This window comes from Streptomyces corallincola (assembly GCF_019104725.1).
Lineage (GTDB): Bacteria > Actinomycetota > Actinomycetes > Streptomycetales > Streptomycetaceae > Streptomyces > Streptomyces corallincola.
The window spans coordinates 1-114,845 of sequence record NZ_JAHRXF010000011.1 but is presented as its reverse complement, the minus strand read 5'-3'; the positions used below and the strand labels follow the sequence as shown (position 1 = coordinate 114,845).

Sequence of the window (114,845 nt, the reverse complement as noted above, 5' to 3'; positions counted from 1 at the left end):
GTCGGCGTGACCTCGGTGACCGTGACGTCGAAGCTGACGGCGGAGCCGTACTCCTGCCCGTCCTCGGTGAACAGCTGGGCGACGACCGCGGTGCGGCCGTTGGCGTTGGCCGTGGTGGTGAACTTCACCGACTGGCTGTGGCCGCCGGAGATGTCCACGCGCTGCTCGTAGTAGGCCTTGCCGCCGACCTTCAGACGGGTCGGCTGCGTCGAGCTGAGCCGCAGTACCAGATGCTCGACGGGCTGCACGAGGTTGTTCTGCACGGTCACTGGGATGGTGGCGCTGCGTCCGGAGAGCTTGGTCTCCGACTTGTCGATCAGCTTGACCTGCTGGGACAGGTCGTCGAGCCAGTCCTCCACATCACCCCGGAAGCCGGTGGCCGCCGAGGCGTGGCCGCGCCACGAGGTGGACATCTCGCGGTTTATGGCCCTGCCGAACGGGGTGACCACGCGGGACTGGTCGCTGAGGATCACCTTGAAGTTGTCGAGCTTGTCCTGGGTGTTGGCGATCGTCACGAACGCCGAGCGGGGCAGCTCCTGCTTGCGCAGCGAGGACGGGTAAGCCGACGTGGACGGGATGCGGGTGCTGGCGGCGGGGTCGGGCTTGGCCTTCGCGGCGGCCGTCAGGTTCTGCGCCTCCGACCAGGTGGAGCCCTGGAGGGCCTTGAGGGCCGTCGCCATCGCCCGTGCCTGGCTCGCCGTCGGCATCCGCTGCGGGGCGACGACGATGCTGCGCTGCTTGTCGGTCTGGGCGTTCACTTCCAGGCTCTGGGCCAGGAACTCCTGCTCGGCCAGGGTCGTGGCGTCCGCCTTGGTCAGGTCGCCCTCGAACGCCGTGGACATGCGCGCGTCGGCCACCACCGCCGTCGTGCCGCCGCCCACCGGACGGGCGGCGGACGGGGTGTAGGTGAGGCCGGGGCTCTCCTGGAGGCTGTCGCTGCGGGCGATGACCCGGTCGGCCCCCGCCGACGTGGCCACCTTCATGATCGACGGGTCCACCGCCCCGTCCACGGGCCAGGCGAAGTCGGTGCTCGGGGTGACGTGCAGCACCGTCTTCACCGTGAGGGCGGCGACATCGGTGGCGTCCTTGAGGTGGCTGAGCGAGCCCGTGACGCTGGTGCCGTTGTGCGCGAGGGAGGCGAGGTCCGGATCGCCGAACGGCAGCGCGACGACCTCCTTGCCCGCCACGGCCTTCTGGAGGTCGGCCAGCCACTTCTTGGCCAGTGCCCGGTTCGCCGCGCTGCCCGCCGTGGTGGTGCCGTCCGGGCCCTGGACGCGGTAGCTGTCGGCCATCGCGTCCACGGACGCCAGCAGGTCCGGGTCGATGACCCAGGTGACGTCCAGATCCTTGCCGAGCGCCAGCATCTGCTGGAGACGGCCGCCGGGCGCGAGGTCCTTGGCCAGGTCGTCGTTGAGGAAGACGGGGGTCTGCAACTCGCCCGCGCCCGTGCGGGCCGTCATGTGGACCGGGGAGATCAGCGGCCACAGGAAGGTGGTCTTCGTCTTCGTGTCGGCCTCGGAGGGCTGCCACGGCAGGAACGTGCGCTCGATGCCGAGCGTCTGGTCCCAGGGCTGCGCGGACGTACGCCCGGCCAGGGTGACGCCGAACTCGTAGACGCCGTCCGCGCCGAGGTCGAGCTTGTCCACCGGGACGGAGACGCTGAAGTGCTCTCCGACACCGGGCACCAGCTTGGCGAACTTCTGCTCGTACTTCGCGTCGATCGCGTCGCCGGACGGGCCCTGGAGGTCGTGCGGGTGCCGGGAGACGCCGTCGATCGCGGACCGGGTGTTCAGCAGCGGGCCGACCCGCAGTCCGACGTGGGCGTCGGTCACGGTCTGCTTGCCGTGGTTGGTGACCGTGCCGGACACCTTCAGGGTGTCCCCGTCGGTCGGGGCGCTCGGGGTGAGCGAGTCCAGCGCGACCGAGACCTGATCGGAGGCGGCCGCCTGGTCCGAGGCGGCGGCCTCGGCGGGACCGGCCGCGGGCAGCTGCAGCAGACCGGCCAGCAGGGGCGCCCCGGCGAGCAGTGTGCCGGTGCGCCGGACCCACCGCCGCACGGAGGAGGCACTGGTCGCTTGGAAGTCAGCCGCCTCGGCCACGCGCTGTCCGTCCCTCGTCGTCGTCAGTGGTCGTCGGAATGTGCGTCCACGCATGGTAACGAGGCTCGCTGAAGGGAAGTGCCGCGGCGTCGGTCACAAGATCGGCAACGGCCGCAGGTCGTCCTCTCTGTCCAGTATCGGGAGGAGAGCGGTCCGACTGCCGTAAACACCAGGGCCCGCAGGGGTATGGCCCGAGCTGTCCGGGCCCGCTCACCGAGGCGGCCAGGGGTGTCCCAGGGCACGTAGTCTCTTCTGTTGTGCCGAATTCCCACGATGACAATCCCTCCGCGCTGAACGAGGCGCAGCAACGCGCTGTGAGCGAGCTGCTACGGGTCGCCCCCGTCGCCGACGATCTCGCCCGCCGCTTCCAGGAGGCCGGTTTCTCGCTCGCGCTGGTGGGCGGATCGGTCCGGGACGCGTTGCTCGGCCGCCTCGGCAACGACTTGGACTTCACGACGGACGCCCGCCCCGAGGACGTCCTGAAGATCGTGCGGCCCTGGGCCGACGCCGTATGGGAGGTGGGCATCGCCTTCGGCACGGTCGGCGCGCACAAGGGCGGCTACCAGATCGAGGTCACCACCTACCGGTCCGAGGCGTACGACCGCACCTCGCGCAAGCCCGAGGTGTCCTACGGCGACTCCATCGAGGAGGACCTCGTCCGCCGTGACTTCACGGTGAACGCGATGGCCGTGGCACTGCCGGAGAAGGACTTCGTGGACCCGCACGGTGGCCTGGAGGACCTGGCCGCCCGGGTGCTGCGCACGCCCGGCACCCCCGAGGATTCGTTCTCGGACGACCCGCTGCGGATGATGCGCGCCGCCCGGTTCGCCGCCCAGCTCGATTTCGAGGTCGCCCCCGAGGTCGTCACCGCGATGACCGACATGGCCGCACGGATCGAGATCGTCTCGGCGGAGCGCGTACGGGACGAGCTGAACAAGCTGATCCTCTCCGCCCACCCGCGCAAGGGCCTGACCCTGCTGGTGGACACCGGACTCGCCGGTCACGTCCTGCCCGAGCTGCCCGCCCTGCGGCTGGAGAGCGACGAGCACCACCGGCACAAGGACGTCTACGACCACACGCTGATCGTGCTGGAGCAGGCGATCGCGCTGGAGCAGGAGGGCCCCGACCTGGTACTGCGGCTCTCCGCGCTGCTCCATGACATCGGCAAGCCGCGCACGCGCCGCTTCGAGGAGGACGGCCGGGTCTCCTTCCACCACCACGAGATGGTGGGCGCGAAGATGACCAAGAAGCGCATGACGGCGCTGAAGTACTCCAACGATCTGGTCAAGGACGTCTCGCGGCTGGTCGAACTGCACCTCCGCTTCCACGGCTACGGAGCCGGGGAGTGGACGGACTCCGCGGTGCGCCGGTACGTCCGGGACGCGGGCCCGCTGCTGGAGCGCCTCCACAAGCTGACCCGCTCCGACTGCACCACCCGGAACAAGCGCAAGGCGGCCACGCTCGCCCGGGCCTACGACGGGCTGGAGGAGCGGATCGCGCAGCTCCAGGAGCAGGAGGAGCTGGACGCGATCCGCCCCGACCTGGACGGCAACCAGATCATGCAGATCCTGGGTGTCACCCCCGGACCGGTGATCGGCCAGGCGTACAAGCACCTGCTGGAGCTGCGCCTGGAGCACGGGCCGATGGAGTACGACGCCGCGGTGGCCGCTCTCAAGGAGTGGTGGGCCGCGCAGAACTGAGCCGCGGGCGTCGATGTTTCACGTGAAACACGAGAGCGCGCGGACTACCGAGGGGGCGATGTTTCACGTGAAACATCGCCCTTCTCGCTCTCCTGGACCGTCCGGCGGCCGGACATCAGGACGGCGACCGTGCCGTAGGCGAGGGCGACCAGTACGACCAGGGCCACCGAGCGGCCGTCCGGCGGGAGCATCAGCGCGGCCACTCCGGCGGCGCCGACGAAAGCGACGTTGAAGAGGACGTCGTAGACGGAGAAGATCCGGCCCCGGAAGTCGTCGGCGATGGACTCCTGCACGATCGTGTCCGTCGCGATCTTCGCGCCCTGTGTCACCAGTCCCAGGACGAAGGCGGCGGCCATCAGGGGCGCTGTTGCGAACCAGAGGCCGAGCACCGGTTCCAGGGCCGCCGCCGCACCGGCGCAGACGACGATCCAGCGGATGGGGCCCAGCCGTCCGGCCGTCCCCGGTGTCACCACGGCGGCGACGAAGAATCCGGCCCCGGACACCGCCAGCGCAAGTCCCAGCAGCCGCAGACCTTCCTCCGGCGTGCCGGAGAGCGCGTACCTGCACAGCATCAGCAGCAGGACGAGCAGGGCGCCGTAGCAGAAGCGCATCAGCGTCATCGCGCCCAGCGCTCGCACGGCGTCCCGGCGCCGGGGCTCGCTGAGGTGCCGTACGGCGGCGAGCAGATCCCGCGCGGTGCCCGCGACGGCGTCCCGCAGACGTGGCTGCACCGGGCGGTGGTCGGGGCCGAGCAGAGCGACCGGCAGGGTCAGTGAGGTGAGCGCGGCGGCCAGGTAGAGCAGTGCGCCGAGCAGTACCACGGCCGCGTCGGAGCCCGAGGAGAGGAGCCGCACGGCGAAGGCGAGGCCGCCTCCGGCGGTCGCCGCGAGCGTGCCCGCGGTCGGGGAGAGGGAGTTGGCGATGACGAGCCGTCCGGAGTCCACGACGCGGGGCAGCGAGGCGGACAGTCCGGCGAGGACGAAGCGGTTGACGGCCGTGACGCACAGGGCGGAGAGGTAGAACAGCCAGTCCGGGACCCCGCTGACCATCAGCACGGCGGTTCCGGCGGCGAGCAGGGCGCGCAGCAGATTGCCGTGGACGAACACCTGACGGCGTCGCCAGCGGTCCAGCAGAACACCGGCGAAGGGGCCGACCAGGGAGTAGGGGAGCAGCAGGACGGCCATCGCGGAGGCGACCGATGCCGCCGAGGACTGCTCCTCCGGGGAGAACACCACATAGGCGGCGAGCGCGACCTGGAAGACGCCGTCGGCGCCCTGGGAGAGCAGGCGGACGGTCAGCAGGCGCCGGAAATCACGGAGGCTCAGCAGGACCCGCAGGTCGCGGACGACGGGCATGGGGCACAGCCTCACATATGCGGAGGGTCCTCGGGTCCGGTGGACCCGAGGACCCTCACTGCCCTGGCAGGAGCGTTCTCAGCGAACTGACGCGCGGCGCCGGTGAGCGGCGCGCCGTGCCGGGTGGAGCGGGCGCGGAGCCTGGCGGCTAGCGCTCGACGTCACCGCGAATGAACTTCTCGACGTTCTCGCGGGCCTCGTCGTCGAAGTACTGCACCGGCGGGGACTTCATGAAGTACGAGGACGCGGAGAGGATGGGGCCGCCGATGCCCCGGTCCTTGGCGATCTTCGCGGCGCGCAGGGCGTCGATGATGACACCGGCGGAGTTCGGGGAGTCCCAGACCTCCAGCTTGTACTCCAGGTTCAGCGGGACGTCGCCGAAGGCGCGGCCTTCGAGGCGGACATAGGCCCACTTGCGGTCGTCGAGCCAGGCGACGTAGTCGGACGGGCCGATGTGGACGTTCTTCTCGCCGAGGTCCCGGTCGGGGATCTGGGAGGTGACGGCCTGGGTCTTGGAGATCTTCTTGGACTCCAGCCGGTCGCGCTCCAGCATGTTCTTGAAGTCCATGTTGCCGCCGACGTTCAGCTGCATCGTGCGGTCCAGGACGACACCGCGGTCCTCGAACAGCTTCGCCATGACGCGGTGCGTGATGGTGGCGCCGACCTGGGACTTGATGTCGTCACCGACGATCGGTACACCGGCCTCGGTGAACTTGTCCGCCCACTCCTTGGTACCGGCGATGAAGACCGGGAGGGCGTTGACGAAGGCGACCTTGGCGTCGATGGCGGCCTGGGCGTAGAACTTCGCCGCGTCCTCGGAGCCGACGGGCAGGTAGCAGACCAGGACATCGACCCGCTGGTCCTTCAGGACCTTGACGACATCGACCGGCTCGGCCTCGGACTCCTCGATGGTCAGGCGGTAGTACTTGCCGAGGCCGTCGAGGGTGTGGCCGCGCTGCACGGTGACGCCGGTGGAGGGCACGTCGCAGATCTTGATGGTGTTGTTCTCGGAGGCGCCGATCGCGTCCGCCAGGTCGAGGCCGACCTTCTTCGCATCGACGTCGAACGCGGCGACGAACTCGACGTCACGCACGTGGTAGTCACCGAACTGCACATGCATCAGACCGGGGACCTTGGACGCCGCGTCGGCATCCTTGTAGTACTCGACTCCCTGCACCAGCGACGCGGCGCAGTTGCCCACACCGACGATCGCTACGCGAACCGAACCCATTCCGGTTGCTCCCTGTGTGTACGAGTGAGGCCCCGAGCGGGCTTCACGTGGTGGTGTCGCCGGGCGGATCCGTCCGGGGGCCGTCCCCCGGGCGGGGCAGGCCGCCCGTCGCTCCAGATGTGTCCTGCTGAGCCGCGCTCCGGGACTCGGGACCACCCAGGTCCCGGCCCGCCCGCTCGCTCTCGATCAGCTCGTTCAGCCAGCGCACTTCGCGCTCCACGGACTCCATTCCGTGGCGCTGGAGTTCGAGCGTGTAGTCGTCGAGCCGCTCCCGGGTGCGGACCAGCGAGGCGCGCATCTTCTCCAGGCGTTCCTCCAGGCGGCTGCGCCGCCCCTCCAGGACGCGCATGCGCACGTCCCGTGAGGTCTGGCCGAAGAACGCGAACCTGGCCGCGAAGTGCTCGTCCTCGTACGCGTCGGGACCGGTCTGCGAGAGCAGATCCTCGAAGTGCTCCTTACCTTCCGCCGTCAACCGGTAGACGATCTTGGCGCGGCGGCCGGTGAGCGGAGCGGCGAGAGGGTCTTCCTGGGTGTTGCCCGGTTCCTCGATCAACCAGCCGCTGGCGACCAGCGTCTTGAGGCAGGGGTAGAGCGTTCCGTAACTGAACGCTCGGAACACACCCAGTGAAGTGTTGAGTCGTTTGCGCAGCTCGTAGCCGTGCATGGGGGACTCGCGCAGCAGTCCGAGGACGGCGAACTCGAGGATGCCGGATCGTCGGCTCATGAGCTGCTCCTTCCGGTCCGCCGCGTCTTTATCTCGCACTGATGTATCGACTCGATACATCAAGACGATAGAACGGCCTCCACTCCGCGACAAGAGGGGGCACGGTGAACGGGATCACATCACTGATTCGTTGCAGGCAACTTGCCTGATTTGGGGTGAACTTCGGAGCTCGGCGGGTTTTGGCGGTGCGTAGTCTGTGCGGCATGCACACCACCGGGAACCGAGCGACGCCCGGGGGGCGTCCCCGGCCCGGGTGCTGTACGGGTGAATGCGCGACCGACCACATCCGTATTTCGGGGGGACCGGAAAACAGCCGCCGTTCCAGGCGCCCACGGGTGCGCCTGCCCGAGGAGTAATCGTTCGATGAGCGAGCACCGTCGCAAAGCGCCGCAGTCGCAGGAAGGCGGACGTGCCGCGGCCCGACGCGGCCAGTCCGGACCGTCCTCCGGCCACCGCGCGGCACCGCGAGGCGCCACCGGGTCCGCTGCCGGCTCCACCGAGTCGGACTCCTACGGCCCCGGAGGCGACCAGCGCCCCTACGGAGGCCGGGCCGAGGCCCGCCGGGCGGCGCAGAAGGGGGGCCGCCGCAGAGGGGCCGACCCCACGGGTCCGGGAGGCCGCAGCGGGCCCGGCGGCCCGAACGGTCCAGGACGCGGCCGTGCCGCCGCGGGCCCCGGTCGGAAGCGGATCATCGACTATCCGCGCCACGGCAAGTACGGCTGGCGCCGCTGGGTGCCGTCGTGGCGGCTGACGAGCGGCATGTTCATCGGCTTCCTCGGCAGCCTCGTCGCGGTGGCGGGCATCGGGTACGCCACGGTGAACGTCCCGGACGTCGCCAAGACGGCCAGCGCGCAGAACAACGTCTTCTACTGGTCCGACAACACCCCGATGGTCGCCACCGGCGGTGAGGTGAACCGGCAGATCGTCAACTACGAGCAGATTCCCAAGGAGATGCGCTACGCCGTCATCTCGCAGGAGAACAAGTCCTTCGAGACGGACAGCGGCGTCGATCCGATGGGCATCGCGCGCGCGATGTTCAACATGGCACGCGGCGGCCAGGTGCAGGGCGGCTCCACCATCACCCAGCAGTACGTGAAGAACGCGATGCTGGACGACCAGGCGCAGACCCTCTCCCGCAAGTTCACCGAGATCTTCGTCTCGATCAAGGTCGGCGCGACCAAGAGCAAGCCGGAGATCATGGCCGGCTACCTCAACTCGGCCTACTTCGGCCGGGGCGCCTACGGCATCCAGGCCGCCGCCCGCGCGTACTTCAACACGGACGCCGACAAGCTGGACCCGGGTCAGTGCGCCTTCCTCGCGGCGATGCTGAAGGGCGCCACGTACTACGACCCGGCGGGCGCCGAGTCGCTCGACCCGATCGCCACTCCGGAGGCGAACCGGAGGCGGGCCGACATCCAGATGCAGGACACGCTGGACAAGATGGTGCAGTACGGCCATCTCGACCAGGCCGAGCGCGCCAAGTACACGTCGCTCCCCAAGGTGCAGAACCCCAGGTCGAACAGTCGGCTGAGCGGCCAGGTCGGTTACCTCGTGGACCTCGCCAAGTCGTATCTGGTCCACAACAGCGACACGACCAAGATCACCGCCGACCGGTTGCAGCAGGGCGGACTGCGCATCTACACGACGTTCGACAAGAAGAAGGTCGGACAGCTGGAGAACGCGGTCAAGAACGTCCGCAAGAAGAACATCGACGCCTCGGCCCGTCCGGACAAGGACTCCTACGTCCAGTTTGGCGGCGCCTCCGTGGAACCCAAGACGGGTGCCATCAAGGCGATCTACGGCGGTGAGGACGCCACCAAGCACTTCACCGACAACGCCGACGCGACCGGCGCCCAGGTGGGTTCCACGTTCAAGCCGTTCGTGCTCGCGGCAGCGATGAAGTGGGGGGTCCGCAACCCCGACCTCAGTCCCGAACAGGCACAGGACGAGCGGACCCCGGCCTCGTGGAAGAGCCTGTACAGCGGTCAGAACAAGCTCAAGATCCAGAAATACGACGGCACGGTCTGGACCGACAAGGACAACAAGGAGTGGCTCCAGACCAACGACGGCAACGAGTCGGTCGGCACCGCGCCCGACTACAAGATCGACCTGCGTGAGGCCATGCGGCTGTCGGTCAACTCCGTCTACGTCCAGCTCGGTATGGACGTCGGTCTGGACAAGGTCGAGCAGACCGCGATCGACGCGGGCATCCTCAAGTCCAGTCTGGCCAGCTCGAATTTCCCGTCGTTCTCCATCGGCACCTCCGACCCCAGTGCCATCCGCATGGCCGGTGCCTACGGGACCTTCGCCACCAGCGGCACCCAGAACGACCCGTACTCCGTGGAGAAGGTGGATGACGCGACCGGTCCGGTCTTCCGGCACCAGGCGGCGGGCAAGGACGTCTTCAAGCCCGAGGTGGCGGACAACGTCACCGACGTGCTGAAGACCGTGGTGGACAAGGGCACCGGCACCGCGGCCCGCCTGCCGGGCCGCCAGGTGGCGGGCAAGACCGGCACCACCGACGGCAACAAGTCGGCCTGGTTCGTCGGGTACACCCGCCAGCTGTCCACCGCGATCAGCATGTTCCGCCTCGACGACAACGCCAAGAACAAGAACCGCAAGTTCCTGAAGATGTTCGGCACGGGCGGCCAGGAGAAGATCCACGGCGCCTCGTTCCCGGCCGAGATCTGGCACGACTACATGGCCGAGGCGATGCGGGGCCAGCCCGCCCTGCCGTTCCCGGCGCCCGCGCCGATCGGCAAGGCGCTCAACGTCCCGACCGCGCCGCCCACTCCCACCGCGCCGCCGAGCCAGAGCACGACGCCGACCCCCACTCCGACGCCGAGCCAGACGACCACCTCTCCGACACCGACGGTCAGCCAGTCCTGCCAGTTCGGCTGGGGCGGTCTGGACTGCGGTGAGGACGGCGGCACCGGCAACGCCGACGGTGGCGCCAACGGCGGTCCCGGAGCGCCGCCCACTCCGAGCACCACGGAGACCACCGAGCCGGGGGCCAACCGGGGCAACGGCAACGGAGGCAACGGCAACGGCGGCAATGGAGGAGGCATCTTCTCCGGCGCCCAGGGATAGCCGCCCCGGCCGCCCGGTGGGTGGCCCTATGAGCCGGTACGCGTGTTTCACGTGAAACATGGGCCGTCGCACCCGCGAGGTGCGGCGGCCCTCGGCGTGTTCCGGGGTCCGTACGGCAGGATGTGCCCCATGCCCAGTGCAGAGATGACGCCCGCGAGCATGCACGAGCCCGAGTCCGCGCCGTCGGGCGCCGAGGAACCGGTGCTCCCCACGCGTGAGGACGGGATCGCCGCGGCCGGCAGTGAGCTGATCGGCGGTCCCATCGGGCGGCGCGCGCTGTTCGGAACGTCCTGGTGGACACCGGTACGGGTCGTCGCACTCGTCGCCATCGGCATGTTCGCGCTCGGCCTCGTGCAGAAGGCGCCCTGCTACAACAGCGGCTGGTTCTTCGGGGCCAGCTCGCAGTACACGCACGCCTGCTACTCGGACATCCCGCACCTGTACCAGGGGCGTGGCTTCGCCGACGGCCTGGTGCCCTACTTCGACAAGCTGCCCGGTGACATGGACTACCTGGAGTATCCGGTGCTGACCGGTGTCTTCATGGAGGTCGCCTCCTGGCTCACCCCCGGCAGCGGCACCATCCAGCACCGGGAGCAGTGGTACTGGTTCGTGAACGCCGGGATGCTGATGGTCTGCGTGGCCGTCATCGCCGTCTGTGTGGCGCGCACCCACCGTCGGCGCCCCTGGGACGCCCTGCTGGTCGCGCTGGCGCCCGCCGCCGCTCTCACGGCCACCATCAACTGGGACCTGCTCGCGGTCGCCCTGACGGCCGCCGCGATGCTGATGTGGTCCAGGGGCCGCACCGTCGCCTTCGGCGTGCTGCTCGGCCTTGCCACGGCCGCCAAGCTGTACCCGGTCTTCCTGCTGGGACCGGTGTTCCTGCTGTGCTGGCGGGCCGGCCGGTGGCGGGAGTTCTTCCAGGCCGCCGCCGGAGCCGTGGTGGCCTGGTTCATGGTGAACCTGCCGGTGATGTGGTTCGCCTTTCCGGGCTGGTCGAAGTTCTACACGTTCAGCCAGGAACGGGGCGTGGACTTCGGGTCGTTCTGGCTGATCTGGGTGCAGAACTCCACCAACCCGCCCTCCATCGGCTTCGTGAACACGGCCGCGATGATCCTGGTGGTGCTGTGCTTCGCCGCCATCGCCGTGCTGACCTTCACCGCTCCGCGCCGACCGCGCTTCGACCAGTTGGCGTTCCTGGTGGTCGCGGCGTTCATCCTCACCAACAAGGTCTACTCGCCGCAGTACGTGCTGTGGCTGGTGCCGCTGGCGGCGCTGGCCCGGCCGAAGTGGCGGGACTTCCTGATCTGGCAGGCGTGCGAGGTCGCGTACTTCCTCGGCATCTGGATGTACCTCGCCTACACGACCAGCGGGGACGCCCACAAGGGACTCCCCGCGCAGGGTTACCACTGGGCGATCGCCGTGCACCTGCTCGGCACGCTGTACCTGTGCGCCGTCGTCGTCCGGGACATCCTCACGCCGGAGCGTGACGTGGTGCGCCGGTCCGGGGACGACGATCCCTCGGGCGGGGTCCTGGACGGTGCCGAGGACGTGTTCGTCCTCGGAGCCGCCGCCCGGCCGCCGCGGCACGCGGTGCACTTCGAGCCGTCGGCGGTCGCCTGGGGACAGCCGGACATGGCGCCTCCGGACGGGCGTTCGCTCTGAGCGAACAGGCGTCCGACCCGCGGCGTCGAACGACAGAAGGGCCGTGCACGCGTCACGCGTGCACGGCCCTTTTCGTGGTGCCGGGGTCCGGGGTCAGCGGTCCATCAGGCGGTCGAACTGCGTGGTGGTGTGGCGCAGATGGGCGACGAGTTCGTCCCCGACCTTGGGCTCGGCGGCGTCGGAGGGCACGAACAGGATGGACACCTGCATGTGGGGCGGCTCCGCGAACCAGCGCTGCTTGCCGTCCCAGACGAACGGCGCCAGGTTGCGGTTGACCGTCGCCAGACCGGCCCGCGCGACTCCCTTGGCACGGGGCATGACACCGTGCAGCGCCTTCGGGGCCTCCAGACCCACCCCGTGCGACGTACCGCCCGCCACGACCACCAGGAAGCCGTCGGAGGCCGCGCGCTGCTGCCGGTAGCCGAAGCGGTCGCCCTTGGCGACCCGCGTGACGTCCAGGACGGCGCCCCGGTACTCGGTGGCGTCGTGGTCGCCCAGCCACAGCCGCGTGCCGATCCGCGCGCGGAACCGGGTCTGCGGGAACTGCTGCTGGAGCCGGGCCAGCTCGTCGGCCTTGAGGTGGCTGACGAACATGGTGTGCAGCGGCAGCCGGGCCGCGCGCAGCCGGTCCATCCAGCCGATGACCTCCTCGACGGCGTCCGAGCCGTCGGTGCGGTCCAGCGGCAGGTGGATGGCGAAGCCCTCCAGCCGGACATTCTCTATGGCCTGGTGCAGCTGCGGCAGATCCTGCTCGCTGATGCCGTGCCGCTTCATCGAGGACATCACCTCGATGACCACCCGCGCGCCGACCAGGCCGTACACACCGTCCACCGACGACACCGAGCGGACCACGCGGTCCGGCAGCGGCACCGGCTCCTCGCCGCGCCGGTACGGGGTCAGCACCAGCAGGTCGCCGCCGAAGAAGTCCTTCGTGCGGGCGGCCTCGTAGGTGGTGCCGACAGCGAGCAGGTCCGTGCCCTGCCGGGTGGCCTCCTCCGCGAGCCGCTCGTGCCCGAAGCCGTAGCCATTGCCCTTGCAGACCGGGACCAGGCCCGGGAACTGCTCGTGCACGTGCTTGTGATGCGCCCGCCAGCGCGCCGTGTCGATGTAGAGCGTGAGCGCCATCCGGACCCGGAGCCTTTCTCGTGAAGGTGAAGCGAAGTGCCGAGGCCCTGGGAGCCGTCGGACCGAAGGGGTGCGGCTCAGCGCCGCGACATGTAGATGTCGAGCGCCTTGTGGAGCAGCTTGTTCAGCGGGAAGTCCCACTCGCCGAGATACTCGGCCGCCTGGCCGCCGGTTCCCACCTTGAACTGGATCAGGCCGAACAGGTGGTCCGACTCGTCGAGCGAGTCGGAAATGCCCCGCAGGTCGTACACCGTCGCGCCGAGCGCGTAGGCGTCGCGCAGCATCCGCCACTGCATGGCGTTGGACGGGCGGACCTCGCGGCCGATGTTGTCGGAGGCGCCGTAGGAGTACCAGACGTGGCCGCCGACGATGAGCATGGTCGCGGCGGACAGGTTCACGCCGTTGTGCCGGGCGAAGTACAGCCGCATGCGGTTGGGGTCCTCGGAGTTGAGGGCCGTCCACATGCGCTCGAAGTACGACTGGGGGCGGGGCCGGAAGTGGTCGCGCACCGCGGTGATCTCGTACAGCCGCTGCCACTCGGCGAGGTCTTGGTAGCCACCCTGCACCACCTCGACACCGGCCTTCTCGGCCTTCTTGATGTTGCGGCGCCAGAGCTGGTTGAAGTTCTTGTGGACGTCTTCCAGGGAGCGGTTGGCGAGCGGCACCTGGAAGACGTAGCGCGGCTGCACGTCACCGAAACCGGCGCCGCCGTCCTCGCCCTGCTGCCAGCCCATGCGGCGCAGCTTGTCGGCCACCTCGAAGGCGCGCGGCTCGATGAAGTCGGCCTCCATGTCGCGCAGCCGCTTCACGTCCTGGCTCTGGATGCCCCTCTTGATGGTCTCCGCGTTCCAGCGGCGGATGACCACGGGCGGGCCCATCTTCACGGAGAAGGCGCCCTGCTGCTTGAGGTGCGCCAGCATCGGCTGGATCCAGTCGTCCAGGTTCGGGGCGTACCAGTTGATGACCGGGCCCTCGGGGAGGTAGGCGAGGTAGCGCTTGATCTTGGGGAGCTGCCGGTAGAGCACCAGACCCGCGCCGACCATCTCGCCGGTGCGCTCGTCGAACCAGCCGAGGTGCTCGGAGCGCCATTCGGCCTTCACGTCGGCCCAGGCCGGGACCTGCATGTGGCTCGCCGCCGGCAGGCTCTGGATGTAGGCCAGATGTTGCTCGCGGCTGATGGTCCGCAGGGTCAGGCTCATGTCGGGGCGCTCCTCGGGCTGGTGTGTCCCCTTGCGATGAGGGGCTCCGGCTCTCGCGCCGAAGCCTACTGCGCCGTGCGCGGGCCTCGACTGGGGCGTACGGCCCTCAGGACCTGTCTTCACACTCCCCTCTGCCCCGCGACGCCCGGCACGCCCTCTCGCCGCACCGGCCGCGACCCCGAGTACGCCCAGTACGAGGGATCACGGCCGGCATGCCGAGAGCACGCACCGGACGCCGCGGGGCCGTCCTCCGGACGACGAGGAGAGTGTGAAGACAGGCCCTTCTGCCGCACGGGGTGGGGCATCGTCACCGCCCGGCTCCCTCCGGGGTGCCGGGCGGTGACCTGCGCTGTGCGTTTTCCAGCGGGACCTCAGACGACTCCGCCGAACAGTCCGCCGTTCGACATCCCGAGCAGGAGGCCGATGCCGGAGGCGCCGAGGCCGAGGACCAGCCCGAAGCGCTCCCGTGTGGTCACTGAGATCCACTGGCCGTATCCACCGGCCAGGATGCCGATCAGCCCGGCCCACGACGTGAGCAGATGCAGGCCCGGGAAGAACGCGGTGATGAAGGACAGCAGGCCCAGCGCCAGGGTTCCGGCCATCAGGCCGTCCTGGAGCGGACGGGGCTTGCCGTCGCTGGCCAACAGAGATCCGGCGGTATTCGGTCGCAATGCCTGCGCCATGAGGCACCTCCTGCGGATCGCGGCGCACTGTAGCGCCTTGCACACCCGTTGTGTACAGACTGACGGTCCTTCCCACCGGATTTCAACCGCAAGGGGGTGTGCGGGTAGTGTGTACCGTCTGCACCGGTGTCTGCCCGGACGCGGTCGGGGCCCCGGCGGGACCCTGATTGTCAGTGTCGGCCGATACCGTTGCGCACGCATCACAACCCTCCTGCCACGGAACGACCGTGGCCGCTGAGTCCAAAGGAGGTGGGTTCCACATGCGTCACTACGAGGTGATGGTCATCCTCGACCCCGATCTGGAGGAGCGCGCTGTCTCCCCCCTGATCGAGAACTTCCTCTCCGTCGTCCGTGAGGGCAACGGCAAGGTGGAGAAGGTCGATACCTGGGGCCGTCGGCGTCTCTCGTACGAGATCAAGAAGAAGCCCGAGGGCATCTACTCGGTCATCGATCTGCAGGCCGAGCCTGCGATCGTCAAGGAGCTCGACCGCCAGATGAACCTGAACGAGTCGGTCCTCCGGACCAAGGTCCTCCGTCCCGAGACCCACTGAGCCTCCGGGCTCGGTCGGTTCCGGGATTCGAGTAGCAAGCAGCCAAGAGCAAACCCGCCGAGAGGTTCCCCCAATGGCAGGCGAGACCGTCATCACGGTCGTCGGCAACCTTGTCGATGACCCCGAGCTGCGCTTCACCCCCTCCGGTGCGGCGGTTGCGAAGTTCCGTGTCGCGTCCACTCCCCGCACCTTCGACCGGCAGACCAACGAGTGGAAGGACGGCGAGAGCCTGTTCCTGACCTGCTCGGTCTGGCGTCAGGCGGCGGAGAACGTCGCGGAGTCGCTCCAGCGCGGCATGCGCGTCATCGTGCAGGGCCGGTTGAAGCAGCGGTCGTACGACGACCGTGACGGCGTCAAGCGGACGGTCTACGAGCTGGACGTCGAGGAAGTCGGCGCCAGCCTGCGCAGTGCCACCGCCAAGGTCACCAAGACCTCGGGTGGCGGCGCGCGCGGCGGCCAGGGCGGTTACGGCGGCGGTGGCGGCCAGGGTGGCGGCGGCTGGGGCGGAAGCTCCGGTGGCGGCCAGCAGGGCGGCGGCGCTCCGGCCGACGACCCGTGGGCCACCGGCGCTCCCGCCGGTGGCAACCAGGGCGGCGGCCAGGGTGGCGGCGGCTGGGGCGGAAGCTCCGGCGGCGGCCAGCAGGGCGGCGGCTACTCGGACGAGCCCCCCTTCTAGGTCCTCGGACCCAGGGGTGGGCCGTACCCCCACTTCTTGATCACACAGGAGATACATCATGGCGAAGCCGCCTGTGCGCAAGCCGAAGAAGAAGGTCTGCGCTTTCTGCAAGGACAAGGTCACGTACGTGGACTACAAGGACACGAACATGCTGCGGAAGTACATTTCCGACCGCGGCAAGATCCGTGCCCGCCGCGTGACCGGCAACTGCACGCAGCACCAGCGTGACGTCGCCACGGCCGTCAAGAACAGCCGTGAGATGGCGCTGCTGCCCTACACGTCCACCGCGCGATAAGGGAAGGGTGACCGAAACATGAAGATCATCCTCACCCACGAGGTCTCTGGCCTCGGTGCCGCCGGCGATGTCGTTGACGTCAAGGACGGTTACGCTCGCAACTACCTGATCCCGCGGAAGTTCGCTATCCGCTGGACCAAGGGTGGCGAGAAGGACGTGGCGCAGATCCGCCGCGCCCGCAAGATCCACGAGATCCAGACCATCGAGCAGGCCAACGCGATCAAGGCCCAGCTCGAAGGCGTGAAGGTCCGTCTGGCCGTTCGCTCCGGCGACGCCGGTCGTCTCTTCGGTTCCGTCACCCCGGCCGACATCGCTTCCGCGATCAAGGCGTCCGGTGGCCCCGAGGTGGACAAGCGCCGCATCGAGCTGACCACGCCGATCAAGACCCTGGGCGCCCACCAGTCGTCCGTGCGTCTGCACCCCGAGGTTGCCGCCAAGGTCAACATCGAGGTCGTCGCGGCCTGAACCGCCGCGTGATCGCCGTGCTCGTACGAGCCGGTGAAGAGGGGCCGTGCCTTCGGGTGCGGCCCCTCTTCCGTCTGTCGGCGCGATGTTTCACGTGAAACAGCCGTTTCACGCGGTACAGCGGTTTCACGTGAAACATCCGGCTGCCGGGGGCTACGGGGTACTACGGGATGCTCAGCGCGTCGCGCCGGTGACGAGCCAGCGGCCGGAGCGGGCGCGCAGCCACAGGGTGAGCATCCGGACGGCCATCATCAGCGTCATGGCGCCCCACAGCGCGGTCAGCCCGCCACCCCAGAGGGGGACCAGGAACGCGACCGGGGCGAAGACTGGCAGAGTGGCGACCATCGCCCAGGCCAGATAGCGCCCGTCCCCCGCCCCCATCAGTACGCCGTCGAGGACGAACACCACTCCGCAGACGGGCTGGGACAGGGCGACGATCAGCAGGGCGGGCAGCGCGGTGTGCCGGACCAGGGAGTCACCGGTGAACAGCGGCAGGAACAGCGGGCGCGCGGCCACCACCAGGACGCCCAGGGCGACACCGGTGGCGATCCCCCACTGGACCATGCGACGACAGGCCGCGCGGGCGCCCGGTGCGTCGTCGGCGCCGAGACAGCGGCCGATGATGGCCTGCCCGGCGATGGCGATCGCGTCGAGCGCGAAGGCGAGCAGGCTCCACAGAGACAGGACGATCTGGTGGGCGGCGATGTCGGCGTCCCCGAGCCGGGCCGCGACCGCCGTGGCGATGACGAGGATCGCCCGCAGGGACAGCGTCCGCACCAGCAGGGGTGCTCCCGCCTGGGCGGAGGCTCGGATGCCTGCCGCGTCCGGCCGGAGCGAGGCGCCGTGCCGCCGCGCGCCGCGCACCACCACGACCAGATAGACGGCCGCCATCGCGCACTGGGCGGTGACCGTGCCCCAGGCGGAACCCGCGATGCCCAGTCCGGCACCGTAGACGAGGCCCGCGTTCAGGCACGCGTTCGCCGCGAAACCGCCGACGGCGACGTACAGCGGGGTCCTGGTGTCCTGGAGACCGCGCAGGACACCGGTGGCGGCGAGAACGATCAGCATGGCCGGGACACCGAGTGCGGAGATCCGCAGATAGGTGATGGCGTAGGGAGCCGCGTCGGAGGAGGCGCCGAGGAGGTCCACGATGCCCGGCGCGAGCGGCTGCACGAGAGCGGCGACGACGGCGCCGAGCAGCAGGGCGAGCCAGATGCCGTCCATGCCCTGGCGGATGGCGGCCGGGAGGTCACCGGCGCCGAGGCGGCGCGCGACGGCGGCCGTGGTGGCGTAGGCGAGGAAGACGAAGACGCTCACGGCGGTGGTGATCAGGGCCGAGGCGACGCCCAGACCGGCGAGCTGCGCGGTGCCGAGATGGCCGACGATCGCGCTGTCCGCCATGACGAACAGGGGCTCGGCGACGAGTGCGCCGAAGGCCGGGAGGGCGAGTGCGACGATCTCACGGTCGGGTCGGCGCACGGGTGCCCGGAGCGTCGGTGGGGCCTGGGTCATGCCCACCAATCTAATCTTCCACAGGTAAGAGATGCAATTGCATAGAGACCCTTACTGATCGTCTCGGTTCGGATGGATGGGCGGTGTGTTCGACGGGAACTTGGCCCGATGGGGAAAGTTTTTCTCCTGCACAGCCGGTGGATGATGAAAGTGCAGGTCAGAGTGGTGGGCGCCGAGTGATCGAGGGCTTGTTCACAGGGCTGTCCACCGGGTCGTGCACAGGTTTCGGGGAGTTCTCCACAGCATCGGGCCCGTCATCCACAAGCCCTGTGGATAACCAGATTGGCTGACGGTGCCCACGGGCCTAACGTGGTCCGGCGCCCGCTGTGTCTTCCGGCCCGGAAAACCGGTGGGAAAACGACGCGTCAGAACCGGAACCGGGCCGCTTATTTGTCAGTGTCGTGCCGTACAACTGAGGGCACGGCGAGGTCCGCCGTGCGGACGGGAGGAGGTCGCTCGGTGAGCATTTCCGAGCCCCTGGACGATCCGTGGGCGGACAGCGGGCCCAGCGATCGGCTTCCGGCCTCCCGACGGCGCGGGGACACCGCGCGGGCCCGCGAGGACCAGCACGAGCGGGGCAGCGAGGGCGGCGGCTGGGACGGCGGCGGCACCTCTTTCGAGCGCGTGCCCCCGCAGGACCTCGACGCCGAACAGTCGGTGCTGGGCGGCATGCTCCTGTCCAAGGACGCCATCGCCGACGTGGTGGAGGTCCTCAAGGGCCACGACTTCTACAAGCCCGCCCACGAGACGATCTACCAGGCGATCCTCGACATCTACGCCAAGGGCGAGCCCGCCGACCCGATCACGATCGCGGCCGAACTCACCCGGCGCGGCGAGATCAACAAGGTCGGCGGCGCGACCTATCTGCACACACTCGTCCAGACCGTGCCCACGGCGGCGAACGCCGAGTACTACGCGGAGATCGTGCACGAGCGCGCCGTCCTGCGGCGGCTGGTCGAGGCGGGCACCCGCATCACGCAGATGGGGTACGCCGGTGACGACGACGTGGACGAGATCGTCAACCGGGCCCAGGCCGAGATCTACGCGGTCACCGAGCAGCGCACCAGCGAGGACTATCTGCCGCTGGGCGACATCATGGAGGGCGCTCTCGACGAGATCGAGGCGATCGGCTCCCGCAGCGGTGAGATGACCGGGGTGCCGACCGGGTTCACCGACTTCGACTCGCTCACCAACGGACTGCATCCCGGTCAGATGATCGTCATCGCGGCCCGTCCCGCGATGGGCAAGTCCACGCTCGCGCTGGACTTCGCGCGGGCCGCCTCGATCAAGCACAACCTGCCGAGTGTGATCTTCTCCCTCGAAATGGGCCGCAACGAGATCGCCATGCGTCTGCTGTCCGCCGAGGCCCGCGTCGCGCTCCACCACATGCGGTCCGGCACGATGACGGACGAGGACTGGACCCGGCTCGCCCGCCGCATGCCCGACGTGTCCGCCGCGCCGCTGTTCATCGACGACTCCCCGAACCTGTCGATGATGGAGATCCGCGCGAAGTGCCGTCGGCTCAAGCAGCGCAACGACATCAAACTTGTCGTCATCGACTATCTCCAGCTGATGCAGGCCGGTGGCTCCAAGCGGTCCGAGAGCCGTCAGCAGGAGGTCTCGGACATGTCCCGTAACCTCAAGCTGCTCGCCAAGGAGCTGGAGATCCCGGTCATCGCGCTGTCCCAGCTGAACCGCGGTCCCGAACAGCGCACCGACAAGAAGCCGATGGTCTCCGACCTGCGAGAGTCCGGCTCCATCGAGCAGGACGCCGACATGGTCATCCTGCTCCACCGCGAGGACGCCTACGAGAAGGAGTCCCCCCGCGCCGGTGAGGCCGACCTCATCGTCGCCAAGCACCGAAACGGCCCCACCGCCACCATCACGGTCGCCTTCCAGGGCCACTACTCCCGCTTCGTGGACATGGCACAGACCTGAGCGGGGCCATCTCCACGGGTTCACGGAGTCGGATTCCGCCAAATGGATTCGACCTTCCGGGGTGTAGCCGGTGGACTGGGGGCATGACGAGTTCTCAGGACGAATTGCTGGACGGGACGCGGCGGGCGCTGGTGGAGCGGGTCGCTCGGGGGCAGGCCGAGGGACGGGCGCCTTCGGTGGTGGCGGCTGTCGTCCGGGGTGGGCGGACCGTGTGGCACGGGGGGTGGGGCGGCCTCGGCGGGGGAGACACCGGACAGGACGTGCAGTACCGGATCGGGTCCATCACCAAGACCTTCACCGCCGTCCTGGTGCTGCGGCTGCGGGACGAGGGGCTGCTGGACCTCGGGGACCCGCTGGAGAAACATCTGCCGGGCACCGGCGCTGGAGAGGCGACCATCGCCGAACTGCTCGCGCACACGGCCGGGTTGGCGGCGGAGTCCCCTGCGCCCTGGTGGGAGCGGACCCCCGGAGCGGTGCGCCCGGAACTGGGCGATGTACTGGGCGAGCGGCCGTTCCGGCACCCTGTCGGGCGCCGTCACCACTACTCCAACACCGGGTACACACTGCTCGGCGCGCTCGTCGAGGAGAAGCGCGGCGCTCCGTGGATCGACGTGCTGCGGGCCGAGGTGCTCGAACCGCTCGGGCTGCGCCGCACCACGTACGGCCCGGTGGCGCCGTACGCCGACGGCTGGGCCGTACATCCCTGGGCGGACGCGCTGCTGCCCGAAGTGGTCGAGGACCTGGGCCGGATGGCCGCCGCCGGGCAGCTCTGGTCCACCACGGCGGACCTCGCGCGGTTCGCCGTGTTCCTGGCCGGGGGAGACGACCGGGTGCTCGGCGCTGACTCGCTGCGGGAGATGCGGACGCCCGCGGCGCCCGCCGAGGCCGCCGATGTGCTGGACGGCTCCACATACGGGCTGGGCATGCAGGTACTGCGCCGGGACGGCAGGCTCGTGGTCGGGCACTCCGGCTCCGTGCCGGGCTTCCTCGCCAACCTCAGCATCAGCGTGGAGGACGACGTGGCAGCCGTCGTCCTGGCCAACTGCACCAGCGGCCCGCTGCTCGGCGCGATCGGCGCCGACCTCGTACGGATCGTGGCCGAGGCCGAGCCGCGCATCCCCGAGCCGTGGCGCCCGGCCGCCGAGGTCGATCCGGCGGTGCTGGAGCTGGCAGGGCCCTGGTACTGGGGCACGCACGCCTTCGGACTGCGGGTGACGGCGGACGGGCTGCTCGCGCTCGGGCCGCTGAACGGCGCCGGGCGCCGCGCGCGCTTCCGGCCCGCCGGGGACGGCACATGGACGGGCCTTGAGGGCTACTACGCCGGGGAAGAGCTGCGCGTCGTACGCCGGACGGACGGTTCGGTACGGCACCTCGACGTCGGGTCGTTCGTGTTCACCCGGCAGCCCTACGAGCAGGACGCCGGGGTGCCCGGCGGAGTGGACCCGGAGGGGTGGCGCGGGGTTACGTCGTAGAGGGCAGGCAGTTGGGGGTGTTTCACGTGAAACACCCCCAACCGCGAACCCCAACTGCCGCTGGAAAGGCCCGCTCAGAGCTGGAGCTTGAACCCCACGTGCGAGGCGCTGAAGCCCAGGCGCTCGTAGAAGCGGTGGGCGTCCACGCGGGTGTTGTCCGAGGTCAGCTGCACCAACTGGCAGTCCGCGCGCCGTGATTCCGCGACGGCCCACTCGATGAGCCGGGTGCCGAGGCCGCTGCCGCGTTCCTCGGTGTGGACGCGGACGCCCTCGACGACCGAACGGGTCGAGCCCTTGCGGGACAGGCCGGGGATGATCGTGAGTTGCAGCGTGCCGACCACCCGGCCCGCGCGTTCCGCGACGACGAGCCGTTGGTTCGGGTCGGCGGTCAGTCGTGCCAGCGCCGCCGTGTAGGGCGTCAGATCGTCCGGGGACTCCCGAGTGGCGCCCAGCGGATCGTCGGCGAGCAGGGCGACGATCGCCGGGAGGTCGTCCACGGTCGCCGGGCGTATGCGCAGTCCATCCATGCCGGGCACCCTATGCGGACACTTCCGCCCCAGGGTGCCGGGTGCCGGGTGCCGCCGGACGCGGGCGCGCTCGCCGCGTGCCCCGCACCGGCACGTCCGCCGGACGCCCTACACCGCCACGTTCAGCGACTCCACGACTCGGACCAGCGGGGCCAGTTCGGGGCTGAGGGACGCCTCGTCCAGCGCCTCGCGCAGTGCCCCGTCGTTGGTCGGCCGGGCCTCCTCCAGCAGGCGCAGGCCCGCCTCGGTGACGTTGGTGTAGATGCCCCGGCGGTCGGTGGGGCACAGATAGCGCTCCAGCAGGCCCCGGTCCTCCAGACGGGTCACCAGGCGGGTGGTGGCGCTCTGGCTCAGCACGACCGCGTCCGCGACCTGCTTCATCTGGAGATGCCCGCCCTCACCGTCGTGCTGTCGGCTGAGCACGTCGAGCAGGGAGTACTCGCGCACGCTCAGGTCGTGCCCGGCCTGCAGGGCGCGCTCGATGTGCGCCTCGATCCTCCCGTGCAGCAGGGAGAGGGCGCACCAGCCCTGAGCGAGCGCGGTGAGCGCGGGGTCTGTCGCTGTCATGGGCGTTCTCCTCCGTCCCGGAGCGGCTGGTTTCCAGGGTAGAGCACGGGCGCAATAGTCCTTGTTTGCGTTTAACCAGCGTCTGCAAGTATTGTGAACGCAAGTAAAGCGCCCCTGCAATCATTCGGGAAGGTGTCCACACCCATGCCTCTCGCGCTTCTCGCCCTGGCGATCGGGGCCTTCGGAATCGGGACCACCGAGTTCGTGATCATGGGCCTGCTGCCGCAGGTCGCGGACGACTTCGGAGTCGGCATCCCCACGGCCGGGCTGCTGGTGAGCGGCTACGCGCTCGGTGTGGTGATCGGCGCTCCGCTGATGACGGTCCTCGGCACGAAGGTGTCCCGCAAGCGGATGCTGATGCTGCTGATGGGTCTGTTCATCGCCGGGAACCTGTTGTCCGCGCTGGCCCCGACCTTCGCCGTCATGGTGGTCGGCCGGGTGGTCGCCTCGCTGGCGCACGGTGCCTTCTTCGGCATCGGGTCGGTCGTGGCGGCCGAACTGGTCGCCCCGCAGAAGAAGGCGGGTGCCATCGCGCTGATGTTCACCGGTCTGACCGTCGCCAATGTCGTCGGGGTCCCGCTCGGCACCCTGGTCGGCCAGAGCGCCGGATGGCGGGTCACCTTCACGATCGTCGCAGGTCTCGGTGTCGTGGGCCTGGCCGGTGTGGCCAAGCTGGTCCCGGAGATGCCCCGGCCCGAGGGCGTACGGCTGCGCCACGAACTGGCCGCGTTCAAGAACGCCCAGGTGCTCCTGGCGATGGCGATGACCGTCCTCGGCTTCGGCGGTGTCTTCGCGGCCGTCACCTACATCGCGCCGATGATGACGCACGTCGCCGGGTTCGCCGACGGCTCCGTCACCTGGCTGCTCGTCCTCTTCGGCCTCGGCATGGTCGCGGGCAACCTCGTCGGCGGCCGGTTCGCCGACCGCGCCCTGATGCCGATGCTGTACGTCTCACTGGGAGCCCTGGCCGTCGTACTCGCGCTGTTCACGGTCACCGCCCACGACAAGATCGCCGCGGCCGTCACCATCACCCTGATCGGCGCCCTCGGCTTCGCCACCGTCCCACCGCTCCAGAAGCGGGTGCTGGACCAGGCCCACGGCGCCCCGACGCTGGCGTCGGCCGTGAACATCGGCGCCTTCAACCTGGGCAACGCCCTGTCCGCCTGGCTCGGCGGCATGGTCATCGCGGCCGGTCACGGCTACACCTCGCCCAACTGGGTCGGTGCCGTCCTCGCCGCCGCCGCCCTGGTCCTCGCCGTCGTCTCGGCCGCGCTGGAGCGCCGCGACGGCACACCGGGCGCCGCGGGGGACGCGACCGCTGTCCCCGCCGAGCAGCCCGCGCCCGCGCACCACTGAGCCACCCCGTACCGCGGGCACCGCCGCCCGCACCGACCGAGCGTCACCCGTAGCACCGCACCAAGGAGATCCCTCATGAGCGCCACCACCGTCACCCCCCTCACCACCGACGACGCCGAACTGCTCGTCGCCACGGCCCGCCGGGCCGCCGAGGAGGCCGGAGTCACCGTCAGCGTCACCGTCCTCGACGCCGGGGGCCACCTGCTCGCCTTCCGCCGGGACGACCGGGCCGTGCTGATCTCCGGTGAGACCAGCACCCGCAAGGCGTACACCGCGCTCCAGCTGAACGCGCCCACCGCCGACCTCGTCGATGCCGTGCAGCCGGGCGGCCTGTTCCACACCCTGCCCACCGCCCTCGACCGCCCCCTGCTGTTCATCGCCGGTGGACTGCCCGTGCACCGGGACGGTCGGCTGATCGGCGCCATCGGTGTCGGCGGCGGCGCCCCGGAGCAGGACCACGGCTTCGCCTCGGCGGCCGTCCAGGCGCTCGCCTGACCCCAGCCCCAGCCGCCGTACCGGCGGCCGTAGTACGCCGAAGGCCGGTCGTCCCCGCGGGGCACGACCGGCCATCGGCGTTTCCGGGATCAGCCCGCGGCCACCGTCAGCGGGGCGAACCTGCGCCGCCAGTCCCCCGGCAGATCCGGAGCCCCGTGGACCATGATGTCGGTGGCGTGGATCCGGGCCACGCCCCGCTCCTTCAGCCAGCCGAGCAGTTCCGCGTGGCGGACATCGACGTCGGTCCGGAGCGGCCGGTCCGTCCCGGCCGCCAGTGAGGCGACGAGTGCCTTCGCCGTCCCGGTGTCCCGCGCGATCAGCGGGCCCACGACATGGGTGTCCATGTTCGGCCACGCCGCCGCGTACCCCGTGATCCGGCCGTCCGCCTCCGCCACCCGGAACAGGTCGGCGAACGACGGCAGCCGGACCAGCAGCGAGGTGCGGTCGGTGCCGAACACCTCCGCGTCGAGCCGCAGGACCGACGACAGATCCTCCGCCGTGGCCGCGCGGGTACGGACCGCGCTGCCGTGCTCCTCGGGGACGAAGCGTCCTTGCAGCATCTCCGCCCGGCCCACGACGCCGAAGCCCAGCTTCTCGTAGAGCGGGCGGCCGTTGGGGGTGGCGTACAGCGTCAGCGGAGTGCCGCCCGCGTCCGTCACCACCTGCTCCATGAGCCGTCGCCCGATGCCCCGGCGGGCGTACCGGTCCGCCACCAGCACCATGCCGACGGCCCCGAGAGCGGTCCGCTCCCCGGTGCCGTACTCCGTGACCACACAGGCGGCGATCAGGCCGCCGCCGTCCGGGTCGTCGATGCCGTAGCCCCTGCCGACCGTGAGGAGAAAGCGCCACTTGTACTCCTCGCGCGACCACCCCCGGTCCTCGGACAGATCGGCGCAGGCGGTGAGATCACGGCGCGTCAGGCGGCGCAGGGGGAGAGTGGCGGGGGAGGGAATCAGCACGCGGGACAGGGTGTCCGTCCGGTGCGGCGCGCGTCCACTCAATTCCCCTTTTTCACAACGGCTTCCGGCCGGAGTGATCGACGCTTCCTCCGCCCGTTCTGTGAACACCGGGCATGGAGACGGCGGATCACTGTTTCACGTGAAACAACGAACCGCTCGGGCGGTGTGAGCTGCGGAATTCGGGATAAGCCTATGAATTGGGGTTCTACGTCCGGTAGTTGAAGGTGTACGTCATTCGCGTTCTCCTCATCTCCGTGCGCGACCGAGACAGGACTTGTGTGCGGGGCGGCGCCCGGTAGGGTCGAGTCCGGTTCACGTCCGGGACGGAGTTCACGCGTCCCGTGCGGGCCGAGAGCAGGGCGACACCGCAACGGGGTACGGCCGCCGCCCGCCGGGGGAAAGCTTGCACTTCCGTGACGGATGTGCAACAGACCGACCGAAAGATGTTCGAGGCGAGGGCACATGGACGCTCCGACCACCATGTCGGGGGAGAACGGCATACCGAACGGCGGCTGGTTCATGCCCCGCGCGTCGTCCTCGGTTCCGCCGGACGGTACGCGGGAGACGCCCGGCGCTCCCGCGACGGCTCCGTCCGCCCCGTCCGCTCCGGGCGCGCCCTCCGCGGCCGAGACCCCGAGCGCGGCTCCCCGGGTGCCCGGTCAGCGCCCGGCGCGCCCGTCGGAACAGGGCTCCCCCGACGCACGCGTCGTGCGGCGCACGATGGCCGAGATCGGGTCCGTCGCGGACAAGGTCACGTCCTACTTCTACGCGCTCCTCTTCGTACGCCACCCCGAGCTGCGCCCACTGTTCCCGCCAGCGATGGACACCCAGCGGGACCGCCTGCTGAAGGCGCTGCTCACCGCCGCCGAGCACATCGACAACACCCCGGTGCTCGTCGAGTACCTGCAGAACCTGGGGCGCGGACACCGCAAGTACGGCACGCGGCCCGAGCACTATCCGGCGGTCGGGGAGTGCCTGATCGGGGCGCTGAGCAAGTACGCGAGCCAGTGGAACGCCGAGACCGAGGCGGCCTGGGTCCGTACGTACACGACGATCTCCCAGGTGATGATCGACGCGGCGGCGGCCGACGAACTGCGCGCACCCGCCTGGTGGCACGCCGAGGTCGTCGCCCATGAGGCGCGGACGTCCGACATCGCTGTCATCACCGTCCGCCCGGACCAGCCGTACGCGTTCCGGGCGGGGCAGTACGCCAGCATGGAGACGCCCTGGTGGCCACGGGTGTGGCGGCACTACTCCTTCGCCGCGGCACCCCGGCCCGACGGGCTGCTCGTCTTCCATGTGAAGGCGGTTCCGGCCGGATGGGTCTCCAACGCGTTGGTGCACCGGGCCCGCCCGGGGGACGTGGTGCGGCTGGGGCCGCCCGCCGGTTCGATGACGGTCGATCACACCACTGACAGCGGCCTGCTCTGTGTGGGCGGCGGCACGGGCATAGCGCCCATCAAGGCGCTGGTCGAGGACGTGGCCGAGCACGGCAGGCGGCGTACGGTCGAGGTGTTCTACGGCGCCCGCACCGACCACGACCTCTACGACATCGACACCATGCTACGGCTCCAGCAGCACCACCCCTGGCTGTCCGTGCGGGCGTTCATCGACCAGCAGGCCCACGTCACCCTCCCGGACGCGGTACGGGAGTTCGGGCCGTGGAACGGGTTCGACGCCTACCTCTCCGGCCCGCCCGGCATGATCCGCAGCGGCGTGGACGTGCTGCGGCACGTCGGCATCGCCCCGGCCCGCATACGGCACGACTCGGTCGAGGAACTGGTCGTGATCGGCGCCTGAGCGCGGCCCCGGCGGGAATGGCCGGTCGCAGCACTAGAACAGGTCGGGGGCGTGCAGGGCGAGTACGCCCTCGATGTTGCCGTCCAGGTAGTGCCGCAGGGAGAGCGGGACGAGGTGGACGGAGGCGATGCCGACGCGGGTGAACGGCACGCGGACGATCTCGTACTCGCCCACCGGGTGTTCGGTCTCGGGGCCGTGCCGCAGTGACGGGTCCATCGACTCCAGTCGGCACACGAAGAAGTACTGCACCTTCACCCCGGTCGCCCCGCCGTCCGCGCCGATGTGCTCCACGGTGTCCACGAAGCAGGGGACGACATCGACGATCTTGGCGCCGAGTTCCTCCAGCACTTCCCGGTGCAGGGCGTCCACGACGGTCGGGTCCTCGGGCTCGACCCCGCCACCGGGCGTCACCCAGTAGGGATCGATGCCGGGCTTGGTGCGCTTGATCAGGATCAGGTCGGCACCGTCCAGCAGAACGGCGCGCGCGGTGCGCTTGACCACGGGTCGGACGGTCATGGGAGAAATGTGGCCCGGCTGGTTCCACGTGAAACATCGCGCAACGGGATCGGTCGGACACGCCCGGTCAGCGCGCGTCAACGGACCTTCGCGCGGCCGGGGTTCCGTACCGGCCGGGTGTCAGCACCAGCGGGTGGCGGCCCGCTGGAGCACCTCGTGGGCGCGGGCGATGTGCGGCAGGGCGAGCGTGCCGCTGCGCGCGGCCAGGAAGTACGTCCGCAGCGGAGCCACCGCCGGGTCGTGCAGGAGTCGTATCGTCCCCTGCGTGAGCGCGGGCGCGCAGAGATAGCGGGGCAGTACGGCGAGCCCCGCGCCCGCGACCGCGCAGGCCAGGACCGCGCGCAGGTCGGGGACGATGACGGTGCCCGAGACGGTCGGCGGGGAGTCGAAGACGGAGATCCAGTAGCGCGAGACGAAGGGCAGCGACTCGTGGACCTCCACCACCGGCAGGTTGTCCAGGGCGTGGTGCGGGGCGCCCGGGCCGATGCGCGCGGCCCAGCACGGGGCGGCGACCAGAACGTGTTCCTCGTCGCAGAGCGGAGTCGCGGTCAGCAGACTGCCGCGTGGCCGGACCGCGCTGATGGCCAGATCGTGGTGTCCGGCGGCCAGCCCCTCCAGGACCTCTTCGGCGGTGCCGAACGTGGCGCGGAGTGCGCAGTCCCGGCCGTCGTCGCCGAGCAGCCCGGTCAGGGCGGGCAGGGCGCGTTCGGCGGTGAACTCCGGCGGCCCGGCCAGGTGCAGGGTGCGCAGTGGGGGCGACCCGTCGTCGAGGCCGGACTCGGCTATCCCCACGAGGGCGTCGAGGTGCGGGGCGGCCTTGTGGGCGAGTTCGTCGCCGATGGTCGTGGGGGTCACGCCTCGGGGCCGCCGCAGGAACAGTGGGCGGCCGACCTGGCGCTCCAGGGTGCGGATCTGGGAGGTGACGGCCGGTTGGGAGAGGCCCAGCAGGGCGGCGGCACGGGTGAAGGAACCGGCTCGGTGCACCGTGACGAAGGTCCGCAACAAGGCCAGATCCATGTGGCGTGCCCGCCCCCTGTCTCCGCCCCTCCTGCCGCGGGGCGGACCTCAACTATAAATATGTCGATAGGTCTCTGTCGCTAGCGTGATTGGACACGGACAGAGGGTCAACTAGCCTTGTCGGGACGGTTCTTCGCGCGGAGAACCGGGGCGGTCCGAGCCACGAGGGGGGGAGGTTCGGACCGCCCGTGCGGCCCTGTCCGGGCGCCGTGGACGGCTCAGTCCGCCGCCGCGTCCAGGGCCCGCAGCACGTCCGCGATCAGGTCGGCCGGGTCCTCGGCGCCGACGGACATCCGGACGAAGCCCTCCGGGACCGGGTCGCCGCCCCACCGGCCGCGCCGCTCCGCCGTGGACCGTACGCCGCCGAAACTGGTCGCGTCCTCCACCAGCCGCAGCGCCCGCAGGAACCGTTCGGCGTGTGTGCGCGAGGGCAGGGTGAAGGACAGGACGCAGCCGAAGCGGCGCATCTGCCGGGCCGCCGTCGGGTGTGCGGGGTCGTCGGGCAGGCCGGGATGGCGCAGGCCCGTGATCTCCGGCCGGTCGCGCAGCGCACCGGCCAGTGCGAGGGCGGTGGCGTTCTGGCGTTCCACCCGCAACTGGAGTGTGGCGATGGAACGGTGGGCGAGCCATGCCTCCATCGGGCCGGAGATCGCGCCGACGATCTTCCGCCAGCGGCGTACCGCGTCCATCGCCTCGCCGTCGCGCCCGGAGACGTAACCGAGCAGGACGTCGCCGTGGCCGGTGAGCTGCTTGGTGCCGCTGGCCACGGAGAAGTCGGCGCCCAGCTCCAGCGGGCGCTGGCCGAGCGGGGTCGCCAGGGTGTTGTCCACGGCGACCAGCGCGCCGCGCGCGTGCGCCGCGTCGGCCAGCCGCCGGATGTCGCACACGTCGAGCCCCGGATTGGACGGCGACTCGATCCACAGCAGCCGTGCCCCGTCGAGCGCGTCGAGCTGGGCGTCGCCCGCCGTCGGCGCGGTGCGCACCTCGATGCCGTACGCCTCCAACTGGGCGCGGACCAGCGGCAGCACCTGATAGCCGTCGGACGGCAGGACGACCGCGTCACCCGCCCTGAGCTGCGAGAACAGTACGGCGGAGATCGCCGCCATGCCGGAGGCGAACACCAGCGTGCGGACGTCCTCGCGGTCGGGCGCCTCCAGTTCGCCGATCGCGGACTCCAGCAGCGTCCAGGTGGGATTGTCGTCCCGGCCGTAGGCGTACGGGCCGCTCACCTCGCCCGGCAGATGAAAGTGCGCGGCGAAGACCGGACCGGGCAGGGTCGGTTCGTTCTTGACCGGCTCGGGCAGGCCCGCGCGCACGGCGCGGGTCCCGTCGCCCGTGCCGACCGGGTTCGCGGGGTGGTCGTTCATGCGGTTTCGCCTTCCACGTGGTCGCGTACGGCGGTCAGCAGGCCGGTGCAGGCCGCCTCCACCATGTCCAGGCACTCCTCGAAGCCCGCCCGGTCTCCGTAGTACGGGTCCGGCACGTCCGGGTCGTCGCCCGCCCCGGGGTCGTACGAGCGCAGCAGGCGCACCTTGCGGGCGTCCGCCCCGGTCGGTGCGAGACGGCGCAGGCTCTTCAGGTGTCCGGTGTCGAGGGCCACGACCAGATCCAGGTCCGCGAACCAGGAGGCGTGGAAGCGCCGGGCGGTGTGCGCGGTGCCGTAGCCGTGCTCTTCGAGGACGGAGACGGTGCGCGGATCGGCGCCGTCGCCCTCGTGCCAGCCGTCGGTCCCGGCGCTGTCCACCACCACCCGGTCCGCCAGCCCGGCGTCCTCGACACGGGCGCGGAAGACGGACTCGGCCATCGGGGACCGGCAGATGTTGCCGGTGCACACGAAGCAGACGCGGTAGGTCATGGCGGGGTCAGTCCTCGTCGGGCAGGGCGAGGTGCAGCGCCCAGGAGACCACGGAGATGATCAGACCGCCGAGCACGGCCGTCCAGAACCCGTCCACGTGGAAACTCAGGTCGAGCTTGCCGCACACCCAGGACGTCAGCAGCAGCATCAGCGCGTTCACGACCAGGGTGATCAGGCCGAGCGTCAGCAGGAACAGCGGGAAGGTGAGAACCTTCACGACCGGCTTGACCAGGAAGTTCACCAGGCCGAAGATCAGCGCGACGACGATCAGGGTGCCGGCCTTCTTGGCGGTGCTCGTGCCGGTGAGGGTGATCTTGTCGAGCAGCCACACGGCGACCGCGAGGGCGCCCGCGTTGGCGATCGTCTTGACTACGAAATTCTTCATGTGTCTGATCGTTGCAGACGGGATCGGACACGAGTTGCGGGGCAAGGGAGGACAGAGCGATGAAGGCATTCCGGCTGGACGAACTGGAGGCGGAGCGCGCCGCCAACGACGGGGCCTACCTGCAGTTCCTGCGGGAGCGGAACATGTCCGTCGGCCTCTACGCCCTCGACGCGGGCAGCCACGACCCGCAGCAGCCGCACGCCCAGGACGAGGTGTACTTCGTGGTCAGCGGGCGCGCGTCGATCACGGTCGGCCTGGAGACCACACAGGTGGCGCGCGGCAGCGTGGTGTACGTCCCGGCGGGCGTCGCCCACAAGTTCCACCACATCAGCGAGGACCTGCGGGTGATGGTGGTGTTCTCGCCCCCGGAGGGCTGAAATCCCCAGGTCGGAGCGGCTCACCCCTGAGACCGGGGCCTCGGAGTGTCAGGGTTCCCTAGGGGTCGGTTCAGGGACGGACAAGGGATGCGGAGCCCCCGCGACGGCCTCTCCCGGCCCTAGCATCGAGTCAGACATCGGGATCAGCGTCCACGACGGCGGACAGCCGGGCGGGGACGCGACAGAAGGCAAGGGGACGAGGGGCTATGCGGGACATCTTCGCGGGACTGCCGTGGTGGGTGAAGTGGGTCGCGGTGCCGGTCATCGCCCTGGTCGTGTTCGGCGGTCTGATCGCCACCGTCGTGGGCTTCGTGATCGCCGTCCTCTTCAAGGCGCTGATCTTCGTCGCCCTGGTCGGCGGTCTGATCTACATCGTGCGCAAGTTCACGTCGAACTCCTCGTCCCGGAGCGACTGGTGAGCCCTCGGGGGCGGTGAACGGCGGCGGACGACGCCGGTTCCCTCGGGCGAGGGAAGTTTCCCCGGCGGCCGGTCCCTGGGTGGCGGCGGGCCGTTAGAGTCCGGACACCCACGCGGGGCCGGGCCCCGCAGGCGGCACCCCCTCCGTGCGCCACCGGCTTCCGCGCGCCACCGGTACGGGCCGTCCCCTCCCTCGCTCCGGAGTGACCCTTGGCCACGGTTGACGCCGCACCACCCGACAGCCACGCACCCCCTGACCCGCCCCACCTCCACGCTCCCCAGGCGCCGCGGCCGGCCGACCCGCCCACGGCGGCGGAACGGCAACCGGGCGCGGAACGGCAACCGGGCACGGGACAGCAGCCCGGCGCGGAAGTGCGGGCCGCTCCGGTACGGCAGCCCGCTCCCGCCCGCCGGGCCGCCCCGGTACGTCGGGCCGCCCCCGCCCGGCAGCCCGGCACCGCCGCCGGGCGACCGGCGGGGAACACCGGTGGAGCGGCCACCTCATCCGCGGCATCTCCGGCACCCCTGGACGGGGTGCCCGGACAGCCCGGTGCCGCCTCCCTCGCGCGCCGGGGACGGGCCGCCGCCCTCCCCCGTCCGGCCCCGCCCGGCGACGACAGCGCCCGGCCGGGGGCCACGACCCTCATCGGCTCCGTCCAGCGGGCGCTGCGCCTGCTGGAGACCGTCGCGGCCCACGGTCACGGAGCCCCGGCCAAGCAACTCGCCCGCGAGACCGGGCTCGCCCTGCCCACCGCCTACCACCTGCTGCGCACCCTGGTGCACGAGGGATATCTGCGCCGCGAGGACGGGCTGTTCTTCCTCGGCGCCGCCACCGAGCGGCTCACCGGCGGCGGCGCGCGAGCGCGGGAGAACCGTCACGGCACCCGCGACGGCACCCTCGCCCGCTGGCGCGATTCCATCGGCGCCCCGCTGTACCTCGGGGTGTACCGGGACGGGGAGATCGAGGTCGAGGCGATTGCCGCCTCACGGGAGTTCCCGGCGGCACCGGAGGTGGCCGACCTCCGCGCCACCGGACACGCCCACGCCCTCGGACAGTGCCTGCTCGCGCAACTCGCCGAGAGCGGCCGCCGCGATCACCTCGCCCGGTACCCCGTGCGCCCCCTCACGCCCCACACCGTGCGCGACGAGGGCGCGTTGCTGCGCAGGATGGCCGGGATTCCTTCCGCGGAGCCGGTGTTCGAGCGGCAGGAGTACGCGATCGGCACGATCTGTGCGGCCATTCCGGTCACGGTGGGTGACGCTCCAGGGGCTCTGGCCCTCTCGCTGCCCGCTCATCGGGCCGACCGCTTGCCTTTCTTCGCCCGCCAGTTGAGGGCCGAGGCGGGACACGGCCTTGGGTCGTTGACGCTGTCTATCAGTATCTGAAAACTCACTCCTTGTGATCTGCTGTGTACGTTCAGCAAGATTTGACCACGGTCGAGGGATGAATCCCGGCCAGTCGATGTCACTTGACGGGGTAGGCATGCGCGAATCCGTACAGGCAGAGGTCATGATGAGCTTTCTCGTGTCGGAGGAGCTGTCCTTCCGCATCCCGGTGGAGCTGCGCTACGACGCCTGCGATCCCTACGCCGTCCGGCTGACGTTCCATCTCCCCGGAGACGCTCCGGTGACCTGGGCGTTCGGGCGTGAGCTGCTGATCGACGGGGTGGGGCGGCCCTGCGGGGAGGGGGACGTGCACATCGCTCCCGCCGACTCCGAGGTGCTGGGCGAGGTGCTGATCCGGCTCCAGGTCGGCGGCGACCAGGCGCTGTTCCGCTCCTCGGCGCCTCCGCTGGTGGCGTTCCTGGACCGCACGGACCGGCTCGTCCCGCTGGGCCAGGAGAGCGCGATGGCGGACTTCGACACCCACCTCGAAGAGGCGCTGGACCGCATCCTGGCCGAGGAGCAGAGCGCGGGCTGACGGACGGGAGTACCGCCCACGGATCGGCGGCGACGCCGCCCGGACGGACGCAGGAACGCTTCTGCGGCCGTTCCGGCCCCCCCGGCGCTCCCCGGCCGCCTTCCCCGCCTTCCGGCGCTCCCAGGCGCCCTTCCCGGCCTTCGGGTGCTCCCCGGCAGCCGTCTTGGCCTTCAGGGGCTCCCCCGGCGCCCCGCCCGGTCCTCCGGTCCTCGGCTCAGTGCTTGCGGCGCCGGCCCCTTCCGGCCGTCGCGGGGGCGGGCCGTGCGCCGGGTCCCGCCGCGGCGGAGATGGTGGACGGGGCTCCGGACGGGCCGGGTACGGCTCCGGACGCGCTCGCGGCCGGGGTTCCACGGGCCGGACGGTCGGCCGAGACCACCAGCGCGGCCAGTGCCGTGGTGACCGGCACCGAGGCGACGAGCCCGATGGAGCCCACCAGCGTGCGCACGATCTCCTCGGCCACCAGCTCGCTGTTGGCCACCGTGCCCACACTGCTCTGGGCGATCGAGAACAGCAGCAGCAGGGGCAGCGCGGCACCGGCGTAGGCGAGGACCAGGGTGTTGACCACGGAGGCGATGTGGTCGCGGCCGATACGGATGCCCGCCCGGTACAGCCCGCGCCAGCCCATCGACGGGTTGGCCTCGTGCAGCTCCCAGACCGCCGACGTCTGGGTCACCGTCACGTCGTCCAGCACGCCCAGCGAGCCGATGATGACACCGGCCAGCAGCAGACCGCTCATGTCGATCGACGGATACAGGCCGTGGATCAGCCCCGTGCTGTCGTCGGTGTTCCCGGTCAGCGCGGCCCAGTCGATGAACTCCGAGCCCAGGAAGCCGATCAGCATCAGCGAGACCAGCGTGCCCAGCACGGCGACCGAGGTCCGGGCGGACAGGCCGTGGCACATGTAGAGCGCGATGAGCATGATCGCGCTCGCCCCTACGACCGCCACCAGCAGCGGGTTGGAGCCCTGGAGCACCGCCGGGAGGATGAACAGCGTCAGCACCAGGAAGCTCACCGCGAGCGCCACCAGCGCCATCACCCCGCGCATCCGGCCCACCACCACGACCGCCAGCGCGAAGACACCGGCGAGCAGGGCCATCGGGAACGCGCGGTTCACATCGGTCACCGAGTACTGGAGGTCCTTCGGTGCCGAGGGCTCGTAGGCGACCACGACCTTCTCGCCCAGGTGCAGTTGGCGGGACTGGTCGGGCTGCACGATCTCGGTGAACGTACGTCCGCTGTCCTTGCCGGTGTCCACCCGCACCGTCGCCCGGTGACACGTCCCTCTCGACCCGCCCCGCGCCGGATCGCCGCCGGGGGAACCGCCCGAGGCGTCACCGGCCGGGGTGCCGCCGCCCGAGGCGTTCACGGACGCGCAGTCGATGGCGGTCACCGCGCTGACGGTTGCCTGCTGGGTCTGCCGGTCGAACCCGACCCCGGTGCGCTGGTGCGGAGGCGCACCGCCGGGCCAGAGCAGCACCAGGCCGACCACGACCGCCGCCGTGAAGGGGATCAGGATCGCCGCGATGACCTTGCGCAGATGCTTCGAGACCGGAGCGGCGGGGCCGTGACTGTGGCTGTGCCCATGCCCATGCCCGTTTCCGGCCCCATGCCCGTGTCCGTGTCCGGCCCCGTTCCCGTGCCCGTTCCCCTGACCGTGGTCGTGCCCCTGACCTGCGTCGTCGCCACGCGGAGGCTCGGAAGGGGAGTGCGGGAACTGTTCCATCGTGGTCACCGACCGATCATCGCAAGAACGAAGGGGGCCCTCTGGTCACCGCGCCCGGGTTGACGCTAGCGTGGAGGCACCTTTGCACACGCGGGAGCTCGGAGCACCGGGCTGAGAGGGCGCTGACCTCCGTAGTGGCGATGTTTCACGTGGAACGTCCGACGTTCCGCGCGAAGCACGTCGTACGGACATCGCTGCGCCGACCGCCGAACCTGTTACCGGGTAATGCCGGCGTAGGGAGTAGGTCTCATGACCAACAAGGACGCACGCACGCCTGCCTCCGTTCAGGACGACACGTCCCCGGAGTCCGGCTCATCCATCGGCTGGCACAAGGCGTACGTCGGGGGCAGCCGCCCCGATCTGCGGGTGCCGGTCCGTCAGGTCCACCTCACCAACGGGCAGTCGGTCACGCTGTACGACACCTCCGGCCCGTACACCGATCCGGGGATCGACACCGATGTCCGCCGGGGACTTCCGCCGCTGCGGGAGAACTGGATCATCGCGCGCGGCGACACCGGGGAGTACGCGGGCCGACCCGTACGGCCCGAGGACGACGGCGTCAAACACACCTCACCACGCGGCGGACTGCGCAATCTGGACGCCGTCTTCCCCGGCCGCCCGCGCCAGCCGCGCCGGGGCCGTCCGGGGGAGCCGGTGACCCAACTCGCGTACGCCCGGCGGGGCGAGATCACCCCGGAGATGGAGTTCGTGGCGCTCCGGGAGGGCGTCGAACCCGAGGTGGTCCGCGCCGAGATCGCGGCCGGGCGGGCGGTGCTGCCCGCCAACGTCAACCACCCGGAGATCGAGCCGATGATCATCGGCAAGCGGTTCCTGGTGAAGGTGAACGCCAACATCGGCAATTCCGCCGTCACTTCCTCCATCGAGGAGGAGGTGGAGAAGATGACCTGGGCCACCCGCTGGGGCGCCGACACGGTCATGGACCTCTCCACCGGCCGGAACATCCACACCACCCGCGAGTGGGTGCTGCGCAACTCCCCCGTGCCGATCGGCACCGTGCCGCTCTATCAGGCGCTGGAGAAGGTGGACGGCCGGGCCGAGGAGCTGACCTGGGAGATCTACAAGGACACGGTCATCGAACAGGCCGAGCAGGGCGTGGACTACATGACCGTCCACGCCGGGGTACGCCTGCCGTACGTGCCGCTCACCGCGCGGCGCAAGACCGGCATCGTCTCGCGCGGCGGCTCGATCATGGCCGCCTGGTGCCTGGCCCACCACAGGGAATCGTTCCTCTACGAGAACTTCGAGGAACTCTGCGAGATCCTCGCCGCCTACGACGTCACGTACTCGCTGGGCGACGGGCTGCGGCCCGGGTCCATCGCGGACGCCAACGACGAGGCGCAGTTCGCGGAACTCCGCACCCTCGGGGAACTCAACCGGATCGCCAGGCGTTTCCAGGTACAGACGATGATCGAGGGTCCGGGACACGTCCCGATGCACAAGATCAAAGAGAACATCGACCTTCAGCAGGAGATCTGCGATGAAGCTCCGTTCTATACGCTCGGCCCGCTGACGACCGACGTCGCACCGGCCTACGACCACATCACCTCCGGCATCGGCGCCGCGATGATCGCCTGGTGGGGCACGGCGATGCTCTGCTACGTCACGCCCAAGGAGCACCTGGGCCTGCCCGACCGGGACGACGTGAAGACCGGGGTCATCACGTACAAGATCGCGGCCCACGCGGCGGACCTCGCCAAGGGGCATCCCGGTGCGCAGGAGTGGGACGACGCGCTGTCCGACGCCCGGTTCGAGTTCCGGTGGGAGGACCAGTTCAACCTCGCGCTGGACCCGGACACGGCACGGGCGTTCCACGACGAGACGCTGCCCGCCGAGCCCGCCAAGACGGCCCACTTCTGCTCCATGTGCGGGCCGAAGTTCTGCAGCATGAAGATCTCGCAGGACATCCGGCGCACCCACGGGGCGAGCCAGGAAGAGATCGAGGAGGGCATGGCGCGCAAGTCCGAGGAGTTCGCGGCCTCGGGCAACCGCGTCTATCTGCCGCTGGCCGACTGAGACCGGCCGCAGCCCCGGAGACCCACGGCCTCCGGGCGCGGTCCGGCTCAGTCCGGCTGGTGCTCCGGGCCGCCGAAGTCCGGGCTGCTGTAGTCGGGGCTGGAGAACCGGGGCCGGTCGGGCTCGGCGCCGTCGTCCGGGCTGCTGAAGCCCGGACGGCCGTAACCGAGACGGGGCATGCGGCCGGTCGCCGGTGACTCCGGGCCGGAGCGGTGCGGCGCGCCGGTGCCGGGGTCGGCCAGCGCGTCCCGCAGGAAGGGCAGGATGCCCCGCTCCAGCAGGGCGTCCCGCCAGGCGTCGCGGGCGCGGGCCACCTCCTCGCTCGCCCGGTCGTGGACCGCGGCGCGCGCCGAGGGGCCGTTGCGCAGGGCGGTGATCAGCAGGCCCGCACCGGCCAGCAGGATCGCGGCGGCGGCGATGGCGCCGAACACCCAGCCCGCGGTGAGCATGCTCCGGGCGAACGCCTGCTGCGGTGCGACCGCCCGCAGGACGTAGCCGACGAGCAGGAAGATCGCGGCGGCGGCCCCGGCGAGGACCGGTGCCAGCACCGCGACCACGGCGACGGCGCCCGCGCCCGCGGGTGCGGGCGCCGCGCCGAGCGTGGCGGCGAGCCCGAGCACGCCCCCGTCGGTCCCGGCGGGTCCGTACGCGGCGTCGGACCCGCTGTCGGTGCCGGGACCGGGCTCGGCGGTGGCCGGGGCCGTCGCCGGGGCGGGCTGGCGGAGGTCGGTGCGGACCTTGACGTAGTGCTGGTACTCGGCCGACGCGGCCGAGGTGATGAGGGTGGTGGCGCTCAGCGCCATCGCGCGCAACTGCGCGGAATCCAGCCGCTGTCCGACAGCGGCCAGTTCCGGGCGGTGCGGGGCGGAGCGCAGCGCCTCGTCGAGGAGCCGCTCGAACTCCTGGCGGTCCTCGTTCAGCAGGTGCTGCGGAACGCTGTTCATGTGCATCCCCCGATGCTCCGTAGGGCTGGGGGCTCGCACGGCGGCGAGCCGTCGGGCAGAAACGGAGGGGAGCCTGCTACGGATAAGCCGATGGTAGAGCCGTCACCGCGCACGGTGACAGGGGGTTGCGGGAAATTGCCGTCCGGCCCGCACCCGCGGGCGCGGGCCGGACAGCCGGTGCGGAACGGTCAGTTCTGGAGCGGGAGTTGCTCCACGAGCAGCTTCCCGGCCATCGTCACGCCGCCGTCCATGCCGATGGCGAGGCCGCCCGCGTAGACGTGCGGTCCCTCCACGACGGGCCGCGCGTGCTCCTCGCCGTCCTCGGAGCCGACCTCGCCGAGCAGATAGGGGATCGGGCTGTGGCCGTGAACGACCCGAGTACCGCCGTACGTATCCAGCAGGGACCGGACGGCCTCGGTGCCGCCCTCGTCCCGGAAGGAGAAGCGCTTGGTGAACTTGCGGAACAGGTCCCAGACCTCGTCCGGGTCGTTGCGGGTGAGCGTCTCGCGGACGGTGTCGTTGACCGCCTCGATCGAGTCGCCGTAGTCGAGATAGGCGGTGGTGTCGGAGTGCAGCAGCAGATGGCCATCGACGGATTCGACGGCGTCCAGCCGGGCCATCCACTGCAGATGGTGGTCCTGGAGGCGGTCCATGTCGCTGCGCTGGCCGCCGTTGAGCAGCCAGGCGGCCTGGAAGGTGGCGGTGCCCGCACCGGAGTTGACCGGGGTGTCCCCGAACCGGCGGGCGCCGAGCAGCAGCAACTCGTGGTTGCCCATGAGGGCCTTGCAGTAGCCGCCGGCCGCCGCCGCCTCGGCGGACAGCCGCATCACGAGGTCGATGACACCGATGCCGTCCGGGCCGCGGTCGGTGAAGTCACCGAGGAACCAGAGCCGGGCGGTGCCCGCGGACCACTGGCCCGCCGCGTCGATCAGGCCCTTCTCGGCCAGCGCGGCGAGCAGTTCGTCCAGGTAGCCGTGCACGTCACCGACGACGAACAGCGGTCCGGGACCGCCGTCCGGCTGTGCCTCCGGTACGGCGGGCGCGGGTTCGACGGGCACGTCGAGCGTGTCGTCCCGGCTGATCACGGGCAGGTCGCGCTGGGTCGGGGTGTACCCGTCGTCCAGCGGTGGCACGGCGTCACCGGGATGGGTGTGGGCGTACGGACCGGTCTCGCCCACGTACGCGGGTACCCGGAAGTCGCGCACCGTGGCCGTGTGCTCCGCATCGGGTCCCTGACCGGCCCCCTGAGTCATCAGACCCCTCCACCATCCCGCCGCTGCTGCACCGCGCGGGACTGCCTGGTCGCAGCGGCCCCTCGGTGTCGTGCGCCCATCATAGGAACGCGTGTCGCGCCGTGTGATGACCCAGGGGTGGTCAATCGGCGCGGGACTCCGGTTCGCCGCGGCTTTCGCCCCGTTTGGGCCGGGGTTCGGGCGGCTGCCCCACCGGGTCGGCCGGTGGACGCCCGCGCCGGGGACGGTCGCGTCCGGGGCGGGCGTCCTGTTCCGCTACCCCTCTTCCGGGGTGCGCGGCGGGCTGACGGTGGTGCGTGGCGGACGGCGCTGGGAGGAGGTGCGCACGATCAGCTCGGTCGGTATCACCTGCTCGACCGGTTCGTCGGCGGCGACACCTTCGATGGCGTCGATGAGTAACTGGATCACCGCCGTGCCGATCCGGCGCGGCTTCAGCGAGAGCGTGGTGATCGGCGGCTCGGTGCCCGCGTATCCGGTGGACTCGCTGCAGCACACCAGCAGCAGGTCCTCGGGGACGCGCAGGCCGTAGCGGCGGGCGGCGGCGAGCAGGTCGGTGCCGTTGGGGTCGAAGAGGCCGTAGACGGCGTCCGGCCGGTCGGGCCGGGCGAGCAGCCGGTCGGCGGCGACCGCCCCGGCGCACGGGTCGTGCGCGGGGTACGCCTCGTAGACCGGGTCCTGGCCCACGCGTTCGCACCAGCGCAGGTAGGCGGTGGTGGACAGATGGGTGTACGTGTCCGTCGTGGTGCCGGTGAGCAGGCCGATCCGGCGGGCGCCCGCGTCGGCCAGGTGGTCCAGGATGCCGAGCACGGCGGCCTCGTGGTCGTTGTCCACCCACGCGGTGACCGGCAGCGTGCCGCCCGGACGCCCGTCGGAGACGACGGGCAGCCCCTGCCGGACGAGTTCGCTGACCACCGGGTCGTGGTCGGAGGGGTCGATGACGACCGTGCCGTCCAGCGCCACGTTGGACCATACGTCGTGCCGGGAGGTCGCGGGCAGGATGACCAGGGCGTAGCCGCGGGCCAGTGCCGCCGAGGTGGCGGCGCGCGCCATCTCCGCGAAGTACGCGAACTCGGTGAAGGTGAAGGGTTCGTCCCCGTACGTCGTCACGGTCAGGCCGATCAGTCCCGACTTGCCGGTACGGAGGGTGCGGGCGGCGGCGGAGGGGCGGTACCCCAGCCGGTCGGCCACCTCGCGGACATGGCGGCGGGTGGCGTCGGGGAGCCTGCCCTTGCCGTTGAGGGCGTCGGAGACGGTCGTGATGGAGACGCCGGCGGCGGCGGCCACGTCCCTGATGCCCGCCCTGCCCGGCCGGCCGGCTCGGCGTGAGGTTTCCGCGCGGCTCACCTGATGCTTCCCTGCTGCTGTCATGGCCAGCCGATAGTAGGGCGACGGCGGTGGGGTAGGGCGGACGCATATGCACGCGTTGACAGGCACGTTTCTGCATGGCCAGAAGTGGTCAACTACCTTAGAAAGAAAGTCAGTTGGGCGTACTTGTGCCAGGACGTGGTGTGTCGGCGCGGATGGGCCTGCCGAGGGTCCCATGTTTCGAAGAGGTCTCAACTCACCTTCACGGGGGATGCGCGCCACGGCGCGAACCACCGGCGCGTAGATATATGTGCGACGCGCCCCCCTTACGTAGGGCTTCGGGGGGTGATGCCCTTGTTGTTCCTGTGGCGCATGAGGTTCGCATCTCTCCCTGCGCACCTGTTCGCACGGGCGGTGAATCCTCTTAGGGTGTGGAGTAATGGGAAGCCGGCGCTTCGACGGTCCGCCGGTGGTCGTGAGGAGGACTGCGGTGAGCGAGACGAGCCCCAAGCTGCGCGCCGAGCTGGAGAGTATCCCCACCTACAAGCCGGGGCGGCCCGCCGCGACGGACGGCCCGGTCGCGTACAAGCTGTCCTCCAACGAGAACCCCTATCCGCCGCTGCCGGGGGTGATGGAGCGCGTCACGGCGGCCATCGCCCACTTCAACCGCTACCCGGACATGGCGTGCGGCGCCCTGATGAGCGAGCTGTCCGACCGGTTCGGGGTGCCGGCGTCGCATCTGGCGACCGGCACCGGCTCGGTGGGCGTCGCCCAGCAGCTCCTTCAGGCCACCTGCGGCCCCGGTGACGAGGTGATCTACGCCTGGCGCTCCTTCGAGGCGTACCCGATCATCACGCAGATCAGCGGGGCCCGGTCGGTGCGGGTGCCGCTCACGCCCGGCGATGTGCACGACCTGGACGCGATGGCGGACGCGATCACCGACCGCACCCGGCTGATCTTCGTCTGCAACCCGAACAACCCGACCGGCACCGTGGTGCGCCGGGCGGAGCTGGAGCGCTTCCTCGACCGGGTGCCGTCGGACGTGCTGGTGGTACTGGACGAGGCGTACCGCGAGTTCATCCGCGACCCCGAGGTGCCCGACGGCGTGGAGCTGTACCGGGAGCGGCCGAACGTCTGCGTGCTGCGCACCTTCTCCAAGGCGTACGGCCTGGCCGGTCTGCGGGTCGGTTTCGCCATCGCCCACGAGCCGGTGGCGGCGGCGCTTCGCAAGACCGCTGTGCCGTTCGGGGTGAGCCAGATCGCCCAGGAGGCGGCCATCGCCTCGCTGCGCGCCGAGGACGAACTCCTCGGCCGGGTCGGCTCGTTGGTCTGCGAGCGCGACCGCGTGGTCGAGGCGCTGACCACGCAGGGCTGGACAGTGCCGGAGACGCACGCCAACTTCGTCTGGCTGCGGCTGGGGGAGCGTACGACGGTGTTCGCGGAAGCCTGTGACGCCCACGGGGTGACGGTCCGGCCGTTCGCCGGGGAGGGCGTGCGCGTGACGATCGGGGAGACCGAGGCGAACGACATCTTCGTGAAGGTGGCGGAGGCGTTCAGCCGGGAGGGCTGAGCGGACGCGCCCACGAAGGGCGCGGGAGGCGGGTACGACGGCAAGGCCGTGTGCGCGCCGAGGAGTTGAGGCCCCGCCTGGTGCGGGGCCTTTTCCGTGCGCGGGGGCGTGTAAGTGCGCAGGCCGGGGGACGAGGGGGCGCGGGGCGGGGTGAGACCGGTGCGGGCGCGTTTCACGTGAAACCGGGACCCGTACCCCCGTACCCCCCGGCCCGTGCTCCCGGTGGCCGGAAGGGGACCCCCTGTTCGGGCGCCGAAAACGTGTGCGCCATAATGGCTTGTGAATGTGAACGCTTTCACAAGCGCGTCCCGTTCGTCCTGCCCTGGGTGGGGCAAAGCGGGGCGAACCGCCGTTCACGCGGCGGAGTAAGGAGTCTGAGACGTGGACCTGGCTTTGGCGCCGGAGACGCTGGCGCGCTGGCAGTTCGGCATCACCACCGTCTACCACTTCCTGTTCGTCCCGCTGACGATCTCGCTGGCCGCGCTCACGGCCGGGTTGCAGACCGCCTGGGTGCGCACCGAGAAGGAGAAGTACCTCCGGGCCACGAAGTTCTGGGGCAAGCTCTTCCTGATCAACATCGCGATGGGTGTCGTCACCGGCATCGTGCAGGAGTTCCAGTTCGGCATGAACTGGTCGGCGTACTCGCGCTTCGTCGGGGACATCTTCGGTGCCCCGCTGGCCTTCGAGGCCCTGATCGCGTTCTTCTTCGAGTCCACCTTCATCGGCCTGTGGATCTTCGGCTGGGACAAGCTCCCCCAGCGGATTCACCTGGCCTGCATATGGATGGTGTCGCTCGGCACGATCCTCTCCGCGTACTTCATCCTGGCGGCCAACTCCTGGATGCAGCACCCGGTCGGCTACCGCATCGACAAGGCGCGGGGGCGGGCCGAACTCACCGATTTCTGGGCGGTGCTGACCCAGAACACCGCACTCGCCCAGGCGTTCCACACGCTCACCGCCGCCTTCCTGACCGGTGGGGCGTTCATGGTCGGGATCGCCGCCTACCACCTGTCCCGCAGGCGGCACATCCGGGAGATGAAGACCTCGCTGCGGCTCGGCCTGGTGACCGTGGTGATCGCGGGGCTGCTGACGGCGGTCAGCGGGGACACGCTCGGCAAGGTCATGTTCAAGCAGCAGCCGATGAAGATGGCCGCCGCCGAGGCACTCTGGGACGGGCAGCAGCCGGCGCCGTTCTCGATCTTCGCGTACGGGGATGTGCGGAAGGGCCACAACACCGTGGCCGTCGAGATCCCCGGGCTGCTGTCCTTCCTGGCCAACGACGACTTCTCCTCGCGGGTGCCCGGCATCAACGACGTGAACAAGGCCGAGCAGCAGAGGTTCGGGCCGGGCGACTACCGGCCGAACATCCCGGTCGCGTTCTGGGGCTTCCGCTGGATGATCGGCTTCGGGATGTCGTCCTTCGCCCTCGGGGCGGCCGGACTCTGGCTGACCCGGCGGAAGTTCCTGCTCCCCGAGCACCTCCGGGTCGGTGAGGACGAGGTGCCACGGCTGGTGCTGTTCCGGAGGAAGGCGCTCGGCGAGAACCTGACCCGGTGGTATTGGCGGCTGGCCGTGTGGACACTCGCGTTCCCGCTGATCGCCAACTCCTGGGGCTGGATCTTCACCGAGACGGGCCGTCAGCCCTGGGTGGTCTACGGCGTGCTGCGCACCCGTGACGCCGTCTCCCCCACCGTGTCCCAGACCGAGGTGCTGACCTCGCTGCTCGTCTTCACCGCGCTGTACGCCGTGCTCGCCGTTGTCGAGGTCCGGCTGCTCCTGAAGTACGTCAAGGCAGGGCCGCCCGAGCTGACCGAGGCCGACCTCGCCCCGCCCACCAGGATCGGCGGCGACAGCGCGGACGCCGACAAGCCGATGGCCTTCTCCTACTAGGCAGCGAGGGAACTGTCATGCAACTGCACGATGTCTGGTTCGTCCTCATCGCCGTCCTGTGGACCGGCTACTTCTTCCTGGAGGGCTTCGACTTCGGAGTCGGTGTCCTCACCAGGCTCCTCGCCCGGAACCGGCCCGAGCGCCGGGTGCTGATCAACACCATCGGGCCGGTCTGGGACGGCAACGAGGTGTGGCTGCTCACGGCGGGCGGCGCGACCTTCGCCGCCTTCCCGGACTGGTACGCCACCCTCTTCTCCGGGTTCTACCTGCCGCTGCTCGCCGTCCTGGTCTGTCTGATCGTGCGGGGCGTCGCCTTCGAGTACCGGGCCAAGCGGCCCGAGGAGAGGTGGCAGCGCACCTGGGAGACGGCCATCTTCTGGACCTCGCTGATACCGGCGTTCCTGTGGGGCGTCATCTTCGGGAACATCGTCCGGGGCGTCCCACTGGACCGGCACTTCGAGTACGCGGGCACCCTCGGGGACCTCTTCAACCCGTACGCCCTGCTGGGCGGGCTGGTGACGCTCACGCTGTTCACCTTCCACGGGGCGGTGTTCACCGCGCTGAAGACCGTGGGGGACATCCGGCGGCGGGCGCGGGGCACGGCCCGTTGGCTCGGGCTGGTCACCGCCGTGTCGGCCGCCGTCTTCCTGGTCTGGACACAGGCCGACAAGGGCGACGGCGGGAGTCTGGTCGCGCTGGTCGTGGCGGTGGCCGCTCTCGTGATGGCGCTGGTGGCCAATCAACTCGGCCGTGAGGGATGGGCGTTCGCGCTGTCCGGGCTGACCGTCGCGGCGTCCGTGGCGATGCTGTTCCTGTCGCTCTTCCCGGAGGTCATGCCGTCCACGCTGGACCCGGCGTGGAGCCTGACGGTCACCAACGCCTCCTCCAGCCCGTACACGCTCAGGATCATGACGTGGTGCGCGGCCATCGCCACCCCGCTGGTGCTGCTGTACCAGAGCTGGACCTACTGGGTCTTCCGCAAGCGCATCGGCATCCAGCACCTCGCGGTGGACGCCGCGCACTGAGTCCTCCGAGCGGGTGTTTCACGTGAAACACCCGCTCCGGGCCGAAGGGCATGTTTCACGTGAAACCGATCGATCCGCGCCTGCTGCGTCACGCACGCGCCACCCGTTTCTTCCTGCTGGCCGTCGTCGGGCTCGGCGCGGCCGGGGCCGGGCTGCTGGTGGCCCAGGCCACGCTGATCGCCGATGTGGTGGTCGGGGCCTTCCAGCACAGCCGGTCCGTGACCGAACTCCGTACGCCGCTGGTGCTGTTGGTGGTGGTCGCGGTCGGCCGGGCGGTGGTCGCCTGGCTCACCGAGCGGGCGGCGCACCGGGCGAGCGCGGCGGTGAAGTCGGAGCTGCGCGGGCGGCTGCTGGAGCGGGCCGCCGCGCTCGGGCCGGGGTGGCTGAGCGGGCAGCGCACCGGGTCGCTGGTGAATCTGGCGACGCGCGGTGTGGACGCCCTGGACGACTATTTCTCCCGCTATCTGCCGCAGTTGGGGCTGGCGGTCGTCGTGCCGGTCGCGGTGCTGGCGCGGATCGTCACCGAGGACTGGGTGTCGGCGGCCATCATCGTCGGCACGCTGCCGCTGATCCCGCTGTTCATGATGCTGATCGGCTGGGCCACCCAGTCCCGGATGGACCGGCAGTGGCGGCTGCTGTCCCGGCTGTCCGGACACTTCCTGGACGTGGTCGCCGGACTGCCCACGCTGAAGGTCTTCGGCCGGGCCAGGGCGCAGGCGGACGCCGTCCGCCGGATCACCGGGGAGTACCGGCAGGCGACCATGCGGACGCTGCGGATCGCCTTCCTCTCCTCCTTCGCGCTGGAGTTGCTGGCCACGCTGTCGGTCGCGCTGGTCGCCGTCACCATCGGCATGCGGCTGGTCCACGGCGACCTGGATCTCTCCGTGGGGCTGGTGGTCCTGGTGCTGGCGCCGGAGGCGTATCTGCCGTTGCGCCAGGTCGGGGCGCAGTACCACGCGGCGGCCGAGGGGCTGGCGGCGGCGGAAGAGATCTTCGCCGTGCTGGAGACCCCGGTCCCGGCCGCCGGAACCGGTCAGGTGCCGTCCGGTGCCCTGGTCCTCGACGGGGTCACCGTCCGCCACCCGGGCCGCGCGGACGACGCCGTCTCCGACGTGTCGCTGACGGTCCGGCCGGGTGAGACCGTGGCCCTGGTAGGGCCGAGCGGCGCGGGGAAGTCCACGCTGCTGGACGTCGTCCTCGGCTTCGTACGGCCCGTGCGCGGGCGGGTGCGGGTCGGGGGCGCCGATCTCGCCGGGCTCGACCTCGCGGAGTGGCGCTCACGGATCGCGTGGGTGCCGCAGCGTCCGCATCTGTACGCGGGGACGGTCGCGGAGAACGTACGGCTGGCCCGGCCGGGCGCCGACGACGGTGCCGTACGGCGTGCGCTCGGGGACGCGGGGGCACTGGAGTTCGTGGACGCGCTGCCCGACGGCGCGGAGACGGTGCTCGGGGAGGACGGCGCCGGGCTCTCCGCCGGGCAACGGCAACGGCTGGCGCTGGCCCGCGCGTTCCTCGCCGACCGGCCGGTGCTGCTGCTGGACGAGCCGACGGCCGCGCTGGACGGGGAGACCGAGGCGGGCGTGGTGGCGGCGGTACGGCGACTCGCGGCCGGTCGTACGGTCCTGCTGGTCGTGCACCGTCCGGCCCTGCTCGACGTGGCGGACCGCGTGGTCCGGCTCCGGCCGCAGGAACCGGCGGCGGTGCGGGAGCTGCCCCGGCGGGCCGAGCGGGCGGGGTCGGCCGAGCCTCAAGTCTCCGCCTCCGCCGACCCCTTCGGCCCGGGCGCTCCGGCTCCGGTGGCCCGGCACCGTACGACCGGCGCCCGGATCAGGGCGCTCGCCGGGGGACTGCGGGGGCGGCTGCTGCTCGCGCTGCTGCTGGGCGCGCTGGCGCTCGGCAGCGCGGTCGGGCTGACGGCGACCTCCGGGTGGCTGATCTCGCGGGCCGCGCAGCAGCCGCCGGTGCTCTATCTGATGGTGGCGGTCACCGCGACACGGGCGTTCGGCATCGGGCGGGCCGTCTTCCGGTACGCGGAGCGGCTGGTGTCGCACGACGCGGTGCTGCGGATGCTGGCCGACACACGGGTCGCGGTGTACCGGCGGCTGGAGCGGCTGGCCCCGGCGGGGCTGCGGTCGGCGCGGCGCGGTGATCTGCTGACCCGGCTGGTCGCGGACGTGGACGCGCTGCAGGACTACTGGCTGCGCTGGCTGCTGCCCGCCGGTGCCGGGGCCCTGGTGTCGGCCGGTGCGGTCGCCTTCACCGCGTGGCTGCTGCCGGAGGCCGGTGCGGTCCTCGCGGCCGGACTGCTCGCGGCCGGGGCCGGGGTGCCGCTGCTCACCTCGGCCGTGGCCCGGCGCACCGAGCGGCGGCTCGCCCCGGCGCGCGGGGTGCTCGCCACCCGGATCACCGACCTGCTCACCGGCACCGCCGAACTGACCGTCGCCGGTGCACTGCCGGAACGCACGGCGGCGGCGCGGCGGGCGGACGGCACGCTCACCCGGATCGCCGCGCGCGCCGCCTCCGTCACCGCGCTCGGTGACGGGCTCACCGCGCTGCTGTGCGGGCTGACCGTCGCCGCCACCGCGCGCTACGGCGTCCAGGCCGTGGCCGCCGGGCGGCTCACCGGGGTGGCGATGGCCGTGGTGGTGCTGACCCCGCTGGCCGCGTTCGAGGCGGTGCTCGGGCTGCCGCTCGCGGTGCGGTACCGGCAGCGGGTCGGGCGCAGTGCGGAGCGGGTCCACGAGGTACTGGACGCGGTCGAGCCCGTACCCGAGCCCGAGCGGCCACGGCCTGCGCCCGCCGCGCCGTTCCCCGTGGTGCTGCGCGGGCTGACCGCGCGGTACGAGGGGAGTGGGCGGGACGCGCTCACGGGCGTCGATCTCACGCTGGAGCGGGGGCGGCGGGTCGCGGTGGTCGGGGTGTCCGGGTCGGGCAAGACGACGCTCGCGCAGGTGCTGCTGCGGTTCCTCGATCCGGTCGCCGGGGCGTACACCCTTGCTGGGGTTCCCGCGTCCGCGCTGGCCGGGGACGACGTGCGGCGGTTGGTCGGGCTGTGTGCCCAGGACGCGCATCTCTTCGACAGCACGATCCGGGAGAACCTGCTGCTGGCCCGCCGGGACGCGACCGAGGGGGAGCTGTTCGACGCGTTGGGGCGGGCTCGGTCGGCGGAGTGGGTGGCGCAACTGCCCGAGGGACTGGACACGTTCGTGGGGGAGCACGGGGCCCGGTTGTCCGGGGGGCAGCGGCAGCGGCTCGCGTTGGCTCGGGCGTTGCTCGCGGACTTTCCCGTGCTGGTGCTGGACGAGCCTGCCGAGCATCTGGATCTGGGGACCGCGGACGCGTTGACCGTGGATCTGCTTGCCGCTACCGAGGGGCGTACGACTGTGCTGATCACACATCGGGTTGCCGGGCTGGAGGCGGTGGACGAGGTGGTTGTGCTGGACGGGGGGTGTGTTGTCCAGCGGGGGACTTACGCGGAGCTGGTCGCCGGTCCGGGGGTGTTCCGGGAGATGGTGACGCGTGAGGGGGTGGCGGGGGCGTTGGTGGGGTGAGTCCGGCTTGTTGGGGGTGCGGGGCGTTGCGGGTGCTCGGTCGCCCGGAGTTCATGGGCATCCGGTACTGAGGGCCGTGCCCGCCCGTGCCGCCCTGCGGCATGCCTGCCCGCAGCAGTGCGGTACGTCTGGCTGCGGTGGTAGGCGGTAGCAGTGGGGCATGGGACGCGGGGCGGGGGTGGGCCGGGGCTCGGGAGGGGTTGGGGTCTCAGGCGTGTTCTTTGATGAGGCGTTCGATGACCGCTGCTACGCCGTCCTCGTTGTTGGCGTGGGTCTGGGCTGTGGCGGCGGCGATGGCGTCGGGGTGGGCGTTGCCCATCGCGTAGGAGCGCCCGGCCCAGGAGAGCATTTCGACGTCGTTGGGCATGTCGCCGAAGGCGACGACCTCTTCGTGGGAGATGCCGCGTTCGGCGCAGCACAGGGCGAGGGTGCTCGCCTTGGAGACGCCGGGGCCGCTGATCTCCAGCAGGGCGCTGGGGCTGGAGCGCGTGACTCCGGCGTGTTCACCGATGGCGGCCCGCGCCAGGGTGAGGAAGGCGTCCGGGTCGATCGTGGGGTGGAAGGCGAGGATCTTCAGCACCGGCTGATCCGCGTCCGGGCCGTCCGGTGCGAGCAACTCCTCGGCGGGCAGCCGGTTGTCCGGCACCTCCAGGTGCAGCTTGGGATAGGCGGGCTCCTGGTGGAAGCCGTACGTCTGCTCCACCGCGAAGACCGTGCCGGGCACCGCGTCCCGCAGCAGCCGTACCACCCGCAGGGCGTTCTCCCGTGCCAGCTCCCGCACCTGGACGAAGCGGTGGGCGCCGGGGCCGCCGTGCAGATCGACCACGGCGGCGCCGTTTCCGCAGATCGCCAGACCGTGGCCGTGGACGTGCTCGCTGACCACGTCCATCCAGCGGGCCGGGCGGCCCGTGACGAAGAAAACCTCGATGCCCGCCGCCTCGGCGGCGGCCAGCGCGGCGATCGTGCGCGGCGAGACGGACTTGTCGTCGCGCAGCAGCGTGCCGTCGAGGTCGGTGGCGATCAGCCGCGGGGGCAGGGCGGCGGCCGGGGTACCGGGCTGTCTGGTCGGTGAGATCACCGGGCCATTCTCGCGCACCCGCCCGCACGCACGTGCGGGAGACCGCACAGATGAGGGGCCGTAGGGGTCCAGGTTGGCCTACTCCGACCCTTCCCCTCCCTTCCGGCTTCTTCTCCGCCCTTCCGAGTGCTTCCCACTCGCGGAGACTTAGGGGCGACGCCACGGAGCTAGGCTCGGTGCCGCCCGCGCGGGTGGGCCGGGCGGAGACCGCGGAGGACTGCGATGACCGATATCCACGTGGTGGACGCGTTCACGGACGTGATGTTCCGCGGCAATCCCGCCGGGGTGGTGATCCTGCGGGAGGAGCGGTCCGCCGCGTGGATGCGGAGCGTCGCCGCCGAGATGCGGCACTCGGAGACGGCCTTCGTGCTGCTCCCCGAGGGCACCGGCGGCGCGGACGGCGCGGGCGTCCGGGGGCCGGTCCCGCTGCGCTGGTTCACCCCGACCAGCGAGGTGGACCTGTGCGGCCACGCGACCCTGGCCGCCACTCATGTGCTGGGCGGAACCGTGGAGTTCAGCACCCGCGCCAGCGGCCCGCTGCACTGCCGGGCCGAGGGCGGCTGGATCGACATGGACTTCCCGGCGGACGAACTGACGACGGTCGGGGAGGTTCCCGCCGGACTGCGGGGGTGCTTCGCGGAGCCGCTCGCCGTAGAGGCGGTGGTCCGGGGCCGGGACGACCTGCTGGTCCAGGTGGCCGAGGAGTTCCAGGTCCGATCCCTGGTGCCGGACTTCGACGCGCTGGTGGCGCTGTCGCGGAGTCTCGGTCTGCGGGGGGTCGTTATCACCGCGCGGGGCGGCGGTGACACGGCCTTCGTCAGCCGCTGCTTCTACCCGGCGGTGGGCGTCCCGGAGGACCCGGTCACCGGCTCCGCGCACTGCACGCTGGCCACCTGGTGGTCTCCGTCGCTCGGCGGCGGCGAGCTGATGGCGGAACAGGCGTCGGAGCGGGGCGGGCGGCTCCGGCTGAGCCTGGTGGGCGACCGGGTGCGGCTCGGCGGTCGGGCGGTGTCGGTGCTGAGCGGAACTCTGCACGCCTGAGGGCCCGTCGCCCTCCCGAATCGTCATGATCGTGATCTCGGCGCATCACGATCCTGCTCTACGCTGACGCGATGAACGCTGTCACCGCGGGTGTTGAGCATTCCTTGTCCGCCCTGCTCGGCGCCGGGGCCATGAACGCGGCGGCGCCCGACAGTCCGAAAGGGTTGATCGCCCGGTACGCACGGGAGATCGATCAGGAGATGATCGATTTCCGCCGCGATCTCCATCGTCATCCCGAGGCGTCCAACGCGGAGTTCCGGACCACCCGCAGGGTCGCGGAGCGGCTGGAGCGGGCCGGGCTGATGCCGGTGGTGGGGGCGGCCGGGACCGGGCTGGTGTGCGACATCCCCGGCGCGGACCCGCTCGCCCCGGTGCTGGCGCTGCGCGGGGACCTGGACGCGCTGCCGGTGGACGACGAGAAGGACGTGCCGTACCGCTCCTCGGTGCCCCGGATGTGCCACGCCTGCGGGCACGACGTGCACACCACGGTGCTGCTCGGCGCCGGGCTGGTGCTCGCCCGGCTGGCCGCCGTGCAGGCGCTGCCGGGGCCGGTGCGGCTGCTGTTCCAGCCCGCCGAGGAGAAGATCGCCGGGGCCCGCGCCATGATCGAGGACGGCTCCGTCAAGGGCGTGGCCCGCGTCCTCGCCCTGCACTGCGACCCGAAGATCGACGTGGGGCGGGTCGGCCTCCGGGTCGGGGCGCTCACCTCAGCGTGCGACCTGGTCAAGCTGACCGTGCGGGCTGTGCCGGGCGAGGTGACCGGTGCCGAGCCGCCCAATGTGGTGGACGCCGTCTCCGCCCTCGTCTCGGACGTGCCCGCGGCGGTGAGCCGCCAACTGCCCGCCGGTTCCGGTGCGTCCGTCGTGTGGGGCCATGTGGAGGCCACCTCCGGCCGACGGGGCGGCGCCAAGCAGCGGACCGGCACCGGCTACCTCCAGTGCACCGTGCGCTGCATCGACGAACGCGCCTGGGACCTGGCCGAACCGCTGTTCCGCAAGGCCGTATCCAGCGTCTGCGCGCTGCACGGCGTGGTCCCGGAGCTGGAGTACACCCGAGGCGTCCCGCCCGTCGTCAACGAGGCGACGAGCATCGAGGTGCTCCGCCTGGCGACCGAGGAGGTGCTGGGCGCCACCGGCGTCGCCACCACCGAACAGAGCCTCGGCGGCGAGGACTTCGCCTGGTTCCTCCGGGAGGAAGGGGTACGCGGGGCGATGGCCCGCCTCGGTGTCCGGGTCCCCGGCACCACCCGCGTCCTCGACCTGCACCAGGGTTCCTTCGACGTGGACGAACGCGCCCTCGGAGTGGCCACCCGCGTGCTGGCGATGGCGGCCCTGACCGGGTGACGCACCCGCCGGGCTGGCGATGGCAGCCCTGACCGGCTGACGCACCCGCCGGCAACGGCTCAGTGCGCCGACCCGAAGCGCAGGTACTCCACCGGCACCCCCTCCGTCAGCCACACACCGTTCGCGCTGACGTGGAACACGTGCCCGGCGCGGTGCATCGCGCCCGCGTCCACGGCGAGGATCACGGGCCGTCCCCGGCGTGCCCCGACGCGGGTGGCCGTGTCGCGGTCGGCGGAGAGGTGGACGGCGTGGCGGTTCATGGGGCGCAGGCCCTCCGCGCGGATCGCGTCCAGGGCCGGGGCCACGGTGCCGTGGTAGAGGTACGGCGGCGGGGTCGCCGGGGGGAGGCCGAGGTCCACCTCGACACTGTGGCCCTGGCTGGCCCGGATACGGGTGCCCTCCACGGCGAACCGCCGCTTGTCGTTGGTGGCGACCACATGGTCCAGCTCCGCGCGGGTGAACGGGAAGCCGTGCGTCGCTGCCGCCGCCCGCAGCTCCTCGATCTCGGCCCAGCCGCCCGCGTCCAGGGTCAGTCCGATCCGCTCCGGCTGGTGGCGCAGGTGCTTCGAGAGGTACTTCGACACCTGCACGGTGCGTCTGTCGTCCATCCCCTCAGCGTGCTGGAGAGACGCGGATCACGCAGCCCATTATCCGTGCACAGGTTTGATCCACAGGGAAGTCGGTTTATCCACAGGCCAGTTGAGATTTCTGTGGACAACTGCCCACTCTTTTGAGTGGTTTGGCCAACTCGACGCCCTCTCAAGGTCAGTTGATCAACTTCTCACCGCTTACGGGGCCTTCGCCGCGCTCCCGCTCACAGGCGCGGCTCCACCCGCGCCAGCCGCCGCGAAGCACCCGGCATCCAGCGGGACATGAGCCGCGCACCCCGCGCCTCCGGAGTCACCGGCACCACCGCACGGTCCCGCACCACCGCGTCCAACACCGCCGAAGCAACCTTCTCCGCCGGGTAGTTGCGTACCCCGTACCACCGGGCTGCCGACATCCGCAGCCGCCGCTCCTCCACGGCGTCCACCCCGGTGAAACGCGCCGTCCCGGTGATGCCCGTGTTGACGATGCCGGGACAGACCGCCGTAACTCCGATGCCCCGACCGGCCAGTTCGGCGCGCAGGCACTCGGAGAGCATCAGCACCGCCGCCTTGGACGTGGCGTATGCGGACAGCGCGCGGGACGGCTGGAAGGCAGCCGCCGAGGCGATGTTCACGATGTGCCCGCCCTGGCCGCGCTCCGCCATCCGCGCCCCGAAAAGACGGCAACCGTGGATCACACCGAAGAGGTTGACGTCCACGACCCGGCGCCAGTCCTCGGTGCTCGTCGTCAGGAACGACCCCGACAGGCCGATGCCCGCGTTGTTGACCAGCACGTCCGGTGTGCCGTACTCCGCGTCCACCTTCGCGGCCAGCTGCTCCATCGCCCGCTCGTCGGATACGTCGGCCGTCTCCGCCCATGCCTCGGCGGCACCGGCCTCGCGGGCCAACACAGCTGTCTCGGCGGCGGTTTCGGCGTCCCGGTCCACCGCCACCACCCGTGCGCCCGCCTTGGCGAACGCCAGCGCCGTGGCCCGTCCGATACCGCTCCCCGCCCCTGTCACCAGCACCAACTGGCCGCCGAAACGCTGCGCGTGGGGACCTGACCGGACGGGGAGGACCCGGTCGCCCTCCACCGACTCCACGAACTCGGTGATCCAGTAGGCCACTTGGTCGGGCCGCGTCCGTGGAATCCAATGCTTGGCGTCCAGCGTGCGCCGGGTCAGCCGCGCCGCCCACTGCTCCAGGCCGTCGTAGAGGTGCTCCGACAGAAAGGCGTCGTCGAGCGGGGTGATCAGCTGCACGGGAACGTGCGCGAAGGCGTCCGGACGCGGACTGCCCAGCCGCGCACGGACGTTGTCCCGGTAGAGCCAGGCACCGAGGGCCGCGTCGGAGGGCAGGGACGCGGTCGGGTAGCCGTCGCCGCCGACCTTCTCCCTGCGGCGCAGGATGTGCGGCCAGCGCCTTCCCAGCGGCCCGCGCCACGCCAACTCCGGCAGCACCGGGGTGTGCAGGGCGTAGACGTACCACGACTTGGCGCTCTGACCGAGGAGTTGGGCGGCCCGGCGCGGAGTCGGGCGCCGGACACGGGAGTTGATCCAGTGCCCGAAGTGGTCGAGCGACGGGCCGGACATCGAGGTGAAGGACGCGATCCGGCCACGGGTGCGGACCACCGTGGCGAACTCCCAGCCCTGCACCGAGCCCCAGTCGTGGCCCACCAGATGCACCGGCCGTCCCGGACTGACCGCGTCCGCCACGGCGAGGAAGTCGTCGGTCAGCCGCTCCAGGGTGAACCCGCCGCGCAGCGGGCTCGGTGCCGTGGAGCCGCCGTGGCCCCGCACGTCGTACAGCACCACGTGGAAGCGGCCCGACAGCCGGGCGGCCACCTCGGACCAGACCTCCTTGCTGTCCGGGTAGCCGTGCACCAGCACCACCGTGGGGTGCGCCGGATCGCCCAGCTCCGCCACGCACAGCTCCACGTCCCCGGCCCGCACCCGGCGCTCCCGCGCACCCGCCACCGTCATCCCGCGTCCACCTCCGCCGTCGGCTCCCGGCCCGCACCCGCACCCACACCCGCACCCGCGGCCCCCACGCCCAGCGTCCCCGTACGGCGGCCCCCACGCCCAGCGTCCCCGTACGGCGGCCCCGGCGCACCTCCGCGAATCTGGCACTTGTTGGACATCTCGTCAACAGCGCCCCGCCCGCTTCCCCTCCTCACGCCCCCGCCCGCTCCCACCCCTGACGCCCCCGCCCGCCCCCGGCCCGCTTCCCGCCCGGGCCCTCCGCCCGCTCCCCCGACGCCCCCACCCGCACCCCCCAGGGGCGGAGTCATCCTGAAGGCGTACCCGGAGCGCCCCAAGACGGCTCTGTGGTGTGACGACCTCCGTGGCGCGGGTCACTAACGTCGGACCCGTGACTGTGATCGCAACCGAAAGCCTGAGCAAGCGGTTCCCGCGGGTGACCGCCCTCGACCGGCTGTCCCTGGACATCGGGCCGGGCGTGACCGGCCTCGTGGGCTCCAACGGCGCCGGCAAGTCCACGCTCATCAAGATCCTGCTGGGCCTGTCCCCCGCGTCGGAGGGCCGGGCCGCCGTGCTCGGCCTGGACGTCTCCACCGAGGGCGCCGCCATCCGGGAACGCGTGGGCTACATGCCGGAGCACGACTGCCTGCCGCCCGACGTGTCGGCGACCGAGTTCGTCGTGCACATGGCCCGCATGTCCGGCCTGCCGCCGACCGCCGCGCGCGAGCGGACCGCCGACACGCTGCGCCACGTGGGGCTGTACGAGGAGCGGTACCGCCCCATCGGCGGCTACTCCACCGGCATGAAGCAGCGGGTGAAGCTCGCGCAGGCCCTGGTGCACGACCCGAAGCTGGTCTTCCTGGACGAGCCGACCAACGGCCTCGACCCGGTCGGCCGCGACGAGATGCTCGGCCTGATCCGGCGCATCCACAGCGACTTCGGGATCTCGGTGCTGGTCACCTCCCACCTGCTGGGCGAACTGGAGCGCACCTGCGACCACGTCGTGGTGGTGGACGGCGGCAAGCTGCTGCGCTCCAGCTCCACCACCGACTTCACCCAGACCACGACCACCCTCGCCATCGAGGTCACCGACAGCGACACCCACCCCGACGGCACCGCCGCCGTCCGCGCGGCGCTCGCCGGACACGGCGTCGAGACGCACGCGGAGGGCGCGGGCCTGCCCGGCGCCGGACACATCCTGCTGCTCACCGCGACCGGCGAGGAGACGTACGACGTCGTCCGCGACACGGTCGCCGGTCTCGGCCTGGGCCTGGTGCGGATGGAACAGCGCCGGCACCGCATCTCCGAGGTGTTCACCGGCGGGGACGAACAGACCCGCAGCAACGACGAGCAGCCGAAGGAGGCCGCCGGACATGGCGGTTGAGCACCCCGCGCCGGTGACCCCGGGCGGCGACCAGTCCCGTATCCACGACATCGGGTACCGCGGCTACGACGGCCCGCGCCTGGGCCGCGCGTACGCCCGCCGGTCCCTGTACTCGCAGTCCCTGCGCGGCGCCTACGGCCTCGGCCGGTCGGCGAAGTCCAAGGTGCTGCCGATCCTGCTGTTCGCGGTGATGTGCGTGCCCGCCGCGATCATGGTCGCCGTCGCGGTGGCCACCAAGGCGCACGAACTCCCGCTGGCCCACGCGTACACCCGGTACGCGCTGGTCATGCAGGCCGTGATCAGCCTGTACGTCGCCGCGCAGGCGCCGACCGCGGTCTCCCGCGACCTGCGGTTCAAGACGATCCCGCTGTACTTCTCGCGGCCCATCGAGACCGTGGACTACGTCCTGGCGAAGTTCGCCGCGCTCGCCTCGGCGCTGCTGATCCTCACCGGCGCCCCGCTGATCGTGCTGTACGCCGGTTCGCTGCTCGCCAAGATGGGCTTCGCGCACCAGAGCAAGCAGTTCGGCCAGGGACTGGTGACCGTGCTGCTGCTGTCGCTGCTGTTCGCCGGGATCGGCCTGGTCATCGCCGCGATCACCCCGCGCCGGGGCTTCGGCATCGCCGCCGTGATCGCCGTCCTGGTCATCTCCTACGGCGCGGTCTCCACCCTCCAGGCCATCGCGGACGCGCAGGGCAGCTCCGGCGCGGTGCCGTGGATCGGGCTGTTCTCGCCGGTGACGCTCATCGACGGCATCCAGTCCGCGCTGCTCGGCGGAGGCTCCAACTTCCCCGGCGGCGTAGGCCCGTCCACCGGCCAGGGCGTGGTGTACCTCCTCGTCGTCGCCGGTCTGATCGCCGCGTGCCACGGCCTGCTGGTCCGCCGCTACAAGAAGGTGGGACTGTGACCTCCCTCGTCATCGACCACGTCTCCCGCTGGTTCGGCAACGTCGTCGCCGTCAACGACGTCACCATGACCATCGGCCCCGGCGTCACCGGACTGCTCGGCCCGAACGGCGCGGGCAAGTCCACCCTGATCAACATGATGGGCGGCTTCCTGGCGCCCTCCACCGGCACCGTCACCCTCGACGGCACACCGGTGTGGCGCAACGAGTCCGTCTACCGGCACATCGGCATCGTCCCCGAACGCGAGGCGATGTACGACTTCCTCACCGGCCGTGAGTTCGTCGTCGCCAACGCCGAACTGCACGGTCTCGGCGACCGCGAGGCCCAACGGGCGCTCGCCACCGTCGAGATGGAGTACGCGCAGGACCGGAAGATCTCCACGTACTCCAAGGGCATGCGGCAGCGCGTGAAGATGGCGAGCGCCCTCGTCCACGAGCCGTCGCTGCTGCTGCTGGACGAGCCGTTCAACGGCATGGACCCGCGCCAGCGCATGCAGCTGATGGACCTGCTGCGGCGGATGGGCGACGAGGGCCGCACGGTGCTGTTCTCCTCGCACATCCTGGAGGAGGTCGAGCAGCTCGCCCGGCACATCGAGGTCGTGGTCGCGGGACGGCACGCGGCGTCCGGCGACTTCCGCCGCATCCGGCGGCTGATGACCGACCGCCCGCACCGGTACGTGGTCCGGTCCAGCGACGACCGCGCGCTCGCGGCGGCGCTGATCGCGGACCCCTCGACGTCCGGCATCGAGGTCGATGTCACCGAGGGCGCGCTGCGCGTCCAGGCCGTGGACTTCGGCCGTTTCACCGCGCTGCTGCCGAGGGTCGCCCGTGACCACGGCATCCGGCTCCTCACGGTCTCGCCCTCGGACGAGTCCCTCGAGTCCGTGTTCTCGTATCTGGTCACGGCGTAGGAGGCCGAAAGATGTACGACCCCACTGTCGCCCGGCTCACCTACCGGGCCCTGCTCGGCCGCCGCCGGGCGCTCATCCTCGGCGCGCTGCCGCTGCTGCTGATCGTGATCTCGCTGGCCGTGCGCGGCCTGACCGGGGCTGACGACCAGACGGCGGCCGACGTGCTCGGCGGCTTCGCGCTGGCCACGATGGTCCCGATCATCGGTGTCATCGCGGGCACCGGCGCGATTGGCCCGGAGATCGACGACGGCTCCGTGGTCTATCTGCTGTCCAAGCCGCTGAAGCGCCCGACGATCGTCTTCACCAAGCTGATCGTCGCCGTCGCCGTGACGATGGTCTTCTCGGCCGTGCCGACGCTGATCGCCGGTCTGATCCTCAACGGCAACGGGCAGCAGATCGCCGTCGCCTACACGGTGGCCGCGCTGGTCGCCTCCATCGCGTACTCCGCGCTGTTCCTGCTGCTCGGCACGGTCTCGCGGCACGCGGTGGTGTTCGGCCTGGTGTACGCGCTGGTCTGGGAGGCGCTGTTCGGCTCCCTGGTGCCGGGCGCCCGCACGCTCAGCGTCCAGCAGTGGTCCCTCGCGGTCGCGCACAAGGTCGCGGGCGGGGACCTCGTGACCTCCGACGTCGGCCTGACCACGGCCACCGTGCTGCTGGTCGCCGTCACCGTGCTGGCCACCTGGTACGCCGGGTTCAAGCTGCGCTCGCTGAAGCTGGCGGGCGAGGAGTAGCGGGGCGCTGCAAGGAGTGGTGGGGCGTGGTGGGGAGGTCTCCGGTCGCCTTGACGGGGACTTCACCCCGGTCCGGGCAGACTGGGCATATCGGATGAACGGCTAGGAGGCCGCGGATGGCAGAGGAGATGCCGCAGCAGCACGCCCGGGGACGGACCACCGGCGAGGTCGGGGACGACTGGGACACGACCGTCCTGGACGACGCCTTCGTCCGGTCGGGGGCCTCCGAGCCGTCCGCCCGGGCCCGGATGCTCGCCGCCCGCTGGCGCGCCGAGGAACCGGAACCCCAGCCCTGGCGCTCCGACGAGCCGCCCGCCGGGTGGTTCTTCAGCAAGGCCCGCAGAAGGAAGTGGCGGCGCCGCTGACCCCCGCACCACACGACCCGGCCCCGGCGGTCCTCCCGCCGGGGCCGGGTCGCGTCGCTGAACCGTGCGACGGGTACGGGCTGTTCAGCCCAGCATGCGTTCCAGGACCAGCGCGATGCCGTCCTCCTCGTTGGAGGCCGTCACCTCGTCCGCGACCGCCTTCAGCTCCTCGTGGGCGTCGGCCATCGCCACGCCGTGCGCGGCCCACTTGAACATCGGCACGTCGTTGGGCATGTCGCCGAACGCGAGGGTGTCGGCGGCCTTCAGCTTCAGCCGCCGGGCCGCCAGGGACAGCCCGGTCGCCTTGGACAGCCCGAGCGGCAGCAGTTCCACGATCCCGGCGCCCGCGAGCGCCACGGTGACGAAACCACCGGCCGTGCGGCGGGCCGCCTCCGCCAGTTCGTCGTCGCTCAGCGTCGGATGCTGGATGTAGATCTTGTTCAGCGGCGCCGACCACAGGTCGGACGCGTCGGTGAACGGGATGGCGGGCAGCCGTCCGGCGACCGCGTATCCCGGCCCGACCAGCACCTCGCCGTCCAGGCCGTCGCGGCTCGCCGCCAGATGCAGCGGGCCGACCTCGGCCTCGATCTTGGCCAGGGCCACGCCCGCGAGCCTGCGGTCCAGCGTGACCGAGGTCAGCAGGCGGCGCGCCCCGGCGTCGTAGACCTGGGCGCCCTGGCCGCAGACGGCGAGGCCCTGGTAGCCGAGGTCGTCCAGGATGTGCCGGGTCCAGGGGACGGCCCGGCCGGTGACCACGATGTGCGCCGCGCCCGCCGCCGTCACGGCGGCGAGCGCCTCCCGCGTGCGCGGGGAGACTGACTCGTCGGAACGCAGCAGCGTCCCGTCGAGGTCGGTGGCGATCAGCCGGTAGGGGAGCGGGGTGCTCACTTGGCGACCGGCTCCAGGACCTCCCGGCCCCCCAGATACGGCCGCAGCACCTCGGGCACCCGGACCGAGCCGTCGGCCTGCTGGTGGTTCTCCAGGATGGCGACGATCGTGCGGGGTACGGCGCACAGCGTGCCGTTCAGGGTGGCCAGCGGGCGGACCTGCTTGCCTTCGCGCATCCGGATCGACAGGCGCCGGGACTGGAACTCGGTGCAGTCCGAGGTCGAGGTCAGCTCGCGGTACTTGCCCTGGGTCGGAATCCACGCCTCGCAGTCGTACTTACGGGCGGCGGACGAGCCGAGGTCGGCGGAGGCCACGTCGATGACCCGGAACGGCAGCTCCAGCGAGGTCAGCCACTGCTTCTCCCAGTCCAGCAGCCGCTGGTGCTCGGCGCGGGAGTCCTCGGGGGCGACGTACGAGAACATCTCGACCTTGTCGAACTGGTGCACCCGGAAGATGCCGCGGGTGTCCTTGCCGTGCGAACCGGCCTCGCGGCGGAAGCACGGGGAGAAGCCCGCGTAGCGCAGCGGCAGCCGGTCCGCTTCGATGATCTCGTCCATGTGGTACGCCGCGAGGGCGACCTCGGAGGTGCCGACCAGGTACAGGTCGTCGGCGGCCAGGTGGTACACGTCCTGGGCGGCCTGGCCGAGGAAGCCGGTACCGGCCATCGACTGCGGGCGGACCAGCGCGGGGGTGAGCATCGGGGTGAACCCGGCGGCGGTGGCCTGTGCCATCGCCGCGTTCACCAGGGCGAGTTCCAGCAGGGCGCCGACCCCGGTGAGGAAGTAGAAGCGGGAGCCGGAGACCTTGGCACCGCGCTCCACGTCGATGGCGCCGAGCGTCTGGCCCAGCTCCAGGTGGTCCCGGGGCGCGAAGCCCTCGGCGTCGAAGTCGCGGATCGTGCCGTGCGTCTCCAGCGTGACGAAGTCCTCCTCGCCGCCGACGGGCACGTCGGGGTGGACGAGGTTGCCGAGGCGCTGCAGCAGGTCCTGGGTCTCGGTGTCGGCCTCGGCGCGCGCGGCGTCGGCGGCCTTGACATCGGCCTTGAGCTGCTCGGCGCGCTGGAGGAGTTCGGCCTTCTCCTCGCCGGACGCCTTGGGGATCAGCTTGCCGAGCTGCTTCTGCTCGGCGCGGAGTTCGTCGAAGCGGACGCCGGACGACCTGCGCCGCTCGTCGGCGGAGAGGAGGGAGTCAACGAGGGCGACGTCCTCTCCACGGGCACGCTGGGAGGCGCGCACACGGTCGGGGTCCTCACGGAGCAGGCGAAGGTCAATCACGCGCCCCAGGCTACCGGTGCCGGTCCGCCCGCCACGACTCCCTATTGCTGTTGTCCACAGGAACCGTGAGTACGGCGAAAGTTATCCACAGGCTGTGCGGAAAGTCTGTGGACTTCGGAATGGATCACTCCGGATGTTTTCGCCGGGCTGCGGAATTCTCGCTCCAAACGGCCCCGACTCGCACTTTCGGGTGGAAAGGGATCGCTCCAAAAGATGAACCACGGGAAACAGGTGGACGAAGGGTGATCTGCCGGATGATGACCCCATCCGGGACCTGAGGGGCGATTTGTCGATTCGATGGCCGTCTCGTATCGACTTGTCCCCAGGTCGAGAAGCGGACCTGTGGATAACTTCTGTGGATAACGTTGATCGGCAGGTATGACCGGCCCGGACCGCGCCGCCGACGCCAGTACGGCGCCCGGAAAGGGGCACCGGCTCACGGCGCACCCGTCCGGTCACCGCGCTAGAAGCGGCCGTCCTGCCAGCGGGTCACCCAGTCCGCCGCCTCCGTGAACGCCTCGTCCGAGGTCCCCGGCAGCCGGGGACCGGCCTCGCCCGGCCGGATGTCCGCGCGCGGATAGGAACCGAGGAAACGCACCTGGCGGCAGATCCGCTTCAGCCCCATCAGCGCCTCCGCCATCCGCCGGTCGGAGATGTGTCCCTCGGCGTCCACGCAGAAGCAGTAATTCCCGATCCCGGTTCCGGTCGGCCGGGACTGGAGCAGCATCAGGTTGATCCCGCGCGACCCGAATTCACCGAGCGGATCACGCAGCCCGCCGGGGTGGTCGGCCCGCTGCCACAGCACCACCGAGGTCTTGTCGGCGCCGGTCGGCGCGGCGGGCCGGGCCGGGCGTCCCACCAGCACGAACCGGGTCTGCGCGTTTCTCCGCGTCGTGGATGCCGGTCTCCAGCGCGGTCAGCCCGTAGCGGGCGGCGGCGAACTCACCGGCGAAGGCCGCGTCGTACCGGCCCTCCTGGACCAGCCGGGCCGCGTCCGCGTTGGAGGCCGCCGACTCCCAGTGGGCCTCCGGAAGGTTGGCGCGCAGCCAGTTGCGCACCTGGGGCTGGGCCGCCGGGTGCGCGGAGACCGTCTTGATGTCCGACAGCGCGGTGCCCGGCCGGACCAGCAGCGCGAAGGTGATCGACAGCAGCACCTCGCGGTGGATGGTCAGCGGCTCGCCCGCGACCAGCTCGTCCAGGGTGGTGGTGATGCCGCCCTCGACGGAGTTCTCGATCGGCACGAACGCGGCCTCCGCCTCCCCGACGCGGACCGCGTCCAGCGCCGACTGCACCGAGACGTAGGGCGTCAGCTCCCGAGTCGCCGTCTCCGGGAGCGTGCGCAGGGCGACTTCGGTGAAAGTGCCCTCGGGGGCCGAGGTACGCGTAGCTCGCTGGCATGTTCCTCACCCTAATGGCCGTGGCACCGCCGGGCGCCCGCGTCTCATGGACTCCACCCGACCGGGTGGTTTCGTCCGGCGTGTTCACCCTTCCAGCAGACGCTGGCCCACGTACTCGCCCGCCGCCGCGCCCCCCGGCACCGCGAACAGCCCGCTCGCCTCGTGCCGGATGTACCGGGACAGCGCGTCCCCCCGGTCGAGCTTGCGCTGCACCGGCACGAAGCCGCGCAGCGGGTCCGCCTGCCACGCCACGAACAGCAGTCCGGCGTCCGGGGTCCCGTCCGCGCCGATGCCGTCGTGGTAGGAGAACGGCCGCCGCAGCATGGCCGCGCCGCCGTTCTCGTCGGGGCGGGTGATCCGGGCGTGCGCGTTCAGCGGGACCACGTGGGCGCCCTGCGCGTCCGTCTTCTCCAGGTCCATCGGGGTCGTCTCGCCGCCGCCGGTCAGCGGGGCGCCGTCGGACTTGCGGCGCCCGATCACGGCCTCCTGGTCGCCGGTGGCGAGCTTCTCCCAGTCGTCCAGGAGCATCCGGATGCGGCGGACGACCGCGTAGGAGCCGTTCGCCATCCAGTCGGGCTCACCGGAGGAGGGGACGAAGATCCGCCGGTCGAAGTCGGCGTCGGCGGGCCTGGGGTTGCGGGTGCCGTCGAGCTGGCCCATCAGGTTCCGGGCCGTCATCGGGCGGGCGGTGGCACCGGGCGTCCGGTTGAAGCCGTTCATCTGCCAGCGGACGCGCGCCGCACCCCCCGCGTCCCTCTGCACCGCCCGCAGCGCGTGGAACGCCACCAGCGCGTCGTCGGCGCCGATCTGCACCCAGAGATCTCCCTCGCCGCGCCGGGGGTCCAACCGGTCCGAGGAGAACGCGGGCAGCGGGTCCAGCGCGGCCGGGCGCCGCTTCACCAGTCCGGTGCGGTCGAAGAACGTACGGCCGAAGCCGAAGGTGAGGGTCAGCGCGGAGGGTCCCGCGTCCCGGGCCACGTCGGTGTCGTCGTGCGGGGCCGGTTCGCCCGCCATCAGCCGCTCCGCCGTCGCCGACCAGCGGCGCAGCAGGGCCGCCGCCTCCCGCCTCCCGGCGCCGGGCGCCAGGTCGAAGGCGACGAGATGACCGCACGCCTGGAGACCCTCGGTGATGCCCGGCTGATGTTTCACGTGGAACATCGCCCGGCTCGACCCCACCGAGGTCAGCGGTACGGCCCCGGCGGGCGCCGCCGCGTACCCCGCTCCGGCACCCGCCGCGCCGAGCACCAGCCCGGTGGCCCCGGCGGTGGAGAGCAGTGCCCGCCGGGACACCCCGCGCGGGCCGTCCCCGGCGGGCGGCTGCGCGGCGGGGTCCGGGGCGGCGGCGGTACGGGCGGTGGTGGCGCGGGGGCCGGTCGGGCGCCCGGTGGTGGCGGGGGACGGGTCGGGCATGGTGCGGGTCAGCCGATCTGCGCGTTCTTGGAGACGGTCGTCTGGTCGATGTCGGAGGTGCGGATGCTGACGGCCACCTGCCAGTCGCCGGCGATCGGGATCTGCACCTTGTCCGCCGACCAGTGTCCGGTGACGATGTGCTCCGGGGTGACCGGCAGCGGGCCGATCTTCTTCGCCGCCAGGGTGAAGGCGACCTTCACCTCGGGGACGTCGTAGGGGCGGCCGTCGGGGCGCTGGACGTAGACGTGCATCTCGTTGGTGCCGACGCGGGCCGGGTCGAGGTCGATGCGGACCAGGCCCTTGCCGTCCTTGCCGCCGGTGTCGAACCGCATGTCCAGGGTCACCGCGCCGGAGACGCCGTCCGCCGGGGCGGTCACGGAGGTGCCGGTCGCCGCCCTGGCCTCCTGCTCGGTGCGGCCCGGCTCGGTCTGCGTCAGCCAGGTGGTCACCGCGAGCAGTACGACCGCCACCCCGGCTTCGGTCAGCACCGAGCGGCGCAGCCCGGAGCGCACCGGGTCGGCGTCGCGCTCCCTGCGCTGCCGGGCGGCGGCCACGGCGGCACGCTGCCGGGCGAGCTGGGCGGCGCGTTCGCCGCCACCGGTGGCGGCGGTGCCGGTGTCGGCCGCCTCCTTCTCCGCCGTCTGTTCCGTCTGCTCGGTCCTCTTGGAGACCGCCGCCTTCCCGGCGGTGGTCACGGCGGTCTTCCCCGGCCGCCCGGACCGCCGCGCGGGCACCGCCGTCTCCCCGCTCACGGTGTCCGCCGCGTCCGTCGCCGGGTCGGTCAGCCGGGCCACCCAGCGGCGGGAGAACCAGGCGATCCCCACCAGCACCGCCACCAGGGCGATCTTCACCAGCAGCAGTTCTCCGTACGTGGTGTCGGTGAACGCCGACCAGGAGCCGAGCTGGCGCCAGGACTGGTAGGTGCCGGTGGCGACCAGCACCAGGACCGCGCCGAACGCCAGCCGGGAGAACCGCCGGACGGCCGCCGCTTCCACGGGGGTCTCGGCGGGTGCCCGGTACAGCGCGGTGAGCAGCGTGGTCAGGCCGCCGAGCCAGGCGGCGACGGCCAGCAGGTGCAGTACGTCCACGGGCATGGCGATGCCCGGCTGGAGTCCGGTGGAGGCGTGCTCGGCCATCGCCCAGCTCGCCGCGAGCCCGGCGGCCACCACGAACCCGCCGACCGCGAGACCGAACGTCAGGTCCCGCTTCTCCTCGCCCTCCTCGCGCCGCTGGTACGTGCCGAACAGCACCGCGACGAACAGCGCGGCGGCGGCCAGCAGCAGCAGCCGGGAGACCAGCGCGGCCCCCGTCTTGGTCTGGAGGACCTGCCCGAGCAGGTTCAGGTCGAACACGTCGGCCGCGCTCCCCGAGGTGGTGTACGAGCCGCGCAGGAGCAGCAGCCAGAGCGTGGCCGCCGTCAGCGCCACCCAGCCGCCCACCACCAGCCGCTGCACGGGCCGTACACCCGCGCCGCGCCGCCAGCAGACCAGGACGAACGCGGCACCGCCCGCCAGCACGGTGAACCCCGCGTAGGAGACGTACCGCCCGAAGGCGTAGAGAACGCCGATCACGCCGCCGCCCGCGTCCGGCGCGGCACCGGAGACCACCGTCTTCGAGGGGGCGCCGACGGAGAAGGTGTAGGCCCCGGCGACCGGGTGGCTGTCGGCGGAGACGACCTGGTAGGCGACCGTGTAAGTGCCCTTGGCCAGACCGCTCCTGAGGCCGACGGCGTACGTCGTGCCGCCGACGTTGTCCGGCGCGCCGGTGACGACGTCGCGGCCCCGGGGGTCGAGGACCCGTACCGAGGAGGCGTTCATGGCGACCTGCTCGGAGAAGGTGAGCGAGACCCGCTGCGGGGCCGTGGCGACCACCACCCCCTGCGCGGGGTCGCTGCCGGTCAGCGCGGCGTGCGCGGACGCCGGCGCGGCGCCCGCGAGCAGCGCGCCGGTGACGGCGAGCAGCAGCAGCACCCAGGTCCGCAGGCGGGGGGTGATGGTCGGTGTCACGGTGGTCCCTCCCTCAGTGGCCGGTCGCCGGGTTGTACGTGGCGGACTTCACCGGCATCTCGACGGTGAGCGGCGCCGACCTGGCGAAGGTGAGCGTCAGCTTCACGTCCTGGCCCTCGGCGGGCCGGTGCTTCAGCCCCTCGAACATCAGGTGGTTGCCGCCGCTTCTGAACACCAGCCGTCCGTGTGCCGGGATGGCGAACGAGGTCTGCTCACGCATCATGCCGCCGGTGGTGCTGTGCATGGTGACGTCCCCGGCGGCGTCGCTGCGCACCGAGGTCAGCCGGTCCGCCGTGCCGCCCCGGTTGGTGATGGTGAGGAACCCGGCGGCCATGTCGGCGGCGACGGGCCGCGGCATGTAGGAGGAGCTGACGGAGAGTTCGGCCTTCGCCGGGGCGGCGGAGCCGGAGCACCCGGCCAGGGCGAGCGCGCCGAGCAGCGCACCGGCGGCCGGGAGCGCGCGCCGCGCGGGGACGCGCCGTACGGACGCGCGGCTCACGGGTTGACCCCCTTCACCAGCTTGGGCAGGTCCTTGGTGTAGTCGTCCACGGTGGCGTTGTCGCCGAGGAGGACGTACCCCTTGTCGTCCTTGGGGGAGAAGGCCATCACCTGGGTGCCGTGCACCGAGACGAGGTTGCCCTTCTTGTCCTTGGTGGTGGGATCGACGGAGATCCCGATCGAGCGGGCGCCCGCCTGGATGGCGCGGAAGTCACCGGTCAGACCGATGAACCTCGGGTCGATGCCGCCCAGCCACTTGCCGAGTTCCGACGGGGTGTCGCGGCCGGGGTCGGTGGTGACGAAGACGACCCGCAGATCGTCCTGTTCGGCCTTGGGCAGCGACTTCGCGGCGACCGCGATGTTGCTCATGGTGGTGGGGCACACGTCGGGGCAGTGCGTGTAGCCGAAGTAGACCAGGGTCGGATGCCCCTTGGTCTCGGCCCGCAGGTCGTACGCCTTCCCGTGGGTGTCGGTGAGGTTCAGGTCCGGTTTGGCGAACGGCTGGTCGAGGACCGTGGCCGCTCCGTGCGAGCTGCTGCCGCCGTCGAGGGTGGTGACGGCCGAGGTCTTCGTGTCGTCACCGCCGCCGCAGGCGGAGAGGGTCAGGGTGGCGGCGGCGAGGAGTACCGCCGCCGTGAACGTCTTCTTGCGCATAGCGAAATGTCCCAGAAGTGAAATATCCGGCGCGCACCGGGGGCCGTGCGCCAGGGTGGTACGGCCCCCGGAGAGCGCGCGGAACGGGGTCAGGCGGTCCGGCGGCGTCCGGCGAGGACACCGAAGGCGACGCCCGCGATGCCGACGACGATGCCGACCGCGCCGAGCACACGGGCGGTGGTGTCGGAGTCGCCGGAGGCGGCGGCCGTCTTCTCGGTCGTGGCGGAGGCGTTCTCGGCGCCCGAGGTGCCCTTGCCGGAGTCGGCGTCGTCGTCGCCGGAGGCGGCGGCCCCGCCGTGGTGGTCGTCGGTCGCGGCGGTGAGCGTCAGCACCGGCGCCGGGTTCTCCGGCTCGTCCTGGCCCTTCTCCGGCACCTCGATCCAGCGCACGACCTCCTTGTCGGAGTACGTCTGGAGCGCCTTGAACACCAACTGGTCGGTGTCCTCGGGCAGCGCGCCCACGGACAGCGGGAACTTCTGGAAGTAGCCGGGCTCGATGCCCTTGCCGTCGGCGGTCCAGGTCACCTTGGTGACGGCCTGGTCGATCTTCTCGCCGTGCATCGTCAGCGGCTTGGCCAGCTTGGACTTGGTGAGCTGGACCTTCCAGCCGGGGATCGCCTGCGCCATCACGGAGGCCAGCGGGTGGTCGGCCGGGAGGTTCACCTCGACCTTGGTGGTCGAGGCGTCGTCGCGCTCGTTGGGGACCTTGAAGTCCACGACCGCGTAACCGCCCTTGGCGGCGGCGCCCTCGGGCTGCACGGTGACGTGCGCGAACGCGGGGGCGGACAGGGCGAGGACGGTGACGCCTGCGGCGACACCTGAGGCGGCGATGCGGGATGCCTTCATGGCGGAGTACTCCACTCAACGTTCGGGTTCCGGTGGTGATCAGGAGTACGCGTGCGGGGGCCGTGCCGCTCGGTGCGGGACGGATTCTCCGGGCACGCGCGGGCCGCGCGACGGCGGCACTCCCGTCCGGCCGGTACCGGCTCCGGGGGGTGGTGGCGTCGCGTCAGGCGGCGAGGCGGAACGCGGCGGCGGGCGGACCGCGCCGGATCACCGTGTGCTGGAGCGCCTCGGTGCGGGGTGCGGGCGTGTCGTCCTGCGCGGTGCGGGGCGCGCACGCGCCGTGCACCGCCGAGGGCAGCAGTCCGGCGCACAGGGCGTGCACCAGGGCGAGGGCGGCGCGCAGGGAGCGTACGAGCGCCGCCTCCGCGATGCCGTGCGCCGACAGGGAGATCAGCCGCAGCAGCGCCAGATCGCCCCGGCGCAGCAGCCAGCCCGCGACGAGCGCCGCGAGCAGGTGGCCCAGCAGCATCGGCAGGCTCGGCAGCAGCGCCCAGGGCCCGGTCACCGCGTGGTGCGCGGGTACGGCCGCGGGCGTGCGGGCCGTGGCCGGGTCGAGTAGATGCGCGTCGAGCAGCAGGCGGTACGCGTGACCGGGGCTCAGCAGCGCGGGGTTGGCACCGCAGACCAGCCGGGCGGCACGGTCCACCAGCTCGGTGTCGCTGAGGGCGGCGGCGGTGCCGGTGCCGCGCATGCCCGCCGTCGGGCCCATGCCGGGCATGCCCGCCATCGAGCCGAACCCGGCGGACCCGCCGGCAGCGGCCGTGGCGGCGGCGCCGTGTCCGCCCGCCAGCCCGAACAGCGTGTGCAGCGCGACCTGTCCGAAGGCGAGCAGCGCGGCGATGCCCGGCAGCGAGCGCTGCCGTCCGGCGAGCGGGACGACCACCAGCAGCGCGGCTACGAAGCCCGCGCCGAGCGTCCACAGCGGGACCGGCGCACAGGCGGCCAGGGCGTGCCCCGCGGCGGCCAGCACGACGCAGACCGCGGCGAACACCGCGGCCCGCAGGAGCCGGAGTCCGGCTCCGGGACGCACCGTGCGCGCGTGGGGGGCAGTCATGGCGGGCTCATCATCGCACTGGCCTTACCCGCCCCATACGGCAGGTCGCGGAAATCCCGCCACGCGCGCACCGGCGCGCACGGGGGCGCGCCGAGTGCCCAGCGGGGGGCCGGAGTTGGGGACCGGGCCGGACCCGGAGGCGGCCCGGCATCGGACGCGCGGCGGACAGGCGGGGGACTGGAGGCGGCCCAACAGTGGACGGGCGCCAACTGGAAGATCGTCATCCGTCCCAACTGGAGCCTTTTTGTGCCACTTTGTCCGACATGGGATCGCTCTATGGGCTCGGTCACGTCGGCGGAGTGCTTACGTCCGGGTACGGGCGGCAATACGTATCGGTATGTCGATCCGCGGCCGGGAGGCGGGAGCACATGAGCATCTGGTGGTCACTCCATCTGCGCCGCGAGCCCGCGAGCGTTCCGCTGGCCCGCCGTCTGCTGATCGGCACGATGGAGACGGCGGGCGTGGACCCCGACATCTCCTACGACCTCTCGATCGCGCTCAGTGAGGCGTGTGCCAACGCCGTCGAGCACGGCGGCGACCCCGGCGGCCGTCCCGAGGGGTACCGGGTCACCGCCTACCTCGACGGCGAGAAGTGCCGGATCGAGGTGTCCGACACGGGCCCCGGCATCACCCTCACCCAGCAGGTCCGCACCCCCCGCCCCGACGCGGAGCACGGGCGCGGCCTGCACCTGATCCGGGAACTGACCGACCATGTGCGCATCGGGCCGGGGGAGCCGGTGTCCGGCACGGTGGTGAGCTTCGACAAGCTGCTGAAGTGGACACGGGACCCGTCCCCGCTGTCGGCGTGAGCGGGTCCCGCGAGGCGGGGCGGGAGAGAGGCGGCACGCGAGGCGGGGCTGTGCGGGAGAGGGGCGGCAGCGGAGAGTAGGGCGCTGCAGAGGGGCGGCAGTGGAGAGGCGGGCGCTGCAGAGGGGCGGCAGCGGAGAGGCGGGCGCGGGGACGGCGCCGGAGAAGGGGCGCGTTAGGGTGCCGCCCATGCCCGCCGACCTGTCAGGACAGCACCGCCGCGACCTCCCCGACGGTGTGCTCATGCGCCCCCTCGTCACGGAGGACGCCGAGGCGCTCGCCGCCGCGAACACCGCCAACCGGGCCCATCTGAAGCCCTGGGAGCCGGTCCGCCCCGAGTCCTACTTCACCCCCGGCGGACAGGCGCTGCGCATCGCGGGCCTGCTGCGCCAGCGCGCCGAGGGCAGCGCGTTCCCCTGGGTGTTCGAGGCGCCGGACGGCCGTATCGCCGGGGTGATCAACCTGACCGGGGTGGCGCGGGGCCCGTTCCTCAGTTCCTACCTCGGCTACTGGGTCGCCGCCGACCGGATCAACCGGGGGCTCGCCGGTGCCGCCGTCGAAGCGGTCTGCGGGATCGCCCGCGACTCCCTCGGCCTGCACCGCGTCGAGGCGGCCACCCTCATCGGCAACACCGCCTCCCAGCGCGTCCTGGTGAAGTCCGGCTTCGAACCCATCGGCCTGGCCCCCCGTTACCTCCACATCGACGGCGCCTGGCGCGACTGCAAGCTGTTCCAGCGGGTGCTGCACGACCACGACCCCCAACTCTGAGCCCTCACGGCCAAGCGGAGCCCGCCCGCCGGAAGTTGGCCGGATTCCGCGAACGCCCCCGGCCCGGCCCCGGCGAGAAGCGGCCCCGGGCTGCCGCCCCGCAACGGCCGCCCCCGCAACGGCCGCCCCCGTGGCGGCGGCGCGCGGCGGGCCCCGTCAGGCCTACAGGGCGGCCTCCCCCGGTTCCGGTGCCCCGGCGGCGGTCACCGGCCGGTGCCGGACCGCCCGGCGCGCGACCGGGCCCATCGCGTACGACGCGCCCGCCAGCACCGCGCCCAGCAGGAGCCACCCGAGCGTCCCCCGGCCGAGCAGCAGCCAGGTGACCAGCAGCGGGCCCAGCGTGCGGGCGACGGCCACCCCGGTGCCGAAGAAGCCCTGGTACTCACCGATCCGGTCGGCCGGGGCCAGCCCGAAGGAGAGCTGCCAGGAGCCCGCCGACTGCCAGGTCTCCGCCACCACCTGGAGCACCGCACCGGCGCACAGCAGCAGCGCCGCCGGCCACGCGGACCGTCCCGCCGACAGCGCGAACACCGCGCAGGACGCCAGCATCAGCAGCCCCGCCCGGCGCAGCACCCGCAGCGCGCTGTCCGTGCCCGTCACCGAGGACGCCGCCCGCACCTGGAACAGCGTCACCCCGACCGTGTTCAGCACGAACAGCCCCGACGCCAGCGCGGGCGGCGCCCCGGTGCGCTGCGTGATCCACAGCGGCAGTGCCAGGCTGAGCAGCGGCAGCCGCAGCAGCAGTACCGCGTTGACCAGCGCCACCAGCGCGTACGGCCGGTCCCCCAGCACCGCGAGACGCCGCCCGCCCGGCCCCGCGGCCCCCGGCCCCGCGCCCCCCGGCCCCGTGCCGTCGGCCGCCGTACCGCCCCCCGTGACGGTCGGCAGCCGGAGCAGGAGCAGCGCGCAGCCCGCGAAGCAGGCCGCGTCCAGCGCCAGGACCGACCGGTACGCCCCCGCCGTACCGGCCGCGAGCGCCAGACCGCCCAGCGCGGCGCCCACCGCGAGCCCCGCGTTCAGCGTGGACTGCACCCGCGCGAGCACCCCCGTACGCTCCCCGGCCGGGACCAGCCCGGCGAGCAGCGCCTGCCGCGCGGCCGACAGTCCCGACTGCGCCGTGGCGTACGCGCAGGCGGCGAACACGAACAGCGGGAAGCCCCTGACCAGCAGGAACGTCCCGACCGCCACGGCGGTGGCGCACGCCAGCCCCACCGCCGTCCCGCGCGGCCCCCGCCGGTCCGCGAGCCGCCCCAACGGCACCCCGACCAGCGACCCCACACCCCACGCGAGCGTCAGCCCCAGCCCCACCCGCTCCGTCGGCAGCCCGACGACCCGCGTGAAGTACAGCGCCGAGGTGACGTAGAAGGCACCGTCCCCGACCGACCCGGCGAACTGCGCCGAGGCGAGGAGACGGTGTGGACGAAGGGCCATGCCGAGGACGCTACGGCGCGGACGGAACGGAGATCAGACCCAATCGCCGACTGTTTCCGTGGTCCACTTCGCACTAGCGGCCCGCAGAAGCACACCCGCCTCACACCCCGCGTCCCGCCGCGCCCCGCGCTGACCCCCGCGTCGCACCACCCCGTCCCGCGCCAACCCCCGCCTCACCCCTCCAGCACCCCCGCCAGTGCCTCCAGCGCCGCCGGATACGCCCGCTCCCGAGGGGTCCCGTACCCCACGACCAGGCCCTGCGGGCGGTCCTCCGCCGGGCCGTGCCAGTGGCCGCCGAGGTGGCCGACGGCCAGGCCCGCCGCCTCGGCGCGCTCCAGGAGCGGGGCCTCCTCGTCCACGTCGATCAGCGCGTGCAGCCCGGCCGCGATGCCGCGCACCTTCCAGCGGGCGCCGAGCCGGTCCACGAGTGCGTCGCGGCGCCGCCGGTAGCGCAGTCGGCAGGCGCGGACGTGCCGGTCGTAGGCGTGGCTGTCGATCAGTTCGGCGAGCGCGAGCTGCCCCAGCGTCTCGGTGTGGTGGTCGCTGTGCAGCTTGGCGTCGGCCACCGCGCCCACCAGGTGCGGCGGCAGCACCATCCAGCCGAGCCGCAGCGCGGGACCGAGCGTCTTGGAGGCGGTGCCGAGGTACGCCACATGGTCCGGGGCCATGCCCTGGAGGGCGCCGACGGGCTGGCGGTCGTAGCGGAACTCGCCGTCGTAGTCGTCCTCGATGATCAGCCCCCGGCAGGCCCGCGCCCAGTCGGTGAGCGCGCGCCGCCGCTCGGGGCGCAGGGTGACCCCGGTCGGGTACTGGTGCGCCGGGGTGACCACCACCGCCCCCGCCTGCCCCAGCGCGGCGGGCCGCAACCCGCGCTCGTCCACCGGCACCGGCACCACGGTGCCCCCGCTGTGCCGCACCACATCGCGGTGGAACGGCAGGCCGGGGTCCTCCATCCCCACCGGCTCGCCCTCCAGCACGCGGGTCAGCAGCGCCAGCCCCTGGACGTACCCGGAGGTGATCACGATCCGTTCCGGCGGCGCGAGCACCCCGCGCGCCCGGCCCAGATAGCCGGAGAGCGCGGTGCGCAGCTCGATCCGGCCGCGCGGATCGCCGTAGTCGTACGTGAGGGAGGGCGCCTCCGCGACCGCGCGGCGCAGCGCCCGCAGCCAGGCGGCGGCCGGGAAGGCGCCGACGTCGGGGCTGCCCGGCCGCAGGTCGTGGCGCGGGGCCGGACCGCCCGTGTGCGTCGGCGACGGACCGGCCTGCGCGGCGGGCAGCGCCGCGACCCGCGTGCCCGAGCCCTGTCGGGCGACGAAGTAGCCCTCGGCGACCAGCTGGTCGTAGGCGCCCTTGGCGGTGCCGCGCGAGACCCCGAGGTCGGTGGCGAGCCGCCGGGTGGCGGGCAGCCGGGTGCCCGGCGCGAGGCGCCCGTCCCGTACGGCGTCCCGGAGCGCCGACTCCAGACCACTGCGCCGCCCCGCCGCCGCGTCGGTCTCCAGATGCAGATCCACGCCGATACCGGCCCAGAAGTCGTCCACGATCCCCCCACAGTGACGGAAAACCACCCGCACATGACCTATCACGCGCACGGGGCGCCCCACCGGCACATCGGGGATCACGTGCCACCGGGCACGGAGAAGGCCGGGTACGCGGGGTACCCGGCCTTCTCGGGCGGTGCCTCGACGGTGCCTCGACGGTGCCTCGGCGGTACGAGGGTGTCGCGGGGGTCAGCCCGTGAGGGCCGCCATCCACGCCTCGACCTCGTCCGAGCGGCGCGGCAGCGCGGCGCTGAGGTTCCGGTTGCCGTCCTCGGTGACGAGGATGTCGTCCTCGATCCGGACGCCGATGCCCCGGTACTCCTCGGGCACCGTCAGGTCGTCCGGCTGGAAGTACAGACCGGGCTCGACGGTGAGGACCATGCCGGGCTCCAGGGTGCCCTCCACGTACGTCTCGGTGCGCGCGGCGGCGCAGTCGTGGACGTCCATGCCGAGCATGTGACCGGTGCCGTGCAGGGTCCAGCGGCGCTGGAGGCCCAGCTCCATGACCCGCTCGACCGGGCCCTCGACGAGCCCCCACGCGACCAGCTTCTCGGTGAGCACGCGCTGCGCGGCCTGGTGGAAGTCGCGGTACTTCGCACCGGGGCGGACGGCCGCGATCCCGGCCTCCTGCGCCTCGTACACCGCGTCGTAGACCCGCTTCTGCACCTCGGTGTACGTGCCGTTCACGGGCAGGGTGCGGGTGACGTCGGCGGTGTACAGCGTGGTCGTCTCCACGCCCGCGTCCAGCAGGAGCAGGTCGCCGGAGCGGACCGGGCCGTCGTTGCGCACCCAGTGCAGGGTGCAGGCGTGCGGCCCGGAGGCGGCGATCGTGCCGTAGCCGACGTCGTTGCCCTCGACGCGGGCGCGCAGGAAGAACGTGCCCTCGATGTAGCGCTCGCTGGTGGCCTCGGCCCGGTCGAGCACCCGGACGACGTCCTCGAAGCCGCGCACGGTCGCGTCGCACGCCTTCTGCAGCTCGCCGATCTCGAAATCGTCCTTGACGAGGCGCATCTCGGAGAGGAAGACGCGCAGTTCCTCGTCGCGCTCGGCGGTGACCTTGTCGGTCAGCGCCGCCTCGACGGCCGCGTCGTACCCGCGCAGCACGCGCACCGGGCCGGTGGCCTCGCGCAGCGTCCCGGCCAGCTCGCGCACATCGGCGGCCGGGATGCCGTAGAGCACCTCGGACTCGGTGAGGGAGTGGCGGCGGCCGACCCACAGCTCACCCTGGCCGGACAGCCAGAACTCGCCGTCGGCGCGGTTGGAGCGGGGCAGCAGGTGCAGCGTCGCCCGGTGCCCGTCCGCGCCGGGCTCCAGCACGAGGACGCCGTCCTCGGTCTGGTTGCCGGTGAGGTACGCGTAATCGACGGACGCGCGGAACGGGTAGTCCGTGTCGTTCGAGCGGACCTTCAGGTTCCCCGAGGGGATCACCAGCCGCTCGCCGGGGAAGCGCGCGGAGAGCGCGGCGCGGCGGCGCGCGGTCTCGGCGGCCTGCGTCACCGGCTCCAGGCCGCGCAGCTCGGTGTCGGCCCAGCCGGTCGTCATGTTCTCGGCCAGCTCGTCGGACAGGCCCGGATAGAGCCCGTTCTTGCGCTGCTTGACGGGCGCCTCGGCCTCAGCTTCCGGGGTCTCCGGTTCGAGTGCGTCGGACAACGTGCTCCTCCTCGGTACGGCTCGGGTCTCCCCCGGCCCGCGCCGGTCGGCCGGGCCGTGCGGGGGGACGCGTCCCTCATCGTACGGTCGTACGGACCGGGCGCCGGGGGAGGGCGGGAGCAGGGGGCACCGAGGGGGGCGCGGCAGGGGCGCGGGGAGGGGGAGCGCACGGCGCCGGACGTTCCCGGACGGCACACCAACGCGCCGTCCGGAAGCGGGAGTCGGGGCGGACGGGCCCGCCCGCCGCCCGTTCCGCGCGCCGCGTCCTACTCGAACCGTGCGGCCAGGATCACCACGTCCTCGTCGCTCCCCGCGGTGTCCGCGCCGTCCGGGAGGACCGTGCGCAGGATGTGGTCGGCGACGGCGCCGGGGTCGTGCCGGTGGGCACGCGGGACGCCCGCGGCGGCGGCGTGCAGCCGGGCGAAGGCCCGGTCGGTGGGGTCACCGGTACGGCGCAGCAGGCCGTCGGTGTAGAGCACCAGCGTCTCGCCGGGCTCCATCTGGAACTCGGTGCTCGGCGCCTCCCAGCAGGCCAGCATGTTCAGCGGCGCGGAGACGGAGGTCTCGGCGAACTCGGTGCGCCGGTCCCCGACGATCAGCGGCGGGCTGTGCCCGGCCCCGGCCAGGGCGATCCGGCGCAGCGCGGGCTCGCAGTACGCGAACAGCGCGGTGGCCGAGCAGGCGGGCTCGGTCAGCCGGAGCAGGAGTTCCAGGTCGGAGAGGACGGCGACCGGGTCCTCGCCCTCCATCACCGCGTACGCCCGCAGCGAGGCCCGCATCCGGCCCATCGCCGCGACCGCGCCGGGCCCGGAACCGGCGACCGAGCCGACGGACAGGCCGAGGGCGGCGTCGGGCAGCGGCAGCGCGTCGTACCAGTCGCCGCCGCCGCGCGGCCCGGTGCGGTGCCGGGCGGCGAGCCGCACACCGGGCACCCGCGGCAGCCGGGACGGCAGCAGGTCCTCGGTCATGGCGGCCAGGCCCGCGCGGGTCCGCTCGACCTCGACCAGCCGGGCCAGGTGCTCGGCCGCGTGCCGGACGTACAGCCCGATCAGATGTCTGCGGTGCCGGTCGGGCTCGGCGGGCTCGTCGTACAGCCAGACCGCGCCGCCGAGCCGCCCGGCGGAGCCGGTGTCGAGCGCGGTGGCGTAGCTCGCCGCGTAGCCGAGCCGGGCGGCGACCTCGCGGTGCCGGGGGTCGAGGCCCTCCTCGGCGAGCAGGTCGGCGTGGACCGCCTCGGCGTCCGCGCCGGTGTCGAGCAGCGGGCCGTACGGGGAGTCGCCGGGCGGCAGGGTCTCGATGTGGCCGAGATCGGCGCGGCCGAGCCCGAGGGCGACGGTGGTGCGCGGGCCGTCCCCGTCGGCGGGGTCGAGCACGACCAGGCCGCGCCCGGCACCGGCCAGGGCCGACCCGGCGCGCAGCAGCTCGCGCAGCGCGGGCTCCAGCGCGTCCGTACGGGACATCCGCTCGGTCAGTTCGTGCAGCGTGGTGAGGTCGGAGACCCATCCGGCCAGCCGGTCCTGGAGCAGCGTGCCGGGGGCGGGAACCGCGGGAACGCCGTCGTCCGCGGTGTGGGCCGGGGTTCCGGCCGGGGTGCCCGCGGCGTCCGTGCCGCCGGACACGCCGGGGGCCCGGGTGGCGTCCGGGGCGGCTGCGGCGGGCGCGGCAGTGTGGGCGGGCGTGGGAACCGTGGCATCGATTCCGGCCACTTTCGGAGCGTGCGGGGCGTTCATGGCATCCGGCTTCCGGGCCGGTGCGAATGGCTCACCAGCATTGCAAACCCCCATGTGATTCCGCGCCGCCAGCAGTGTCTCCACATGTACACGCACTCGTGAGGGGATGTCCAGCATTGTCCTGCCGGGATTCCTGGTGTCCATGTGACTGACGAGGGTTTTCCTCGAAACCCTTGCCCTACTGCCAAGTTGGCTGAAAACTGCCTCGGGTATCGGTTCATTGCGTTCGACTGGCCCTGCTCCACGGAGCGTCACTACGGTCGTGAGGGGTACGTACTCGGAGAAGGCCAGGGGTGGTCGGAAACACCCGGAACCTGGCGACGGACCCGGGCGTCCCACCAACGACGGCCGAGCCCCATCCTCCCGTGGCGGAGGCGGACAGTTCCACGTGCGACGGCAAAACGCCAGACTTCGCCACCCCGAGCCCCACCCGCGCTTCCGTGTGTTCCGGTGATCCCGGCGCACACGCTGCGTCCGGGACGTGCCGTTTCCGGACGCCGCGCCACGGACGGCGGCCGTGCTCGGCCCAGAGGGGTTCTCCCCGCCCGACGGCGGGGGTGTGATGCGCCAATAGGTACGCACAGTGCAGTGATCGACACATGTGATGTGGTCCTCGGTGTTGCCAGCGGTGCAACGGAAAGGAACGAGCGCTCATGCGCGAGATCCCCGGAAAGCGACGCAGGCTCCTGTCCCGGCGTGACGACGGGCGTCCTGAGCAGATCGGCGCGGCTCTCACCTTCGCGGAATGGCGGTGGCCGGTGCTGCCGGGTGTGGCCCCCGACCCGTCGGGGCGCGCCCGCTGCGCCTGCCCCGACCCGGAGTGCGCGGTGCCCGGCGCCCACCCCTTCGAACCCGGCCTGCTGGCCGCGACCACCGACCCGCGCATGGTGCGCTGGTGGTGGACGAACCGGCCCTCGGCGCCGATCCTGCTGGCCACCGGCGGCCGGGCGCCCTGCGCGGTCAGTCTCCCGGCGCTCGCCGCGTCCCGCGCGCTCGCCCTGCTCGACAAGCGCGGCATGCGGCTCGGCCCGGTGGTCGCCGCCCAGGACCGCTGGGCGCTGCTGGTCCAGCCGTACTCGATGGAGCAGCTCGGCGAACTCCTGTACGCCAAGGACTTCGTGCCCGGCTCGCTCCGCTTCCACGGCGAGGGCGGCTATCTGGCGCTGCCGCCGTCCGAGACCGGCCGGGGCGGGGTGCGCTGGGAGCGCGGCCCGCTGCCCGGTTCGGCCGCGCCCTGGGTGCCCGGCGTGGAGGCGGTGGTGGACGCCGTGGTGGACGCCCTCACTCGTACGGGTGTGAGCGCGCCCGAGTTGTAGGGGTGTCGGGCGCGGGCGGGGTCGCAACCCCGCCCGCGGTCGTTATGTTCCGCTCATGCTGCGCGATTCAGGGAGACACGGCCTGCGGCCGTCGCACCGAGGTGGACCGGCGGCCCGCCGGGCGGGCGCCGAGGCGCCGTCGCACCGGGCCGGACGGGACTCCCGGCGCCGTCGGCTGCTCGCCCTCGCCTGCGGGGCGGTGGCGGCGGTCGTCCTGCCGCTGGCGGTGGCGTCGGCGGGGCAGGTGGGCGGAGCGGGCCACTCCCGTACGGCGGAACAGGTGGCCGGGGGAGCACCGGGTGCCGCTCCGGCGGGCTCGGCGGGCTCCGTGGGCTCCGGGGCCGGGGGTGCCCTCCCGGAGGGCGGTCCCATCAACGGAGAAGTGGCCAACGGGCGCCCCCCGAAAGAGGGTTCGGCCTCCGACGCCTCGCTCTACGTTCCGGGCGGCGCCGCTCTCCCGGTGTCCGGCGGCACCTCGCTCCGGGGCGACGACAAGATGCCCGCCGCCGTCCCGACCCCCCGCCACTCACCGCTGCTGCTCGGCATCGGGTCGGCCACCGCCGCCCGCTGCGGCCCCGAACTCACCTCCCCCGACGGCGTCGAGGCGCAGACCTGCGTCCTGACCCAGGGCGAGGACACCTGGGCGCGCGCCTACTACCGCAACACCACCGGCAAGGACATCGACGCGGTACTGAGCCTGCTGGCACCGGGCGGCCGTACGGTCCAGATCCACTGCGCCACCGACGCCGACGACGAACCCGCCACCTGCGAGACCCCTCGCGGCCACACCGGCGGCGCACCCACCGACTACTCGGCCGTCACGGAGTTCGCCACCTCCCGCGCGGACGGCGGGCGCCTGCTGCTGCGGTCGGGGAGCGACTAGGGAGACACCCAGGGGGTGGAAATACGGTGCGGGGGGCGGAAGTTGACGGTCCGCCACGGGATGCCGTCATCCGGCGCCGTTTCCGGGCATGAGAAGGCCCGGTTGCTGGCGACGGGGGATGCACCAGCAACCGGGCTACTCGAACCGTAACAAGAGATCGGCGGTTCGCAAATTCCGCTCGCGCCGATCCGGTGTGGATTCCTGTGCGAACACGGGGAGTTGTGACGGGAGTCACCCGTTCCGCACCGGCCGGGTGACGCCCGGTCAGCTCAGGGTGACCTGACGGTTGGTGAGCCCGCCGCGCGCCCGGCGCTCCTCCGGGGTCAGTGGCCCGGTCACGGCCAGCGCGGCGGAGAGCCGCTCGGCGAACTCGGCCGCCGGCTTCTCCACGTCGTCCGCCGAGACCCCGCTCGGCAGGTCCCACACCGGCACGGTCAGCCCGTGCGCGCGGAACGAGCCGACCAGCCGGGTGCCCTCGCCCAGCCCCGAGGTACCGGCCGCGTGCAGCCGGGCGAGCGCGTCCAGCAGCCGCTCCTCCGCGTGCGGCATGACCCAGCGCAGGTGGTTCTTCTCCGGGGTCTCGCACCAGTACGCGGACTCCACACCGGCCAGCTTGACGGTGGGGATCGCGGCGGCGTTGGCCCGCTCCAGGGACGCGGTGACGTCCGGGGTGGCGTTCTCCGCGTCCGGCACCCAGAACTCGAACCCGTCGTGCACGACCGGCTCGAAGGGGGCGTCGGCGTCCAGCAGGTCCTGCAGCCGGGGCGTGTCGGCGGGGGCGCGGCGGCCCTCGACCGGGGTGCCGGGCTCGGCGGCGAGCGCCCGCTTCAGGGTGTCGGCCAGGTCGCGGCTGATGTCGCCGGAGGGGGTGTCGTTCTGCAGACCGAGCAGCACGGTGCCGTCGTCACGGCGGAGCGCGGGCCACGCCATCGGCAGCACCGTCGCCAGCTCCACCGAGGGGACGCCCTCGGGCAGCCCCTCCTTCAGCGTCAGCGTCACCGTGGCCGCGGGCACCAGCTCCCGCAGCGCCACCCAGTCGCACTCGCCCGGCAGCCCTTCGAACGGCCGCTGCACCAGCTCGGTCACCGCGTGCGCCGCCGCCCGCCCGTGACACGCCTTGTACCGCCGCCCGCTGCCGCACGGGCACTGCTCGCGGGCCCCGACCACCGGGACGTCGCCCTCAGCGCCTGCGGCGGGGGCGTGTCCCGTGGTCTGCGGGCGCCTTGCCTTCGTCTGGGGTCGCTTCTTGGCCATCGTGAGGTCTCCCGTGAGCGGCTGGTCTCGTACGGGCGGAGCCTAGCCGTTCGCACCGGAAGCGACGGTGACCTGTGGACAACGGGGCGCTACGGGACGTGCCTGTGGACAACGGGGCTGTGGACAACGGGGGCTGTCCGCGCCGGGTCCGCCGACAACGGGGGGGCGCGCGTCGGAACGTACGCCCGTCGCGGGGCGGACACGGGCCGCCCCGCAGTCGCCCCGCACTCACCCCCGGCTCATCCCGACTCGTCGAACGCGTCCAGCAGCTCCGCCTCCGGTACCAGCGAGGTCACAGCGGGGGTGACGCGCGTAGCGAAACCGCCGCGACGGCACCCGGCGTCGGGATCGTGCACGTCCTCGTCCACCACGACCCAGACGGTCACCTCGCCCCGGACGCCGTCGCGTACGCCCCAGTCGTCGGCGAGGGCGGTGACGATGCCCAGCCCACGGCCGCCGTGGGCGGTGAGGGAGGGGGTGGCCGCGGCCGGGCGGGTCGGGCCGCCGCCGTCCGTGACCTCCACGATGAGCCGCCCCCGCTCGTCCACCCGCCAGGCCGCCCGTACGCTGCCGTGCCCGGCCGGGGCCCCGAGCAGCGGACGCCCGTGCTTGCAGGCGTTGCTCAGAAGTTCGGAAAGGATCAGTACGGCGTCGTCGATGACGGATTCCGCCACACCGCCGCCGCGCAGTTGCGCGCGCATCCGGTGCCGTGCCGTTCCCACGCCCGCAGGGCCATGAGGAACGGCCATGCTCGACGACGCGGGCACCTCCTGTGCCACCACCAACGCCACCCCCGAGACCTCCTTCGCCCCACGCCACGGTGTGGATGCCCCATCGGCCTGTACCGGAAACCGGCCGATCCCGTTCCGGTGACGCACTCCCGGCACCGCCCGTCGGGGCGAGTGCGCCGGAGCGTTCCGGGCGCCAACAGGGCCGCCGGATGACCGGAATCCACGGTGATGACCGAGAACGGGAGCATGCGGGACCGGGGTTGGCGCGGTCAAGGGAGGTAAGAGCGTTCTTAACGGGTTCCTGGCCTGCCGGTTGCCGCGGCCACTCACCTCAACCGACCGGGGCGGACCGGCCACCGGCCAACCGACCGGTGACCGGCCCACCGGCTCACCGGCGACCGGCCGGGCGCTCAGCGCCCGAGCCGGTCCAGGACCGCGCGCGGCCGGTTGGTGATGATCGCCTCGATGCCGAGGTCGCGGCAGAGGTCCACGTCCTCGGGTTCGTTGACGGTCCAGACGTGCACCCGGTGCCCGGCGGCCTTCAGCCGTTCCACGAGCACGGGGTGGTTGCGCACGATGCGGATGGAGGGCCCGGCGATGCCGACCCCGGCGGGCAGGCGGCCGTCCCGCAGCCGGGGCGTCACGAACTGCGTGAGGTACACGGTCGGCAGGGTGGGCGCGGCGGCCCGCACCCGGTGCAGGGAGCGCGCCGAGAAGCTCATGATCCGTACCGGCGACTCGGCGGGCGCGGCGGGCGCGTCCAGCCCGAACCGCTTCAGCAGGGCCAGCAGCCGTTCCTCGACCTGCCCGGCCCAGCGGGTCGGGTGCTTGGTCTCGATGGCCAGCTCCACCCGCCGCCCGGAGTCCGCGACCAGCTCCAGCAGCCGTTCCAGGGTCAGTACGGAGGTGTCCGCCGGGTCCTCCGGGCGGTGCACCCAGTCGGGCTCCTCGCCGTCGCGGGCCTTCCAGGAGCCGAAGTCCAGGGTGGTGAGCCTGGCCAGCTCCAGCCCGGAGACGGCGCCCCGGCCGTTGGACGTGCGGTCCACCCGGCGGTCGTGCACGCAGACGAGGTGGCCGTCGGCGGTCAGCCGTACGTCGCACTCCAGGGCGTCGGCCCCGTCCTCGATCGCCTTCTTGTACGCGGCCAGGGTGTGCTCGGGAGCGTCCTCGGAGGCGCCCCGGTGGGCGACGACCTGGACGGCTTGCTGTGGTGCGTGGGTCACCGCGACATGGTGCCATCGACCGGGGGAGGGCGCGGTACGACGGGGGTGCGCCGCGGGTACGGCGGACGGGTCACCCGCATTGCCGCTTATGTGATGTTCGGGAGGAAGATCCTATATAAAGGTTCACCCTGGACCCACAGGGACCGCTTATGGTGCTCTGACGGCTCGTGGGAAAAGCTGACCTCATACAACAGGACCTCAGGACCATGCACAGCCGCATCGCACCGGGCCATGCTTGTCGGGTGACACGTGCACGTCGTGTCGGGCGTGCGCGAACCTGAGCGAGTGTGACCGAGTGTGCGACCCAGTAGAACCGCCGTGGAACGAGGAGTAGAGCTGTGAGCACCGAGAACGAGGGCAACCCGGTACCCCCGGCCCCGTCCGCACCTCCCGTGCCGGTGGCCTCTCCCACGTCCCCGCAGGGCCCCGCGCCCGAGGGGAACGCGCCGACGGCCCAGCAGCCGCCGGTCCCCCAGGACGCCCCCGGCACGCCGGAGCAGGACCACCCGACGGCGGTCCAGCAGCCGTACGGCACCGAGGGCGGGCAGCAGCCGTACGGCGGCGGGACCGCGCAGCAGCCGTACGCGGGTGAGGGCGCCTGGCCGCCCCCGCCGCCCGCCACGCCCTCCTACGCGGGCGGCGCGTACGGCGGCGACTCCGGCGCCGCGGGCGGCGGCTGGGGCGGCGGTTCCGGCGGCGGCTGGGGCTCGTACCAGCAGCCGCAGGCGCCGAAGCAGCGCGGCAGGGGCGGGCTGGTCGCGGCGGTCCTGGTGGCCGCGCTGGTCGCGGGCGGCCTGGGCGGCGGCCTCGGCTACACCCTGGCCAGGGACAACGACAACGGCGGCTCCACCACCGTCTCCGCCTCCGACAACGGCGCCTCCCAGGTCAAGCGCGCGCCCGGCACCATCGCGGGCGTGGCTTCGCGGGCGCTGCCGAGCACGGTGACCATCCAGGCCGAGAGCACCAACGGCGAGGGCGGCACCGGCACCGGGTTCGTCTTCGACACCCAGGGCCACATCGTCACCAACAACCACGTCGTCGCGGACGCGGTGGACGGCGGCAAGCTGACGGCCACCTTCCCGGACGGCAAGAAGTACGACGCGGAGGTCGTCGGCCACGCGCAGGGCTACGACGTCGCCGTGATCAAGCTGAAGAACGCGCCGAACGACCTCAAGCCGCTCACCCTGGGCAACTCCGACAGGGTGGCCGTCGGGGACGAGACGATCGCCATCGGCGCCCCCTTCGGCCTGTCCAACACGGTCACCACCGGCATCATCAGCGCCAAGGACCGCCCGGTGGCCTCCAGCGACGGCCAGTCCAGCAGCAAGGCGTCGTACATGAGCGCCCTCCAGACCGACGCGTCCATCAACCCCGGCAACTCCGGCGGCCCGCTGCTGGACGCCTCGGGCGCGGTGATCGGCATCAACTCCGCGATCCAGTCCTCCAGCAGCGGCGGCCTCGGCGCCGGTCAGTCCGGCTCCATCGGCCTCGGCTTCGCCATCCCCATCAACCAGGCCAAGTACGTCGCCCAGCAGCTCATCAAGACCGGCAAGCCCGTCTACGCCAAGATCGGCGCCTCCGTCTCCCTGGAGGACTCCACCGGCGGCGCCAAGATCACCGACCAGGGCGCGGCGGGTGCCTCGGCCGTCGAATCCGGCGGCCCGGCCGCCGCGGCCGGTCTGAAGCCCGGCGACGTCATCACCAAGCTCGACGACCACGTCATCGACAGCGGCCCCACCCTCATCGGCGAGATCTGGACCCACAAGCCCGGCGACAAGGTCACCCTCACCTACGAACGCGGCGGCCAGAACCACACCGCCGACCTGACCCTCGGCTCCCGCGTCGGCGACAGCTGACCCGTGGTCTCCGTGCCGTGCCACAGGGGTGCTTCCCGCCGACCGGGAAGCACCCCTGTGGCACGTGAGGGGCACCCGCAGGGGAGCGCGGCCCCCGTGGGACACGGCCCGTAGGGGTGCGCCGGAGTCCCTACGGGTACTGCCCCTCCGGCTGCTCCTCCCGCGCGGTCCACTCCGACCCGCCCAGCGGATAGTCGTACCCCGGACGCCCCACGTCCGCGCTGGTGCGGAACGGGGTGCCCGCGTTGTCGAGGTGGACCGTGCCGTGGCGGGTGCCGCTGGACCAGTCGAGGGAGAGGTCCCAGCGGACGTCGTGGGCGGTGGTGTGGGCGTCGATGTAGAAGACCTCGGGGTCGGACTCGCTGACCTTGTAGGGGAAGTCGCGCTGGCCGTTCTTGACGGTGACCGTGGGGCTGCCGGAGTCCAGGGCGATGTCGAAGGACTTGGTGCCGACGCCTCCGCCGCAGCCGACGCCCATCGCGTAGTCGTTCCACGCGAGCGGCGCGCTCCTGCCGAGGACGCGGACGTGCAGCGCCTCCAGCACGACGGTGTCCTCGCCGGTGCCCTGCACGGTGAGCGCCACCCGCTGCTCGCCCGAGGACACCGCCCCGTACGCGGCGGCCCAGCGCGGCGCGTCCTGCTCGCTCGCCGGGGGACCGACCTGCGCGGGCTCCTGGTTCACCAGGAAGTGCTGGCTGCACGGCTGTTCGTAGACGTACGGGCGGGTGGCGACGGCGAGCGGGACGGTGTCCGGTGCCCGGCCCGGGGCCCGCGGCGCGTGCTTCGGGGCCCCGGTCCCGGCCGTGTGCGAGGGCGGCGCCGAGCGGCTCGCGGAGTCGGAGGGCGACGGCCTGTCCTGCCGTTCGCCCGCCGACGCACCGGCCACGGGCCGCCCGGCGATCGCCGTCCGCGCCGTGCCGTCCGCACCCGGAGCACCCGCCGCACCCGCGCCCCCCTCCCACGGCCGCCCGACCGCGAGCGCGACGACACCCAGCACGACGGCGACCGCCGTCCCGGAGAGCAGCGCGGTCCGGCGACGGGGACGGGGGTGCCGGGCACGGGGGTGCCGGGGTGTGGGGGTCGCCCCTGCCTCAACGTCTCTACCGACGGCAGCAGTTGTCGCGTTCGGCGCTTTCGGCGCGACCGGCGGTACAGGCTCCACGGTCGCCGTAGCTTCCCCGGGCGCCGTGGCCGTGGGCGCCGCTGCCCCCGCGCCCCCCTGCTGCTGGCCCCGTTTCCCCCGCGCCGCGTCCGCGACGATCCACCGGCGGTGCAGCTCGACGAGTTCCTCCGGGGTGGCCCGGCAGAGTCTGGCGAGGCGTTCGACGGGGGCGTAATCGACGGGCACCGCGCTGCCGTTGCAGTAGCGGTGCAGGGTGGACGTGCTCAGGTGGAGCCGCTTGGCGAGTACGCCGTAGCTCAGTCCCGAACGGTCCTTCAGTTCCCGCAGCAGTTCCGCGAACGGTTCCGTCCCGTCGGCCTCCATCGCCGCAGCCACCCGTTCCCTCCATCCCCCGGCGTTCCGGGACCGCGTTCCAGGCGAAGGGCATCTGCCCTGGTCAGCGTGCGTTTCAGTGTTCCAGCGTCCCTGATCCGCCGTGGCGCGTTGCGGCCGGGACGGATCGCCTCGCAGGCTTCGGTCATCCAAGCACCACCCCCACCCGACCACCGAAGGGGCCCACCCGCATGTCCAGCCTCCGCACCTCCCGCACCGTCCGTACCTCCCGCATCCGTCTCGCCGGTGCCGTGGCGGGCGCCGCCATCGCCGCCCTGTCGCTGACCGCGTGCGGCACCGACAACGGTGTGCGCGACGAGGGCGCCTCGGCGCACGCCACGGACACGTCCCGTTCCACCGGGACCGGGACCGACTCCGCGTCGCAGGCCCCGTCGTCGGGGTCCGCCTCTTCCACGGACGCCGGTTCCACCACGGGCGGTTCGCACCCGGCGGCACAGACCTCGGCGCACCGGGCGGGCCGGTCGGCGGGAACGACGGGGACGACCGCGGCGTCCAAGGGAGCCAGTACGGGCACGGGTTCGGGCACGAGCGCCGGTTCCGGCTCCGGTACGGCCACGCCGGTCACCTGCGAGGGCTCCGTCACGAAGACGACCGCGTCCCCGCTCGCCCGCCCCCTGAACCACCTGCTCCTCACCGTCACCAACACCGGCTCCCGGACCTGTTACCTCTACGGCTACCCGGCCGTCCGCTTCGGCGCCGACCAGGCCGTCCCCCCGGTCATCGGCGACTCCAAGCCCCAGGCGGTCGTCACCCTCCAGCCCGGCGAGTCCGGCTACGCCGCCGTCCTCCTCTCCGCCGCCGACGGCAGCGCCGCCCACGGCCGCACCGCCACGTCCCTCACCGTCTACTTCCAGGGCCGCTCCCTCTCCGGCAGCACCGGCACCCCCGCCCACCCCTCCCTCCCGGCGGCGGGCGTCCACGTGGACGACTCGCTGAAGGTGACGTACTGGCAGCAGTCGATGGACGACGCCATCAACTGGTGAGGCGGGGAGGCCCGTTGTGCCCGTCCGGCACGCGAGCCTCCGAAGGGGCACGGCCCCCACCCGGCACCGGGTGGGGGCCGCTCTCCGTCTGCCCGTCCACGCACCCCCGGCCCCCCGATATCCCGTGCGTCTTTGTCCCCGCCATGCCATACGCTGCACCCCCGGCCGTGTCCGCACACCCGTGAGTGGTGTGAGGGGGGACCACGACCGGCTCTCTCGTCTCATCGCGGCCCGGCGTGCGGCCGGGCCATTCCTGTGGGGGTTCACATCACTGTGCGCAGGCGCAGCATCTCGACCGCGACGGCGCTCGCGGTCGTCCTCAGTTCAGCGGCCCTGGTGGCGGCGGCCTCCGGGCCCGCCGCGGCGGACGCCGCGAAGATCCTCCCGGTGAAGTCGGTCGGCGACCTCGTCGTGGACGGCGGCCACCAGCGGGTCTACGTCTCCGACCCGACCAGCGGCAAGGTCGTCGTCACCGACTACTCCGGCACCGTCAAGGCGACCCTGACCGGCCTCCCCGGCGTGAACGGCCTCGCCCTGTCCGCCGACTCCGGCACGGTCTACGCGGCCGTCACGGGCGGCGACCGCATCATCTCCGTGGACACCGCCACGTACCGGCAGACCGGCGCCTACCCGGTGGGCGCGGCTCCCGGCGACCTCGAAGTGGTGGACGGCCGCGTCTGGTTCGCCCACGGCAGCGACTTCGGCTCGCTCGACCTCTCCGGCCCCGAGCCCGTCGTCCACTTCTCCCAGCGCGGTGACGTGGACTTCTCCGGCGCCACCACCTCCCTCGCCGCCGACCCGGCCGTGCCCGGCGTCCTGGCGGCCGGGAACGGCGGCCAACTGGCCGTGTACGACGTGTCGGCGGACGGCGCCACGCTGCGCGCCCAGGGCGACATGGACACCTCCGCCCGGCAGATCGACCTGACGCCCGACGGCACCGAGGTCCTGACCTCCTGGGGCTCCACCGGCCAGGGCTACGGCATCGGCGCCTACTCGGCCACCGACCTGCACCCGCTCACCGGCTACCCCATCGACGCCTACCCCAACGCCGTACGGGTCGCCCCCGACGGCACCGTGGCGGGCGGCAGCTTCTCCTGGTACGAACCGGACGTCCACATCTACAAGCGGGGCGACACCACGCCGACGCGGGAGTACGACTTCCCCAACACCGGCAACAGCAGCGGCGCCGACACTCTGGTGGACGGGGCGCTGGCCTGGGCGCCGGACGAGAGCCGGGTCTTCGCCGTCTCCGTCAACACCTCGAACACGTACACCCTGCGCGCCCTGACCGACCCGGCCAAGGAGCTGCCCAGGCTCACGGTGTCGGCGCCCGCGAAGGCGGACCGCGCCAAGAAGCTCACGGTCACCGGGCGCCTGACGTCGAAGACCGTGCCGCCCGCGGGCTCCGCCCTCACCGTCACGCGCACGGACATCGGCGCCCCGTCCGGCAAGGCGCTGCCCGCCGTACGCACCAAGGCGGACGGCACCTTCTCCTTCACCGACACCCCGCCGTCCGGCGGCAAGGTCACGTACAAGGTCGCCTACGCGGGCGACGCCGGGCACACCGCCGCCTCCGGCTCCGACGCGGTGGACGTGTCCCGCAGGGCGACGACGCTGTCCCTGAACAACAACGGCAAGCTGTACACGTATGGCAAGCGCGTCACCTTCACCGCGCACCTCGGCTCGACGTACAAGAACCGCACCGTCGCGCTCTACGCGGACCCCTACGGCGGCGACAAGCCGAAGAAGCTGCTGAAGTCCGCCAAGGTCAACTCGCACGGCGACGTCTCGGCGGCGGTGGACATGACCCGCGACACGGCCGTCATCGCGGTCTTCTCCGGCGACGCGCAGAACGCGCCCCGCACCGTCCAGGTCACCGCCTACGCCCAGGTCAAGATCACGACCGCGGTGTCCAAGCACTACAAGACCGGCCGCATCGGCTCCACCACGTACTACTACTTCCACAAGAAGACCGACCCGGTCTTCACCACCACCATGACCTACTACAAGGGCCGCCGGCAGAGCTTCGACCTCCAGGTCTATTACCAGGGCTCCTGGTACGACTCCGGCTCCGAGTACTTCGCCCTCGGCAGCGACGGCCGCTCCGCCGTCCGCCTCGAAGCCCCCGGCGAGTCCGGCATCCGCGCCCGCATGCGCTCCTCGTACTACAACGTCACCTCGGGCGACAACGTCAACTCCACGACGCACGGCGCCTGGAAGTACGTGTACTTCACCAACTGACGCCGCACGGAGCCGGTACGACCCACCGAGGGCCGTACCGGCTTCCGCGTACGGGGGACTTCACAGGCGCGAGGGGCCAGCCGTGCTCAGCCGTCCGGCGGGCCGGACACGAGCCGCCGCAGCCCCTTCAGGTCCAGGATCACGATCCGGCGCCGGTTCTTCGAGGTGTCACCGAGCAGGCCCAGATCCTGCAACCGGGTCACGCACCGGGTGGCCGCGTCCCGGCCCATCCCCGTCCAGTTCCCGAGGTCCTGCCGCGTCAGCTCCCTGATCTCCACGCCCCCGTCGCGGCCCACCCCCTCCGCGTCGGCGAGCCGCAGCAGCAGATGGGCGACCCGCAGGCCGGGCGAGGCGGAGGCGAGAGCGATCTGCTGCTGGTCCGCCTCCTTCAGCCGCCCGGTCACCGACGTCAGCAGCTTGCGCATGATCCGGGGGTGGCCGGTGAGCAGTTCGTCGAACGCCTCGCGTGCCCACCAGCGGACGTAGGTCTCGGTGAGCGCCCGTACGGTCGCGTTCCGGGTACCGCCGTCCAACACGGCCATCTCCCCGATCAGATCACCGTCCCGGCGGGTGCCCAGATACGTGGTGCGTCCCTTGCCGCCGTTCCAGAGGACCCGGCACCGGCCGCTGATGATCAGCGCCGTCCGGTCCGGCCTGTCGTCCCCCTGCCGGAGAATCTGGTCTCCGGGCTGGAACGGGAGCCGCGGCTCCCGGCCCGCCTTGCGCATGGCCTCGCGTTCGTCCTCGTCGAGTGTGTTCCAGAACGTCACGTTCGTCACGCTCCGAAGTGTGCCCAGTACACAGTGAGTTCCGCCCCCGCAATGCAACAACTGCCGCGATACGACTCGCTCTGCCCTGCTGTCATGTCGTCATTGAGCACATGAACAGACAGGTGTGACAGATGTCCGGACAGCAGGAACCCAGGTCGAACCCCGCTCAGGGACCCGGCGAACGCCGGCGTCAGAACGCGCGCGACGGGCGGAACATCTTCCAGGCGGGCGGCAACAACAACGTCAGGGACTCGATCCTGGTCGGCGGCGACGCCACCATCACCGTCAACAGGATCAAGAAGTGGGCCCTGGCGAACCCCCTGACGGCGACCGGCGCCGGGCTGGCCGTCGTGGTGTGCCTCGTCTGGGGCGGCTCCGCCGTGGTGGGGGCGGAGGGGAGCGCGGTCGATACCTCCGTCGTCAGCGAGGCGGGCCTCACCGGAGCACGCCACACGATGGAGCAGATCCGTGTCGCCGAGCGCGTCGCCGACCCCGCCGCCTGGTGCGACCTCGTACAGCCGGGCGACTCGGACTGCGCCCGGTACATGTCCTCCGCCTTCGGCGCCAAGTCCGACACGTACCGGAAGCAGACCGGCGACATCGGCCTCGGCGAACCGGAGAAGACCGCCACCGGCGCGCGGACGCGACTCAGCTGGCAGGGCAAGAACCAGGGCTACGTCGATCTGACGTGGACCGGTGGCCGCTGGCAGCTCGCCTCCTCGGAGTACGGACTGCTCAAGCTCTGCAAGACCGGGGTCTTCCTGTCCCTGGTGGACGCCCGCAACGGGCAGGCGAAGTGCGGCCCCTTCTCGTTGCCGCCCGGGTGAGGGCGGCTGTCCGCCGCACCCCGTCGCCCTTCGCCGCCGTCCCTCACCGCGCTGTTCGCCGCTGTCCGCCACGGGGGCGGCGGGCCGGTTCCCCCGGCGCCGACGCCCCCGGTGTCCCACCCGACCAGAGAGGCCGTACCGGCATGCCCGACCACCCGGACCGCACCGACCACCCCCGCCACCCCGAACACACCCAACTCCTCCTCGCCGACATCAAGGGCTTCAGCACCCGCAGCGACCGCGAACAGCTGCGCAGCCGCGAGGACTTGAACGGTGAACTGCGCGCCGCGTTCACCGAGGAACTCTGGCGGCTCTGTGACCACGAGGACCGGGGCGACGCCGTCCTGGTCGTGATGCGGCACGCCGCGCTGACCCACGCCCTCTTCACCGAGGTGCTGCCCCGGCTGGAACAGCGGCTGGGGCAGCGCCGCCGCAGCGATCCGCTGCTCCGGCTGCGGATGGCGGTGCACGCCGGGTCCGTGCACACCGACGCCCACGGGTACGCGGGGAACGCCGTCAACCATGTCTTCCGGCTCTGCGAGGGCGAGGCCCTGCGACAGGCGCTGGACGAGGCCGCGTCCGACACCGCGCTGCTGGTGTCGGACGCGGTGCACGACTCCGCCGTACGGGCCGGTCTGCCCGGCGTCGATCCGGCGACGTTCCACTCCGTACCCGTCCGGGTCAAGGAGACCAGCGCCCGCGCCTGGCTGCACGTGGCCGGGGACGACCCGTGCGCCCGGCGGATCGCCGAGGCCGCGACGGCGGCGGAACGGGAGCGGGACGGCGGCGGCACCCGAGGCGTGTCCATGACGGCGGGCCGCGACAACCGGGTGCGGAATTCGGTGATCAGCGGCGGCGACACCCACCTCGACACCGGACGCGGACGCGGGCCCTGGTGGCGCGGCGGGCGCTGAGTGCCGCCGGGGCCGCCGCCCTTGAGCCGAGAGACGACCAGTGAGGACGAACCGAATGACCTACCGCCCGACCTCGTACCTCCGGCGCACCGCCCTCGCCACCGCGGCGGTCGCCCTCCTCGCCCTGACCGCCACCTCCTGCGCGACGGGTCCGACCGACCGCAAGGAGGTCTGCGACGCCTACGACAGCCTGAGCGGGCGGGTCGTGGGCATCGGCGCGGTGATCGGCAACCCGGTCTTCTGGGCCGCCGGCACCCTCGCCGACAAGGCGGACCGCTACGAGGGCCCCGAAGACCTCTCCGCCGACGCCAGGCAGCTCGACGACATCTCCGACTCCGACGAGACCGACATGAACGAACTCATGAACGCCACCCGCCAGACGGCCACCCTCTGCGGCCACCCCCTCGGCATCGGCCGCACCACCCCGACAGACTGACCACCCCGGCCGCCCCCACCCCGACAAAAAAACCCCAGGCCACTGGCCTGGGGTTTCCATCTGGAGCGGGTGACGAGAATCGAACTCGCGCTCTCAGCTTGGGAAGCTGATGTTCTACCATTAAACTACACCCGCGTAGTAAGGATGCCGAGGTCGGGGACCCGGATCCAAAACGCTCGCTCACTGTACCCCATCGTGGACCCCCGGTGCCCGGACGCGGGCCGGGGGCGGGTGACGCGCGGGGTGGGGGGACTGTGTGGTCCGGGGGGTGGGACGGCCGTGCCCGGGGGGTCAGTTGGGCGTAGCGTGGGGCTCTCCGGGTCGGGGGCGGTGGGGTCGGAGTGCCGCCTGGAGAGTCGTCTCCCGCATCCCGTAATGTGCCCTTTTGTCGCCGGGGCGGATGCCCCGGACACAGGTCTTGGGGAAGGGACTTGAGGGATTTGATGGACCGCACCGTCGTCCGCTGCGCGGACGGGCACGTCTTCAGCACCACGTCGTTCCCGATGCAGCAGGCCGAGCGCCTCGGCCCCGGCCGCCTCGTGCGCTGCCCGCGCTGCGCTCGCCTCCGCAGCGCCGTACCCGTCGTGCTGCAGAAGCAGTAGCACCGCCCACTCGCACCACCCGCCCGCACTCGCACCCCCGCGCGCGGAGTCGTCACGATTGTTCTGGCTCCGCGCGCCGTGCGTATCCTCGGGGCGTGCTTCTCTCAGACAAGGACATCCGGGCCGAGATCGACGCCGGGCGGGTCCGGATCGATCCCTATGACGAATCGATGGTGCAGCCGTCGAGCATCGACGTCCGGCTGGACCGGTACTTCCGGGTGTTCGAGAACCACCGGTACCCGCACATCGACCCCGCCGCCGAGCAGGTCGATCTGACCCGGCTGGTGGAGCCGGACGGGGACGATCCGTTCATCCTGCACCCCGGTGAGTTCGTGCTCGCCTCCACGTACGAGGTGATCTCGCTCCCCGACGACCTTGCGTCCCGCCTGGAGGGCAAGAGCTCGCTGGGCCGCCTGGGTCTGGTCACCCACTCCACCGCCGGATTCATCGACCCCGGTTTCAGCGGCCACGTCACGCTGGAGCTGTCGAACCTCGCCACGCTGCCGATCAAACTGTGGCCCGGTATGAAGATCGGCCAGCTCTGCATGTTCCGGCTCTCCTCACCGGCCGAGTTCCCGTACGGCAGCGAGCGGTACGGCTCCCGGTACCAGGGCCAGCGCGGGCCCACCCCCTCGCGGTCCTTCCTGAACTTCCACCGAACCCAGGTGTGAGCGGCCTGCGCGGGAACCCGACGTACGAGGGCGGCGTGCGCCCGGACGGGCAGGTCCCCGGCGCCTGAAGCGCGCCGCACGCCCCCCGGAAGCGCCCGGAACGCCCCTGGGAAAACCCTCACGAGCCCGGAGCGCCCCCTAGAACGTCCCCAGCTTCACGATCGACAGCAGCGCCACCAGCTGGATCGCGGACGCGCCCAGCGCCTTCGGCCAGGGGAGGTCGTGGGAGCGGGAGACCATCAGGGTGAGCAGGGCGCCTGCGGCGATCCAGGTGGCCCAGCCGAGGATCTGGACGAAGCCCGCGTCGCCGCCGAAGAACATGGCGAAGACCAGGCGGGGCGCGTCGGTGAGCGACGTGATGAGCATCGACAGGCCGACCGTGGGCTGCCAGGCGCCGTCACCGCCGAGCTGGCGGGCCAGCGTGTGCGTGACCACGCCCAGCACGAACGCGCTCAGCACCATCGCCACGGCCGTGATCAGCACGATCGGCACGGCGTTCGACAGCGTCGCGTTGATCGCGTCCGCGCGGGCGCCGTCGAAGCCGAACACGGCGAGCAGGCCGTAGAGGAAGGTGACGATCAGGGCCGGGGCCCACATCGTGTAGTCCCGCATGCGCAGGAAGGTCTGGTCGGGGGAGAGGATCACGCCCCGCAGCAGGTCCTTCCAGTGCAGCGGCGGGCCGGACGGACCGGCCGGTGCGGCCGAGCCCGCGTGGTACGTCGCGCCCTGGGTGTATCCGGCCGCCTCGTCCACGGAGAACGCCGTGGTGTGGCCCGCCTGGTTCGCCGCGTAGGGGTCGTGCGCGGAGTGGGGGGCGTGCGGGGCGTGGCCCGCGCCGTCGCCGAAGTACTCGGGCCCGTCCGGGGCGGGGCCTCCCGCCTGCCCGTAAGGGTGTCCCGGCTGCTGCCCGTAGGGGTGTCCCGGCCGGCCGGGCTGCTGGGGGTACGACGGGCGGGGCGCCGCCGGGCGGCCGTACGACGGCCCGCCGGGCTGCCCGGCACCGGGCCCGTGTCCGTACGGCCCCTGCCGCCCCTGCGGAGCCTGCTGTCCCTGAGGGGGCCGGCTGTCCCGGCTCCCGCGTCCCATCCTGAATCCAGCCACGTTTCCGAACGTACCCGCTCCGCACGGGGTGCGGGCCCGGACCGGGGTTCCGGGCCCGCCATTGCTGCCGACCTGTGACATCCCTCAAGGGTTCGTCAGCAGCGCGTTTCCGGGATCTTTCCGGGTTACCCCGGTCCGGTCCCGTAGGGGATCAGTCCGCGTCCACGACGCCGAAGTCCGGCGTGCCCGCGGTGGAGACGCCGACGTCGGCCGGGCCGAAGGCGCGGGTGCCGGTCGTCGTGATCTTCGAACCGTTGGACGGCAGGTACGTCATCGAGCCGTCCCCGGCGTTCTCGTACGAGCCGACGACCAGGTCCGCCCTGCCGTCGCCGTTGACGTCGTCGAGCTTGACCTCGGCGCCGAACAGGTCGCCCTTCTCGTCGTTGCCGGGCACGCCCGCGCTGCTCTGGGCGAAGGACTGGGCGCCGGAGGCGGTGTTCACGCCGGACGCGGAGCCGTACAGCACGGTCACCATGCCGGTGTCGTTGACGCCGTCGATGTCCTCGTACGGCGTGGAGACGACGAGGTCCTGGAAGCCGTCGCCGTTGATGTCCCCGAGGTCCAGCTCGTAGCCGAATTCGTCGCCCTTCTCCGAGGTGCCGGGCACGTTGCCGGTGTTCTGGTTGACGGAGGCGGTGGACGCGGGCCCGGAGGCGGACCCGTAGGTGATGTTCACCCGGCCGCCGTCGGAGGAGTCCGGGATCGGGGTGCCGTCGTCCAGCTTGGAGTCCCAGTTGGAGCCGCTGACGATGTCGCCGTAGCCGTCGCCGTTGATGTCGCCGATGGCGGTGATGTTGCCGGGCCTGAGCGTCTGCGCGGTCGAGCCGCTGAGGCCGGTCGCGCTGCCGGGCAGCCAGTAGTTGGTGTTCCAGCCGTACTGCGTCTTCGTCTCGAAGCCGTCCACCACGAGGTCGGTGCGGCCGTCGCCGTTGACGTCACCGGCGGTGAGGTTCAGCGGGCCGTTGGGGTAGTCGTTGGTGCCGCTCATGATCGGCGGCTTGACGGTGGTACGGCTGCCCGCGGTGCCGGTGCTGCTGATGCCGCCCTTGTACAGGTACAGCGTGGCGGTGGAGCTGCCGACGACGAGGTCGGCCCGGCCGTCGCCGTCGAAGTCGCCCGCGGCGAGGTTCTTGCCCCAGAAGTCGTGCGAGCTGGGCGCCGGGTCGGGGATGTCCACGCCCTTGCCGGTCAGGCCGCTCCTGGAGCCCCAGAGGATGGAGACGTCGCCGCCGTTGACGTCGTCGCCGACCTTCTCGCGGGGCGTGCCGACGGCGAGGTCGTCGAAGCCGTCGCCGTTGAAGTCGGCGTAGGCCAGGGTCGAGCCGAAGTGGTCCCCGGCCTCGGAGGTGCCGGGGACACCGGCGGTGTTCTGGCTGAGCGTGGTGTGCTTGGCGGACGACACACCGGTGCCCTTGGCGCCGTACAGGACGACGACCTGGCCGGCCTCCTTGTGGCCGCTCACGGTGGCCAGGGCGGCCTCGGTGGCGATGTCGCCGATGCCGTCGCCGTTGAAGTCGGCCTTGGTGACCCGGACCGAGTCGGCGGCGGTCGCCGGGACGGCGGCGAACGTGAGCAGACCGCCCGTGAGCGCGACCGCGGTGGCCGCCGCGGTGGCGAGCCGACGCTTTGCGTGCATGCATCTCTCCTGCGCCATGCGGGCCCGCCCGTGGGCGCCCGCAGTGGATGGGGTGCGTCCGCCCGGCTTCGCCACGAGTTGTCCCGCGGTTCACCGGACGGGCGGCGAACAGGAGACCCGTACGGATGCGTGAGGGTTGTACGTGAGTTCGGTGTTTTTTCGGCGTGGACACCCGGTGAAGGGGTGCTCGGAGTACGGGAGTTGCGGTCGGGCGCCGGCGGGGGCTGGTGGGGCGGCCGGTGGGCCGGGGGCGCACGATGGAGGCATGAGCGTAGTGAAGATCAATGTGCTGACCGTTCCCGCCGAGCAGCGGGAGGTGCTGGAGAAGAGGTTCGCCGCGCGGACGCACACCCTGGCGGACACCGACGGGTTCGAGTGGTTCGAGCTGCTGCGGCCGGTGGAGGGCACCGACCAGTACCTCGTCTACACCCGCTGGCGCGACGAGGCGGCCTTCGAGGCGTGGCGGGACGGCCCGGCACGCGCCGCGCACGCGGGCGGCGGGGAGGGCGGTCCCGCGGGGCAGGGCGGTCCTGCGGGGCAGGGTGGTCCTGCGGGGCAGGGTGGTCCTGCGGGGCACGGCGGTCCCGCGGGGCAGGGTGGGGAGCGGCCGAAGCCCGCCGCCACCGGTTCCACCCTGTGGTCCTTCGAGGTCGCCGAGCAGGCGCAGGCGCAGGCCCCGGCCCAGGACGCCTGAATCACCCCTTCGGGAACACCCGCGCGCGTTTGGAACCCCGCGCACGACTAAGCCCCCGGTTTCCGTCGCGGAAACCGGGGGCCCTTGCGCGCACTCAGCGCAGCGTCACTTCACCGGCTCCGGTTCCGGCGCCGCCTCCGAGTCCGACGTGCCCGCCGGGGGCTCGTCGTCGGTCACCGGGGTCTTCACGGACTCCAGCAGCAGCTGGGCCACGTCCACGACCTGGACGGACTCCCGGGCCTTGCCCTCGTTCTTCTTGCCGTTGACCGAGTCGGTCAGCATGACCAGGCAGAACGGGCAGGCGGTGGAGACGATGTCGGGGTTCAGGGAGAGGGCCTCGTCCACGCGCTCGTTGTTGATGCGCTTGCCGATCCGCTCCTCCATCCACATCCGCGCGCCGCCCGCGCCGCAGCAGAAGCCGCGCTCCTTGTGGCGGTGCATCTCCTCGTTGCGCAGACCGGGGACCTTGCCGATGATCTCGCGCGGCGGCGAGTAGATCTTGTTGTGGCGGCCCAGGTAGCAGGGGTCGTGGTACGTGATGAGGCCCTCGACCGGGGTGACCGGGACGAGCTTGCCCTCGTCCACCAGGTGCTGGAGCAGCTGGGTGTGGTGGATGACCTCGTAGTCGCCGCCGAGCTGCGGGTACTCGTTGCCGAGGGTGTTGAGGCAGTGCGGGCAGGTGGCGACGATCTTCTTGGCCGACTTCGGCTTGGCGGACTCGGGCAGCACCTTGCCCTCGTCGTCGGTCTCCTCGCCGAACGCCATGTTCAGCGCGGCGACGTTCTCCATGCCGAGCTCCTGGAACAGCGGCTCGTTGCCCAGGCGGCGGGCGGAGTCACCGGTGCACTTCTCGTCGCCGCCCATGATGGCGAACGAGACGCCCGCCATGTGCAGCAGTTCCGCGAACGCCTTGGTGGTCTTCTTGGCGCGGTCCTCCAGGGCGCCCGCGCAGCCCACCCAGTAGAGGTACTCGACCTCGGTCAGGTCCTCGATGTCCCTGCCGACGACCGGGACCTCGAAATCGACCTCCTTGGTCCACTCCAGCCGCTGCTTCTTGGCCAGACCCCAGGGGTTGCCCTTCTTCTCCAGGTTCTTGAGCATCGTGCCCGCCTCGGACGGGAACGCCGACTCGATCATCACCTGGTAGCGGCGCATGTCCACGATGTGGTCCACGTGCTCGATGTCCACCGGGCACTGCTCGACACAGGCGCCGCAGGTGGTGCAGGACCACAGCACGTCCGGGTCGATGACGCCGTTCTCCTCGGCGGTGCCGATCAGCGGGCGCTCGGCCTCGGCGAGCGCGGCCGCGGGCACGCCCGCCAGCTGCTCCTCGGTGGCCTTCTCGTCGCCCTCCACGGTCTTGCCGCCGCCCGCGAGCAGATACGGCGCCTTGGCATGCGCGTGGTCGCGCAGCGACATGATCAGCAGCTTGGGTGAGAGCGGCTTGCCGGTGTTCCACGCGGGGCACTGCGACTGGCAACGGCCGCACTCGGTGCAGGTGGAGAAGTCCAGCAGGCCCTTCCAGGAGAACTGCTCGACCTGGGAGACGCCGAAGGTGTCGTCGTCGCCGGGGTCGGTGAAGTCGATCGCCTTGCCACCGGAGGTCATGGGCAGCAGCGCGCCGAGCGCGACCTCACCGCGCGCGTTGCGCTTGAACCAGATGTTCGGGAAGGCCAGGAAGCGGTGCCAGGCCACGCCCATGTCGGTCTTCAGGCCGACCACGATCATCCAGATGAACGAGGTGGCGATCTTCACCCCGGCGAACAGGTACGTGAGGTTCTGCAGCGTGGAGGTGTCCATCCCGCGCAGCCAGGAGAGCACCGGGTAGGAGATGAAGAACGACGCCTCGTAGCCGCTCACGTCGTGCTGGGCGCCCTCCAGGGCGTGCAGCATGAAGATGCAGACACCGACGATCAGGATGACCGTCTCCACGAAGTACGCCTGGCCGAAGTTGGACCCGGCGAACCGCGACTTGCGGCCGGGCTTGTCCGGCTTGCTGAGCTGCCGTACGGCGATGAGCACCAGGATGCCGACGATCGTCATGGTGCCGATGAACTCGACGTAGACGTTGTACGGCGCCCACTCGCCCAGCACGGGCAGCAGCCAGTCGGCCTTGAACAGCTGGCCGATGGCGTTGACGATCGTCAGCAGCAGCGTGAAGAAGCCGACCGCGACGAACCAGTGGGCGACGCCGACGACACCCCAGCGGTTCATCCGGGTGTGCCCCAGGAACTCGCGGACCACGGTCACGGTGCGCTGGTACGGGTTGTCGGTGCGGGTCCCGGCCGGCACCGCCTGGCCCAGCCGCATGAAGTGGAACAGCTGGAGGAGGGCGCGGCCGAAGAGTGCCACGCCGACCACGATCAGGATCAGCGACACGATGATCGCGGCGAGTTGCATTGGGGGCTCCCGGGGCGGCCTCGATAAGCATATTACTAAGCAGTAACTTATGCAGTCCGTCTGAGACTACCCCCATCTTCCGTTCCGACGCAGCCGGGGGCGGGGTGATCTGGGTCGCGGAGCGCGCCCTTCCCTCCGGCGGACCGCCCGGTGCACCCGTACAGCGTCGCCCGGCACACCCGTACGGCGTCCCCCGTGGACCCGTACGGCGTCCCCGGGGCACCCCTGCGGCATCGGGCGCACCCCTGTCCATTCGATCCGGCATGCAATCGGATCGTGTTATTCATCCATATTCGTCACTTTCGCGCCTACCGTGGGGCCGTGCTCTACGGGATCGCCGCGGCCAGCGCCGCCCTCCTCCTCACCGCCGTCCTCGCGGCGGTGCTCCGGGTGCCCGCGCTGCGCGCGGGAATCATCGACCGGCGGTGCCGCCGTCCGCTGCCGCTGCTCGGCGGGGCGGCCGTCGTCGCCGTCACCTGCCTGGTCGCCTGGGCCGGGCAGTGGACGAAGGTCGCGCCGCTCGGCGACGGCGTCGGGCGGCTGCTGGCCGCCGGTGCCGCCGTCGCCGCGCTCGGCCTGGTCGCGGACGTCTGGCGGCTGCGCGGCCGGGTGCTCACCGCCGGTACGGCCGTCGCGGCGGCCTGCGTGGTGCCGTACGACGAGACGGGCGTCGGCGGCGGGCTGCTGGCCGTCGGCTGGATCGTCTTCGCCTCCCTCGCCTTCAAGGGGCTCGACCACGCCGACGGGCTCGCCGGGACCATCGGGGTGGTCACCGCGTTCGGGGTGGGCGCCTGCGCCGCCGCCGAACTGATGGACGGGCTCGCGGTACTGCTGAGCGTCTTCGCCGCCGCGCTCACCGGGTTCCTGATGCACAACTGGCATCCCGCGCGCGTGGGCATGGGCGCCTGCGGGGCGCTGTTCACCGGCTTCCTGCTGTCGTCGGCGGCTGTCTTCACCCGCGCCGGGTACGGCCTCGCGCCCACCGCGGGCGTGCTGCTCTGCCTGGGCGCGGTGGCCGGGGCCGACGTGCTGCTCGTCGTCCTGGCCCGCGCGACCGGGCGCCGTCCGCTGCTGCGGCGCGGCCCCGACCACCTGGCGCACCGGCTGCGCAGGCTCGGGCTCACCCCGCAGGGCGGGGTCGTCCTGCTCGGCGCCGCGTCCTTCTCGGCGGTGCTGGTCGGGGTGCTGGTGCACGCCGGATGGACCGGGGACGCGGCCGTGCTGTGGGTCGCGGGCGCCGCCGTACTCGCCGTACTGGTACTGCTGAAGTTCCCGGGGCAGGCGTCCCGCAGGGGCGTGGCCACTCAGGTGGGGGGCACGTCCACCCGGATGGGGCGGGCGTCAACCCAGATGGGGCGGGCTTCCGCGCAGGTGGGGCGCGGGGTGGCCGTCCGTACGGCCGCTGCTCGTACCGTGTCGGCGCAGGCCGTGTCGCCGCAGGTCAGCGGGCCCTTGCGTGTAAGGAACGGATAAGACTTGAGTCCTTGTGACTCATGTCTGTTGACCGCGCGGCCCTCCTCGTGCACACTTGAGCCAGTTCCACTCAAGTCTTCTGGAGGCATCAACATGGCACGTGCGGTCGGCATCGACCTGGGCACGACCAACTCGGTCGTCAGCGTTCTGGAGGGCGGCGAGCCCACCGTCATCACCAACGCCGAGGGTGCCCGGACCACGCCGTCCGTCGTCGCCTTCGCCAAGAACGGTGAGGTGCTCGTCGGCGAGGTCGCCAAGCGCCAGGCGGTCACGAACGTGGACCGGACCATCCGCTCGGTCAAGCGCCACATGGGCACGGACTGGAAGATCGAGCTCGACGGCAAGAGCTTCAACCCGCAGCAGATGAGCGCCTTCATCCTGCAGAAGCTCAAGCGGGACGCCGAGTCCTACCTGGGCGAGAAGGTGACCGACGCGGTCATCACGGTCCCCGCCTACTTCAACGACTCCGAGCGCCAGGCGACGAAGGAGGCCGGCGAGATCGCTGGTCTGAACGTCCTGCGCATCGTGAACGAGCCCACGGCGGCGGCGCTCGCCTACGGTCTCGACAAGGACGACCAGACGATCCTCGTCTTCGACCTCGGCGGCGGCACCTTCGACGTGTCCCTGCTGGAGATCGGTGACGGCGTCGTCGAGGTGAAGGCCACCAACGGTGACAACCACCTCGGCGGCGACGACTGGGACCAGCGCGTCGTGGACTTCCTGGTCAAGCAGTTCCAGTCCGGCCACGGCGTGGACCTGTCCAAGGACAAGATGGCCCTCCAGCGCCTCCGCGAGGCCGCCGAGAAGGCCAAGATCGAGCTGTCCTCCTCCACGGAGACCTCGATCAACCTGCCGTACATCACGGCGTCCGCCGAGGGCCCGCTGCACCTGGACGAGAAGCTCACCCGCGCCCAGTTCCAGCAGCTCACCGCAGACCTCCTGGAGCGCTGCAAGACGCCGTTCCACAACGTCATCAAGGACGCGGGCATCCAGCTCGGCGAGATCGACCACGTGGTCCTCGTCGGCGGTTCGACCCGTATGCCTGCCGTCGCCGAGCTCGTCAAGGAGCTGACCGGTGGCAAGGAGGCCAACAAGGGCGTCAACCCGGACGAGGTCGTCGCCATCGGCGCCTCGCTCCAGGCCGGTGTCCTCAAGGGCGAGGTCAAGGACGTCCTGCTGCTCGACGTCACCCCGCTGTCCCTCGGTATCGAGACCAAGGGCGGCATCATGACCAAGCTGATCGAGCGCAACACCACGATCCCGACCAAGCGCTCCGAGATCTTCACCACGGCCGAGGACAACCAGCCGTCCGTGCAGATCCAGGTCTACCAGGGCGAGCGCGAGATCGCGGCGTACAACAAGAAGCTCGGGATGTTCGAGCTGACCGGTCTGCCGCCGGCCCCGCGCGGGGTCCCGCAGATCGAGGTCTCCTTCGACATCGACGCCAACGGCATCATGCACGTGACCGCGAAGGACCTGGGCACGGGCAAGGAGCAGAAGATGACCGTCACCGGCGGCTCCTCGCTGCCGAAGGACGAGGTCGATCGCATGCGCCAGGAGGCCGAGCAGTACGCGGAGGAGGACCACCGCCGCCGCGAGGCCGCCGAGACCCGCAACCAGGGCGAGCAGCTCGTCTACCAGACGGAGAAGTTCCTCAAGGACAACGAGGACAAGGTCCCCGGCGAGGTCAAGACGGAGGTGGAGGAGGCCGTCGCGGAGCTGAAGGAGAAGCTCAAGGGCGAGGACTCCGCGGAGATCCGCACCGCCACCGAGAAGGTCGCCGCCGTCTCGCAGAAGCTCGGCCAGGCCATGTACGCCGACGCGCAGGCGGCCCAGGCCGCGGGCGGTGCCGGTGAGCCCGGCGCCGGTCAGGCCAAGGCCGACGACGACGTCGTGGACGCCGAGATCGTGGACGAGGACCGTAAGGACGGTGCCGCGTGACGGAGGAGACCCCGGGCTTCGAGGAGAAGCCCGACGTCCCCTCCGGCGCGGCCCCCGACGACGCCGAGCCGCAGGCCGCCTCCGAGAAGGAGGCGGCCCCGGCCGGGGACGGAGCAGCAGACGCGGGCCTGGTGGCCCAGCTGGACCAGGTGCGCACGGCGCTCGGCGAGCGCACGGCGGACCTCCAGCGGCTCCAGGCCGAGTACCAGAACTACCGCCGCCGCGTCGAGCGCGACCGGGTCGCGGTCAAGGAGGTCGCCATCGCGAACCTGCTGACCGAACTCCTGCCGGTGCTCGACGACATCGGGCGCGCGCGGGAACACGGTGAGCTGGTCGGCGGCTTCAAGTCGGTCGCCGAGTCGCTGGAGACCGTGGCGGCCAAGATGGGCCTGATGCAGTTCGGCAAGGAGGGCGAGCCCTTCGACCCGACCATCCACGAGGCCCTGATGCACAGCTACGCGCCGGACGTCACCGAGACCACCTGCGTGGCGATCCTCCAGCCCGGCTACCGCATCGGTGAACGCACCATCCGCCCCGCGCGGGTGGCCGTCGCCGAGCCGCAGCCCGGCGCGCAGGCCGCCAAGGCCGAGGGTGCCGAGGAGGCCGGGGAACCGGCCGCGGCCGACGACAAGGAGAGCGGTGGCCCCGACGAGGGCTGAACCGGTCATCGATCACCGTGAGGAGGGACGCCGGGCATGAGCACCAAGGACTTCATCGAGAAGGACTACTACAAGGTCCTCGGCGTCCCCAAGGACGCGACCGAGGCGGAGATCAAGAAGGCGTACCGGAAGCTCGCCCGCGAGTTCCACCCGGACGCCAACAAGGGCAACGCCAAGGCCGAGGAGCGCTTCAAGGAGATCTCCGAGGCGAACGACATCCTCGGTGACGCCAAGAAGCGCAAGGAGTACGACGAGGCGCGCGCGCTGTTCGGGAACGGCGGCTTCCGCCCCGGTCCCGGCACGGCGGGCGGCGGCTCGTTCAACTTCGACCTGGGCGACCTCTTCGGGGGCGCCCAAGGCGGCGGCGCGCAGACCGCGGGCGGCTTCGGCGGCGGGCTGGGCGACGTGTTCGGCGGCCTGTTCAACCGGGGCGGCGCGACGGGCGGCCCCCGTACGCAGCCCCGGCGCGGCCAGGACATCGAGTCCGAGGTGACGCTCAGCTTCACCGAGGCCATCGAGGGTGCCACGGTGCCGCTCCGGATGTCCTCCCAGGCGCCCTGCAAGGCGTGTTCGGGCACCGGCGACAAGAACGGCACGCCCCGCGTGTGCCCGACCTGTGTCGGCACCGGGCAGGTCGCGCGCGGCTCGGGCGGCGGTTTCTCGCTGACCGACCCGTGCCCGGACTGCAAGGGCCGCGGCCTGATCGCCGAGCACCCCTGCATGGAGTGCAACGGCAGCGGGCGCGCCAAGTCCTCCCGGACCATGCAGGTGCGCATCCCGGCGGGCGTCACCGACGGGCAGCGCATCCGGCTGCGCGGCAAGGGAGCCCCCGGTGAGCGCGGCGGCCCGGCGGGCGACCTCTACGTCGCCGTGCACGTCGGGGACCACCCGGTCTTCGGCCGCAGGGACGACAACCTGACGGTCACCGTGCCGGTCACCTTCACCGAGGCCGCGCTCGGCGGTGAGGTCCGGGTGCCCACCCTGGGCGGTTCGCCGGTCACCCTGAAGCTGCCGCCCGGCACGCCCAACGGCCGCACCATGCGGGCGCGGGGCAGGGGCGCGGTCCGCAAGGACGGCACCCGCGGCGATCTGCTGGTCACCGTGGAGGTACGTGTCCCGGCGGACCTGTCGGGGAAGGCTCGTGAAGCGCTCCAGGCGTACCGCGAGGCGACCGCGGACGAGGACCCGCGGGCGGAGCTGTTCGAGGCCGCGAAGGGAGAATGAGTGCCCTATGGACACATCTGGCCGTCGGCGCAACCCGTACGAACTCACCGAGGAGACACCGGTCTACGTCATCTCGGTGGCGGCCCAGCTCTCCGGACTGCATCCGCAGACCCTGCGCCAGTACGACCGGCTCGGCCTGGTCTCGCCCGACCGCACGGCCGGGCGCGGCCGTCGCTACTCGGCCCGTGACATCGAACTGCTCCGCCAAGTGCAGCAGCTGTCGCAGGACGAGGGCGTGAACCTGGCCGGTGTGAAGCGGATCATCGACCTGGAGAACCAGGTGGCCGCGCTCCAGGCGCGCGTCGCCGAACTCCAGGACGCGCTGGACGGCGCGGCGGCCACGATGCGGCAGCGCGAGGCGGCGGTGCACGCCTCGTACCGCCGGGACCTGGTGCCGTACCAGGAGGTGCAGCAGACCAGCGCGTTGGTGGTCTGGCGCCCCAAGCGGCAGCAGAAACAGGGCGACTGACCGTCTCCCAGGAGCACGGCGGGCCCGCGGACGTATCCACGTCCGCGGGCCCGTTCCCGTGTGCGGCCACCGGCGCGTGGATCAACTGCCCTTCTTCGAAGGGTCTGTAGATGCGGTTAGGGGAGAGTTACGCGCGATCTTCACAGGATCGGCGCGCCAGGGTGTTGCGGACTCGTTAAGCGGTACTCCTTGACGCGGGGTGTCCGTCCCGCGTTGGCTTTTCAGTCACCTGGGCCGCAAAGCGGCACGCACGTCCCGATCGCACCTGAAGTGAGCACTCGAATGCGTCGTATCGCCATATCCGTGGTCACGTCCACGATGATCCTCTCGCTCGCCGGATGCGGCGTGCTGGACGGCGTGGGCGGTGGTGCGAGCGCGAGTCCGACCAAGGGCGACGACGTGACGGTCGGTCTGCTGCTGCCGGAGAAGGCGAACACCCGGTACGACAAGTTCGACTACCCGATCATCAAGAACCAGGTCGCGCAGCTCACCGACAAGAAGGGCCGGGTCGAGTACGCCAACGCCGACGCGAACGCCGCGCGCCAGGGCGACCAGATGCGCAAGATGATCGCCGACAGGGTGGACGTCATCCTGCTGGACGCGGTGGACGCGCACGCCATCGCGGGCGAGGTGCGGAAGGCCAAGGCGGCCGGCATCCCGGTCATCGCCTACGACCGGCTCGCCGAGGGTCCCATCGACGCGTACATCTCCTTCGACAACGACCTCGTCGGCGAGGTGCAGGCCCGGACGCTGCTGGAGGCGCTGGGCTCGGGCGTGGACAGTTCCGACAAGATCGTCATGATCAACGGCTCGCCCACCGACCCCAACGCCCGCCAGTTCAAGGAGGGCGCGCTGTCGGAGCTGAACGGCAAGGTGACCATCGCCAAGAGCTACGACACCAAGGACTGGAAGCCGGAGATCGCCCAGCAGGAGATGGCCGACGCCATCGCCAGCATCGGCAAGGACAACATCGCCGCCGTCTACTCCGCGAACGACGGCATGGCGGGCGGCGTCATCAACGCCCTGGAGGCGGCCGGTGTCACCAAGCTCCCCCCGATCACCGGCCAGGACGCCGAGCTCGACGCGGTGCGCCGGGTGCTCACCGGCGAGCAGTACATGAGCGTCTACAAGTCGTACCCCGACGAGGCCGAGGCGGCGGCGCAGATGGCCGTCACCAAGGTGCAGGGCAAGGACATCCAGTTCGACGCGCTCACCCAGGACCACGTGAACAGCCCCACCGACAAGAACATCCCGGCGAAGCTGGTGCAGGTCAGCGCCCTGACCAAGGACCGCATCAAGGACACCGTCATCGCCGACGACATCTACACCGTGGCCGACATCTGCACCGCGAAGTACCACGCGGCCTGCGCGGCGGCGGGCCTGAAGTAGCCCCGCGCCGCCCCCGGTCCACCCCCGCACCGCCCCCGCACCCCCTCGCATAGGGACCCAACCGTGTTGCGGACCCGGTTCCGGCCGCGCATAGTTGCGCTGCGGAAGTGGCAGCTAGCCGGGGGTGGAACGGGCGATGTCCGGGCACGGGACCGAGGAGCATCCGCACGGTGCCGACCGGCTGTGCGGAGCCGGTGACCGGGTGTACGCCCGTGCCGTGCGCCGGGGCCGGGTGCCCCGCACCGACGCCGGGCCGGTGCCCTGCCTGCTGGAGCTGGCCCTGCTGCACCCCGACCCCGACGACATGGACTGGCTGGTGCCGACCTCCCCGCAGGAGGTGATGGCCCGGCTGCTGCGCGGGGTCTACGACGAGGTCAGCGAGAGCCGGCTCCGGGTGGGCTCGGCGGTCGCCGCGTTCGACCGGTACGCGGGACTCGGCCGCGACCTCGCCGCCGCCCCCGCGCCCGGCGAGGGCACCGCGATCCGCGTGCTGGACGGGCTGTCCCGCATCCAGGCCGCGATGGACGAGGCGACCGAGGCGTGCACCACCGAGGTGCTCACCGTGCAGCCCGGCGGCATCCGGCGCGAGGCGGAACTCACCGAGGGCCTGCACCGCGCGCTGGCCCTGCGCGGCCGGGGCGTCCGCATGCGGGACCTCTACACGCACGTCGCCCGGCACGGACAGGGGCTGCTCAACTACCTGGAGCTGATGGGCGACACCGTCGAGGCCCGCACCCTGGACGAGGTCATCGACCGGCTCATCCTCTTCGACCGCACGGTCGCCATCATCCCGGCCAACACCGAGCGCACGATGGCCCTGGAACTGCGGCACCCGGCGCTGGTCGCGTATCTGGTCACGGTGTTCGAGCGGCTCTGGCGGCTCGCCCTGCCGCTCACCGCGCCGCTCCCGGACACCGGCATCGAGGGCATCTCGCACCGCGAACGCGCCATCGCCGCGCTGCTCGCGGAGGGCCACCAGGACGCGGTCATCGCCGAGCGCCTCGGCATCAGCGTGCGCACCTGCCGCGCGCACATCGCCCGGCTCTCCGAGACCCTGGGCGCGGCCAGCCGCACCCAACTGGGCGTCCGCATCGCCCAGGTCGGCCTGGACGGCCCGGCCCGCCCACCGGCCCCGCCGGTGCAGCGGGTGGGCTGAAAGGGCGCCCAGCACACACTGAGGGGCGCGCACGGGACCTCTGGGGGCGTACGCGGGGGGTGTGCGGGGGGTGAGGTCCCTTGCGAGTGGACCGGTGCGGGGCCGTCAGCGTTCCTGCTTGAGTATCCCCGACTGCGCGATCAGGAAGCCGAGCTGGGCCCGGCTTCCGCTGCCCAGCACCTGGGCGAGCTTGGCGATGTGGGCCCGGCAGGTGCGGACGTTCATGCCCAGCCGACGGGCGATGGCCTCGTCCACATAGCCCTCGATCAGCAGCTTGGCGATGGAGTGCTGGATGTCGGTGATGCCGTCCGGCGCGGTCTCGTAGGGGGCGCCCGCGTGCAGCGGGACCGCGCGGTTCCACATGAACTCGAAGACCTTGGTCAGGTAGGCGACCAGGCCGGGGTGGCGCAGTTCCAGCGCGACCTGGCGGTCGTCCCGGATCGGGATGAAGGCCACCGAGCCGTCGCAGATGATCAGCCGCTCCACGAGTTCGTCGATGGTGCGGTACTCGACCTTGCCGTTGGCGAACTGGTCCACGTACGCCATGCGCTCGGGGTTGTAGCGGGCGGTGTGCTGGTAGAGGGTGCGGATGCGCACGCCCCGGTCGATGAGGGGCTTGTCGCGCTCCAGGCCCTCGATCAGCCGCTGTTCGGACCGGCGTCCGCCCATCGGCTGCACGGTCAGCATCTCGCTCTGGCACTGGCTCGTCGCCAGGTCAAGGGCCGCGTTGATGCGGTCCAGGCCCTCCAGGACGGTCATCGAGTGGGTGGGCGTGCTGTCCTGGGCGCTGAGCGCGAGGAAGGGCTCGAACGCCTCCGCCAGCTCCACCGAGGTGCGGCGGCGCTCGCTGATCTCCCGCTCCAGCGGATGCAGACGCCGCGCGAGCGCCACCGAGGGCGGCACCGGGCGCAGCCACTCCGGGTCGTCGGGATCGGGGTGCAGAAGGGCGAACTCCATGAGGCAGGGGGCGGCCTCGGCCTCCTCACGGGCGACACGTCCGGTACGCAGCGCCGTGGCGTAGAGACGGTTACCTTCACCACACAGATCGGTCACCGCATGGGGATGTGCCGTCTTAGTCCCATTTGTTGTCAAATCTCCACCCCCCAGGGTCCTGAACGTGCAGGAACATGATGCACCGATCGTGTGGTCATGATGTGTCCGAATGAGCCATCGTCTTACTCGTCGGGGGAATGAGGAGATTTGAAGTGAGGACGAAGCCGACTATGCGAAAGAGATTGCTTCGCTCGGTGCTGGTAGCCGCCTTCTCCGCCGTTGTGGCCGTGGGCGCGCTGGCCGGCTTCTCGGGGGCGCAGAACAGTGGTCACGGTGCGGGCGGCGCCCGGGTCGCGGCGTCGGCCGTCGGCGTGGTTCTTCCGGAACGCGTGGACGACAGCGTCTGGGACTGACCATGACTACCCCTCCGGACGACCGCTCCTTCCGACGCGAGATGGCCACCGCCTACCGCTCGGGCTGGCACTTCATCGATCTGGTCACCGCCATCCCCCACAGTGGTGACTCGTTGATGGTGACGGTCTTCGGTGAGCCGGTCGTCGTCACCCGCGACGACGACGAGGACGTACGGGCCTACCGGTGCCTGCGCAAGCCGCGCGGCGCGCCCCAGCCCGTCCGGTGTGCCGTGCGCTACGGCATGATCTTCGTCAACCTGGACCAACGTGATCACCGGCTGGCAGATCCGGAGATCTCGGATGTACGAACCATTTCAGCCACCCCCCGCAGTGCCTGACGCGATTCCCCCGTCGTAAAAGATCGCTCAGGCGCTTCCCCCCGCAGCGGCGTCACCGTGACCTGAACACGGTGACGCCGCTCGCGTTTGCGCCGGTTTCGGCCGCTTGCGGGTGATGCGCAGGGTGGCCGAAACCCGATGAGCGGTCAGCCCCGGCCGAGAGCCCGGTCCACCTCGATCTCGATCACGATCCGCAGCGGGTTCTCCGCGGGCACCCGCTGATAGCGCTCGGTGTATCTGCGTTCCGCCTCCGCGACCCGCTCCCGCTCGGCGCGCACCCGCGCCCGGCCCTCCAGGGTGGCCCAGCGTCTGCCGTCCACCTGGCAGACCGCCACCCGCGCCCCCGTCTCCCCGGCCGCCCGTACGTGGACGGCCTTCGCGCTGGTGCGGCTGGTGATGACCCGCGCGAGTCCCGCTTCCGGGTCGTAGGTCACCCCCACCGGCACCACGTGCGGGCTGCCGTCGGCGCGCAGCGTGGTCAGCGTGCAGAGGTGGCGTTCCCGCCAGAAGGCGAGGTAGGGCTCGTCCGGCGCGGCCGGGTTCTGGGAGTACGTGCTCATGAGGGCGAATTTAGCTCCTTCGGGGGTTTTCCCCAGCAGGAGAACGGGGGGTACCTTGAGTGGAATAGACTCAACTTTGCGTATGCTTGTTAAGTCAGTGGTGGAGCCGGGGAGTCGGTGGAACCGTCGGGGCCGAGGAGGAGAACGCGAACGTGGACGCAGAGCTGACCAACAGGAGCCGGGACGCGATCAACGCGGCGAGCAAGCGTGCCGTGGCCGAGGGGCATCCCGATCTCACGCCCGCCCATCTGCTGCTCGCGCTGCTCGCGGGGCAGGACAACGAGAACATCACCGACCTGCTCGCCGCCGTCGAGGCCGACCTCGCCGCCGTGCGCGAGGGTGCCGAGCGGGTGCTGTCCGGCCTGCCCAGCGTGACCGGTTCCACGGTCGCGCCGCCGCAGCCGAACCGCGAGCTGCTGGCCGTCATCGCGGACGCCACCGAGCGCGCCGAGGCGCTCGGCGATGAGTATCTGTCCACCGAGCATCTGCTGATCGCCGTCGCCGCCAAGGGCGGCGCGGCCGGTGAGGTGCTCACCCGCCAGGGGGCGGACGCCAAGAAGCTGGACGCGGCCTTCAGGAAGGCCAGGGGAGGACGCCGAGTGACCACCGCCGATCCCGAGGGGCAGTACAAGGCCCTGGAGAAGTTCGGCACCGACTTCACCGCCGCCGCCCGCGAGGGCCGCCTCGACCCGGTCATCGGCCGGGACCAGGAGATCCGGCGTGTGGTGCAGGTGCTCAGCCGCCGCACCAAGAACAACCCGGTGCTCATCGGCGAGCCCGGCGTCGGCAAGACCGCCGTCGTGGAGGGCCTGGCCCAGCGCATCGTCAAGGGCGACGTCCCCGAGTCGCTGAAGAACAAGCGGCTGGTCTCGCTGGACCTGGGCGCGATGGTCGCGGGCGCGAAGTACCGGGGCGAGTTCGAGGAGCGGCTGAAGACGGTCCTGGCGGAGATCAAGGACTCCGACGGGCAGATCATCACCTTCATCGACGAGCTGCACACCGTGGTCGGCGCGGGCGCGGGCGGCGACTCCGCGATGGACGCGGGCAACATGCTGAAGCCGATGCTGGCCCGCGGCGAACTGCGCATGGTCGGTGCCACCACGCTGGACGAGTACCGCGAGCGGATCGAGAAGGACCCGGCGCTGGAACGCCGCTTCCAGCAGGTGCTGGTCGCGGAGCCCACCGTCGAGGACACCGTCGCCATCCTGCGCGGGCTCAAGGGGCGGTACGAGGCCCACCACAAGGTGCAGATCGCGGACAGCGCGCTGGTCGCCGCCGCGAGCCTGTCCGACCGGTACATCACCTCCCGCTTCCTGCCCGACAAGGCGATCGACCTCGTGGACGAGGCCGCGTCCCGGCTGCGCATGGAGATCGACTCCTCGCCCGTGGAGATCGACGAACTCCAGCGGGCCGTGGACCGGCTGAAGATGGAGGAGCTGGCGATCGGCAAGGAGACCGACCCCGCCTCCCGCGACCGCCTGGAGCGGCTGCGCCGCGACCTCGCCGACAAGGAGGAGGAGCTGCGCGGTCTCACCGCCCGCTGGGAGAAGGAGAAGCAGTCCCTCAACCGCGTCGGTGAGCTGAAGGAGCGCCTGGACGAGGTGCGCGGCCAGGCCGAACGCGCCCAGCGGGACGGCGACTTCGACACCGCCTCGAAGCTGCTGTACGGCGAGATCCCCGAGCTGGAGAAGGAACTGGAGGCCGCCTCCGCGGCCGAGGAGGAGGCCGCCCGCGACACGATGGTCAAGGAGGAGGTCGGCTCCGACGACATCGCGGACGTGGTCGCCGCCTGGACCGGCATCCCGGCGGGCCGCCTCATGGAGGGCGAGACGCAGAAGCTGCTGCGCATGGAGGAGGAGCTGGGCCGCCGCCTGATCGGGCAGACCGAGGCGGTCCGCGCGGTCTCCGACGCGGTGCGCCGTTCCCGCGCCGGGATCGCGGACCCCGACCGGCCCACCGGCTCCTTCCTCTTCCTCGGCCCGACCGGTGTCGGCAAGACCGAACTCGCCAAGGCGCTCGCGGACTTCCTCTTCGACGACGAGCGGGCGATGGTCCGCATCGACATGTCGGAGTACGGCGAGAAGCACAGCGTCGCCCGCCTGGTCGGCGCCCCTCCCGGCTACGTCGGCTACGAGGAGGGCGGCCAGCTCACCGAGGCGGTGCGGCGGCGCCCGTACACCGTGGTGCTGCTGGACGAGGTGGAGAAGGCGCACCCCGAGGTCTTCGACGTCCTGCTCCAGGTGCTGGACGACGGCCGCCTCACCGACGGCCAGGGCCGCACCGTGGACTTCCGCAACACCATCCTGGTGCTCACCTCCAACCTGGGCAGCCAGTTCCTGGTGGACCCGGTGGCGGGCGAGGCGGAGAAGCGGGAACGGGTGCTGGGTGCCGTCCGGGCGTCCTTCAAGCCGGAGTTCCTGAACCGGCTGGACGACCTCGTGGTGTTCTCCGCGCTCAGCCAGGAGGAGCTGGCCCGGATCGCCCGGCTCCAGATCGACGCCCTCGCCCGGCGCCTGGCCGAGCGGCGCCTCACCCTCGACGTCACCCCGGACGCGCTGGCCTGGCTCGCGGAGGAGGGCATGGACCCGGCGTACGGCGCCCGGCCCCTGCGCCGCCTGGTGCAGACGGCCATCGGCGACCGGCTGGCCCGCGAGATCCTCTCCGGCGAGGTCAAGGACGGCGACACGGTCCGCGTGGACCGCTTCGAGGACGGTCTGCTGGTGGGACCGGCGGCGGGCGGGACGGTGAGGATGACGAAGACGGCGGAGACGCTCTGACGGTGGGGCGGTGGGGCTATGGGGCTATGGGGTGGCCGGACGCTTCGGCACGGGTGACGGTCGGCCGCCGCCACCCCGCAGGTCAGCAGGACCAGCCACCCCACCGCGCGCCCACCGCCACCCCGCCGAGCGCCCACCGCGCACCCGCCGGACCGTGCCGTTCCGCCCCGGTTCGCCACCGCCGCCCGCTTCGCCCCCCACCGGGCCCCGCGCCGGGCGCCCGGATCGTGTCAGCCGTAGGCTGACAGGCCGCGCCGGGGCTTGCCACCCCCCTCCCCGCATGAGGGAGGATGGCGGAATCCGTATGAAGGGAAAATCACGGTGAGCATCGACCCGTCCTCGATTCCGAACTTCGGGGGCCAGCCCGAACCCCAGTCCCAGGGACCGGCCGGCCCCGTCGTCCCGGACCAGGACCTGGTGAAGCAGCTCCTCGACCAGATGGAGCTCAAGTACGTCCTCGACGAGGAGGGTGACCTCGCCGCTCCGTGGGAGCAGTTCCGCACCTACTTCATGTTCCGCGGAGAGGCCGAGCAGGCCGTCTTCTCGGTGCGGACCTTCTACGACCGCCCGCACCAGATCGAGGAGAAGCCGCAGCTCCTCGAAGCGATCGACGACTGGAACCGCCGCACCCTGTGGCCCAAGGTCTACACGCACACCCACGACGACGGCACGGTCCGCCTCATCGGCGAGGCCCAGCTCCTCATCGGTACGGGCGTGGACCTCAACCACTTCGTCTCCTCCACCGTGAGCTGGGTCCGCGCCGCCATCGAGTTCGACCGCTGGCTGATCGAACAGCTCGGCCTGGAAGAGGACGTGGACGGCACGGAGCAGCCGGGCGACGACGAGGAGTGACCTTCTCCTCCGCACGGCGTTCCGGGGCCCGGCCCCGCTGAACCACGCGAAAGGTCCGGGGCGACGCGCACCACGCGCGTCGCCCCGGACCTTTCGCGTGTACGGACTCAGCCCGCCGCCGGTATGTCCGTCTGCTCCAACTCGCCCAGCGGCAGCGTGTGCTGGGTCTGGGTGACCTTGGCCCGCAGGTAGTGGACGTTGTGGGCCGTGGTGAAGACGCCGGTGGGGACGTGGTGGCGGACGGTGATGGCGTGGCGGGTCAACTGGGCCGACTTGTCGGGGTTGTTGGACAGGAGGTCCAGGTCCGTGATGCCGAGGGCGGTCAGCATCTGGGCGGCCGAGGTGTAGTCGCGGGCGTCCTCCGGGAGGCCCAGGGCGGTGTTCGCCGCGTAGGTGTCGAGACCCTGGTCCTGGAGGGCGTACGCGTCGAGCTTGTTGTAGAGGCCGATGCCGCGGCCCTCCTGACGCAGGTACAGCAGGACGCCCCCGCGCTCCGCTATCCGCTCCACCGCCTCCCGCAACTGCGGGCCGCAGTCGCAGCGGGCCGAGCCGAACACGTCCCCGGTCAGGCACTCCGAGTGCAGCCGCACCAGCGGCACCGCGCCCGCGCCGGGCTCGCCCAGCACCACCGCGACATGCTCCTGCCCGTCGGTCAGCCCGTGGAAGGTGACCAGCTCGGCGTCCACGCCGTACCCGTCGCCGAAGCGCAGCGGCACACGGACGCGGGAGCGGATCGTCGTGGCGGGGATGTCGGACATGCGGGCCTCCGGATCAGTGGCTGCCGGACGGTGCCTGCCCGTCGGCTCGCGCCTCTGCTACTGCTTCAGTTTTGAAGCAGCAACTCGGAGACTCGACCCTAGCTCATGCTTCAAAGTTAAAGCAACGAAGTTCAAGACCGCCCGCAGCCCGCCCCACGCCGTTCACCCCAACCCCGGCACCCCCTGGCACCCTCACCCCCCCCCTCCCCCGCTCCCCCCCTCCCCCCCCCCCCCCCCCTCTCCCCCCCTCC

Annotated in this window: 98 protein-coding genes, 1 tRNA gene and 1 pseudogene (1 of these 100 running past the window's edge); 52 read left to right on the top strand and 48 right to left on the bottom strand. The window is 71.7% G+C overall.

All coding sequences use genetic code 11. The features are described 5' to 3' along the window. Positions 1–2,099 carry the 5' portion of a DUF6049 family protein gene (locus KUM39_RS10700; protein WP_217785242.1) on the bottom strand. It extends 307 nt beyond the left edge of the window, so only the first 2,099 of its 2,406 coding nucleotides appear in the window; it begins with the start codon at positions 2,097–2,099; its stop codon lies off the left edge, out of view. 257 nt (positions 2,100–2,356) lie between these two features. Between KUM39_RS10700 and KUM39_RS10695 the strand changes: the two genes are divergently transcribed. Further along, entirely contained in the window at positions 2,357–3,799 is a 1,443-nt protein-coding gene (locus KUM39_RS10695) for a CCA tRNA nucleotidyltransferase (protein ID WP_217785241.1), read from the top strand. A gap of 44 nt (positions 3,800–3,843) precedes the next feature. Here KUM39_RS10695 and KUM39_RS10690 read toward each other — a convergent pair whose 3' ends face one another. The 3 genes from KUM39_RS10690 to KUM39_RS10680 form a co-directional block, all read right to left on the bottom strand. Next, positions 3,844–5,154: an MFS transporter gene (locus KUM39_RS10690; RefSeq protein ID WP_217785240.1), complete on the bottom strand. Its 1,311-nt coding sequence runs from the start codon at positions 5,152–5,154 to the stop codon at positions 3,844–3,846. A gap of 148 nt (positions 5,155–5,302) precedes the next feature. After that, positions 5,303–6,385 carry an inositol-3-phosphate synthase gene (locus tag KUM39_RS10685; protein WP_217785239.1) on the bottom strand — a complete coding sequence of 361 codons (1,083 nt, stop codon included), beginning with the start codon at positions 6,383–6,385 and terminating at the stop codon, positions 5,303–5,305. Positions 6,386–6,428: 43 nt separating this feature from the next. Then, positions 6,429–7,109, bottom strand: a complete 681-nt coding sequence (locus KUM39_RS10680; RefSeq protein ID WP_217785238.1) for a PadR family transcriptional regulator — start codon at positions 7,107–7,109, stop codon at positions 6,429–6,431. Between the two features lie 363 nt (positions 7,110–7,472). On the opposite strand from KUM39_RS10680, the gene KUM39_RS10675 reads away from it, so the two are divergent. Then, complete coding sequence (locus KUM39_RS10675; RefSeq protein ID WP_217785237.1) at positions 7,473–10,199, top strand: transglycosylase domain-containing protein; 2,727 nt, start codon at positions 7,473–7,475, stop codon at positions 10,197–10,199. 129 nt (positions 10,200–10,328) lie between these two features. Further along, positions 10,329–11,861: a glycosyltransferase family 87 protein gene (locus tag KUM39_RS10670; protein ID WP_217785236.1), complete on the top strand. Its 1,533-nt coding sequence runs from the start codon at positions 10,329–10,331 to the stop codon at positions 11,859–11,861. Positions 11,862–11,954: 93 nt separating this feature from the next. Here KUM39_RS10670 and KUM39_RS10665 read toward each other — a convergent pair whose 3' ends face one another. The 3 genes from KUM39_RS10665 to KUM39_RS10655 form a co-directional block, all read right to left on the bottom strand. Then, positions 11,955–12,986: an alanine racemase gene (locus KUM39_RS10665; RefSeq protein ID WP_217785235.1), complete on the bottom strand. Its 1,032-nt coding sequence runs from the start codon at positions 12,984–12,986 to the stop codon at positions 11,955–11,957. A 77-nt stretch (positions 12,987–13,063) separates the two neighbouring features. Then, on the bottom strand, positions 13,064–14,185 hold the full coding sequence (locus tag KUM39_RS10660) for a lipid II:glycine glycyltransferase FemX (RefSeq protein WP_217785234.1): 1,122 nt from the start codon (positions 14,183–14,185) through the stop codon (positions 13,064–13,066). Between the two features lie 371 nt (positions 14,186–14,556). Beyond that, the gene (locus KUM39_RS10655; protein ID WP_217785233.1) at positions 14,557–14,868 is read right to left on the bottom strand and encodes a hypothetical protein; all 312 of its coding nucleotides are present in this window, start codon (positions 14,866–14,868) and stop codon (positions 14,557–14,559) included. A 260-nt stretch (positions 14,869–15,128) separates the two neighbouring features. On the opposite strand from KUM39_RS10655, the gene rpsF reads away from it, so the two are divergent. The 4 genes from rpsF (at position 15,129) to rplI (ending at position 16,855) form a co-directional block, all read left to right on the top strand. After that, entirely contained in the window at positions 15,129–15,419 is a 291-nt protein-coding gene (gene rpsF / locus KUM39_RS10650) for a 30S ribosomal protein S6 (RefSeq protein WP_073787253.1), read from the top strand. Positions 15,420–15,492: 73 nt separating this feature from the next. Then, positions 15,493–16,095, top strand: a complete 603-nt coding sequence (locus KUM39_RS10645) for a single-stranded DNA-binding protein (protein WP_217785232.1) — start codon at positions 15,493–15,495, stop codon at positions 16,093–16,095. A gap of 58 nt (positions 16,096–16,153) precedes the next feature. Further along, entirely contained in the window at positions 16,154–16,390 is a 237-nt protein-coding gene (gene rpsR / locus KUM39_RS10640; protein WP_008746874.1) for a 30S ribosomal protein S18, read from the top strand. An 18-nt stretch (positions 16,391–16,408) separates the two neighbouring features. Further along, entirely contained in the window at positions 16,409–16,855 is a 447-nt protein-coding gene (gene rplI / locus KUM39_RS10635; protein ID WP_217785231.1) for a 50S ribosomal protein L9, read from the top strand. A 174-nt stretch (positions 16,856–17,029) separates the two neighbouring features. Here the strand turns inward: rplI and KUM39_RS10630 are convergent, their stop codons facing one another. Beyond that, positions 17,030–18,367, bottom strand: a complete 1,338-nt coding sequence (locus KUM39_RS10630) for an MATE family efflux transporter (protein WP_217785230.1) — start codon at positions 18,365–18,367, stop codon at positions 17,030–17,032. A gap of 459 nt (positions 18,368–18,826) precedes the next feature. Here KUM39_RS10630 and dnaB point away from each other — a divergent pair, with 459 nt between their 5' ends. Together dnaB and KUM39_RS10620 are read left to right on the top strand one after the other, a co-directional pair. Continuing rightward, a complete protein-coding gene (gene dnaB, locus KUM39_RS10625; RefSeq protein ID WP_217785229.1) occupies positions 18,827–20,305 on the top strand; it encodes a replicative DNA helicase in 1,479 nt (492 codons plus the stop codon). Positions 20,306–20,388: 83 nt separating this feature from the next. Further along, positions 20,389–21,777 (top strand): serine hydrolase domain-containing protein, encoded by a 1,389-nt coding sequence (locus tag KUM39_RS10620; RefSeq protein ID WP_217785228.1) that lies wholly within the window; start codon positions 20,389–20,391, stop codon positions 21,775–21,777. 74 nt (positions 21,778–21,851) lie between these two features. Here the strand turns inward: KUM39_RS10620 and KUM39_RS10615 are convergent, their stop codons facing one another. Next, positions 21,852–22,304, bottom strand: coding sequence for a GNAT family N-acetyltransferase (locus tag KUM39_RS10615; RefSeq protein WP_217785227.1), 453 nt, complete (start codon positions 22,302–22,304; stop codon positions 21,852–21,854). 108 nt (positions 22,305–22,412) lie between these two features. After that, the gene (locus tag KUM39_RS10610; RefSeq protein ID WP_217785226.1) at positions 22,413–22,871 is read right to left on the bottom strand and encodes a MarR family winged helix-turn-helix transcriptional regulator; all 459 of its coding nucleotides are present in this window, start codon (positions 22,869–22,871) and stop codon (positions 22,413–22,415) included. 144 nt (positions 22,872–23,015) lie between these two features. Here KUM39_RS10610 and KUM39_RS10605 point away from each other — a divergent pair, with 144 nt between their 5' ends. After that, a complete protein-coding gene (locus KUM39_RS10605) occupies positions 23,016–24,227 on the top strand; it encodes an MFS transporter (protein ID WP_217785225.1) in 1,212 nt (403 codons plus the stop codon). Between the two features lie 75 nt (positions 24,228–24,302). After that, a complete protein-coding gene (locus tag KUM39_RS10600) occupies positions 24,303–24,722 on the top strand; it encodes a GlcG/HbpS family heme-binding protein (protein WP_217785224.1) in 420 nt (139 codons plus the stop codon). 89 nt (positions 24,723–24,811) lie between these two features. On the opposite strand, the gene KUM39_RS10595 is transcribed toward KUM39_RS10600, so the two are convergent. Further along, the gene (locus KUM39_RS10595; protein ID WP_217785223.1) at positions 24,812–25,681 is read right to left on the bottom strand and encodes a GNAT family N-acetyltransferase; all 870 of its coding nucleotides are present in this window, start codon (positions 25,679–25,681) and stop codon (positions 24,812–24,814) included. A gap of 462 nt (positions 25,682–26,143) precedes the next feature. Between KUM39_RS10595 and KUM39_RS10590 the strand changes: the two genes are divergently transcribed. Beyond that, positions 26,144–27,481, top strand: coding sequence for a globin domain-containing protein (locus KUM39_RS10590; protein WP_246619909.1), 1,338 nt, complete (start codon positions 26,144–26,146; stop codon positions 27,479–27,481). A gap of 33 nt (positions 27,482–27,514) precedes the next feature. Here the strand turns inward: KUM39_RS10590 and KUM39_RS10585 are convergent, their stop codons facing one another. From KUM39_RS10585 to KUM39_RS10565, 5 genes are all read right to left on the bottom strand, one after another. Continuing rightward, entirely contained in the window at positions 27,515–27,997 is a 483-nt protein-coding gene (locus KUM39_RS10585) for an NUDIX domain-containing protein (RefSeq protein WP_217785222.1), read from the bottom strand. A gap of 120 nt (positions 27,998–28,117) precedes the next feature. Further along, entirely contained in the window at positions 28,118–29,014 is an 897-nt protein-coding gene (locus KUM39_RS10580) for a LysR family transcriptional regulator (protein ID WP_217785221.1), read from the bottom strand. A gap of 218 nt (positions 29,015–29,232) precedes the next feature. Next, positions 29,233–30,381, bottom strand: a complete 1,149-nt coding sequence (locus KUM39_RS10575) for a cystathionine gamma-lyase (protein WP_217785220.1) — start codon at positions 30,379–30,381, stop codon at positions 29,233–29,235. Next, on the bottom strand, positions 30,378–30,869 hold the full coding sequence (locus tag KUM39_RS10570) for a low molecular weight protein-tyrosine-phosphatase (RefSeq protein WP_217785219.1): 492 nt from the start codon (positions 30,867–30,869) through the stop codon (positions 30,378–30,380). The genes KUM39_RS10575 and KUM39_RS10570 overlap by 4 nt, the downstream gene beginning before the upstream one ends. Before the next feature lie 7 nt (positions 30,870–30,876). Next, entirely contained in the window at positions 30,877–31,254 is a 378-nt protein-coding gene (locus KUM39_RS10565; RefSeq protein WP_217785218.1) for a phage holin family protein, read from the bottom strand. Between the two features lie 59 nt (positions 31,255–31,313). On the opposite strand from KUM39_RS10565, the gene KUM39_RS10560 reads away from it, so the two are divergent. The 4 genes from KUM39_RS10560 to KUM39_RS10545 all read left to right on the top strand — a co-directional run bounded on the left by KUM39_RS10560 (position 31,314) and on the right by KUM39_RS10545 (position 33,970). Beyond that, complete coding sequence (locus KUM39_RS10560; protein ID WP_217785217.1) at positions 31,314–31,631, top strand: cupin domain-containing protein; 318 nt, start codon at positions 31,314–31,316, stop codon at positions 31,629–31,631. A gap of 206 nt (positions 31,632–31,837) precedes the next feature. After that, positions 31,838–32,050, top strand: a complete 213-nt coding sequence (locus KUM39_RS10555; protein WP_217785216.1) for a DUF5326 family protein — start codon at positions 31,838–31,840, stop codon at positions 32,048–32,050. 533 nt (positions 32,051–32,583) lie between these two features. Further along, complete coding sequence (locus KUM39_RS10550) at positions 32,584–33,435, top strand: IclR family transcriptional regulator (RefSeq protein ID WP_372455736.1); 852 nt, start codon at positions 32,584–32,586, stop codon at positions 33,433–33,435. A 97-nt stretch (positions 33,436–33,532) separates the two neighbouring features. Further along, on the top strand, positions 33,533–33,970 hold the full coding sequence (locus tag KUM39_RS10545) for an SsgA family sporulation/cell division regulator (protein WP_217785215.1): 438 nt from the start codon (positions 33,533–33,535) through the stop codon (positions 33,968–33,970). A 214-nt stretch (positions 33,971–34,184) separates the two neighbouring features. Here the strand turns inward: KUM39_RS10545 and KUM39_RS10540 are convergent, their stop codons facing one another. Further along, complete coding sequence (locus KUM39_RS10540; RefSeq protein ID WP_217785214.1) at positions 34,185–35,702, bottom strand: YibE/F family protein; 1,518 nt, start codon at positions 35,700–35,702, stop codon at positions 34,185–34,187. A gap of 240 nt (positions 35,703–35,942) precedes the next feature. On the opposite strand from KUM39_RS10540, the gene thiC reads away from it, so the two are divergent. Continuing rightward, on the top strand, positions 35,943–37,727 hold the full coding sequence (gene thiC, locus KUM39_RS10535; protein WP_246619908.1) for a phosphomethylpyrimidine synthase ThiC: 1,785 nt from the start codon (positions 35,943–35,945) through the stop codon (positions 37,725–37,727). Positions 37,728–37,774: 47 nt separating this feature from the next. Here the strand turns inward: thiC and KUM39_RS10530 are convergent, their stop codons facing one another. From KUM39_RS10530 to KUM39_RS10520, 3 genes are all read right to left on the bottom strand, one after another. After that, positions 37,775–38,677 (bottom strand): hypothetical protein, encoded by a 903-nt coding sequence (locus KUM39_RS10530; RefSeq protein ID WP_217785213.1) that lies wholly within the window; start codon positions 38,675–38,677, stop codon positions 37,775–37,777. 182 nt (positions 38,678–38,859) lie between these two features. Further along, positions 38,860–39,924 carry a metallophosphoesterase gene (locus KUM39_RS10525; protein ID WP_217785212.1) on the bottom strand — a complete coding sequence of 355 codons (1,065 nt, stop codon included), beginning with the start codon at positions 39,922–39,924 and terminating at the stop codon, positions 38,860–38,862. Positions 39,925–40,179: 255 nt separating this feature from the next. Beyond that, positions 40,180–41,292: a LacI family DNA-binding transcriptional regulator gene (locus KUM39_RS10520; RefSeq protein ID WP_217785211.1), complete on the bottom strand. Its 1,113-nt coding sequence runs from the start codon at positions 41,290–41,292 to the stop codon at positions 40,180–40,182. Between the two features lie 427 nt (positions 41,293–41,719). On the opposite strand from KUM39_RS10520, the gene hisC reads away from it, so the two are divergent. The 4 genes from hisC to cydD all read left to right on the top strand — a co-directional run bounded on the left by hisC (position 41,720) and on the right by cydD (position 49,265). Next, positions 41,720–42,799, top strand: a complete 1,080-nt coding sequence (gene hisC, locus KUM39_RS10515) for a histidinol-phosphate transaminase (RefSeq protein ID WP_217785210.1) — start codon at positions 41,720–41,722, stop codon at positions 42,797–42,799. 381 nt (positions 42,800–43,180) lie between these two features. Next, on the top strand, positions 43,181–44,689 hold the full coding sequence (locus KUM39_RS10510) for a cytochrome ubiquinol oxidase subunit I (RefSeq protein WP_217785209.1): 1,509 nt from the start codon (positions 43,181–43,183) through the stop codon (positions 44,687–44,689). A 17-nt stretch (positions 44,690–44,706) separates the two neighbouring features. Continuing rightward, complete coding sequence (gene cydB / locus KUM39_RS10505) at positions 44,707–45,714, top strand: cytochrome d ubiquinol oxidase subunit II (RefSeq protein WP_217785208.1); 1,008 nt, start codon at positions 44,707–44,709, stop codon at positions 45,712–45,714. A gap of 59 nt (positions 45,715–45,773) precedes the next feature. Then, entirely contained in the window at positions 45,774–49,265 is a 3,492-nt protein-coding gene (cydD, locus tag KUM39_RS10500) for a thiol reductant ABC exporter subunit CydD (RefSeq protein ID WP_217785207.1), read from the top strand. Positions 49,266–49,473: 208 nt separating this feature from the next. Here the strand turns inward: cydD and KUM39_RS10495 are convergent, their stop codons facing one another. Then, on the bottom strand, positions 49,474–50,343 hold the full coding sequence (locus KUM39_RS10495) for a Cof-type HAD-IIB family hydrolase (RefSeq protein ID WP_217785206.1): 870 nt from the start codon (positions 50,341–50,343) through the stop codon (positions 49,474–49,476). A gap of 222 nt (positions 50,344–50,565) precedes the next feature. Between KUM39_RS10495 and KUM39_RS10490 the strand changes: the two genes are divergently transcribed. Together KUM39_RS10490 and KUM39_RS10485 are read left to right on the top strand one after the other, a co-directional pair. Continuing rightward, positions 50,566–51,384: a PhzF family phenazine biosynthesis protein gene (locus tag KUM39_RS10490; RefSeq protein WP_217785205.1), complete on the top strand. Its 819-nt coding sequence runs from the start codon at positions 50,566–50,568 to the stop codon at positions 51,382–51,384. A 71-nt stretch (positions 51,385–51,455) separates the two neighbouring features. Then, positions 51,456–52,727, top strand: coding sequence for an amidohydrolase (locus tag KUM39_RS10485; RefSeq protein ID WP_217785204.1), 1,272 nt, complete (start codon positions 51,456–51,458; stop codon positions 52,725–52,727). Positions 52,728–52,786: 59 nt separating this feature from the next. Here KUM39_RS10485 and KUM39_RS10480 read toward each other — a convergent pair whose 3' ends face one another. Together KUM39_RS10480 and KUM39_RS10475 are read right to left on the bottom strand one after the other, a co-directional pair. Then, positions 52,787–53,335 carry an RNA 2'-phosphotransferase gene (locus tag KUM39_RS10480; protein WP_217785203.1) on the bottom strand — a complete coding sequence of 183 codons (549 nt, stop codon included), beginning with the start codon at positions 53,333–53,335 and terminating at the stop codon, positions 52,787–52,789. Positions 53,336–53,541: 206 nt separating this feature from the next. Further along, positions 53,542–55,296, bottom strand: coding sequence for an SDR family oxidoreductase (locus tag KUM39_RS10475; protein ID WP_217785202.1), 1,755 nt, complete (start codon positions 55,294–55,296; stop codon positions 53,542–53,544). A gap of 394 nt (positions 55,297–55,690) precedes the next feature. Between KUM39_RS10475 and KUM39_RS10470 the strand changes: the two genes are divergently transcribed. From KUM39_RS10470 to KUM39_RS10450, 5 genes are all read left to right on the top strand, one after another. Next, a complete protein-coding gene (locus KUM39_RS10470; protein ID WP_217785270.1) occupies positions 55,691–56,677 on the top strand; it encodes an ABC transporter ATP-binding protein in 987 nt (328 codons plus the stop codon). Then, on the top strand, positions 56,667–57,584 hold the full coding sequence (locus KUM39_RS10465; protein ID WP_217785201.1) for an ABC transporter permease: 918 nt from the start codon (positions 56,667–56,669) through the stop codon (positions 57,582–57,584). Before KUM39_RS10470 ends, KUM39_RS10465 begins: the two co-directional genes overlap by 11 nt. Then, entirely contained in the window at positions 57,581–58,492 is a 912-nt protein-coding gene (locus KUM39_RS10460) for an ABC transporter ATP-binding protein (RefSeq protein ID WP_217785200.1), read from the top strand. The genes KUM39_RS10465 and KUM39_RS10460 overlap by 4 nt, the downstream gene beginning before the upstream one ends. Before the next feature lie 11 nt (positions 58,493–58,503). Next, on the top strand, positions 58,504–59,223 hold the full coding sequence (locus KUM39_RS10455) for an ABC transporter permease subunit (RefSeq protein ID WP_217785199.1): 720 nt from the start codon (positions 58,504–58,506) through the stop codon (positions 59,221–59,223). A gap of 116 nt (positions 59,224–59,339) precedes the next feature. Next, positions 59,340–59,588: an SGM_3592 family protein gene (locus KUM39_RS10450; RefSeq protein WP_217785198.1), complete on the top strand. Its 249-nt coding sequence runs from the start codon at positions 59,340–59,342 to the stop codon at positions 59,586–59,588. 84 nt (positions 59,589–59,672) lie between these two features. Here the strand turns inward: KUM39_RS10450 and KUM39_RS10445 are convergent, their stop codons facing one another. From KUM39_RS10445 to KUM39_RS10405, 9 genes and pseudogenes are all read right to left on the bottom strand, one after another. Further along, positions 59,673–60,476: an HAD family hydrolase gene (locus KUM39_RS10445; protein WP_217785197.1), complete on the bottom strand. Its 804-nt coding sequence runs from the start codon at positions 60,474–60,476 to the stop codon at positions 59,673–59,675. Further along, complete coding sequence (gene serS / locus KUM39_RS10440; RefSeq protein WP_217785196.1) at positions 60,473–61,750, bottom strand: serine--tRNA ligase; 1,278 nt, start codon at positions 61,748–61,750, stop codon at positions 60,473–60,475. Before serS ends, KUM39_RS10445 begins: the two co-directional genes overlap by 4 nt. A gap of 463 nt (positions 61,751–62,213) precedes the next feature. Continuing rightward, positions 62,214–63,148, bottom strand: a pseudogene (pheA, locus tag KUM39_RS10435) (prephenate dehydratase). Positions 63,149–63,231: 83 nt separating this feature from the next. Continuing rightward, positions 63,232–64,557 (bottom strand): iron uptake transporter deferrochelatase/peroxidase subunit, encoded by a 1,326-nt coding sequence (gene efeB / locus KUM39_RS10430; RefSeq protein WP_217785195.1) that lies wholly within the window; start codon positions 64,555–64,557, stop codon positions 63,232–63,234. Between the two features lie 8 nt (positions 64,558–64,565). Next, complete coding sequence (locus KUM39_RS10425) at positions 64,566–66,563, bottom strand: copper resistance CopC/CopD family protein (protein ID WP_217785194.1); 1,998 nt, start codon at positions 66,561–66,563, stop codon at positions 64,566–64,568. A gap of 13 nt (positions 66,564–66,576) precedes the next feature. Beyond that, positions 66,577–67,062 carry a copper chaperone PCu(A)C gene (locus tag KUM39_RS10420; protein WP_217785193.1) on the bottom strand — a complete coding sequence of 162 codons (486 nt, stop codon included), beginning with the start codon at positions 67,060–67,062 and terminating at the stop codon, positions 66,577–66,579. Next, positions 67,059–67,715: an SCO family protein gene (locus KUM39_RS10415; RefSeq protein WP_217785192.1), complete on the bottom strand. Its 657-nt coding sequence runs from the start codon at positions 67,713–67,715 to the stop codon at positions 67,059–67,061. The genes KUM39_RS10420 and KUM39_RS10415 overlap by 4 nt, the downstream gene beginning before the upstream one ends. An 89-nt stretch (positions 67,716–67,804) precedes the next feature. Further along, the gene (locus tag KUM39_RS10410) at positions 67,805–68,560 is read right to left on the bottom strand and encodes a YcnI family copper-binding membrane protein (RefSeq protein WP_217785191.1); all 756 of its coding nucleotides are present in this window, start codon (positions 68,558–68,560) and stop codon (positions 67,805–67,807) included. Between the two features lie 163 nt (positions 68,561–68,723). Continuing rightward, positions 68,724–69,614 carry a hypothetical protein gene (locus tag KUM39_RS10405; RefSeq protein ID WP_217785190.1) on the bottom strand — a complete coding sequence of 297 codons (891 nt, stop codon included), beginning with the start codon at positions 69,612–69,614 and terminating at the stop codon, positions 68,724–68,726. A gap of 368 nt (positions 69,615–69,982) precedes the next feature. Between KUM39_RS10405 and KUM39_RS10400 the strand changes: the two genes are divergently transcribed. Together KUM39_RS10400 and KUM39_RS10395 are read left to right on the top strand one after the other, a co-directional pair. Beyond that, entirely contained in the window at positions 69,983–70,423 is a 441-nt protein-coding gene (locus KUM39_RS10400; RefSeq protein ID WP_217785189.1) for an ATP-binding protein, read from the top strand. 187 nt (positions 70,424–70,610) lie between these two features. Beyond that, a complete protein-coding gene (locus KUM39_RS10395; RefSeq protein WP_217785188.1) occupies positions 70,611–71,189 on the top strand; it encodes a GNAT family N-acetyltransferase in 579 nt (192 codons plus the stop codon). A 162-nt stretch (positions 71,190–71,351) separates the two neighbouring features. Here the strand turns inward: KUM39_RS10395 and KUM39_RS10390 are convergent, their stop codons facing one another. From KUM39_RS10390 to KUM39_RS10375, 4 genes are all read right to left on the bottom strand, one after another. Then, complete coding sequence (locus KUM39_RS10390) at positions 71,352–72,620, bottom strand: MFS transporter (RefSeq protein WP_217785187.1); 1,269 nt, start codon at positions 72,618–72,620, stop codon at positions 71,352–71,354. A gap of 173 nt (positions 72,621–72,793) precedes the next feature. Further along, positions 72,794–74,158 (bottom strand): MocR-like pyridoxine biosynthesis transcription factor PdxR, encoded by a 1,365-nt coding sequence (gene pdxR / locus KUM39_RS10385; protein ID WP_217785186.1) that lies wholly within the window; start codon positions 74,156–74,158, stop codon positions 72,794–72,796. 189 nt (positions 74,159–74,347) lie between these two features. Beyond that, on the bottom strand, positions 74,348–75,808 hold the full coding sequence (locus tag KUM39_RS10380; RefSeq protein WP_217785185.1) for an aminopeptidase P family protein: 1,461 nt from the start codon (positions 75,806–75,808) through the stop codon (positions 74,348–74,350). Positions 75,809–76,074: 266 nt separating this feature from the next. Then, positions 76,075–77,655 (bottom strand): PP2C family protein-serine/threonine phosphatase, encoded by a 1,581-nt coding sequence (locus KUM39_RS10375; protein ID WP_217785269.1) that lies wholly within the window; start codon positions 77,653–77,655, stop codon positions 76,075–76,077. 536 nt (positions 77,656–78,191) lie between these two features. Between KUM39_RS10375 and KUM39_RS10370 the strand changes: the two genes are divergently transcribed. Both KUM39_RS10370 and KUM39_RS10365 read left to right on the top strand, forming a co-directional pair. Further along, entirely contained in the window at positions 78,192–78,854 is a 663-nt protein-coding gene (locus tag KUM39_RS10370) for a bifunctional DNA primase/polymerase (protein WP_217785184.1), read from the top strand. A gap of 55 nt (positions 78,855–78,909) precedes the next feature. Continuing rightward, positions 78,910–79,737: a hypothetical protein gene (locus KUM39_RS10365; RefSeq protein WP_372455735.1), complete on the top strand. Its 828-nt coding sequence runs from the start codon at positions 78,910–78,912 to the stop codon at positions 79,735–79,737. 264 nt (positions 79,738–80,001) lie between these two features. Here the strand turns inward: KUM39_RS10365 and KUM39_RS10360 are convergent, their stop codons facing one another. The 3 genes from KUM39_RS10360 to KUM39_RS10350 all read right to left on the bottom strand — a co-directional run bounded on the left by KUM39_RS10360 (position 80,002) and on the right by KUM39_RS10350 (position 82,945). Next, entirely contained in the window at positions 80,002–80,991 is a 990-nt protein-coding gene (locus KUM39_RS10360; protein WP_217785183.1) for a DUF5926 family protein, read from the bottom strand. A 239-nt stretch (positions 80,992–81,230) separates the two neighbouring features. After that, on the bottom strand, positions 81,231–81,869 hold the full coding sequence (locus KUM39_RS10355; RefSeq protein ID WP_217785182.1) for an ATP-binding protein: 639 nt from the start codon (positions 81,867–81,869) through the stop codon (positions 81,231–81,233). Between the two features lie 263 nt (positions 81,870–82,132). Continuing rightward, the gene (locus KUM39_RS10350; protein ID WP_217785181.1) at positions 82,133–82,945 is read right to left on the bottom strand and encodes a glycerophosphodiester phosphodiesterase; all 813 of its coding nucleotides are present in this window, start codon (positions 82,943–82,945) and stop codon (positions 82,133–82,135) included. A gap of 338 nt (positions 82,946–83,283) precedes the next feature. Here KUM39_RS10350 and KUM39_RS10345 point away from each other — a divergent pair, with 338 nt between their 5' ends. Then, on the top strand, positions 83,284–84,801 hold the full coding sequence (locus tag KUM39_RS10345) for a S1C family serine protease (RefSeq protein ID WP_217785180.1): 1,518 nt from the start codon (positions 83,284–83,286) through the stop codon (positions 84,799–84,801). A 130-nt stretch (positions 84,802–84,931) separates the two neighbouring features. On the opposite strand, the gene KUM39_RS10340 is transcribed toward KUM39_RS10345, so the two are convergent. Then, positions 84,932–86,287, bottom strand: coding sequence for a helix-turn-helix domain-containing protein (locus tag KUM39_RS10340; protein WP_217785267.1), 1,356 nt, complete (start codon positions 86,285–86,287; stop codon positions 84,932–84,934). Positions 86,288–86,487: 200 nt separating this feature from the next. On the opposite strand from KUM39_RS10340, the gene KUM39_RS10335 reads away from it, so the two are divergent. Together KUM39_RS10335 and KUM39_RS10330 are read left to right on the top strand one after the other, a co-directional pair. Next, positions 86,488–87,300, top strand: a complete 813-nt coding sequence (locus KUM39_RS10335) for a DUF4232 domain-containing protein (protein ID WP_217785179.1) — start codon at positions 86,488–86,490, stop codon at positions 87,298–87,300. 273 nt (positions 87,301–87,573) lie between these two features. Continuing rightward, positions 87,574–89,541 (top strand): NHL repeat-containing protein, encoded by a 1,968-nt coding sequence (locus KUM39_RS10330; RefSeq protein ID WP_217785178.1) that lies wholly within the window; start codon positions 87,574–87,576, stop codon positions 89,539–89,541. A gap of 86 nt (positions 89,542–89,627) precedes the next feature. Here KUM39_RS10330 and KUM39_RS10325 read toward each other — a convergent pair whose 3' ends face one another. Next, positions 89,628–90,320 (bottom strand): Crp/Fnr family transcriptional regulator, encoded by a 693-nt coding sequence (locus KUM39_RS10325; protein ID WP_217785177.1) that lies wholly within the window; start codon positions 90,318–90,320, stop codon positions 89,628–89,630. Positions 90,321–90,442: 122 nt separating this feature from the next. On the opposite strand from KUM39_RS10325, the gene KUM39_RS10320 reads away from it, so the two are divergent. The 3 genes from KUM39_RS10320 to KUM39_RS10310 all read left to right on the top strand — a co-directional run bounded on the left by KUM39_RS10320 (position 90,443) and on the right by KUM39_RS10310 (position 92,488). Further along, a complete protein-coding gene (locus tag KUM39_RS10320) occupies positions 90,443–91,138 on the top strand; it encodes a hypothetical protein (RefSeq protein ID WP_217785176.1) in 696 nt (231 codons plus the stop codon). 143 nt (positions 91,139–91,281) lie between these two features. Next, positions 91,282–92,052 carry a nucleotidyl cyclase domain-containing protein gene (locus tag KUM39_RS10315; protein ID WP_217785175.1) on the top strand — a complete coding sequence of 257 codons (771 nt, stop codon included), beginning with the start codon at positions 91,282–91,284 and terminating at the stop codon, positions 92,050–92,052. 55 nt (positions 92,053–92,107) lie between these two features. Next, positions 92,108–92,488, top strand: a complete 381-nt coding sequence (locus tag KUM39_RS10310) for a molybdenum ABC transporter substrate-binding protein (protein ID WP_217785174.1) — start codon at positions 92,108–92,110, stop codon at positions 92,486–92,488. A 61-nt stretch (positions 92,489–92,549) separates the two neighbouring features. On the opposite strand, the gene KUM39_RS10305 is transcribed toward KUM39_RS10310, so the two are convergent. Then, positions 92,550–92,623: transfer RNA gene (locus KUM39_RS10305), tRNA-Gly, on the bottom strand. A 308-nt stretch (positions 92,624–92,931) separates the two neighbouring features. Here KUM39_RS10305 and KUM39_RS10300 point away from each other — a divergent pair. Both KUM39_RS10300 and dcd read left to right on the top strand, forming a co-directional pair. Then, the gene (locus tag KUM39_RS10300; protein ID WP_217785173.1) at positions 92,932–93,090 is read left to right on the top strand and encodes a hypothetical protein; all 159 of its coding nucleotides are present in this window, start codon (positions 92,932–92,934) and stop codon (positions 93,088–93,090) included. Positions 93,091–93,185: 95 nt separating this feature from the next. Then, positions 93,186–93,761, top strand: a complete 576-nt coding sequence (gene dcd / locus KUM39_RS10295; RefSeq protein ID WP_217785172.1) for a dCTP deaminase — start codon at positions 93,186–93,188, stop codon at positions 93,759–93,761. A gap of 138 nt (positions 93,762–93,899) precedes the next feature. Here dcd and KUM39_RS10290 read toward each other — a convergent pair whose 3' ends face one another. Next, positions 93,900–94,943, bottom strand: a complete 1,044-nt coding sequence (locus tag KUM39_RS10290) for a Yip1 family protein (protein WP_217785171.1) — start codon at positions 94,941–94,943, stop codon at positions 93,900–93,902. Between the two features lie 70 nt (positions 94,944–95,013). After that, positions 95,014–96,498, bottom strand: coding sequence for an FG-GAP and VCBS repeat-containing protein (locus tag KUM39_RS10285; protein WP_217785170.1), 1,485 nt, complete (start codon positions 96,496–96,498; stop codon positions 95,014–95,016). A gap of 265 nt (positions 96,499–96,763) precedes the next feature. Here KUM39_RS10285 and KUM39_RS10280 point away from each other — a divergent pair, with 265 nt between their 5' ends. Then, positions 96,764–97,192 (top strand): antibiotic biosynthesis monooxygenase family protein, encoded by a 429-nt coding sequence (locus KUM39_RS10280; protein WP_217785169.1) that lies wholly within the window; start codon positions 96,764–96,766, stop codon positions 97,190–97,192. Positions 97,193–97,297: 105 nt separating this feature from the next. Here KUM39_RS10280 and KUM39_RS10275 read toward each other — a convergent pair whose 3' ends face one another. Then, on the bottom strand, positions 97,298–99,592 hold the full coding sequence (locus tag KUM39_RS10275; RefSeq protein ID WP_217785168.1) for a (Fe-S)-binding protein: 2,295 nt from the start codon (positions 99,590–99,592) through the stop codon (positions 97,298–97,300). 321 nt (positions 99,593–99,913) lie between these two features. On the opposite strand from KUM39_RS10275, the gene KUM39_RS10270 reads away from it, so the two are divergent. From KUM39_RS10270 to KUM39_RS10240, 7 genes are all read left to right on the top strand, one after another. Beyond that, the gene (locus KUM39_RS10270) at positions 99,914–101,065 is read left to right on the top strand and encodes an MraY family glycosyltransferase (protein WP_217785167.1); all 1,152 of its coding nucleotides are present in this window, start codon (positions 99,914–99,916) and stop codon (positions 101,063–101,065) included. Positions 101,066–101,158: 93 nt separating this feature from the next. After that, positions 101,159–103,006: a molecular chaperone DnaK gene (gene dnaK, locus KUM39_RS10265; RefSeq protein ID WP_217785166.1), complete on the top strand. Its 1,848-nt coding sequence runs from the start codon at positions 101,159–101,161 to the stop codon at positions 103,004–103,006. Continuing rightward, a complete protein-coding gene (gene grpE / locus KUM39_RS10260) occupies positions 103,003–103,665 on the top strand; it encodes a nucleotide exchange factor GrpE (RefSeq protein WP_217785165.1) in 663 nt (220 codons plus the stop codon). The genes dnaK and grpE overlap by 4 nt, the downstream gene beginning before the upstream one ends. A gap of 36 nt (positions 103,666–103,701) precedes the next feature. Beyond that, positions 103,702–104,889 (top strand): molecular chaperone DnaJ, encoded by a 1,188-nt coding sequence (dnaJ, locus tag KUM39_RS10255; protein WP_217785164.1) that lies wholly within the window; start codon positions 103,702–103,704, stop codon positions 104,887–104,889. Between the two features lie 7 nt (positions 104,890–104,896). Next, complete coding sequence (locus KUM39_RS10250) at positions 104,897–105,358, top strand: heat shock protein transcriptional repressor HspR (protein WP_217785163.1); 462 nt, start codon at positions 104,897–104,899, stop codon at positions 105,356–105,358. Positions 105,359–105,640: 282 nt separating this feature from the next. Beyond that, entirely contained in the window at positions 105,641–106,747 is a 1,107-nt protein-coding gene (locus KUM39_RS10245; RefSeq protein ID WP_217785162.1) for a substrate-binding domain-containing protein, read from the top strand. A 136-nt stretch (positions 106,748–106,883) separates the two neighbouring features. After that, entirely contained in the window at positions 106,884–107,903 is a 1,020-nt protein-coding gene (locus tag KUM39_RS10240; RefSeq protein ID WP_217785161.1) for a helix-turn-helix transcriptional regulator, read from the top strand. Between the two features lie 105 nt (positions 107,904–108,008). Here KUM39_RS10240 and KUM39_RS10235 read toward each other — a convergent pair whose 3' ends face one another. Next, positions 108,009–108,995, bottom strand: a complete 987-nt coding sequence (locus tag KUM39_RS10235; RefSeq protein ID WP_217785160.1) for a helix-turn-helix transcriptional regulator — start codon at positions 108,993–108,995, stop codon at positions 108,009–108,011. A 131-nt stretch (positions 108,996–109,126) separates the two neighbouring features. Here KUM39_RS10235 and KUM39_RS10230 point away from each other — a divergent pair, with 131 nt between their 5' ends. Both KUM39_RS10230 and KUM39_RS10225 read left to right on the top strand, forming a co-directional pair. After that, complete coding sequence (locus KUM39_RS10230; RefSeq protein ID WP_217785274.1) at positions 109,127–109,309, top strand: hypothetical protein; 183 nt, start codon at positions 109,127–109,129, stop codon at positions 109,307–109,309. 2 nt (positions 109,310–109,311) lie between these two features. Next, the gene (locus tag KUM39_RS10225) at positions 109,312–109,647 is read left to right on the top strand and encodes a Rieske (2Fe-2S) protein (protein WP_217785159.1); all 336 of its coding nucleotides are present in this window, start codon (positions 109,312–109,314) and stop codon (positions 109,645–109,647) included. A 146-nt stretch (positions 109,648–109,793) separates the two neighbouring features. Here KUM39_RS10225 and KUM39_RS10220 read toward each other — a convergent pair whose 3' ends face one another. Then, entirely contained in the window at positions 109,794–110,207 is a 414-nt protein-coding gene (locus tag KUM39_RS10220; protein ID WP_217785158.1) for a TIGR03618 family F420-dependent PPOX class oxidoreductase, read from the bottom strand. A gap of 152 nt (positions 110,208–110,359) precedes the next feature. On the opposite strand from KUM39_RS10220, the gene clpB reads away from it, so the two are divergent. Both clpB and KUM39_RS10210 read left to right on the top strand, forming a co-directional pair. Continuing rightward, positions 110,360–112,984 carry an ATP-dependent chaperone ClpB gene (gene clpB, locus KUM39_RS10215; protein WP_217785157.1) on the top strand — a complete coding sequence of 875 codons (2,625 nt, stop codon included), beginning with the start codon at positions 110,360–110,362 and terminating at the stop codon, positions 112,982–112,984. Between the two features lie 321 nt (positions 112,985–113,305). Then, positions 113,306–113,836, top strand: a complete 531-nt coding sequence (locus KUM39_RS10210) for a type III secretion system chaperone family protein (protein ID WP_217785156.1) — start codon at positions 113,306–113,308, stop codon at positions 113,834–113,836. A gap of 107 nt (positions 113,837–113,943) precedes the next feature. Here KUM39_RS10210 and KUM39_RS10205 read toward each other — a convergent pair whose 3' ends face one another. Then, positions 113,944–114,594, bottom strand: a complete 651-nt coding sequence (locus KUM39_RS10205) for a GTP cyclohydrolase II (RefSeq protein WP_217785155.1) — start codon at positions 114,592–114,594, stop codon at positions 113,944–113,946. Positions 114,595–114,845 lie beyond the last annotated feature (251 nt).

Coding starts and splice junctions, on each gene's coding strand:
- KUM39_RS10690 (WP_217785240.1), bottom strand. CDS start 5,154: ATGCCCGTCGTCCGCGACCTGCGGGTCCTGCTGAGCCTCCGTGATTTC.
- KUM39_RS10685 (WP_217785239.1), bottom strand. CDS start 6,385: ATGGGTTCGGTTCGCGTAGCGATCGTCGGTGTGGGCAACTGCGCCGCG.
- KUM39_RS10680 (WP_217785238.1), bottom strand. CDS start 7,109: ATGAGCCGACGATCCGGCATCCTCGAGTTCGCCGTCCTCGGACTGCTG.
- KUM39_RS10675 (WP_217785237.1), top strand. CDS start 7,473: ATGAGCGAGCACCGTCGCAAAGCGCCGCAGTCGCAGGAAGGCGGACGT.
- KUM39_RS10670 (WP_217785236.1), top strand. CDS start 10,329: ATGCCCAGTGCAGAGATGACGCCCGCGAGCATGCACGAGCCCGAGTCC.
- KUM39_RS10665 (WP_217785235.1), bottom strand. CDS start 12,986: ATGGCGCTCACGCTCTACATCGACACGGCGCGCTGGCGGGCGCATCAC.
- KUM39_RS10660 (WP_217785234.1), bottom strand. CDS start 14,185: ATGAGCCTGACCCTGCGGACCATCAGCCGCGAGCAACATCTGGCCTAC.
- KUM39_RS10655 (WP_217785233.1), bottom strand. CDS start 14,868: ATGGCGCAGGCATTGCGACCGAATACCGCCGGATCTCTGTTGGCCAGC.
- rpsF (WP_073787253.1), top strand. CDS start 15,129: ATGCGTCACTACGAGGTGATGGTCATCCTCGACCCCGATCTGGAGGAG.
- KUM39_RS10645 (WP_217785232.1), top strand. CDS start 15,493: ATGGCAGGCGAGACCGTCATCACGGTCGTCGGCAACCTTGTCGATGAC.
- rpsR (WP_008746874.1), top strand. CDS start 16,154: ATGGCGAAGCCGCCTGTGCGCAAGCCGAAGAAGAAGGTCTGCGCTTTC.
- rplI (WP_217785231.1), top strand. CDS start 16,409: ATGAAGATCATCCTCACCCACGAGGTCTCTGGCCTCGGTGCCGCCGGC.
- KUM39_RS10630 (WP_217785230.1), bottom strand. CDS start 18,367: ATGACCCAGGCCCCACCGACGCTCCGGGCACCCGTGCGCCGACCCGAC.
- KUM39_RS10620 (WP_217785228.1), top strand. CDS start 20,389: ATGACGAGTTCTCAGGACGAATTGCTGGACGGGACGCGGCGGGCGCTG.
- KUM39_RS10615 (WP_217785227.1), bottom strand. CDS start 22,304: ATGGATGGACTGCGCATACGCCCGGCGACCGTGGACGACCTCCCGGCG.
- KUM39_RS10610 (WP_217785226.1), bottom strand. CDS start 22,871: ATGACAGCGACAGACCCCGCGCTCACCGCGCTCGCTCAGGGCTGGTGC.
- KUM39_RS10605 (WP_217785225.1), top strand. CDS start 23,016: ATGCCTCTCGCGCTTCTCGCCCTGGCGATCGGGGCCTTCGGAATCGGG.
- KUM39_RS10600 (WP_217785224.1), top strand. CDS start 24,303: ATGAGCGCCACCACCGTCACCCCCCTCACCACCGACGACGCCGAACTG.
- KUM39_RS10590 (WP_246619909.1), top strand. CDS start 26,144: ATGGACGCTCCGACCACCATGTCGGGGGAGAACGGCATACCGAACGGC.
- KUM39_RS10585 (WP_217785222.1), bottom strand. CDS start 27,997: ATGACCGTCCGACCCGTGGTCAAGCGCACCGCGCGCGCCGTTCTGCTG.
- KUM39_RS10580 (WP_217785221.1), bottom strand. CDS start 29,014: ATGGATCTGGCCTTGTTGCGGACCTTCGTCACGGTGCACCGAGCCGGT.
- KUM39_RS10575 (WP_217785220.1), bottom strand. CDS start 30,381: ATGAACGACCACCCCGCGAACCCGGTCGGCACGGGCGACGGGACCCGC.
- KUM39_RS10570 (WP_217785219.1), bottom strand. CDS start 30,869: ATGACCTACCGCGTCTGCTTCGTGTGCACCGGCAACATCTGCCGGTCC.
- KUM39_RS10565 (WP_217785218.1), bottom strand. CDS start 31,254: ATGAAGAATTTCGTAGTCAAGACGATCGCCAACGCGGGCGCCCTCGCG.
- KUM39_RS10560 (WP_217785217.1), top strand. CDS start 31,314: ATGAAGGCATTCCGGCTGGACGAACTGGAGGCGGAGCGCGCCGCCAAC.
- KUM39_RS10555 (WP_217785216.1), top strand. CDS start 31,838: ATGCGGGACATCTTCGCGGGACTGCCGTGGTGGGTGAAGTGGGTCGCG.
- KUM39_RS10545 (WP_217785215.1), top strand. CDS start 33,533: ATGCGCGAATCCGTACAGGCAGAGGTCATGATGAGCTTTCTCGTGTCG.
- thiC (WP_246619908.1), top strand. CDS start 35,943: ATGACCAACAAGGACGCACGCACGCCTGCCTCCGTTCAGGACGACACG.
- KUM39_RS10530 (WP_217785213.1), bottom strand. CDS start 38,677: ATGCACATGAACAGCGTTCCGCAGCACCTGCTGAACGAGGACCGCCAG.
- KUM39_RS10525 (WP_217785212.1), bottom strand. CDS start 39,924: ATGACTCAGGGGGCCGGTCAGGGACCCGATGCGGAGCACACGGCCACG.
- KUM39_RS10520 (WP_217785211.1), bottom strand. CDS start 41,292: ATGACAGCAGCAGGGAAGCATCAGGTGAGCCGCGCGGAAACCTCACGC.
- cydB (WP_217785208.1), top strand. CDS start 44,707: ATGCAACTGCACGATGTCTGGTTCGTCCTCATCGCCGTCCTGTGGACC.
- KUM39_RS10490 (WP_217785205.1), top strand. CDS start 50,566: ATGACCGATATCCACGTGGTGGACGCGTTCACGGACGTGATGTTCCGC.
- KUM39_RS10485 (WP_217785204.1), top strand. CDS start 51,456: ATGAACGCTGTCACCGCGGGTGTTGAGCATTCCTTGTCCGCCCTGCTC.
- KUM39_RS10480 (WP_217785203.1), bottom strand. CDS start 53,335: ATGGACGACAGACGCACCGTGCAGGTGTCGAAGTACCTCTCGAAGCAC.
- KUM39_RS10475 (WP_217785202.1), bottom strand. CDS start 55,296: ATGACGGTGGCGGGTGCGCGGGAGCGCCGGGTGCGGGCCGGGGACGTG.
- KUM39_RS10465 (WP_217785201.1), top strand. CDS start 56,667: ATGGCGGTTGAGCACCCCGCGCCGGTGACCCCGGGCGGCGACCAGTCC.
- KUM39_RS10455 (WP_217785199.1), top strand. CDS start 58,504: ATGTACGACCCCACTGTCGCCCGGCTCACCTACCGGGCCCTGCTCGGC.
- KUM39_RS10450 (WP_217785198.1), top strand. CDS start 59,340: ATGGCAGAGGAGATGCCGCAGCAGCACGCCCGGGGACGGACCACCGGC.
- efeB (WP_217785195.1), bottom strand. CDS start 64,557: ATGCCCGACCCGTCCCCCGCCACCACCGGGCGCCCGACCGGCCCCCGC.
- KUM39_RS10415 (WP_217785192.1), bottom strand. CDS start 67,715: ATGCGCAAGAAGACGTTCACGGCGGCGGTACTCCTCGCCGCCGCCACC.
- KUM39_RS10410 (WP_217785191.1), bottom strand. CDS start 68,560: ATGAAGGCATCCCGCATCGCCGCCTCAGGTGTCGCCGCAGGCGTCACC.
- KUM39_RS10405 (WP_217785190.1), bottom strand. CDS start 69,614: ATGACTGCCCCCCACGCGCGCACGGTGCGTCCCGGAGCCGGACTCCGG.
- KUM39_RS10400 (WP_217785189.1), top strand. CDS start 69,983: ATGAGCATCTGGTGGTCACTCCATCTGCGCCGCGAGCCCGCGAGCGTT.
- KUM39_RS10395 (WP_217785188.1), top strand. CDS start 70,611: ATGCCCGCCGACCTGTCAGGACAGCACCGCCGCGACCTCCCCGACGGT.
- KUM39_RS10390 (WP_217785187.1), bottom strand. CDS start 72,620: ATGGCCCTTCGTCCACACCGTCTCCTCGCCTCGGCGCAGTTCGCCGGG.
- KUM39_RS10375 (WP_217785269.1), bottom strand. CDS start 77,655: ATGCTGGACATCCCCTCACGAGTGCGTGTACATGTGGAGACACTGCTG.
- KUM39_RS10370 (WP_217785184.1), top strand. CDS start 78,192: ATGCGCGAGATCCCCGGAAAGCGACGCAGGCTCCTGTCCCGGCGTGAC.
- KUM39_RS10365 (WP_372455735.1), top strand. CDS start 78,910: ATGCTGCGCGATTCAGGGAGACACGGCCTGCGGCCGTCGCACCGAGGT.
- KUM39_RS10360 (WP_217785183.1), bottom strand. CDS start 80,991: ATGGCCAAGAAGCGACCCCAGACGAAGGCAAGGCGCCCGCAGACCACG.
- KUM39_RS10340 (WP_217785267.1), bottom strand. CDS start 86,287: ATGGAGGCCGACGGGACGGAACCGTTCGCGGAACTGCTGCGGGAACTG.
- KUM39_RS10335 (WP_217785179.1), top strand. CDS start 86,488: ATGTCCAGCCTCCGCACCTCCCGCACCGTCCGTACCTCCCGCATCCGT.
- KUM39_RS10320 (WP_217785176.1), top strand. CDS start 90,443: ATGTCCGGACAGCAGGAACCCAGGTCGAACCCCGCTCAGGGACCCGGC.
- KUM39_RS10315 (WP_217785175.1), top strand. CDS start 91,282: ATGCCCGACCACCCGGACCGCACCGACCACCCCCGCCACCCCGAACAC.
- KUM39_RS10310 (WP_217785174.1), top strand. CDS start 92,108: ATGACCTACCGCCCGACCTCGTACCTCCGGCGCACCGCCCTCGCCACC.
- KUM39_RS10300 (WP_217785173.1), top strand. CDS start 92,932: ATGGACCGCACCGTCGTCCGCTGCGCGGACGGGCACGTCTTCAGCACC.
- KUM39_RS10290 (WP_217785171.1), bottom strand. CDS start 94,943: ATGTCACAGGTCGGCAGCAATGGCGGGCCCGGAACCCCGGTCCGGGCC.
- KUM39_RS10285 (WP_217785170.1), bottom strand. CDS start 96,498: ATGCACGCAAAGCGTCGGCTCGCCACCGCGGCGGCCACCGCGGTCGCG.
- KUM39_RS10280 (WP_217785169.1), top strand. CDS start 96,764: ATGAGCGTAGTGAAGATCAATGTGCTGACCGTTCCCGCCGAGCAGCGG.
- KUM39_RS10275 (WP_217785168.1), bottom strand. CDS start 99,592: ATGCAACTCGCCGCGATCATCGTGTCGCTGATCCTGATCGTGGTCGGC.
- dnaK (WP_217785166.1), top strand. CDS start 101,159: ATGGCACGTGCGGTCGGCATCGACCTGGGCACGACCAACTCGGTCGTC.
- dnaJ (WP_217785164.1), top strand. CDS start 103,702: ATGAGCACCAAGGACTTCATCGAGAAGGACTACTACAAGGTCCTCGGC.
- KUM39_RS10250 (WP_217785163.1), top strand. CDS start 104,897: ATGGACACATCTGGCCGTCGGCGCAACCCGTACGAACTCACCGAGGAG.
- KUM39_RS10245 (WP_217785162.1), top strand. CDS start 105,641: ATGCGTCGTATCGCCATATCCGTGGTCACGTCCACGATGATCCTCTCG.
- KUM39_RS10240 (WP_217785161.1), top strand. CDS start 106,884: ATGTCCGGGCACGGGACCGAGGAGCATCCGCACGGTGCCGACCGGCTG.
- KUM39_RS10230 (WP_217785274.1), top strand. CDS start 109,127: ATGCGAAAGAGATTGCTTCGCTCGGTGCTGGTAGCCGCCTTCTCCGCC.
- KUM39_RS10225 (WP_217785159.1), top strand. CDS start 109,312: ATGACTACCCCTCCGGACGACCGCTCCTTCCGACGCGAGATGGCCACC.
- KUM39_RS10220 (WP_217785158.1), bottom strand. CDS start 110,207: ATGAGCACGTACTCCCAGAACCCGGCCGCGCCGGACGAGCCCTACCTC.
- KUM39_RS10205 (WP_217785155.1), bottom strand. CDS start 114,594: ATGTCCGACATCCCCGCCACGACGATCCGCTCCCGCGTCCGTGTGCCG.